General features: G+C 65.8%; 105 protein-coding genes, 1 tRNA gene, 10 pseudogenes and 2 riboswitches (2 of these 118 running past the window's edge). Of the genes and pseudogenes, 66 read left to right on the top strand and 50 right to left on the bottom strand.

Going from position 1 to position 112,611, the window contains the following annotated elements; all coding sequences use genetic code 11:
* Together ACSQ76_RS02255 and ACSQ76_RS02250 are read right to left on the bottom strand one after the other, a co-directional pair.
* Nucleotides 1-878, bottom strand: partial view of an aminotransferase class I/II-fold pyridoxal phosphate-dependent enzyme gene (locus tag ACSQ76_RS02255; protein WP_437158143.1) — the 5' portion only. It extends 301 nt beyond the left edge of the window; only the first 878 of its 1,179 coding nucleotides appear in the window; the start codon lies at nt 876-878; the stop codon falls past the left edge of the window.
* A 211-nt stretch (nt 879-1,089) separates the two neighbouring features.
* Nucleotides 1,090-2,418 (bottom strand): amidase, encoded by a 1,329-nt coding sequence (locus tag ACSQ76_RS02250; RefSeq protein ID WP_437155288.1) that lies wholly within the window; start codon nt 2,416-2,418, stop codon nt 1,090-1,092.
* A gap of 92 nt (nt 2,419-2,510) precedes the next feature.
* On the opposite strand from ACSQ76_RS02250, the gene ACSQ76_RS02245 reads away from it, so the two are divergent.
* Entirely contained in the window at nt 2,511-3,761 is a 1,251-nt protein-coding gene (locus ACSQ76_RS02245; RefSeq protein ID WP_437155287.1) for an FAD-dependent monooxygenase, read from the top strand.
* An 82-nt stretch (nt 3,762-3,843) separates the two neighbouring features.
* On the opposite strand, the pseudogene rsmD reads toward ACSQ76_RS02245, so the two are convergent.
* Both rsmD and ACSQ76_RS02235 read right to left on the bottom strand, forming a co-directional pair.
* A pseudogene (rsmD, locus tag ACSQ76_RS02240) lies at nt 3,844-4,399 on the bottom strand (16S rRNA (guanine(966)-N(2))-methyltransferase RsmD).
* Nucleotides 4,396-5,600 (bottom strand): annotated as a pseudogene (locus ACSQ76_RS02235) (NAD(P)/FAD-dependent oxidoreductase). Before ACSQ76_RS02235 ends, rsmD begins: the two co-directional pseudogenes overlap by 4 nt.
* 90 nt (nt 5,601-5,690) lie before the next feature.
* On the opposite strand from ACSQ76_RS02235, the gene ACSQ76_RS02230 reads away from it, so the two are divergent.
* Nucleotides 5,691-6,179: a peroxiredoxin gene (locus ACSQ76_RS02230; RefSeq protein ID WP_437155286.1), complete on the top strand. Its 489-nt coding sequence runs from the start codon at nt 5,691-5,693 to the stop codon at nt 6,177-6,179.
* A 36-nt stretch (nt 6,180-6,215) separates the two neighbouring features.
* Here ACSQ76_RS02230 and ACSQ76_RS02225 read toward each other — a convergent pair whose 3' ends face one another.
* The 7 genes from ACSQ76_RS02225 to ACSQ76_RS02195 form a co-directional block, all read right to left on the bottom strand.
* Complete coding sequence (locus ACSQ76_RS02225) at nt 6,216-7,205, bottom strand: hypothetical protein (RefSeq protein ID WP_437155285.1); 990 nt, start codon at nt 7,203-7,205, stop codon at nt 6,216-6,218.
* Between the two features lie 8 nt (nt 7,206-7,213).
* Nucleotides 7,214-7,513: a 4a-hydroxytetrahydrobiopterin dehydratase gene (locus ACSQ76_RS02220; protein ID WP_152476232.1), complete on the bottom strand. Its 300-nt coding sequence runs from the start codon at nt 7,511-7,513 to the stop codon at nt 7,214-7,216.
* Entirely contained in the window at nt 7,510-8,697 is a 1,188-nt protein-coding gene (locus ACSQ76_RS02215) for a GNAT family N-acetyltransferase (protein WP_437155284.1), read from the bottom strand. Before ACSQ76_RS02215 ends, ACSQ76_RS02220 begins: the two co-directional genes overlap by 4 nt.
* Nucleotides 8,698-8,757: 60 nt before the next feature.
* Nucleotides 8,758-9,525, bottom strand: coding sequence for a glycerophosphodiester phosphodiesterase family protein (locus ACSQ76_RS02210; protein ID WP_437155283.1), 768 nt, complete (start codon nt 9,523-9,525; stop codon nt 8,758-8,760).
* Nucleotides 9,522-9,983: a RidA family protein gene (locus ACSQ76_RS02205; protein ID WP_437155282.1), complete on the bottom strand. Its 462-nt coding sequence runs from the start codon at nt 9,981-9,983 to the stop codon at nt 9,522-9,524. Before ACSQ76_RS02205 ends, ACSQ76_RS02210 begins: the two co-directional genes overlap by 4 nt.
* A 215-nt stretch (nt 9,984-10,198) precedes the next feature.
* Nucleotides 10,199-11,506, bottom strand: a complete 1,308-nt coding sequence (locus ACSQ76_RS02200) for an HlyD family type I secretion periplasmic adaptor subunit (protein ID WP_437155281.1) — start codon at nt 11,504-11,506, stop codon at nt 10,199-10,201.
* Nucleotides 11,503-13,242, bottom strand: a complete 1,740-nt coding sequence (locus tag ACSQ76_RS02195; protein ID WP_437155280.1) for a type I secretion system permease/ATPase — start codon at nt 13,240-13,242, stop codon at nt 11,503-11,505. Before ACSQ76_RS02195 ends, ACSQ76_RS02200 begins: the two co-directional genes overlap by 4 nt.
* 215 nt (nt 13,243-13,457) lie before the next feature.
* Between ACSQ76_RS02195 and ACSQ76_RS02190 the strand changes: the two genes are divergently transcribed.
* From ACSQ76_RS02190 to ACSQ76_RS02175, 4 genes are read left to right on the top strand one after another with little or no spacing between them, the layout of a single operon-like run.
* On the top strand, nt 13,458-13,955 hold the full coding sequence (locus ACSQ76_RS02190; protein WP_437155279.1) for an MlaA family lipoprotein: 498 nt from the start codon (nt 13,458-13,460) through the stop codon (nt 13,953-13,955).
* A gap of 5 nt (nt 13,956-13,960) precedes the next feature.
* Nucleotides 13,961-14,206: a hypothetical protein gene (locus ACSQ76_RS02185; protein WP_437155278.1), complete on the top strand. Its 246-nt coding sequence runs from the start codon at nt 13,961-13,963 to the stop codon at nt 14,204-14,206.
* The gene (locus ACSQ76_RS02180) at nt 14,199-14,801 is read left to right on the top strand and encodes an MlaC/ttg2D family ABC transporter substrate-binding protein (protein WP_437155277.1); all 603 of its coding nucleotides are present in this window, start codon (nt 14,199-14,201) and stop codon (nt 14,799-14,801) included. The genes ACSQ76_RS02185 and ACSQ76_RS02180 overlap by 8 nt, the downstream gene beginning before the upstream one ends.
* Nucleotides 14,802-14,851: 50 nt before the next feature.
* Nucleotides 14,852-15,505: an isochorismatase family protein gene (locus ACSQ76_RS02175; RefSeq protein WP_306129785.1), complete on the top strand. Its 654-nt coding sequence runs from the start codon at nt 14,852-14,854 to the stop codon at nt 15,503-15,505.
* Nucleotides 15,506-15,576: 71 nt separating this feature from the next.
* Here ACSQ76_RS02175 and ACSQ76_RS02170 read toward each other — a convergent pair whose 3' ends face one another.
* Entirely contained in the window at nt 15,577-17,763 is a 2,187-nt protein-coding gene (locus tag ACSQ76_RS02170) for a transglycosylase domain-containing protein (RefSeq protein ID WP_437155276.1), read from the bottom strand.
* Between the two features lie 343 nt (nt 17,764-18,106).
* Between ACSQ76_RS02170 and ACSQ76_RS02165 the strand changes: the two genes are divergently transcribed.
* The 5 genes from ACSQ76_RS02165 (at nt 18,107) to ACSQ76_RS02145 (ending at nt 23,129) form a co-directional block, all read left to right on the top strand.
* Nucleotides 18,107-18,445, top strand: a complete 339-nt coding sequence (locus tag ACSQ76_RS02165; RefSeq protein WP_152490972.1) for a P-II family nitrogen regulator — start codon at nt 18,107-18,109, stop codon at nt 18,443-18,445.
* A 29-nt stretch (nt 18,446-18,474) separates the two neighbouring features.
* Nucleotides 18,475-19,809 carry an ammonium transporter gene (locus tag ACSQ76_RS02160; protein WP_437155275.1) on the top strand — a complete coding sequence of 445 codons (1,335 nt, stop codon included), beginning with the start codon at nt 18,475-18,477 and terminating at the stop codon, nt 19,807-19,809.
* A gap of 128 nt (nt 19,810-19,937) precedes the next feature.
* Nucleotides 19,938-20,834, top strand: a complete 897-nt coding sequence (locus ACSQ76_RS02155; protein ID WP_437155274.1) for a CPBP family intramembrane glutamic endopeptidase — start codon at nt 19,938-19,940, stop codon at nt 20,832-20,834.
* Between the two features lie 61 nt (nt 20,835-20,895).
* Nucleotides 20,896-21,858 (top strand): acetyl-CoA carboxylase, carboxyltransferase subunit beta, encoded by a 963-nt coding sequence (accD, locus tag ACSQ76_RS02150; RefSeq protein WP_437155273.1) that lies wholly within the window; start codon nt 20,896-20,898, stop codon nt 21,856-21,858.
* Nucleotides 21,855-23,129 carry a bifunctional folylpolyglutamate synthase/dihydrofolate synthase gene (locus ACSQ76_RS02145; protein WP_437155272.1) on the top strand — a complete coding sequence of 425 codons (1,275 nt, stop codon included), beginning with the start codon at nt 21,855-21,857 and terminating at the stop codon, nt 23,127-23,129. Before accD ends, ACSQ76_RS02145 begins: the two co-directional genes overlap by 4 nt.
* A 216-nt stretch (nt 23,130-23,345) precedes the next feature.
* Here the strand turns inward: ACSQ76_RS02145 and ACSQ76_RS02140 are convergent, their stop codons facing one another.
* Both ACSQ76_RS02140 and ACSQ76_RS02135 read right to left on the bottom strand, forming a co-directional pair.
* The gene (locus tag ACSQ76_RS02140) at nt 23,346-24,212 is read right to left on the bottom strand and encodes an SDR family oxidoreductase (RefSeq protein WP_437155271.1); all 867 of its coding nucleotides are present in this window, start codon (nt 24,210-24,212) and stop codon (nt 23,346-23,348) included.
* 16 nt (nt 24,213-24,228) lie between these two features.
* Nucleotides 24,229-24,666, bottom strand: coding sequence for a VOC family protein (locus ACSQ76_RS02135; protein ID WP_306129792.1), 438 nt, complete (start codon nt 24,664-24,666; stop codon nt 24,229-24,231).
* A 96-nt stretch (nt 24,667-24,762) separates the two neighbouring features.
* Here ACSQ76_RS02135 and ACSQ76_RS02130 point away from each other — a divergent pair, with 96 nt between their 5' ends.
* From ACSQ76_RS02130 to ACSQ76_RS02115, 4 genes are all read left to right on the top strand, one after another.
* Complete coding sequence (locus tag ACSQ76_RS02130; RefSeq protein ID WP_437155270.1) at nt 24,763-26,247, top strand: AMP nucleosidase; 1,485 nt, start codon at nt 24,763-24,765, stop codon at nt 26,245-26,247.
* A gap of 203 nt (nt 26,248-26,450) precedes the next feature.
* Entirely contained in the window at nt 26,451-26,885 is a 435-nt protein-coding gene (locus ACSQ76_RS02125; RefSeq protein ID WP_437155269.1) for a universal stress protein, read from the top strand.
* Between the two features lie 40 nt (nt 26,886-26,925).
* Nucleotides 26,926-28,470 (top strand): alanine/glycine:cation symporter family protein, encoded by a 1,545-nt coding sequence (locus ACSQ76_RS02120; protein WP_437155268.1) that lies wholly within the window; start codon nt 26,926-26,928, stop codon nt 28,468-28,470.
* Nucleotides 28,471-28,746: 276 nt separating this feature from the next.
* A complete protein-coding gene (locus ACSQ76_RS02115) occupies nt 28,747-29,802 on the top strand; it encodes an acyltransferase family protein (protein WP_437155267.1) in 1,056 nt (351 codons plus the stop codon).
* A 103-nt stretch (nt 29,803-29,905) separates the two neighbouring features.
* Here ACSQ76_RS02115 and ACSQ76_RS02110 read toward each other — a convergent pair whose 3' ends face one another.
* Nucleotides 29,906-30,985 (bottom strand): ATP-binding protein, encoded by a 1,080-nt coding sequence (locus ACSQ76_RS02110; RefSeq protein ID WP_437155266.1) that lies wholly within the window; start codon nt 30,983-30,985, stop codon nt 29,906-29,908.
* A gap of 113 nt (nt 30,986-31,098) precedes the next feature.
* The gene (locus tag ACSQ76_RS02105) at nt 31,099-31,812 is read right to left on the bottom strand and encodes a Crp/Fnr family transcriptional regulator (protein WP_437155265.1); all 714 of its coding nucleotides are present in this window, start codon (nt 31,810-31,812) and stop codon (nt 31,099-31,101) included.
* A gap of 98 nt (nt 31,813-31,910) precedes the next feature.
* Here ACSQ76_RS02105 and ACSQ76_RS02100 point away from each other — a divergent pair, with 98 nt between their 5' ends.
* From ACSQ76_RS02100 to ACSQ76_RS02080, 5 genes and pseudogenes are all read left to right on the top strand, one after another.
* A complete protein-coding gene (locus ACSQ76_RS02100) occupies nt 31,911-32,756 on the top strand; it encodes a helix-turn-helix domain-containing protein (RefSeq protein WP_437155264.1) in 846 nt (281 codons plus the stop codon).
* Nucleotides 32,753-33,751: an ArsJ-associated glyceraldehyde-3-phosphate dehydrogenase gene (locus ACSQ76_RS02095; protein ID WP_437155263.1), complete on the top strand. Its 999-nt coding sequence runs from the start codon at nt 32,753-32,755 to the stop codon at nt 33,749-33,751. Before ACSQ76_RS02100 ends, ACSQ76_RS02095 begins: the two co-directional genes overlap by 4 nt.
* A 68-nt stretch (nt 33,752-33,819) precedes the next feature.
* A pseudogene (arsJ, locus tag ACSQ76_RS02090) lies at nt 33,820-35,029 on the top strand (organoarsenical effux MFS transporter ArsJ).
* 345 nt (nt 35,030-35,374) lie between these two features.
* Nucleotides 35,375-35,662, top strand: coding sequence for an HU family DNA-binding protein (locus ACSQ76_RS02085; RefSeq protein ID WP_306129801.1), 288 nt, complete (start codon nt 35,375-35,377; stop codon nt 35,660-35,662).
* A gap of 72 nt (nt 35,663-35,734) precedes the next feature.
* The gene (locus ACSQ76_RS02080; RefSeq protein WP_437155262.1) at nt 35,735-36,604 is read left to right on the top strand and encodes a DMT family transporter; all 870 of its coding nucleotides are present in this window, start codon (nt 35,735-35,737) and stop codon (nt 36,602-36,604) included.
* A gap of 122 nt (nt 36,605-36,726) precedes the next feature.
* Here ACSQ76_RS02080 and aroC read toward each other — a convergent pair whose 3' ends face one another.
* Complete coding sequence (gene aroC / locus ACSQ76_RS02075) at nt 36,727-37,830, bottom strand: chorismate synthase (protein WP_437155261.1); 1,104 nt, start codon at nt 37,828-37,830, stop codon at nt 36,727-36,729.
* 416 nt (nt 37,831-38,246) lie between these two features.
* On the opposite strand from aroC, the gene ACSQ76_RS02070 reads away from it, so the two are divergent.
* The 4 genes from ACSQ76_RS02070 (at nt 38,247) to ACSQ76_RS02055 (ending at nt 44,133) form a co-directional block, all read left to right on the top strand.
* Nucleotides 38,247-39,677, top strand: coding sequence for an ABC transporter substrate-binding protein (locus tag ACSQ76_RS02070; protein ID WP_437155260.1), 1,431 nt, complete (start codon nt 38,247-38,249; stop codon nt 39,675-39,677).
* A 556-nt stretch (nt 39,678-40,233) separates the two neighbouring features.
* Nucleotides 40,234-41,583, top strand: coding sequence for an aminotransferase class III-fold pyridoxal phosphate-dependent enzyme (locus ACSQ76_RS02065; protein ID WP_437155259.1), 1,350 nt, complete (start codon nt 40,234-40,236; stop codon nt 41,581-41,583).
* A 155-nt stretch (nt 41,584-41,738) separates the two neighbouring features.
* Nucleotides 41,739-43,115 (top strand): cytochrome ubiquinol oxidase subunit I, encoded by a 1,377-nt coding sequence (locus ACSQ76_RS02060; RefSeq protein ID WP_437155258.1) that lies wholly within the window; start codon nt 41,739-41,741, stop codon nt 43,113-43,115.
* 7 nt (nt 43,116-43,122) lie between these two features.
* Entirely contained in the window at nt 43,123-44,133 is a 1,011-nt protein-coding gene (locus ACSQ76_RS02055) for a cytochrome d ubiquinol oxidase subunit II (RefSeq protein WP_437155257.1), read from the top strand.
* Nucleotides 44,134-44,153: 20 nt separating this feature from the next.
* Here ACSQ76_RS02055 and ACSQ76_RS02050 read toward each other — a convergent pair whose 3' ends face one another.
* The 4 genes and pseudogenes from ACSQ76_RS02050 to ACSQ76_RS02035 all read right to left on the bottom strand — a co-directional run.
* The gene (locus ACSQ76_RS02050) at nt 44,154-44,441 is read right to left on the bottom strand and encodes a hypothetical protein (protein ID WP_437155256.1); all 288 of its coding nucleotides are present in this window, start codon (nt 44,439-44,441) and stop codon (nt 44,154-44,156) included.
* Between the two features lie 69 nt (nt 44,442-44,510).
* Nucleotides 44,511-46,136 (bottom strand): hydantoinase B/oxoprolinase family protein, encoded by a 1,626-nt coding sequence (locus ACSQ76_RS02045; RefSeq protein ID WP_437158142.1) that lies wholly within the window; start codon nt 46,134-46,136, stop codon nt 44,511-44,513.
* A gap of 24 nt (nt 46,137-46,160) precedes the next feature.
* Nucleotides 46,161-46,220: pseudogene (locus tag ACSQ76_RS02040) on the bottom strand (hypothetical protein); the annotation flags it as partial.
* 446 nt (nt 46,221-46,666) lie between these two features.
* Nucleotides 46,667-48,088, bottom strand: a pseudogene (locus tag ACSQ76_RS02035) (hydantoinase/oxoprolinase family protein); the annotation flags it as partial.
* Between the two features lie 123 nt (nt 48,089-48,211).
* On the opposite strand from ACSQ76_RS02035, the gene ACSQ76_RS02030 reads away from it, so the two are divergent.
* Both ACSQ76_RS02030 and ACSQ76_RS02025 read left to right on the top strand, forming a co-directional pair.
* Nucleotides 48,212-48,628 (top strand): TIGR01244 family sulfur transferase, encoded by a 417-nt coding sequence (locus ACSQ76_RS02030; RefSeq protein WP_437155255.1) that lies wholly within the window; start codon nt 48,212-48,214, stop codon nt 48,626-48,628.
* A complete protein-coding gene (locus tag ACSQ76_RS02025) occupies nt 48,625-49,347 on the top strand; it encodes a 2-dehydro-3-deoxygalactonokinase (RefSeq protein WP_437155254.1) in 723 nt (240 codons plus the stop codon). The genes ACSQ76_RS02030 and ACSQ76_RS02025 overlap by 4 nt, the downstream gene beginning before the upstream one ends.
* Here the strand turns inward: ACSQ76_RS02025 and ACSQ76_RS02020 are convergent.
* From ACSQ76_RS02020 to ACSQ76_RS02005, 4 genes are read right to left on the bottom strand one after another with little or no spacing between them, the layout of a single operon-like run.
* The gene (locus tag ACSQ76_RS02020) at nt 49,344-50,276 is read right to left on the bottom strand and encodes a metal ABC transporter permease (protein WP_437155253.1); all 933 of its coding nucleotides are present in this window, start codon (nt 50,274-50,276) and stop codon (nt 49,344-49,346) included. The two genes, ACSQ76_RS02025 and ACSQ76_RS02020, sit on opposite strands and share 4 nt — an antisense overlap.
* Nucleotides 50,273-51,472, bottom strand: a complete 1,200-nt coding sequence (locus tag ACSQ76_RS02015; protein WP_437155252.1) for a metal ABC transporter permease — start codon at nt 51,470-51,472, stop codon at nt 50,273-50,275. The genes ACSQ76_RS02020 and ACSQ76_RS02015 overlap by 4 nt, the downstream gene beginning before the upstream one ends.
* Before the next feature lie 6 nt (nt 51,473-51,478).
* Nucleotides 51,479-52,267 carry a metal ABC transporter ATP-binding protein gene (locus ACSQ76_RS02010; RefSeq protein ID WP_306129814.1) on the bottom strand — a complete coding sequence of 263 codons (789 nt, stop codon included), beginning with the start codon at nt 52,265-52,267 and terminating at the stop codon, nt 51,479-51,481.
* Nucleotides 52,268-52,277: 10 nt separating this feature from the next.
* Nucleotides 52,278-53,243: a metal ABC transporter solute-binding protein, Zn/Mn family gene (locus ACSQ76_RS02005; protein ID WP_437155251.1), complete on the bottom strand. Its 966-nt coding sequence runs from the start codon at nt 53,241-53,243 to the stop codon at nt 52,278-52,280.
* Nucleotides 53,244-53,484: 241 nt separating this feature from the next.
* Here ACSQ76_RS02005 and ACSQ76_RS02000 point away from each other — a divergent pair, with 241 nt between their 5' ends.
* From ACSQ76_RS02000 to rfbA, 5 genes are all read left to right on the top strand, one after another.
* Nucleotides 53,485-54,900 carry a mannose-1-phosphate guanylyltransferase/mannose-6-phosphate isomerase gene (locus tag ACSQ76_RS02000; RefSeq protein WP_437155250.1) on the top strand — a complete coding sequence of 472 codons (1,416 nt, stop codon included), beginning with the start codon at nt 53,485-53,487 and terminating at the stop codon, nt 54,898-54,900.
* A gap of 123 nt (nt 54,901-55,023) precedes the next feature.
* On the top strand, nt 55,024-55,590 hold the full coding sequence (gene rfbC, locus ACSQ76_RS01995; protein WP_437155249.1) for a dTDP-4-dehydrorhamnose 3,5-epimerase: 567 nt from the start codon (nt 55,024-55,026) through the stop codon (nt 55,588-55,590).
* On the top strand, nt 55,587-56,630 hold the full coding sequence (rfbB, locus tag ACSQ76_RS01990) for a dTDP-glucose 4,6-dehydratase (protein ID WP_437155248.1): 1,044 nt from the start codon (nt 55,587-55,589) through the stop codon (nt 56,628-56,630). The genes rfbC and rfbB overlap by 4 nt, the downstream gene beginning before the upstream one ends.
* Before the next feature lie 55 nt (nt 56,631-56,685).
* A complete protein-coding gene (gene rfbD, locus ACSQ76_RS01985; RefSeq protein ID WP_437155247.1) occupies nt 56,686-57,567 on the top strand; it encodes a dTDP-4-dehydrorhamnose reductase in 882 nt (293 codons plus the stop codon).
* Nucleotides 57,564-58,433, top strand: a complete 870-nt coding sequence (gene rfbA, locus ACSQ76_RS01980) for a glucose-1-phosphate thymidylyltransferase RfbA (RefSeq protein WP_437155246.1) — start codon at nt 57,564-57,566, stop codon at nt 58,431-58,433. Before rfbD ends, rfbA begins: the two co-directional genes overlap by 4 nt.
* Before the next feature lie 100 nt (nt 58,434-58,533).
* Here the strand turns inward: rfbA and ACSQ76_RS01975 are convergent.
* The 3 genes and pseudogenes from ACSQ76_RS01975 to ACSQ76_RS01965 all read right to left on the bottom strand — a co-directional run bounded on the left by ACSQ76_RS01975 (nt 58,534) and on the right by ACSQ76_RS01965 (nt 61,019).
* Nucleotides 58,534-59,645: pseudogene (locus ACSQ76_RS01975) on the bottom strand (site-specific DNA-methyltransferase).
* 94 nt (nt 59,646-59,739) lie between these two features.
* Nucleotides 59,740-60,378 carry a ribonuclease HII gene (locus ACSQ76_RS01970; protein WP_306129858.1) on the bottom strand — a complete coding sequence of 213 codons (639 nt, stop codon included), beginning with the start codon at nt 60,376-60,378 and terminating at the stop codon, nt 59,740-59,742.
* A 110-nt stretch (nt 60,379-60,488) separates the two neighbouring features.
* Entirely contained in the window at nt 60,489-61,019 is a 531-nt protein-coding gene (locus ACSQ76_RS01965) for a hypothetical protein (protein ID WP_437155245.1), read from the bottom strand.
* A 211-nt stretch (nt 61,020-61,230) separates the two neighbouring features.
* Here ACSQ76_RS01965 and ACSQ76_RS01960 point away from each other — a divergent pair, with 211 nt between their 5' ends.
* The 3 genes from ACSQ76_RS01960 to ACSQ76_RS01950 all read left to right on the top strand — a co-directional run bounded on the left by ACSQ76_RS01960 (nt 61,231) and on the right by ACSQ76_RS01950 (nt 63,969).
* Nucleotides 61,231-61,473: a hypothetical protein gene (locus ACSQ76_RS01960; protein WP_306129823.1), complete on the top strand. Its 243-nt coding sequence runs from the start codon at nt 61,231-61,233 to the stop codon at nt 61,471-61,473.
* Nucleotides 61,474-61,491: 18 nt separating this feature from the next.
* Nucleotides 61,492-62,196 (top strand): winged helix-turn-helix domain-containing protein, encoded by a 705-nt coding sequence (locus tag ACSQ76_RS01955; RefSeq protein ID WP_437155244.1) that lies wholly within the window; start codon nt 61,492-61,494, stop codon nt 62,194-62,196.
* A gap of 162 nt (nt 62,197-62,358) precedes the next feature.
* Complete coding sequence (locus ACSQ76_RS01950; RefSeq protein WP_437155243.1) at nt 62,359-63,969, top strand: BCCT family transporter; 1,611 nt, start codon at nt 62,359-62,361, stop codon at nt 63,967-63,969.
* 158 nt (nt 63,970-64,127) lie between these two features.
* Here the strand turns inward: ACSQ76_RS01950 and ACSQ76_RS01945 are convergent.
* Nucleotides 64,128-64,204 (bottom strand) — tRNA-Arg (locus tag ACSQ76_RS01945).
* Between the two features lie 114 nt (nt 64,205-64,318).
* On the opposite strand from ACSQ76_RS01945, the gene ACSQ76_RS01940 reads away from it, so the two are divergent.
* From ACSQ76_RS01940 to rpsO, 4 genes and pseudogenes are all read left to right on the top strand, one after another.
* The gene (locus ACSQ76_RS01940; RefSeq protein WP_437155242.1) at nt 64,319-65,347 is read left to right on the top strand and encodes a LacI family DNA-binding transcriptional regulator; all 1,029 of its coding nucleotides are present in this window, start codon (nt 64,319-64,321) and stop codon (nt 65,345-65,347) included.
* A 628-nt stretch (nt 65,348-65,975) separates the two neighbouring features.
* Nucleotides 65,976-66,269, top strand: a pseudogene (locus tag ACSQ76_RS01935) (calcium-binding protein); the annotation flags it as partial.
* A 236-nt stretch (nt 66,270-66,505) separates the two neighbouring features.
* Nucleotides 66,506-66,670, top strand: coding sequence for a hypothetical protein (locus tag ACSQ76_RS01930; RefSeq protein ID WP_437155241.1), 165 nt, complete (start codon nt 66,506-66,508; stop codon nt 66,668-66,670).
* A gap of 164 nt (nt 66,671-66,834) precedes the next feature.
* The gene (gene rpsO, locus ACSQ76_RS01925; RefSeq protein WP_057790702.1) at nt 66,835-67,104 is read left to right on the top strand and encodes a 30S ribosomal protein S15; all 270 of its coding nucleotides are present in this window, start codon (nt 66,835-66,837) and stop codon (nt 67,102-67,104) included.
* Nucleotides 67,105-67,192: 88 nt separating this feature from the next.
* On the opposite strand, the gene ACSQ76_RS01920 is transcribed toward rpsO, so the two are convergent.
* The 8 genes from ACSQ76_RS01920 to ACSQ76_RS01885 all read right to left on the bottom strand — a co-directional run bounded on the left by ACSQ76_RS01920 (nt 67,193) and on the right by ACSQ76_RS01885 (nt 72,425).
* The gene (locus ACSQ76_RS01920) at nt 67,193-68,140 is read right to left on the bottom strand and encodes a GGDEF domain-containing protein (RefSeq protein WP_437155240.1); all 948 of its coding nucleotides are present in this window, start codon (nt 68,138-68,140) and stop codon (nt 67,193-67,195) included.
* A complete protein-coding gene (locus ACSQ76_RS01915) occupies nt 68,140-68,718 on the bottom strand; it encodes a methanogen output domain 1-containing protein (protein WP_437155239.1) in 579 nt (192 codons plus the stop codon). Before ACSQ76_RS01915 ends, ACSQ76_RS01920 begins: the two co-directional genes overlap by 1 nt.
* A 144-nt stretch (nt 68,719-68,862) precedes the next feature.
* Nucleotides 68,863-69,423 (bottom strand): F0F1 ATP synthase subunit B, encoded by a 561-nt coding sequence (locus ACSQ76_RS01910; RefSeq protein ID WP_437155238.1) that lies wholly within the window; start codon nt 69,421-69,423, stop codon nt 68,863-68,865.
* Between the two features lie 5 nt (nt 69,424-69,428).
* Nucleotides 69,429-69,980, bottom strand: a complete 552-nt coding sequence (locus tag ACSQ76_RS01905; RefSeq protein WP_437155237.1) for a F0F1 ATP synthase subunit B' — start codon at nt 69,978-69,980, stop codon at nt 69,429-69,431.
* 214 nt (nt 69,981-70,194) lie between these two features.
* A complete protein-coding gene (locus ACSQ76_RS01900) occupies nt 70,195-70,431 on the bottom strand; it encodes a F0F1 ATP synthase subunit C (protein ID WP_057790696.1) in 237 nt (78 codons plus the stop codon).
* A gap of 91 nt (nt 70,432-70,522) precedes the next feature.
* Nucleotides 70,523-71,302: a F0F1 ATP synthase subunit A gene (locus tag ACSQ76_RS01895; RefSeq protein WP_306129834.1), complete on the bottom strand. Its 780-nt coding sequence runs from the start codon at nt 71,300-71,302 to the stop codon at nt 70,523-70,525.
* Entirely contained in the window at nt 71,292-71,654 is a 363-nt protein-coding gene (locus ACSQ76_RS01890; RefSeq protein WP_306129835.1) for an AtpZ/AtpI family protein, read from the bottom strand. The genes ACSQ76_RS01895 and ACSQ76_RS01890 overlap by 11 nt, the downstream gene beginning before the upstream one ends.
* A gap of 234 nt (nt 71,655-71,888) precedes the next feature.
* Nucleotides 71,889-72,425 carry a prolyl-tRNA synthetase associated domain-containing protein gene (locus ACSQ76_RS01885; protein ID WP_437155236.1) on the bottom strand — a complete coding sequence of 179 codons (537 nt, stop codon included), beginning with the start codon at nt 72,423-72,425 and terminating at the stop codon, nt 71,889-71,891.
* A gap of 321 nt (nt 72,426-72,746) precedes the next feature.
* Between ACSQ76_RS01885 and ffh the strand changes: the two genes are divergently transcribed.
* From ffh to ACSQ76_RS01810, 15 genes are all read left to right on the top strand, one after another.
* Entirely contained in the window at nt 72,747-74,252 is a 1,506-nt protein-coding gene (gene ffh, locus ACSQ76_RS01880) for a signal recognition particle protein (RefSeq protein ID WP_437155235.1), read from the top strand.
* Nucleotides 74,253-74,384: 132 nt separating this feature from the next.
* Nucleotides 74,385-74,954 (top strand): GNAT family N-acetyltransferase, encoded by a 570-nt coding sequence (locus ACSQ76_RS01875; protein WP_437155234.1) that lies wholly within the window; start codon nt 74,385-74,387, stop codon nt 74,952-74,954.
* The gene (locus ACSQ76_RS01870) at nt 74,951-75,478 is read left to right on the top strand and encodes a GNAT family N-acetyltransferase (RefSeq protein WP_437155233.1); all 528 of its coding nucleotides are present in this window, start codon (nt 74,951-74,953) and stop codon (nt 75,476-75,478) included. The genes ACSQ76_RS01875 and ACSQ76_RS01870 overlap by 4 nt, the downstream gene beginning before the upstream one ends.
* On the top strand, nt 75,475-76,065 hold the full coding sequence (locus ACSQ76_RS01865) for a GNAT family N-acetyltransferase (protein ID WP_437155232.1): 591 nt from the start codon (nt 75,475-75,477) through the stop codon (nt 76,063-76,065). Before ACSQ76_RS01870 ends, ACSQ76_RS01865 begins: the two co-directional genes overlap by 4 nt.
* Before the next feature lies 1 nt (nt 76,066).
* Entirely contained in the window at nt 76,067-76,672 is a 606-nt protein-coding gene (locus tag ACSQ76_RS01860) for a GNAT family N-acetyltransferase (RefSeq protein WP_437155231.1), read from the top strand.
* The gene (locus ACSQ76_RS01855) at nt 76,665-76,964 is read left to right on the top strand and encodes a chorismate mutase (RefSeq protein ID WP_437155230.1); all 300 of its coding nucleotides are present in this window, start codon (nt 76,665-76,667) and stop codon (nt 76,962-76,964) included. Before ACSQ76_RS01860 ends, ACSQ76_RS01855 begins: the two co-directional genes overlap by 8 nt.
* A gap of 105 nt (nt 76,965-77,069) precedes the next feature.
* The gene (gene rpsP / locus ACSQ76_RS01850) at nt 77,070-77,489 is read left to right on the top strand and encodes a 30S ribosomal protein S16 (RefSeq protein ID WP_437155229.1); all 420 of its coding nucleotides are present in this window, start codon (nt 77,070-77,072) and stop codon (nt 77,487-77,489) included.
* A 92-nt stretch (nt 77,490-77,581) separates the two neighbouring features.
* Nucleotides 77,582-77,731, top strand: a complete 150-nt coding sequence (locus ACSQ76_RS01845) for a hypothetical protein (protein WP_306129844.1) — start codon at nt 77,582-77,584, stop codon at nt 77,729-77,731.
* Nucleotides 77,728-78,234, top strand: coding sequence for a ribosome maturation factor RimM (gene rimM / locus ACSQ76_RS01840; protein WP_437155228.1), 507 nt, complete (start codon nt 77,728-77,730; stop codon nt 78,232-78,234). Before ACSQ76_RS01845 ends, rimM begins: the two co-directional genes overlap by 4 nt.
* Nucleotides 78,235-78,236: 2 nt before the next feature.
* Nucleotides 78,237-78,560, top strand: a complete 324-nt coding sequence (locus tag ACSQ76_RS01835) for a hypothetical protein (protein WP_437155227.1) — start codon at nt 78,237-78,239, stop codon at nt 78,558-78,560.
* The gene (locus ACSQ76_RS01830; protein ID WP_437155226.1) at nt 78,560-79,051 is read left to right on the top strand and encodes a hypothetical protein; all 492 of its coding nucleotides are present in this window, start codon (nt 78,560-78,562) and stop codon (nt 79,049-79,051) included. Before ACSQ76_RS01835 ends, ACSQ76_RS01830 begins: the two co-directional genes overlap by 1 nt.
* Before the next feature lie 31 nt (nt 79,052-79,082).
* Entirely contained in the window at nt 79,083-79,880 is a 798-nt protein-coding gene (trmD, locus tag ACSQ76_RS01825; RefSeq protein ID WP_437155225.1) for a tRNA (guanosine(37)-N1)-methyltransferase TrmD, read from the top strand.
* A 355-nt stretch (nt 79,881-80,235) separates the two neighbouring features.
* Nucleotides 80,236-80,619 (top strand): 50S ribosomal protein L19, encoded by a 384-nt coding sequence (rplS, locus tag ACSQ76_RS01820; RefSeq protein ID WP_057790669.1) that lies wholly within the window; start codon nt 80,236-80,238, stop codon nt 80,617-80,619.
* A gap of 12 nt (nt 80,620-80,631) precedes the next feature.
* Complete coding sequence (gene rpmE / locus ACSQ76_RS01815; RefSeq protein ID WP_057790667.1) at nt 80,632-80,853, top strand: 50S ribosomal protein L31; 222 nt, start codon at nt 80,632-80,634, stop codon at nt 80,851-80,853.
* Between the two features lie 199 nt (nt 80,854-81,052).
* Complete coding sequence (locus ACSQ76_RS01810) at nt 81,053-81,862, top strand: division plane positioning ATPase MipZ (protein ID WP_437155224.1); 810 nt, start codon at nt 81,053-81,055, stop codon at nt 81,860-81,862.
* A gap of 115 nt (nt 81,863-81,977) precedes the next feature.
* Here ACSQ76_RS01810 and ACSQ76_RS01805 read toward each other — a convergent pair whose 3' ends face one another.
* The 4 genes from ACSQ76_RS01805 to ACSQ76_RS01790 all read right to left on the bottom strand — a co-directional run bounded on the left by ACSQ76_RS01805 (nt 81,978) and on the right by ACSQ76_RS01790 (nt 86,634).
* A complete protein-coding gene (locus ACSQ76_RS01805; protein WP_437155223.1) occupies nt 81,978-82,646 on the bottom strand; it encodes an MBL fold metallo-hydrolase in 669 nt (222 codons plus the stop codon).
* Between the two features lie 137 nt (nt 82,647-82,783).
* Nucleotides 82,784-83,446, bottom strand: a complete 663-nt coding sequence (locus ACSQ76_RS01800) for a 5-formyltetrahydrofolate cyclo-ligase (protein WP_437155222.1) — start codon at nt 83,444-83,446, stop codon at nt 82,784-82,786.
* Nucleotides 83,443-84,300, bottom strand: a complete 858-nt coding sequence (locus ACSQ76_RS01795; RefSeq protein ID WP_437155221.1) for a DMT family transporter — start codon at nt 84,298-84,300, stop codon at nt 83,443-83,445. The genes ACSQ76_RS01800 and ACSQ76_RS01795 overlap by 4 nt, the downstream gene beginning before the upstream one ends.
* Before the next feature lie 153 nt (nt 84,301-84,453).
* Nucleotides 84,454-86,634 (bottom strand): response regulator, encoded by a 2,181-nt coding sequence (locus ACSQ76_RS01790; protein WP_437155220.1) that lies wholly within the window; start codon nt 86,632-86,634, stop codon nt 84,454-84,456.
* A 154-nt stretch (nt 86,635-86,788) separates the two neighbouring features.
* Between ACSQ76_RS01790 and ACSQ76_RS01785 the strand changes: the two genes are divergently transcribed.
* The 3 genes and pseudogenes from ACSQ76_RS01785 (at nt 86,789) to pbpC (ending at nt 94,855) form a co-directional block, all read left to right on the top strand.
* Nucleotides 86,789-92,230: an MG2 domain-containing protein gene (locus tag ACSQ76_RS01785; RefSeq protein WP_437155219.1), complete on the top strand. Its 5,442-nt coding sequence runs from the start codon at nt 86,789-86,791 to the stop codon at nt 92,228-92,230.
* A gap of 13 nt (nt 92,231-92,243) precedes the next feature.
* A complete protein-coding gene (locus ACSQ76_RS01780; RefSeq protein ID WP_437155218.1) occupies nt 92,244-92,822 on the top strand; it encodes a putative glycolipid-binding domain-containing protein in 579 nt (192 codons plus the stop codon).
* Nucleotides 92,809-94,855: pseudogene (gene pbpC, locus ACSQ76_RS01775) on the top strand (penicillin-binding protein 1C). Before ACSQ76_RS01780 ends, pbpC begins: the two are co-directional and overlap by 14 nt.
* Nucleotides 94,856-95,003: 148 nt before the next feature.
* On the opposite strand, the gene ACSQ76_RS01770 reads toward pbpC, so the two are convergent.
* The 5 genes and pseudogenes from ACSQ76_RS01770 to ACSQ76_RS01750 all read right to left on the bottom strand — a co-directional run bounded on the left by ACSQ76_RS01770 (nt 95,004) and on the right by ACSQ76_RS01750 (nt 100,659).
* Nucleotides 95,004-96,179, bottom strand: a complete 1,176-nt coding sequence (locus tag ACSQ76_RS01770) for an acetyl-CoA C-acyltransferase family protein (protein WP_437155217.1) — start codon at nt 96,177-96,179, stop codon at nt 95,004-95,006.
* Nucleotides 96,180-96,248: 69 nt separating this feature from the next.
* Nucleotides 96,249-96,947 (bottom strand): metallophosphoesterase family protein, encoded by a 699-nt coding sequence (locus tag ACSQ76_RS01765; protein ID WP_437155216.1) that lies wholly within the window; start codon nt 96,945-96,947, stop codon nt 96,249-96,251.
* 43 nt (nt 96,948-96,990) lie between these two features.
* Nucleotides 96,991-97,602, bottom strand: coding sequence for a dimethylsulfonioproprionate lyase family protein (locus tag ACSQ76_RS01760; RefSeq protein WP_437155215.1), 612 nt, complete (start codon nt 97,600-97,602; stop codon nt 96,991-96,993).
* A 159-nt stretch (nt 97,603-97,761) separates the two neighbouring features.
* Nucleotides 97,762-99,357 (bottom strand): phosphoglycerate dehydrogenase, encoded by a 1,596-nt coding sequence (gene serA, locus ACSQ76_RS01755; protein ID WP_437155214.1) that lies wholly within the window; start codon nt 99,355-99,357, stop codon nt 97,762-97,764.
* 123 nt (nt 99,358-99,480) lie between these two features.
* A pseudogene (locus ACSQ76_RS01750) lies at nt 99,481-100,659 on the bottom strand (phosphoserine transaminase).
* A 260-nt stretch (nt 100,660-100,919) separates the two neighbouring features.
* Here ACSQ76_RS01750 and ACSQ76_RS01745 point away from each other — a divergent pair.
* The 8 genes from ACSQ76_RS01745 (at nt 100,920) to ACSQ76_RS01710 (ending at nt 107,526) form a co-directional block, all read left to right on the top strand.
* Nucleotides 100,920-101,777 (top strand): c-type cytochrome, encoded by an 858-nt coding sequence (locus ACSQ76_RS01745; RefSeq protein WP_437155213.1) that lies wholly within the window; start codon nt 100,920-100,922, stop codon nt 101,775-101,777.
* A 111-nt stretch (nt 101,778-101,888) separates the two neighbouring features.
* The gene (gene serB, locus ACSQ76_RS01740; RefSeq protein WP_437155212.1) at nt 101,889-102,761 is read left to right on the top strand and encodes a phosphoserine phosphatase SerB; all 873 of its coding nucleotides are present in this window, start codon (nt 101,889-101,891) and stop codon (nt 102,759-102,761) included.
* Between the two features lie 74 nt (nt 102,762-102,835).
* On the top strand, nt 102,836-103,159 hold the full coding sequence (locus ACSQ76_RS01735) for an ArsR/SmtB family transcription factor (RefSeq protein WP_437155211.1): 324 nt from the start codon (nt 102,836-102,838) through the stop codon (nt 103,157-103,159).
* A gap of 3 nt (nt 103,160-103,162) precedes the next feature.
* Complete coding sequence (locus ACSQ76_RS01730) at nt 103,163-103,606, top strand: SRPBCC family protein (RefSeq protein ID WP_437155210.1); 444 nt, start codon at nt 103,163-103,165, stop codon at nt 103,604-103,606.
* A gap of 21 nt (nt 103,607-103,627) precedes the next feature.
* Complete coding sequence (locus tag ACSQ76_RS01725) at nt 103,628-103,942, top strand: hypothetical protein (RefSeq protein ID WP_437155209.1); 315 nt, start codon at nt 103,628-103,630, stop codon at nt 103,940-103,942.
* Nucleotides 103,943-104,178: 236 nt separating this feature from the next.
* Nucleotides 104,179-104,289: riboswitch (TPP riboswitch) on the top strand.
* A gap of 33 nt (nt 104,290-104,322) precedes the next feature.
* Complete coding sequence (gene thiB / locus ACSQ76_RS01720) at nt 104,323-105,315, top strand: thiamine ABC transporter substrate binding subunit (RefSeq protein WP_437155208.1); 993 nt, start codon at nt 104,323-104,325, stop codon at nt 105,313-105,315.
* Complete coding sequence (locus ACSQ76_RS01715; protein ID WP_437155207.1) at nt 105,291-106,847, top strand: thiamine/thiamine pyrophosphate ABC transporter permease ThiP; 1,557 nt, start codon at nt 105,291-105,293, stop codon at nt 106,845-106,847. The genes thiB and ACSQ76_RS01715 overlap by 25 nt, the downstream gene beginning before the upstream one ends.
* The gene (locus ACSQ76_RS01710) at nt 106,834-107,526 is read left to right on the top strand and encodes a thiamine ABC transporter ATP-binding protein (RefSeq protein WP_437155206.1); all 693 of its coding nucleotides are present in this window, start codon (nt 106,834-106,836) and stop codon (nt 107,524-107,526) included. The genes ACSQ76_RS01715 and ACSQ76_RS01710 overlap by 14 nt, the downstream gene beginning before the upstream one ends.
* Here ACSQ76_RS01710 and ACSQ76_RS01705 read toward each other — a convergent pair.
* The 3 genes and pseudogenes from ACSQ76_RS01705 to ACSQ76_RS01695 form a co-directional block, all read right to left on the bottom strand.
* Nucleotides 107,523-107,960 (bottom strand): annotated as a pseudogene (locus ACSQ76_RS01705) (6,7-dimethyl-8-ribityllumazine synthase); the annotation flags it as partial. The gene ACSQ76_RS01710 and the pseudogene ACSQ76_RS01705 sit on opposite strands and share 4 nt — an antisense overlap.
* Nucleotides 107,961-108,057: 97 nt before the next feature.
* A riboswitch (FMN riboswitch) is annotated at nt 108,058-108,217 on the bottom strand.
* Between the two features lie 206 nt (nt 108,218-108,423).
* Nucleotides 108,424-108,657 (bottom strand): EF-hand domain-containing protein, encoded by a 234-nt coding sequence (locus ACSQ76_RS01700; RefSeq protein ID WP_306130921.1) that lies wholly within the window; start codon nt 108,655-108,657, stop codon nt 108,424-108,426.
* Nucleotides 108,658-108,928: 271 nt separating this feature from the next.
* Nucleotides 108,929-109,927 carry an asparaginase gene (locus ACSQ76_RS01695; protein WP_437155205.1) on the bottom strand — a complete coding sequence of 333 codons (999 nt, stop codon included), beginning with the start codon at nt 109,925-109,927 and terminating at the stop codon, nt 108,929-108,931.
* A 204-nt stretch (nt 109,928-110,131) separates the two neighbouring features.
* On the opposite strand from ACSQ76_RS01695, the gene ACSQ76_RS01690 reads away from it, so the two are divergent.
* Entirely contained in the window at nt 110,132-110,659 is a 528-nt protein-coding gene (locus tag ACSQ76_RS01690) for an invasion associated locus B family protein (RefSeq protein ID WP_371931352.1), read from the top strand.
* A 13-nt stretch (nt 110,660-110,672) separates the two neighbouring features.
* On the opposite strand, the gene ACSQ76_RS01685 is transcribed toward ACSQ76_RS01690, so the two are convergent.
* Entirely contained in the window at nt 110,673-111,629 is a 957-nt protein-coding gene (locus ACSQ76_RS01685) for an L-threonylcarbamoyladenylate synthase (RefSeq protein WP_437155204.1), read from the bottom strand.
* A 133-nt stretch (nt 111,630-111,762) separates the two neighbouring features.
* Between ACSQ76_RS01685 and ACSQ76_RS01680 the strand changes: the two genes are divergently transcribed.
* On the top strand, nt 111,763-112,611 hold the 5' end (the start) of the coding sequence (locus ACSQ76_RS01680; protein WP_437155203.1) for an acyl-CoA dehydrogenase. It continues 867 nt past the right edge of the window; only the first 849 of its 1,716 coding nucleotides appear in the window; it begins with the start codon at nt 111,763-111,765; its stop codon lies beyond the right edge, outside the window.

Here is a 112,611-nt window from a genome sequence, read left to right as displayed (position 1 = left end):
ACGTGCTTTTCATCCGCCCAGACCTTGGCCGCCGCGTGCTGCAACGGCATCGGCAGCGGCGTGCCCGCATAGGATCGCAACTGCCGGATCCGCTTCATGCTCTGCGGTCCCGCCACGACGAAGCCCGACCGCAACCCGGCCAGGTTCGACCGTTTGGACAGGCTGTGAAACGCAACCACCCGCTCGGGATCGGCGCCCATGTCGCGGGCGACTTCCAACGCCCCCACGGGCGGTGTATCGCGGTAGATCTCGGAATAGCATTCGTCGGCGAAGACCTTGAAATCGTGCTTCTCCGCCAGCCCGATCAGTGTCTTCCAATAGGCCGCGTCCGCCACCGCCCCCTGCGGGTTCGACGGCGAACACAGGTAGGCCACCGTCACCCGGTCCAGCACATCGGCGGGCAGCCCGGCGAAATCCGGCAGGAACCCCGTCTCCCGCGTCGCCGGCAAGAACATCGGCTCTGCGCCGACACTCAAGGCCGCCACCATGTAGACCTGATAGAACGGGTTCGGCAGCAGCACCATCGGCTGCTTGCCGTTCTTCGTCTCGGGGCACAGCGTCATCATCGCGTTGTACAGCCCCTCGCGCGTGCCGTTGAGGGCCATCACGTGCCGGTCGGGGTTCAGCTCCACGCCATAGCGCCGCGAAACCCAGTCGCAAAACGCCGTGTTCAGCGCCGGGATGCCCTCGTTCATCGGGTACTTGCGGAACTCCTCTGCGTGTTTCTCGATCACGTCCATGATCCAGCCCGGAAAGTCGTGCTGCGGCTCGCCGATGGTCATGTGGATCACATCACCGCCGGGGTCGTGCACGTCCAACAGGCTCCGCAAACGCGGAAACGCATATTCCGGAAGGTTCGAGAACCGCTCGGGAAACATCAACACTGCCTCTGGTCTTCGGGATCGTTGTCGCCCCGTTTGGAGCAAATCTACAAAAGCCCCCGCGTTGCGTCCAGCAAAACCAACCGGGGTCGCGGGGATTGTGGCATTTTTGGCAAGAGGTTAGCGGATACCTCTAATGTAGGCCAAGTGTTGTGGCCGCCTGGCATCACCCAAACAAGATTTTGCGTCCAGTGATGATTGCGCCTGTTCAGGCCAACGCCGCCTCGGCGGCCTTGGCCACCCGCAGAATCCGCTCTTCGCCGAAGGCTTCACCGCACATCGACAGCCCGCAACCGGGCGTTCCCGTAGGCAGATTGACGGCCGCCAGCCCCATCAGATTTCCCACCCGCGTGTTGCGCAGCGCCAGCAGGTTTTCGGTCACGTAATAGTCGTCATCGCTCATCAGCCGGTCGACCTCGGGCGGCAGGTTCGGCGCGGTCGGCATCAGCACTGCGTCATAGGGTTTCATCCGTTCCGCCCACTGGATGCGCAGCGCCGCCAGCAGGTTCCAGCCCGCCACGTAATCGCAGGCCCGGAACGCCTTGCCGGACTCGAAACGCTCTCGAATGGGCTTGAACATCTTGTCAGGATTGGCCGAAATGAGGTCGCCCCAGATGCCATAGGCCTCGGACGTGAACAGGATCGCCGACAGCGGCATCGCCTGTTCGACTTCGGGCGATGTCACTTCCTCGATCTTCGCGCCCGCCGCCTTAAGCCGCTCCAGCGCACTGAAATAGGCGTCGCGCGGTCCGTCCCGGATGTCGTCGAACACCACCGACTGCAACGCGGCAAACCGCATTCCCTCCAGCGATACGCCCTCCAGGTCCGCCGCGCGCCCGCCTTCCAGCGCGGCCAACACCAGCGCGCAATCCTCCACGGTCCGCCCCAGCGGCCCCACCGTGTCGAACTTCGCGCAAAGCGGCACGACCCCGTCCAGCGACACGCGCCCCGACGTGGTCTTCAGCCCCACAAGGTCGTTCCACGCCGCCGGGATACGCACCGACCCGCCCGTGTCCGAGCCAATGCCGCAGGCCGCCAGCCCATGCGCCACGCTCGCCGCCGCGCCCGAGGACGACCCGCCCGGCACCAGCTTCGGATCGTTCACATTCGGCGGCGTGGCCGTCATCGGGTTCAGCCCCAGCCCGGAAAACGCCAACTCGCTCATATGCGTCTTGCCCAGGCACACCAGCCCCGCAGCGGTCGCGTTGCGCAGCACGTCCGCATCCCGCTCCGGCACCCGACCCTTGAGCAATCGCGTGCCCGCCTCGGTGGCCGTTCCCGCACTGTCGAACAAATCCTTCCAGCTGACCGGCACGCCATCCAGCGGCCCCAGCCGCCGCCCGGCCCGCGCCCGTGCCTCCGCCGCCTGCGCCTCGGCCCGCGCGCGCTCATGGGTGACCACGGAATAGATCTCGTCCCGCGCCGGATGCGCATCGATCGCCTCCAGGTACGCCTCAGCCAGCGCCACCGGCCCGATCTCACCCGCCTCGATCCCGCGCCCCAGATCCGCCGCACTCATCCTCAGCCAGTCACTCACTCCGCAGCCCTCCGCACAGTTTCAAAATCGCCCGCATGAATGCAGATGACCCTGCGCAACGCAAGCCCGCCGGACAATTGATGCCTCCACACATGGACAATCCGGCCCGCGCCGACATATTGAACCGCATGGACCATGACAGCGATATCCTCATTGTCGGCGGCGGCCTCACCGGCCCTGCGCTCGCCCTCGCCGCGGCTCAGGCCGGCCTGACCGTCACCGTCATCGACACCCTGCCCCAGGCCGTGCGCGAGGATACCACCTTTGACGGTCGCGCCTATGCCCTGGCGATGGCCTCGGTGCGCCTGCTCACCAATATCGGCATCTGGCCCCGCGTCGCCGAAAACGCCCAGCCCATGCTGGAAATCAAGGTCTCCGACGGCCGCGCCGGCGAAGGTGCCGCGCCATTCTTCCTGCATTTCGACCATGCCGAGATCGAGGAAGGCCCGATGGGCCACATGCTCGAGGATCGCTACCTCCGCCGCGCCTTCCTCGAGGCTATGCAGGACGAGGATCGGGTCGCCCAAGTCACCGACACCGTCACCACGCAGGAGGTCTCTCCCACCGGCGTCACCCTCACGCTCGCCTCCGGCAAGACCCTCACGGGCGGCATCGTCGTCGGCTCCGATGGCCGCGCCTCCGGCACCGCGCAGCGCGCCGGTATCGCCCGCACCGGCTGGAATTACGGCCAGACCGCGCTGGTGGCCGCCATCGCACACGAGCTGCCCCATAACGGCATCGCGCACCAGTTCTTCATGCCCCCCGGCCCGCTGGCCATCCTGCCCCTGCCCGGCAATGTCAGTTCCATCGTCTGGTCCGAGACCGAGCCGACCGCCGCCCGCTTCGCCGCGCTGGATGATGCCGAGTTCATGGAAGTCCTCCGCCCCCGCTTCGGCGATTTCCTGGGCAACATCTCGCTGCGCGGCAAGCGCTTCACCTACCCGCTGAACCTGACGCTCGCCAACGCCTTCGTGGCCGAGCGGCTCGCCCTCATCGGCGACGCCGCCCACGGCATGCATCCCATCGCGGGCCAGGGCCTCAACGCTGGCCTGCGCGACGTGGGCGCGCTGGCGCAGGTCCTGACCGACGCCACCCGCCGGGGCGAGGATTTCGCCGCCTCCGACGTGCTCGCCCGCTATCAACAGTGGCGCCGCTTCGACACCGCCACGCTGGCCGTGACGACCGATCTCACCAACCGGCTGTTTTCGAACGACAATCCCCTCCTGCGCGCCGCGCGCGATATCGGCATGGGCGCACTCTCCGCCATGCCCGCCCTGCGCCGCACATTCATCCGCGAGGCCGCCGGCCTGACAGGCGACCTGCCAGACCTGATGAAGGGCTGAAGCCGCGCGACCTCGCAGGCGGCCCGTCCCCGACACGATCCGCCACATCCTCGCGTAGGGTGGGTGAAAACCCACGCGCGCCCTACCCCGCCTCCAACACCCGGATCACCGTATCCCCGTACCCCCGCTCGTCGAGCAAACTCCAGCCCTCCGGCACCGCCACCGCGCCGCCTTCCTCCCAGACCACCAACGCTCCGGGCGCGATCCACCCCCCGGCCATCGCCGCGCTCAAAGCCGCCTCGCCCAGCCCCTTGCCATAAGGCGGATCGAGAAACACCAGCCCGCAGACCTCCGTCGCCGCGCCAAGCTTGCGCGCATCCCGGCCCACGACCTGCACCCGGTCCGCAACACCGCAAATCCCGACATTCTCCCGTATGAGCCGTTGTCCCACCCGCCCGCTTTCCACGAACACCGCACGCGCGGCCCCACGCGACAGCGCCTCCAGCCCCAGCGCCCCGGTCCCGGCGAAAAGGTCCAGCACCACGGCGCCTTCCACCCGGTCCCCGAACCGCGCCATCAGCACGTTGAACAGGCTCTCGCGCACCCGGTCCGAGGTGGGCCGCAGCCGCGCCCCCCCCGTCGCCCTTTCCGACCGACGCCAGCCGCCGCCCGCGAAACTCGCCGCCGATGATCCTCACGCCTTCAACAGCGCCTTGAGGTCCGAACCCGGGTCCGCCACCACCGCCGGATCGGCAGTTTTCCCATTGTCGATCAACCGCTTGCCGACCATGTAGGCCCGCGCATCATTGGCCGCGTCAACCGCCAGCAAGGTATCACCCGCGAAATACCAGAACGAGATACCGCCCTCGCTGTCACGCGTCACCACGCGGTCATACCCCACGTTCAGCCCCGCGATCTGCAACTTCACGTCATACTGATCCGACCAGAACCACGGTTGCGGAACATAGGTCTTTTCGGCCCCCATGATGTTCTCGGCCACGCATTCCGCCATGTCGATCGCATTCGGCACGCTCTCCAGCCGCAGCCTCTCGCCCCGATAGGGAAAGCTCGCGCAATCCCCCGCGGCCCAGATCGCCGGATCGCTGGTGCGCCCGTGCGCATCCACCTTGATGCCGTTCTCGACCTCGACGCCGGCCGCCTCGGCCAGCGCCGTGGCCGGCGTGATCCCCACACCCACGATCACGAAATCCGCATCCAGCTCGCTACCGTCGCTCAACAGCGCCCCATTGACCCGGTCCTCGCCGGTCAACCGCTCCAGCCCGACACCCTCGCGAATGTCCACACCGCGCGAGCGGTGCAGCGCGCGGAAATAATCCGACGTCTCCTTCGCCGCGACCCGCTGCAAAATCCGGTCCGCCATCTCGACCAGAGTCACCTGCAACCCCTTCGAGGCGGCCACGGCCGCCGCTTCCAGCCCGATATATCCGCCCCCCACGATCAGAACCTTCGCGCCTTCGCGAAACTCCGGCCCCATGCTGTCCACGTCGCGCAGATCACGCACCACATAGACCCCTCCAGCGCGCCGCCGATCGCCGGCGGCAACCGCCTCGGCACCGATCCGGTAGTCAGAACCAGATGCTCGTAAGGCACCTCATGCCCACCGGCGACGACCACCTTGCCGGTCCGGTCTATGGCCGTCACCGCCGCGTCCAGCCGCAGGTCGATCATGTTCTCGGAATAGAAACTCTCGGGCCGCAGATAGAGCCGCTCCAACTCCATCTCGCCCAGCAGATATTTCTTCGACAGGGGCGGGCGCTGGTACGGCGGTGCATGCTCTTCCCCGATCAGCGTCACCTTGCCGTCATAGCCAAGCGCCCGCAGCTTCGCCACCAGCGAACTGCCCGCCTGCCCCGCGCCCACGACAACGATCCCCGACATGTCCCCTCCTGCAAATTCCACATGGCCCTCGGGCCGTCAGGGCCTATACTTACAGGCAATCGAAACGCAAACGAAAGACAGGATGCGACAATGACGATCACCACCGGCGACAAACTCCCCGATGCCACGCTGCTCAAGATGGGCACCGACGGCCCCGAGAAGGTCGCGCTGTCCGACAAGACCAAGGGCCGCAAGGTCGCGATTTTCGCCGTCCCCGGCGCTTTCACCCCCACCTGCCACTCGGCCCACGTGCCCAGCTTCATCCGCACCAAGGCCGATTTCGACGCCAAGGGCGTGGACGAGGTGATCTGCATCTCGGTCAACGACGCCTTCGTGATGGACGCCTGGGGCAAGGACACCGGCGCCAGCGACGCCGGGATCACCATGCTGGGCGATCCTCAGTCGGAATTCACCAAGGCCGTCGGCATGGATTTCACCGCGCCGCCCGTGGGCCTCATCACGCGGTCCAAGCGCTACGCGATGCTGGTCGAGGACGGCACCGTCAAGGTCCTGCATGTCGAGGACAACCCCGGCGTCTGCGAAACCTCCGCCGGCGAAGCGCTGCTCGACGCGATCTGATCCGTCAGGTCAGGCCGGGGCGCGTCCGCGTCCCGGTTATCCTTCCACCTCCACGGCCAACACGCGTCCCTTGTCGTCGATCCGCACCGTGCCCTCGTGCGTATCGCCGTCCGGCCACTCCGAGACGAAGCGCAGCGCCAGCGCATCGCCCGTCTCGTCCATCGCCGCATCGAACAGCATTAGCCCACCGCCCGGATCCGTATCATCCGCCGCGCTTTGCACGGCATCGGCAAAGGCCTGCCCCGCCGCCTCCACACACCGCTGCATCTGCCCCAGCACGGCGTCCCACCGCGCCAGCCACGCCTCGATGACAGACAGTTCCGCCCCCAGCCCCTCGGACTGCCGCACGCCCGGCACCTCCAGCACCAGCGCCGCGCGCACCGCGACCGCGCCGCCATCCCATGGCGACACCACCACGGCCCAGTCCTCGTGCCCATGAAACACCGGCACACGCACGCGGCCAAACGGCACCTCTGTCCCCGCCACGGCAACGCCCGTCAGCAGCAGCCATCCATCCTCGACCGCCTGACGCAGATCGTACAACGCCCCCGGCAGAGGCGCACCCGCCCGCCACCGCGCGCGCATTTCGGCAAAGCCAATCTCCAGCGCCGACAGATCGCCAGTCCCCGCCCGCCAGATCGTCAGCATGGCATGGCTGCCACCGTCATCGCCGGGCCACAGATACTGCCACGTCACCTCGCGCCCCTCCACGATCCGCTCGGGATCGTCCGGGTCCACCACGGGCCGCCCCTTGGTATAGACCACCTCGGTCGCCGTCCCTCCGCCCAGGTCAACCTCTGCGATCCGCGCGACCGTCACCTGCTGCGGGGCTTTGAGGTTCTCTTGATGATAGCGCATCGTCTTGGCGTACAGATCCGCCCCGACCCACACCAGCGACACGTCCACGCCGCCTTGCGCGAAATACGAGTTCAGAACGTCCTTCGAAAACCCCTCCGCATCGGGCGGATCGTCCAGCCCGCGCAGATCCAGCGCTGCAACAACCCCTTCGACAATCCGCAACGCCATTGCGGCGCTCAACCTTCGGCCAGCTTGTCCATCTTCCGCGCCAGCTTGGTGTCGCGCGAACTCAAACCCTCCACGTCATGGCTGGTCAGCGTCACCTCGACCGTCTTGTAGACATTCGACCATTCCGGGTGGTGGTCCCATTTCTCGGCCCAGATCGCGCAGCGGGTCATGAATCCGAACGCCTCGACGAAATTGGCGAACTCAAAGGTCTTGTGGATCGCATCACGCCCTTCAACCATTTCCCAGCCGCTCTCCAACAGCGGCTCCAGCGTCGTTTTCCGCGCCGTATCGCTCAACTTCTCACTCATTCCTGCTCCTCCACGTTTGCTTTCCTGAACGGGCCGAAGCTCGTCAGGATCTCGATATCCTCTGCCACGGCATCCCGTTCCGCCTCAAGGTAATGCGCCACCGCATCGGAAAAAGGCGGGTCGCGAAACCAGTGCAGCGAATGGGTCTCGACCGGCAGGTATCCGCGGGCCAGCTTGTGCTCGCCCTGCGCGCCCGCCTCGACGCGCGAGAGCCCGTGTGCGATCGCATAGTCGATCGCCTGATAATAGCACAGTTCGAAATGCATCGCAGGGTGATGCGCCGTGCACCCCCAGTAACGGCCATAAAGCGCGTCGCGCCCGATCATGTTCAGCGCGCCGGCCACCGGCACGCCGCCTTCCAATGCCATCACCAGCAGGATATCGTCGCGCAGCCGCTCCTGCGCGATGTCGAAGAACTCGCGCGTCAGGTACGGCATCCCCCATTTCCGCGCCCCGGTATCCTGGTAGAATTCCCAGAACGCTTCCCAGTGTTCGGGCCGGATCGCGTCCCCGGTCAGCTGCACGATCTCGCCGCCGAAGCCCTGTGCCTGCGCCCGCTCCTTGCGGATGTTCTTGCGCTTGCGCGAGCTCAGGGACCCGAGAAAATCGTCAAAGCTTCCGTAGCCCCGGTTCAGCCAGTGAAACTGCTGCGTGATCCGCGGCAAGAGGCCCATCGCGGTGCCCACTTCCCGCTCATACGCCGTGCAGAAGGTGACATGCAGCGACGATAGCGCGTTGCGGTCCGCAATGCTGACGGCAGCCTGCATCAGCGCATCGCGCCCCGGCTGCTCGTATCCCGGCCGGGTCAGCATCCGCCGCCCGGTGACCGGCGTGAACGGCACCGCCACCTGCAACTTGGGATAATACCGCCCGCCCGCGCGCTCATAGGCATGACCCCAGTTGTGGTCGAAGATGTACTCGCCCTGGCTGTGCGATTTCACGTAAAGCGGCGCGCAGGCGATCACCTGGTCGTCCATCTCGGCCACCATGTAATGCGGCTGCCATCCCGTGCCGGTCCCGACCGAGCCGCTGTCCTCCAGCGCCTTCAGGAAACGGTAGGTCGTGAACGGATCTTCCGCCCCGCGCCCCTCCGCAACCTCCGGGCAGGCGCACGCGTCCCAGTCGGCCTGCGCCACGTCGCCCAGGCTTTCATAGACACTCACAAGGACCGATCCGCCGTCCATCAGGGCCGCTCTTCGCTTTCGGAAATCATGGCCTTCAATCTGTGGCCGGCCCGCGCCGGTTCAAGCGGGAATCGCCGGCAGGTACCCCTCGAAGGTGATGTTCTGCGCGACGCGCCGCGCCTCTGCCTCTTGGTGTGGCGAGCGGATCGTCCAGCACAGGATGTCCGCCCCCGCGCCCTGCAATTCCGCCACGCGCGACCGGCCCAGATCCCGCGCCTGGTGGCTGATGAACGACGCCCCCGCGCGGTCATAATCGGGGATCTCCCGCAACCGCTCACGCACGTCCGAGCGCAGCAGGGTCCAATCCGCCGCGTCGTAGTCGCAACTCACGATGCCCCGCACCACGTCCGGCGCAAGATCGCGCATCGCCACCATCATTTCGGGGTTGAACGACATCACCGCCACCGGCCCGGCATACTCCCGCAGCGCCACCGCCGTCGCGGCCTCCAGCCGCCCATCCGTCTGGCCCATCTGCCCCTGCTGGTCTTTCAGCTCGATCAAGAGCGGCACTTGGCCCGCCACCAGTTCCAGCACCTCGGGCAGCGTCGGTATCCCCTCGTCGCCACCGAGAAGCGGCAGCTTTCCCAGCTGGGCCGCCTCGCGCTGCTGCACCGGCCCGGATTGCCCCGTCAGACGCTTCAGGTCATAATCGTGAAACACCATCGCCGCGCAGTCCCGGCTCAGTTGCAGGTCGATCTCGATGCCATAGCCGTGGCGTATCGCCACCGCGACGGCCGCGCGCGAATTCTCGGGCCGGCCGCAGCCCACGTCATGCAGCGCCCGATGCGCCAGCGGCGCGCGCAAAAAGGCAGGGTCCAGCCGCGTCATCCGATCTGGAACACGCCTTCGATCTCGACCGCCACGCCAAAGGGCAGCGCCGGCGACGACACGGCGGCCCGCGCGTGCTTGCCCGCCTCGCCCAGCGCCTCGCCGAGGAAATCCGACGCGCCGTTGATCACCTGCGGCTGCTGGGTGAAATCGGGTGTCGAGTTCACGAACCCGCCCAGCTTCACCACGCGCTTCAGTCGGTCGAGGTCGCCGCCGCACGCCGCCTTGACCTGCGCCAGCAGGTTGATCGCGCAGGCCTTCGCCGCTTCCGCACCCTCGGCCACGTCCATGTCGTCGCCCAGCTTGCCGATCATCATCTCGTCGCCCAGCTTCGGCAACTGCCCCGATACGTACAGCATGTCGCCCACCTGCACATACGGCACGTAATTCGCCGCCGGTGCGGCCGCCTCCGGCAGGGTCACGCCCATCTCTGCCAGCCTGTCCTCGAATTTACCCATGGTTCCGATCTCCTCGGTTGTCTCGACGCGCACGCTAGCCCGTCGCGACACCGATGCAACCGCAAAAGCCGGCCCGGGCTTTTTCTTGCGAAAAATACTCAGACCCTTTCACCGGCCCCGGGGCCCGCTCTTTACACCGAAACGTCACGCCTGCAACGCGCCCCGAGACGTCCCGAAGGGACGCCGAGACAACCTGCGCGCCGCAGGCGCACCGCCTATTCGCGGAACGCCTTGGCGAAGTAATCCGTCAGCGGCTTCGTCAGGTAGGCCAGCGGCGTGCGGTCGGCGGTGCGGATGAAGGTCTCCACCGGCATGCCGGGGATCAGCGTCACATCTTCCGGCAGGCGCTCGCGCTGGCCTTCGCTCAGCGCGATCTCGGCGCGGTAATAGCTCTGCCGCGTGTTGTCGTCCTGGAACGAATCGGCCGAGATCTGCACCACCTGCCCGATCAGTTCCGGCGTCGTCCGCTGATCCAGCGCGGAAAACCGCAGGGTCACTTCCTGGCCCACGAAAAGCTTGTCGATATCCGTGGGCTCGACCTGCGCGTTGATGATCAGCGGGCGGTCCTGCGGCACCACGTAAAGGATCGGATCGGCCGGCCGGATGACAGACCGCAGCGCAAAGACCTGCAAGCCGTAAACCACCCCGCCCACCGGCGCGGTGATGTCCAGCCGGCTCATCTGCTCGATCAGCGCGCGCCGTTCCTCCAGCAGTTCCAGCTCGCGGAACTGCAAGTCGCGCAAGGTCGTGATCGCCTCCTCCCGGCGTCGCGTGCCCAGCTTCAGCGTCTCGATGTCGATCTCGGTGATCCGGCCTTCCGATTGTGCCACCTGCGCCGCCAGTTCCCCCAACTGGCCCAGCAATCGCGATTTTTCCCGTTGCAGGGCAAGCACGCGCGAGGCCTGCGCCAGGCCCCGGTCCAACAGCGACTGCTGGTCGCTCAATTCCTGCTCGATCAGCGCCAGTTGCTCGTCCAATGCGTCCTGCTGGGCCTCGATCCCCTCGATCTGGTTGGCGATCTGGCCGCGACGCTTTTCCAGCTGCGAAATCTCGCTCGCCACGGTCTCGTTGCGCGCCGACATTAGACGCCGCTGCCCGTCCAGCAGCCCGGCCACCTCGTCATTGCGCGCGCCCACCTCTGTCACCAGGTCGGGAAAGGTGATCTCGTCGCGCTCGTCGCGCTCGGCCTCCAGCCGTCCGCGCCGCGCCTGAAGCTCGAAAAGCTGGTTCTCGGTGATCGCCAGTTGCGACCGCAGGGTCGTCGGGTCCAGCCGCAACAGCACCTGTCCGGCCTCCACCGTGTCGCCCTCGTCGACCTCGATCGCCGCCACCACGCCGCCATCCGGGTGCTGGACCACCTGGCGGTTCTGGTCGACCACGATCTGGCCGCCGGCGATCACCGCGCCCGAAATCTCGGTCACCGCGGCCCAGGTTCCGAAGCCGCCCAGCAGAATGATCAGCCCGCTCATCCCGACGATCATCGGCGTCCGCACCGACCACGCATTGCGCTTGTCGTGGCTCATCGCACACCTCCCGGCAGGGCGCTGGCGGTAATCTCCCCGGCGTTCTTCACCACGTCCTTCAGCACCTCGTCCTTGGGCCCGAACGCCCGCACCATGCCGTTCTCAAGCATCAGCAACTGGTCGCATTCCCGGATCGCCGCGGGCCGGTGCGCCATGATCAGCACCGATTTGCCATCGGCCTTGAACTCCCGAATGGCGTGGTTCACCGCCTCGCTGCCCTCGTTGTCGAGGTTCGAGTTGGGCTCGTCCAGCACCACCAGCACCGGGTCGCCATACATCGCCCGCGCCAGCCCGATCCGCTGCATCTGGCCACCCGACAGGCGCCCGCCCCCGGCGGTGACCCGCGTGTCATAGCCGTCGGGCAGCTTCAGGATCATGTCATGCGCATCGGCCTTCTTCGCCGCCTCGACGATCTTGGCGGCGTCCGGCTGCTCGGCCAGGCGCGAGATGTTCTCGGCGATGGTCCCCTCGAACAGTTGCACGCGCTGCGGAAGGTACCCGATATGCTCGCCCAGCACGCGCGGATCGAACTGATCGAGCGACGCGCCATCCAGCCGGATGCGCCCGCCGGCGGGCCGCCACAGCCCGGTCAGCGCCCGTGCCAGCGTCGACTTGCCGGCCCCCGAGGGACCGATGACGCCCACCGCCTGGCCCGGCTGGACAGTGAAACTGATGGTCTTCAGCGCCGCCTGCTGGTCGCCCGGCGGCACGACCGTCACCTGCTGCACCTGCAACAGCGCCTTGGGCTTGGGCAGCGGCGTGCGCGGCTGCTCGGGAGGCACCAGCGCCAGCAGCTCGGCCAGCGAATGCCAGCCCTGCACGGCCCGTTGCACCAGCGCCCACTGCCCGACGGCCAGTTCGACCGGCGCCAGCGCCCGGCCCATCAAGATCGACCCCGCGATCATCGCGCCGGGGGTCAACTCGTTCTGCAGCACCAGGTAGGCCCCCAGCCCCAGCATCGCCGACTGCAGGAACAGCCGGAAGGTCCTTGTCGTCGTGGTGAACGTGCCGACAAGGTCCGACGACGTGATCTGCGATTTCAGCGACACGTCCCGAGCCTTCTGCCAGCGCGAGAACGCCTGGTCGCGCATCCCCATCGCCTGCACCATTTCCGATTCGTTGCGGATCTGGTTGGACAGCATTTCCGCCGCGCCGGTGGCCCGCGCCGATTTCATCGCCGGCTGGCGGGTGACCCACTGGTTGACCACAGTGATCAGGATGATGATCCCCCCGCCGATCAGCGCCAGCGCCCCCAGCCAGGGGTGGAACAGCCAGATCCCGGCCAGGAAGACCGGCGTCCACGGCAAGTCGAAAATCGCCATCAGCACCGGCGAGGACATCAGCCGCTGCACCGCCTCCAGATCGCGCAACCCTGTCTCCGTATGCTCGTCCGGGGCCAGCGCCGCCTTGCGGATCACCGCGTCGAACACGCGACGGTCCAGCCGCGCCTGGAACCGCGCCGCGACCCGGCCCATGATCCGCCCCCGGGCATAGTCCAGCAGGCCCATCATGCCGTAAAGAAACACCACCAGCACGCTCAGCGCGATCAGTGTCTCGACCGACCGGCTGCCCAGCACCCGGTCATAGACCTGCAACATGTAGAGCGGCCCGGTCAGCATCAGCAGGTTGACGAAAAAGCTGAAGATGCCCACGAACCAGTAAAGCCCCCGGCTCTCGCGGCGGGCGGCGCGAAGTTCCTCGCGGCCTGCATCAAGTCTTGCCTTGCTAAGTTGCATGCCGCCTCTTCTGCGTCCCGTCAGATCGTCACTTGAACGATGCCCCGTTCCGACTTACTACCATTATCATCGGTGTGCCACAGAACATCTTCGTCCAATTGACGTATCTGGGTAAATTGAACCGTTCGTTTATTTATGACCGCTATACCTTAACCAAAGCCTGACCGTTGCCACATTTCTCGTCTTCCAGTCAACCAAAGCTGATCGCGATCGGCTTGGCGCTTATCGTGACTCTCGTCGCGGCGGGTTGCACGCCAACCCCGGCGAACCATCCGGCCGGGCAGGCCTTTGACCCCTACGAGGAAGAAAACCGCCGCACCCACGCCTTCAACCGGGCGCTGGACAGAAACCTGGTCGGCCCCGCCGGCAAGGGCTATTCCGGCTTCATTCCCGACGATGTCGAGAACATGATCGGCCGTTTCGCCTTCAACCTGTCGATCCCCGGCGCGGTGGTGAACAACATCCTTCAAGGCAACATGAAGGGCGCGACCGAAGATACCTACCGCTTCCTCGTGAACACCACGATCGGGCTGGGCGGCCTGTTCGACACCGCGTCCGAACTCAACATGCCCCAGGCCACCGACGCCGATTTCGGCCAGACGCTCCATGTCTGGGGCGTGCGCGAGGGGGCCTATATCGAGCTGCCCCTGCTGGGCCCTCGACCGAGCGCGCTGCGGCGGGCAGGATCGTCGATCTCTTCACCAACCCGCTGACCTATGTGCTCGACGAGCCCGAGAACTACTACGGCACCGTCGCCTCCGCCGCGACCGGCCTGTCGGACCGGGGCCGCTACGCCGACACCATCGATTCCATCCTTTACGACAGCGCCGACAGTTACGCTCAGGCGCGCTCGCTCTATATTCAGAACAGGCGCTTCAAGCTGGGCGGAGGCTCGGGCGGGGCGCTGGAAGATCCTTATGATGCCGAACTCGGCACGCCGCTGGAGGACCCCTACGATGAATGACATTTCCAGACGTTTCCTGATCGGCGCCGGCGCGGCGGCCACGCTGCTGCCCGCCGCCGCAAACCCCGCCTTTGCCCTGACAGAGGCCCGCGCCCGCGGCCTCATCGACCAGGTCGTCGCCGATATCAACCGCGTCATCGCCTCGGGCAGGTCGACCGGCGCCATGATCGGCGAATTCGAACGCATCTTCGCCCGCTATGCCGACGTGAACATCATCGCCCGCTCCACGCTGGGTGCGGATTCGCGCCGCGCCACCTTGGCCCAGATGCGAGCCTTCACCGCCGCCTTCCAGGGCTATATCGCCCGCAAGTACGGCAAGCGGTTCCGCGAATTCATCGGCGGCCAGATCGAAGTGACGGGCGTGCGCCAGGTCAAATCCTGGCACGAGGTCCGCTCGACGGTGAAACTGCGCGGCAAGTCGCCCTTCACCGTGCTTTTCCTGGTCTCCGACCGCTCGGGCCGCGACCTTTTTTTCGACATGGTGATCGAGGGCGTCAGCCTGCGGCTCAGCGAGCGCACCGAAATCGGCGCCATGCTCGACCGCAACGGCGGCAATATCGACGCACTCATCGCGGACGTGCAACGCGCCGGCTGACCCCGGCGCCGGCCACCTGTGAAAGCCCTTGTCAGACTGGATGCGTGAACATGATTGATCAATTCGGGAAAGAAACCGCCCTGTTGCTGATCGACGTCCAGAAGGGCGTGCACGACTTCGGGCACTGGGGCGGCAAGACCGGGCGCATGAACAATCCCGATTGTCATGCGCGCCTTATCGACCTTCTCACCGCGTTTCGCCAGGCAGGTCGGGTTGTGGCCTTTACCCGGCACGACAGTATCGAGCCCGACAGCCCGCTGAAGCTGTCGCTGCCGACCGGCGCACAACTGGATGGGCTCGAGATCGGGCCGGACGACATCGTGATCGAGAAAAGCGTCAATTCGGCCTTTATCGGAACGCCGATGGAACTGCACCTGAGACGGGCGGGCATCACCCGGCTGGTCGTCGCCGGCTATTTCACCAACTTCTGCGTGGAAACCTCCGTCCGCATGGCCGGAAACATGGGGTTCGACGTGTATCTCGCCCACGATGCCTGTGCGACCTGCAACCGGCTCGATCTGAACGGGGTCGATCACGATCCGGAACTGGTGCATGACCTGTCGGTCGCGGCGATGCACGGGGAATTCTGCACCGCCCTGACATCCGGCCAGATCGTCCGGCTGCTGGCGTCCGGCGCGCCGGACCTGACCCGCGCGCAGGGAAACGAGGCGCAGAGCCAGCGGCCGGAACTGCGCTCGGCTTAGAACGCGCCCCGGCAGGCCGGACCGGAGCGCAGCCGCGGCCCTTGTGCCCCGAGGCCAAGGGCAAACGCGGCTCACTGCCCCCCGTGGGCCGGCCCCAGGAGCTCTTTCAGCATCCGGTTGATCGTGTTGCCCCTGTCCTGGCGCGGCTGCGTCTGCGTGCGCGGCTGCTGCTGCACCTGCGGCTGCGGCTCGACCCGGATCATCGGAAGGTCGCTGACCGGAACACCCTCGTTCACCCGTACCATCGTCTCGCGCCAGATATCCGCCGGCAGGCCACCACCGGTCACACCCTTCAGCGGGGTATTGTCGTCATACCCCATCCACACGCCGGTGACGTAATCCGCGGTAAAGCCCAGGAACCACGCGTCGCGCGCCGCCTGCGTCGTGCCGGTCTTGCCCGCGGCCTGCCGGTCGGGCAGCTTGGCGCGCGCGCCGGTGCCCGACTGCACCACCTCGTACATCATGCCCATCAGCTTCTGCGCCGCCTCCTGCTGGATCACCCGCTCGCCGATGCCCCCGCTCTTACGCATCAGCGGTGCGTCGTCACCCAACAGCTTCAGTTCGACCAGCCCGTAAGGCGTCACCGACGAGCCGCCGTTCAGGATCCCGGCATAGGCGCCCGTCATCTCCAGCAGCGTGCTTTCCGACGCGCCCAGCGCCAGCGCCGGCCCATCGGCCAGTTCGTTGTCGATTCCGAAATCGCTGGCAATGCGACGCACCAGGTCGCGCCCCACGCTTTCCGACACCTTCACGGCCGGAATGTTGTAGGATTCCGCCAGCGCCGTGATCAGCGGCACACGGCCGTGAAACTTGTTGTCGTAATTGTCAGGGCACCACCGGCCCGAGCCCGTGATATCAAGGCAATAGGGCTCGTCCACCACCATCGAGTTCGGCTCGTAGCCCAGTTCCAGCGCGGTGGCGTAGACAAACGGCTTGAACGCCGAGCCGGTTTGCCGCTTGGCCATCGTGGCCCGGTTGAACGCGCCGGTGACGCGCGACTTGCGGCCGCCCACCATGGCCCGCACCGCGCCGTCGGCGCTCATGACGACGATCGCCGCCTGCGCCTCGGACCCGTCGCTCACCTTGTTCTCGAAGATCCAGTCCAGCGCCTCCTCGGCGGCGCGCTGCATGCGCTGATCCAGCGTCGTCTGGATGATAACGTCCTCGGTCGTGTCGCGGGTGAAAAGCTCGGGCCCGCTGTCCATCACCCAGTCGGCGAAATAGCCCCCCGCCTGGGCCTCGGCGGCCTCCGACAGGGTGGCGGGATTGTCCTGGGCGGCCTGCTCCTCGGCGTCGGTCAGATAGCCCTGCTCGTTCATCAACCGCAGCACCGTCGCCGCCCGCGCCTGCGAGCGTTCCAGGTTGGTCGTGGGCGCCAGCCGCGTCGGCGCGGTCAGCAAACCCGCCAGCATCGCCGCCTGCGCCGCGTTCACCTCGCGCGCGCTGACGCCGAAATAGCGCTGCGCCGCGGCCTCGACACCAAAGGCGCCACCGCCGAAATAGGCCCGGTTGAGATAGATCGACAGGATCTCGTTCTTGGAATACTTCGCCTCCATCGCCATGGCATAGATCGCTTCCTTGGCCTTCCGGCTCAGCGATCCGCGGCGGCAGTCCTGAACGTAATCCGCCTCGCTCTCCCACTCGCTCTCGTCGTATTCCACGCCCAAACACAGCAGTTTCGCGGTCTGTTGCGTGATGGTCGAGCCGCCATGCCCGCTCAGCGGCCCGCGCCCCTCGCTCAGGTTGATGCGGATGGCGCTGGCGATGCCGCGCGGGCTCAGGCCGAAATGGCTGTAGAACCGCTTGTCCTCGGTGGCCAGCACCGCGTTGCGCAGGTCGGGGCTGACGGTGTCGGCGGTCACCACGCCTCCGAACTGGTCGCCGCGCCAGGCAAAGACGTCGCCCTCGCGGTCCAGCATCGTGACCGACCCGCGCGCCCGCCCGTCCAGCAGCGCCCGCACGTCCGGCAACCCGGCATAGACGTAAGCCACGGCAAGCGCCGTCACCAGCAACAGCACCGCCGCCACGCGCCACGTCACCACCCAGATCAGCCGCAGGATCCAGCGGAACAGGCGCTTGATCCACGCCACCGGGCCGCGCCCGCCGCCCGAACCGCCACCGCTCTTGCGTTGCGTGCGCCGGGGTTTCGCCGGCTTGCGCGCAGCCGCCGCGGACCGACCCTTTGCCGGTGCCTTCGTGGTCTTGCCGTATCGCCTGTCTGCAACGAGTCGCGGCGCTTTTCGCCCCTGATTTCCCATGCCCTACCTGCCCGGACCTCTGGTTTTGCGGCAGTTTACAGGTCCTCAACCCGAAAGTAGACCCCCGAAATGCATCGCAGGCCCTCTGCGCCGCGTCACCCCGGCCTGTGATCCGCCCGGCCGCCCGGTGGCCGCGCTCGGCGGCATACCGCCTAGGGTAGGGCCCCTAACACGATTCTTAATCGCACATTTATTAGTCATTCACGCATATTTGCGCATAATTTGTGCATAACTCGTCGATTTCCGCCCGTTTCCTCGCCGCTCACCCTTCCAGCCCGCCGCATCTCCGTCACTTTCTGCATCAGCGAAACCAACCTCGCCCAAGCAACCGAAAGGGACATCTGTGAAACTCATCATTGCAACCATCAAGCCGTTCAAGCTTGAAGATGTGCGCGAAGCGCTGACGGGGATCGGCGTGCGCGGCATGATGGTGACCGAGATCAAGGGCTTCGGCTCGCAATCCGGCCACACCGAGATCTACCGCGGCGCGGAATACGCCGTGAACTTCGTACCCAAGATCAAGCTCGAGATCGCCGTTACCGCCGGCATGGTCGACCAGGTGGTCGAGACCATCGCGACGACAGCGCGCACCGGCAAGATCGGCGACGGCAAGATCTTCGTGCTCGATATCGGACAGGCCATGCGCGTGCGCACGGGCGAAACCAACGATGACGCGCTTTGAACACGCGCGATAGAAGGGATAACATCACAATGAAACGCTTTATTCATCTGGGGCTCGCCGCAACCGCAATCACGGTCCTGCCCCAACTCGGCTTCGCTCAGGAAGCCGCCGAGACCGAAGCAGCCGCACCCGGCTTCGACGAGATCGGCCCCTACATCATGACGACCCTGCTGTTCTGCATGGCCGGCTTCCTGGTGTTCTTCATGGCCGCGGGTTTCGCCATGCTCGAAGGCGGGCTGGTGCGCTCCAAGAACGTCACCATGCAGATGACCAAGAACATCGCGCTCTTCTCGATTGCCGCGATCATGTACTGGCTCGTCGGCTTCAACACGATGTATCCGGGCGACTTCAACGGCTACTTCGCCATCGGCGGGCAGACCGTGCTCGATCCGGTGGGCGTGGCCGCGGCAGATGCAGCCCTCGATTATGCGTCGATCGGCTCGGACTTCTTCTTCCAGCTGGTCTTCGTTGCCGCCACCGCCTCGATCGTGTCTGGCGCGCTGGCCGAGCGGATCAAGCTGTGGCCGTTCCTGATCTTCGTCGTTGTCCTGACCGGCTTCATGTACCCGATCTCGGGTTCCTGGCAGTGGGGCGGCGGCTGGCTGTCCGAGGCCGGCTTCTCCGACTTCGCCGGTTCGACCGTCGTGCACTCCGTCGGTGGCTGGGCCGCTCTGGCCGGCGCCATCGTGCTGGGCCCGCGCCTGGGCAAGTACGCCAAGGACGGCAAGGTGCACCCGATGCCCGGCTCCAACCTGGCGCTTGCCACCCTGGGTACGTTCATCCTGTGGCTCGGCTGGTTCGGTTTCAACGGCGGCTCGCAGCTTGCCATGGGCACCGTGGGTGACGTCTCCGACGTAAGCCGCATCTTCGCCAACACCAACATGGCCGCCGCGGCCGGTGCCGTGACCGCGCTGATCCTCAGCCAGGTGATGTACAAGAAACCGGACCTCACCATGGTGCTCAACGGCGCCCTGGCCGGCCTGGTCTCGATCACCGCGGAGCCGCTCGCACCCACGCTCTTTGGTGCGCTCTGGATCGGTGCCGTGGGTGGCGTGATCGTGGTCCTGACGATCCCGATGCTCGACAAGCTGAAAATCGACGACGTGGTCGGCGCCGTTCCGGTGCACCTCTTCGCCGGTATCTGGGGCACCATCGCCGTGATCTTCTACAACGGCGACGCCAACCTGATCACCCAGCTGACCGGCATCGTGGCCTACGGTGTGTTCACCTTCGTGGCCAGCCTGATCATCTGGTTCATCCTCAAGGCCGTCATGGGCATCCGCGTCGGCGAAGAGGAAGAGATCGCAGGTCTCGACATGTCCGAACTGGGGATGGAAGCCTACCCCGAGTTCTCGAAGGGCTGAGACCGCTGACAGAGATGGGTCCTCCCGACCCTTGATCCTGACCCGGGCGTTCGCGCCCGGGTTTTTTCTTGTGCCGCAAACCCCGAACGCCATTGCGGTCGTTGCCCTCGCGCCCTAGCTCTGATCCCATGTCCGACGCCTACCGCCCGCACGAAGCCCTGGTCGCCGCGGCCCGCCCCACGGCATCGCTCGTGCGCCTCGTGCTCGGCGCGGTGATGCTGTCGGTGCTGTTCCTGTCCTTGATCTTCGCCACGTCGGCGCTGCTCAACGTGATCGTGCCCGGCACGCCGATGGACGACACCGTGACCGCGCTGGAACGCGGGGACACACCCTACGGCGTGCTGGCCAATCTCTATGTCTTCGGCTTCATCCTCTTCGCGCTGGCCATCACCGGGCGCACGGTGCACAACCGCACCCTGCCCAGCTTCATCGGCGATCCCGGGCGCGCGCGGCACCATTTCGGCCGCGTCTGCCTCTACATGGTGGGCTTGCACGTGGCGCTGTCGCTGCTCCTGCCCGCCACCCCCGATCTCGTGCCCGAGACCAACCTCAACCCCTCCCTCTGGCTCAGCTTCCTGCCGCTGGCCCTGCCCGCGCTGCTGATCCAGACCGGCGCCGAGGAACTGGTGTTTCGCGGCTACCTGCAAAGCCAGCTCGCCGCCCGCTTCGCCAGCCCCCGGGTCTGGCTCATCGTGCCCTCGATCCTCTTCGGCCTGCTGCATCACGACCCGATCATGAACGGCGACGCCACCTGGCTGATCGTCGGCTGGGCCACGCTCTTCGGCATCGCCGCGGCCGACCTCACGGCGCGCACCGGCACCATCGGCGCCGCCCTCGGCCTGCATTTCGTCAACAATTTCTTCGCGATCCTCGTGGTCGCGCCCGAGAACAATCTCGACGGCCTGGCGCTCTACACCTACCCCTTCGCGCTTGGCGATACCGACACGCTCTGGGTCTGGGCCCCGCTCGACCTGATGCTGCTGCTCGTCAGCTGGCTCACTGCGCGCCTCGCCCTGCGCGTCTGATTGCATTTCCCCCGCGCACGGCTTATCTCAAGGGCGATTTGCAACGGGAACTGGGCCACCGATGAACTGGATCACCAATTACGTGCGGCCGCGCATCAACTCGATTTTCTCGCGCCGCGAGATCCCCGAGAACCTGTGGACCAAGTGCGAAGAGTGCGGAACCATGCTGTTCCACCGCGAATTGCGCGAGAATCTCAACGTCTGCACCTCCTGCGGCCACCATATGGCGATCACCCCGCGCGACCGCTTCACCGCGCTTTTCGACGGCGGCGCCTTCACCCAGGTCGCTGTGCCCCAGCCCACGCCCGACCCGCTGCACTTCCGCGACCAGAAGAAATATCCAGACCGGATGCGCGCCGCGCAAAAGGCCACGGGTGAAACCGAGGCGATGCTGGTGGCCTCCGGCGAAATCGGCCGCACCCCCATTGTGGCCGCGGCGCAGGATTTCTCCTTCATGGCCGGCTCCATGGGCATGTATGTCGGCAACGCCATCATCGCAGCCGCCGAAGAGGCGGTGAAGCTCAAGCGCCCCCTCGTGCTCTTTTCCGCCGCCGGCGGCGCGCGGATGCAGGAAGGCATCCTGTCGCTGATGCAGATGCCCCGAACCACCGTCGCCGTGCAGATGCTGAAAGAGGCGGGACTGCCCTACATCGTCGTGCTCACCCACCCCACCACCGGCGGCGTCACGGCCTCCTACGCCATGCTGGGCGACGTGCATATCGCGGAACCGGGCGCGCTGATCTGCTTCGCGGGCCCACGCGTGATCGAACAGACGATCCGCGAAAAACTGCCCGAGGGCTTCCAGCGCGCCGAATACCTGCTCGACCACGGGATGCTCGACCGCGTGACCCCCCGCGGCCAGATGCGCGCCGAGCTCATCTCCATCCTGCGCATGCTACTGAACCTGCCCCCCGCCGTCACCGCCGACCTTCCCGCCCCCGAACTCCCGCTCGAGGACGAGGCCCAGGACGCGGCACAGCCCGACTCGGGCGAAGAACAAGCCGCGGACACATCCGACAAATGACCGCCCCCACCTCGGACGTCATCCTCGACCGGATGATGGCCCTGCACCCCAAGATCATCGACCTCACGCTCGACCGCGTCTGGCGCCTGCTCGACGCGCTCGGCAACCCGCAGGATGCCCTGCCCCCGGTGATCCACATCGCCGGCACCAACGGCAAGGGCTCGACGCTTGCCATGATCCGCGCAGGCATCGAAGGGGCGGGCAAGACCGCCCACGCCTACACCTCGCCCCACCTCGCCCGCTTCCACGAACGCATCCGGCTGGCGGGCGAGCTGATCACCGAGCCGCACCTGACCGAAGTGCTCGACGAGTGCTACGCCGCCAACGGCGACGCGCCGATCACCTATTTCGAGATCACCACCTGCGCCGCCCTGCTGGCCATGTCGCGCAGCAAGGCCGATTACACCCTGCTCGAAGTGGGCTTGGGCGGCCGGCTCGATGCCACCAATGTGGTGGCGAACCCCGCGCTCACCATCATCACGCCCGTGTCGATGGACCACGAGCAATACCTGGGCGACACGCTGGCCAAGATCGCGATGGAAAAGGCCGGCATCCTCAAGCGCGGTGTCACCTGCGTCGTCGGCCCGCAGGACGAGGAAGGCATGGACGCCATCGAGGCCGCCGCCCGGCGCTTGGGCGCGCCCCTTCTGGCCCACGGCCAGCACTGGCACGTCACCACCGAGCGCGGTCGGCTTATCTTTCAGGACGAAACCGGCCTGCGCGACCTGCCCTTGCCCAACCTGCCCGGCGCACACCAGTATGAAAACGCCGGCGCCGCCCTCGCCGCCCTGCGTCACCTGCACCTTGGCGATGCCGCGCTCGAGGCGGCGGTCACGCACGCCCATTGGCCCGCCCGGATGCAGCGCCTCTCCGCCGGCTCGCTGGCCGAGGCGGCCCCGCAGGCCGAACTCTGGCTCGACGGCGGCCACAACCCCGCCGCGGGCCGCGCCTTGGCCGCGCATCTGGCCTCGCTGCCGCCCCGCCCGACGCACCTGGTCTGCGGCATGCTCAACACCAAGGATATCTCGGGCTACCTCTCGCCGCTCGCCGGCGTCGCCCAAAGCCTCACCGCCATCTCCATCCCCGGCGAGACCAACACCCTGCCCGCCGACGCCACCGCCACCGCCGCCGCCAACGCCGGCCTGCCGTCAGGCACCGCCTCCAGCGCCCGCGCCGCCATCGAAGACATCGCCGCAAAAGACCCCACCGCGCGCATTCTCATCTGCGGCTCGCTTTATCTCGCCGGCGCGATCCTGCGCGAAAACGGCTAATCGGGTGCGTTTTGTCGTACCGCCGGCATGAGTATTTGAAGAACAGTGAAAATCGGGGGAGACCAAACCTTTCATTGTTCCCGAAATACTCACATACCGCGGGCAGAGATCGGCACGACCGTCTGGATTTTCAGCCTGAATGACGCAAAGGCCGCGCCCGTCCCGGACTTGATCCGGGACCTCGTAGGGTGGGTGAAAACCCACGCGCACGCGACCTCACTTTTCGCGCGCCCCTTCTTCCGCCAACAACGCCGACAACCCCGCCCGGTAATCCGGATAGATCAACGCGACCCCCAACTCGTCCTTGATCCGGCTGTTGTCCACGCGCTTCGATTCCGCATAGAAAGACCGCGCCATCGGGCTCATGTCCGCCTCCTCGAACTTCACCGCCGGCGGCAGCGGCACCCCCAGCAATTCCGCCGCATAGCCGATCACGTCCTGCGGCGGCGCCGGATCGTCGTCGCAGACGTTGTAGGCCGCACCCGGATTGGGCCGCCTGATCGACGCCTCCAGCACCTGCGCGATATCCTCCACATGGGCCCGGCTGAACACCTGGCCTTGCTTGATGATCCGCCGCGCCGTGCCGCGGCGCACCTTCTCGAACGGCCCGCGCCCGGGGCCGTAGATGCCCGCCAGCCGGAAGATATGCAGCGGCAGGCCCGGTATAGCCGCCCAGGCCGCCTCCGCCACGACCCGCCTCTGACCGCGCTCGGTCGAAGGCTCCAGCGTCGTGTCCTCGGTCACCCACTCGCCCTCGTGGTCGCCATAGACCCCGGTGGTCGACAGGTACCCGGCCCATTCCAGCCGCTCCGCGATGGCCGCGATCTCGTCCTCCAGAGCGTTCAGCACCGGGTCGCCCTCCTCCCCTGGGCTGACCGACGTCAGCAGGTGCGTCGCCGCCCCCAACGCCTTTGACAGGTCGCTGCCGGGCCAGACCACGCCTTCGACGCCTTGCTTGCGCAGCGCCTCGGCCTTCTCTGCCGTCCGGGTCGTCCCGATCACCCGCCAGCCCTGCGGCACCAGCCGCCGGGCCAGCGCCCGCGCCGAAAACCCGTGCCCGAAAGACAGCAACACCTTGCCCATGCGTTTCTCCTGTGCCTCACCCGGCTGATATATCCTCCAGCGGCCGCGACGCCACCCAGGCATAACCGTTCTCGCACAGGATCGTCGTCTCGCGCAGGCCATGCGGCTTGTCCGTGGGCGGCTGCAACACGTGCCCGCCTGCGGCCTCGGCCCTGGCCGCCGCCTCGTCGGGGTCGCTGTCGAACAGATGCAATTGCGCCCCGCCCCCGCGCGGTGCGCCCTCGGGCACCAGGCTCAGCGACGGATGGCTGGCATAGGTCCCGTCCGCATGCAGTTGCAACAACTGCTCGCCATATGCCATGATCGCGAAATCCGCGCTCACCCGATGGGCCGTCATCCCGAACACGGCCTCCAGAAACGCCGCTTCCCGCGGCACGTCGCGCACCAGCAGGTTCAGCCCCAGCCCCCGCAGCGACGCGCCGAACACCTCCGGCGTGACCGTCTCGAAATCCATAAGCCTCTCCCTTGCGGCGATAAATCCGCGCCAGCTTGCGAACCGCATCCCGCTCTGTCAACGTGTCCCGCAAAAGTTGAATGTATCGGGTACACCATGGCTCACACCGCCGAATTCGGCCGCTATCACAGCCCCGAGGCCCCCGCGCCGCAAAAATTTTCGGACGCCGCCGCCGCCGTGGACCACCTGATCGCGCTCTATGACGGTGCGGTGGAGTTTCTGTGCCAGGCGTTCCAGACCGCCATGCACGAAGGCCAGCCCGACCGGGCGATCCGCGCCTACTACCCCGAGATCCGCATCAGCACGTCCAGCTATGCCAAGATCGACAGCCGCCTCAGCTTCGGCCACCTCGCCGAGCCCGGCACCTACAGCACCACCGTCACCCGGCCCCGGATGTTCCGCAACTACCTCGAACAGCAGATCGGCCTCCTGCTGCACAACCACGAGGTGCCGGTCACGATCCAGCTGTCCGACACACCCATGCCGGTGCATTTCGCGGTGGCCAACGACCCCGCGATCACCGTGCCTCAACAGGGCGCGGCCGATTTCACCCTGCGCGACTTTTTCGACGTGCCGGATCTGTCGACCACCAATGACGACATCGTCAACGGCACCTACACCGTGATGCAGCAGGACCCCGCGCCGCTCGCCCCCTTCACGGCGCAGCGCGTGGACTACTCGCTCGCCCGGCTTGCGCATTACACCGCCACCGCGCCCGAGCATTTCCAGAACCACGTCCTCTTCACCAACTACCAGTTCTACGTGGCCGAGTTCGAGGCCTATGCCCGCAAGGTGCTCGCCAATCCCGACAGCGGCTACGACAGCTTCATCGGCCCCGGCGACACGGCCATCACCGGCCCCGACGAGGTGCTGCGCCCCACCTCCAAGCTGCCGCAGATGCCCACCTACCACCTCAAGCGCAAGGACAGCAGCGGCATCACCCTGGTCAATATCGGCGTCGGCCCCTCCAACGCGAAAACGGCGACCGACCACATCGCCGTCCTGCGCCCTCATGCCTGGATCATGGTGGGCCATTGCGCGGGCCTCAGGAACTCGCAATCGCTGGGCGATTTCGTCCTCGCCCATGCCTACCTGCGCGAGGATGCGGTACTCGATGCCGACCTGCCCGCCTGGGTGCCCATCCCGGCGCTGGCCGAAGTGCAGATCGCGCTGGAAAAGGCCGTCGCAGCGGAAACCGAACTGGAAGGCTACGCGCTGAAAAGCGTCATGCGCACCGGCACCGTCGCCAGCTTCGACAACCGCAACTGGGAACTGCGCGACCAGTCCGGCCCGGTCCAGCGCCTCAGCCAGTCCCGCGCCATCGCGCTCGACATGGAAAGCGCGACCATCGCCGCCAACGGCTTTCGCTTCCGTGTACCCTACGGCACGCTTCTGTGCGTGTCGGACAAGCCCCTGCATGGCGAGCTGAAACTGCCCGGCATGGCCAGCGATTTCTACAAGACGCAGGTGTCCCGCCACCTGATGATCGGCATCCGCGCGATGGAGCATATCCGCGACATGCCCCTGGAACGCATCCACAGCCGCAAACTGCGCAGCTTCGACGAAACGGCGTTCCTCTAGACTCGACCGGGCATCGAAGAACACCCGTCCCGGACTTGATCCGGGACCTCCCTGCGCTTTGCCACCCCAATGAACACGATGATCGGCCACCCGCCCCCAATGGCACCGCCCTGCCCACATAGATTGAAAATACTCGCGCCGACTCGCGTTTTACGTCTACGCTGCTCGGATTCCGATCCGGAATGACACGACAGGAGAAAACAATGTCAAAAAAACTGGTCCTGGGATTTGACGACAGTGAAAGCGCCAAGGCGGCTCTCGACTTCGCCATCACGATGGCAAAGGCACAAGGTGCCGAGGTGATCGTTGCTCACGTGCTGGAATGGTCGCCCTATTCCTTCCTCACCAAAGAAGAGCTCGAGGAACGGCACATGCGCCGCAAGGAGGAACTGGCCCGCGCCGAGGAGGCGCTGCTCAAACCCGTTCTGAAGCAGCTCGCCGATGCCGGCATCACCGCCACCACGGTCCTGCGCTATGGCCACATCGCCGACACGCTGGTCGAGATCATCAACGAGAACAAGGCTCAGCAGGTCGTCATCGGCCGCACCGGACATTCCGCGCTGTCGTCGCGGATCTTCGGCTCTGTCGCGGGCAGCCTCGCGCAGGCCGCGCCGGTGCCCGTCACCATCGTGCCGTGACAACGCGCCAAGCATTCAACAAGAAAATCGAGGGACACAGATGAAACATTCACTCGAGACGCCCCTGGCGGCGCTCTTCGCCCTGCTGGCGCTCAGCGCTCCGGCCCTGGCGCAATCCGTCGACGAACGCGTCAACGAGATCTTCGCCAACTCCACCGGCTGGTTCGTCAGCCTGATATTCTCCGACTTCCCGGGCACGAACTTTCCCTGGATCGTGGGCTGGCTGGTCATCGCCGCCACCGTCTTCACCATCTATTTCGGCGTGGTGCAGTTCCGCTGGGTCGGCCACTCCATCGCGCTCGTGAAGGGCGACTATTCCGATCCCAACGACGCGGGCGAGGTCAGCCACTTCCAGGCGCTCGCCACGGCGCTTTCGGGCACGGTGGGCCTTGGCAACATCGCGGGCGTCGCGGTCGCCATCGGCATCGGCGGTCCGGGGGCCACGTTCTGGATGATCCTCGCCGGCCTCATGGGCATGGCGTCGAAATTCACCGAGTGTACGCTGGGCGTGAAATACCGCAACGAATACCCCGACGGCAAGGTCTCGGGCGGCCCGATGTACTACCTGTCCAAGGGTTTCAAGGAACGCGGCATCTTCGGCGGCGGCATTTTGGCTGTTCTCTTCTCGATCTTCTGCATCCTCGGCGCACTTGGCGGCGGCAACATGTTTCAGGCCAACCAGGCCCATGCGCAGCTGACCAACGTTTTCGGTGAATATCCCGGCTGGATCACCGGCCTCGTCATGGCCGCGGTCGTCTTTGCCGTGATCGTCGGCGGCCTGAAATCCATCGCCAAGGTCACCGAAAAAGTCGTGCCCTTCATGGGCATCCTCTATGTCGGCACCGCGCTCGTCATCATCCTGATGAACTATGACCAGATCGGCACCGCCTTCGGACGCATCTTCGAGGGCGCCTTCACGGGCCTCGGTGTTGCCGGCGGCATGGTCGGCGCGCTGATCCAGGGCTTCCGCCGCGCCGCGTTTTCGAACGAGGCGGGCGTGGGGTCTGCCGCCATCGCCCACTCGGCCGTGCGCACCAAGGAACCCATCACCGAGGGGTTCGTCTCGCTGCTGGAGCCTTTCATCGACACGGTCGTGGTCTGCACCATGACGGCGCTGGTCATCATCATCACCGACCAGCTGATCACCGACCCCGAAACCGGGCTCTTCGTACTGAACGAGGCCGGCACCGCGATCCAGACGGTGGGCGACAACACCGGCGTCGCGCTCACCTCGGCGGCGTTCCAGTCCTCGATCGACGGGTTCAAGTACATCCTGGCGCTGGCCGTGATCCTCTTCGCCTTCTCCACGATGCTCAGCTGGTCCTATTACGGGCTGAAGGCATGGACCTACCTCTTTGGCGAGGGCAAGACGAAAGAACTGGTGTTCAAGCTGATCTTCTGCGTCTTCGTGGTGATCGGCGCGGCCGCCAGCCTCGGCCCGGTGATCGATTTCTCCGACGCGGCGATCTTCGCCATGGCGGTGGTCAACGTGCTGGGCCTCTACTTCCTGATGCCGATCGTCAAGCGCGAGCTGCAAAGCTACGCCGCGCGCCTGCGCTCGGGCGAGATCAGGAAGTACAAGTAAGGCGCTGCGCTCCCGCCAGGGACCGCCATGCCGACGACACCGCCCTCGCAGGATCTGCGGGGGCGGTTTTTCGTGGGGTGCCGCCGCTGCCACAGAGGCCCCCTCGCATTTCGCGTTGCCGCGAATATCCGGTGCAAGCCTGCTCCCGGCCTTCTCAACAAGCGCGGCGGATGTCGGCGTCGAGCAAAAGAAATATCCGCCTTTTTGTTGCCCCGATCGGATCATCAAAGCGACATGAATGGCTCGTATTCTCTCAACGCTGACCAGGGGCCTTGAATGAATACACCGACGCAAAGGCAAACAAGCGTGACGAGGTTGCGAGGCCTCGCCGCGCTGTTGGTTGTTTTTGGTCATTCCTTTCATCCGTACGCTCTCAACCAGGCGCAATACCTGCTGAACCCCGCGTTCCTTTTCATCTCGTCGGCGACTGTGCTTTTTGTGTTGATCTCTGGCATGTTGTTCAGGGCAGTCGCTATTCCACGCATTGTGGACGGCAAAACCGGCACGCAGGAAATTTTGCGGCGTCGGTGGGCCGAACTGAGTGGCCTTTACCTTACCGTGGGCCTGTTTCTTGCGGTCGTCATCGGTTTCGCAGAGGGCGTTCGCGAGGGACCAGATGCACTTTTCCATTTCGTTCGGATGATGCTGAACGGGGGTATGGCGCAATCGTACTGGTACGTGCCGTTTTTTATGCTGTTGATGGCCTGCACTCCGCTGCACGTCCTGTTCTGCAGACAAAAAGTCAGCGTACAAACGGGCCTGGTCATTGCCGGACTTGTCGTATCGGCAATCATCCATCGGCCGGACGCGTACGTACTTTTTGGCGCGGTCCAATCCTTGGTTTACTATATTCCGGTGTTTTGGATCGGGCTTATGATCGGCGCGAACATTCCCGTTCTGCTTGACTGGCTTCGCAACAAGGAACTCCCACTTTTTGTTGCGGTTCTGTGCATAATCGCAATTCAAACCGAGATCGGACAGGATCAGGTGTACCTGACGTCATTTGGCGAAAGGTGGGGTTCGGTTGACCTCTTCGTGGTTCAGAAGGTTGTTTTCGGGCTGCTGTTCCTGTCCCTTTTCGAGCGCACAAAACAGTTGGAGATGCCGCTCATAGACTGGATCTCCCGTCACAGCCTGATCATCTTTTTCATGCACTGTCCGATATTGATCCTCATGATGTGGGTGCCTAACCTGAGTGGGTTCTTTGTGCCGGAACTCGTCGCACTTACGGCTTTGATGATCGTTGCGGGGGTTCAGCTTCATAAATCCTTGATAAGGGTATCTCAGCGAGTGCGCCCAACAGATTTCGCGAATTTTGCATCCCGCGTGTAGGAACCCTTCCGCAAAACCGATCTGTCGATCACGATGCAAAGGCCAAGCCACCAATTGCCGCGCACCGAAACCTGCGCGAGACCCGGGCCGCCGGTTCGGCCCGTCACAGCTCGACCGTCACCCGCGTGCCCTGTTCCAGACGCTCGACCGACAGATCCGCCTCCAGCGATTGTGTCAGCGCCTGCACGATGCTGCCGCCGACGCCGGGCTTGCCGTTTTCGCCGGTCGTGTCCAGCGCGCCCTCGTGATGCTCGGCCCGGTCCCGCTGCGCCTCGATACTGGCCGCCGAAAAGGGCCAGTTGCTGCCCTCCGGCAAACCGTTGCCGTCATCCTCGACGATCAGACGCACCCCGCCCTCGTCGCGCCGCGCGAACCGCACCTCGACGCTGCCCGCCGACCGGCCTTCGAAGGCATGTTCAAGCGCGTTGGTCAGAAACTCCGACAAGAGCAGCCCCAGCCTTGCCGCCTGGTCCACCGGCAGCGAGACCTCGTCGCACTCCACGTTCACCCGGACCGCCCCGCGCGGCTCCAGGCTGGAAATGACCGAGGCGATCCGGCTCAGATAGGCGCCCGCCGCGATCTCCTCGCTGGTGCCCTCGCTCCCGCCGCTCAACAGCTCGTCATAGAGTACCGACAGTGCCTCGATCCGCCGGCTGATCGCCTTCAGCGAGTCCTCGGTGACCTCCTGCCGCGCCTGGAGGCGGATCATGCTGACGATCATCGCAAGGTGGTTCTTGACCCGGTGCTGCAACTCCCGCAAGAGCCCGATCGAGTCCTCCTCTCCCGCCGCCTCGGCGCCGCCGGGCACCTCCCGCTGCAACCCGAAAAAGGCCGTCAGCTCGCCATCCTCGCCATGAATCGGCGCGACCAGCAACTGGTTGCGAAACGCCGAGCCATCGGCCCTGTAATTGGTCAGCGTGACCTCGAATTCCTTCTCGGATTCCAGGCCGTCGCGAATGCGCCCGACATGCTGCGTATCCGTCTCCGGTCCCTGCAGAAAGCGGCAGTTCCGCCCGATCGCATAGCTGCGGCTGAACAGGGTCAGCGTCTCGAAGGCGGTGTTGACGTAGGTGATCGGATTGTCCTCTATCCGCGGATCCGTCAGCACGATCGACAACGGAGAATGCCGAATGGCATTCTTCATTGTATCGTCACCATCCATGCTTGCGTCCATCGGTTTCATGCGCAATCCCCCGGGTCCGAAATCGCTCAGATTATATGACTTTTCGAAGTTGGTCCAACCTTAGGGCAGGTCAACTGCAATATCTGTACGGTAACGTACTTATTAAAGGGAATTCAACCGTTTCGACCGGCATTGGGCAACAGGGCGCGATTGGCATTCCGAACAAGGTCGTAACATTCGCAACTCGCCTCCCTCAGCCCTTTCCGGTTTGTGATCCTGATGCGTCCCCGCGTGTAGGAGATCAGGCCGTTTTCCTGAAGATCCTGCGCCGCCTTCGTGACTGTCGCGCGCCGGACACCCAGCATCTCGGACAGGAAATCGTGGGTCAGCCGCATCTCGGCGCCGTCGATCCGGTCGGCCATCGTCAAGAGCCACCGCGCCAGCCGTTGCCGCGCGTCATGCGTGCCGTTGCACGCACCCGAGATCATGACCTGGTAGAACACCGATTGCGCACTTGCCAGCAGCACCCGCTCAAAGTCCGCATGGTCCGACTTCAATTTCAAGAACCGCTCCGCCGGCAGGCGCAGCGCCGCGCCCCCGATCTGCACCTCGTCGGTGTGCAACTGGTGCGACTGGCCCAACAGCAGGTTCACCGCCGTCGACGCCTCGCGCCCCATGTTGGCCATCTCGATGCCAGACCCGTCGCTGTAGGTCGCAATCGCCGACACCACGGCAGTTTCGGGAAAATAGACCGCGTGCGTTGCCTCGCCCGAGCGCTGCAATACCGCCCCGGCCTTCAGCGTCACGTCCTCGCATTGTCCGGTCACCGCGTAATGCGTCTTGGGACCCAGTGCACAGAGAACCCCGTTATTCGTGCCATAAACCATGAAGGGGCAACGCCTCTCGGCCCGGTTTCGTTCACGCGAGAGGGCCACGGGCAAACACAGACTTGCAGACAATCCTTTATTTCAGTAATTCATGAATTATGGAAACGTTGATTCCCCACCGGCTCGCCACCCTCGGCCATCCCCAGCGCATGGCGGTCTTTCGCCTTTTGATGCGGCGCTACCCCGATTCCGTGCCGGCGACCGAACTGGCCCGCGCGCTCGACCTCAAACCCAACACGCTCTCGACCTACGTGAACGCGCTGGTGCAGGCGGGGCTGATCACGCGCACGCGCACCGGCACCTTCCTGCGCTACAGCGTCGACATGACAGCGATGCGACAAACCCTCGACTATCTCATCGGCGACTGCTGCCGCGGCCGCCCCGATGCCTGTTCCACCACCTCCCTCCACACCCTTCTCGGAGTTCCCCAAATGACCGACCGCAAGTACAACGTGCTCTTCATCTGCACCGGCAATTCCGCCCGCTCGATCTTTGCCGAATGCCTCCTGCGCGCCGAGGCGGGCAACCGCTTCAACGCCTATTCGGCCGGCACCAAGCCCAGGTCCGAACTCAACCCCTTCGCGCTCGACGTACTGCAACAGAAGGGCCACGACACCTCGGTGCTCGAGGCAAAGAACGTCGCGGTCTTCCAAGGACCCGACGCGCCGCAATTCGATTTCGTCTTCACCGTCTGCGACCAGGCCGCGAACGAGGATTGCCCGGCCTGGACCGGCCAGCCCGTCAGCGCCCACTGGGGCATGCCAGACCCGGTGAAAGCGACAGGCACCGACGCGCAAAAGGCGCTCGCCTTCCAACAGGCTTACGGCGCGCTCCAGAACCGCATCAAGGCGTTTACAAGCTTGTCACTCGACAGTCTCGACCGGATTTCCCTACAAAAGGCCGTGGACGATATCGGCCGCACCAATGCAGGAGCCTCCGCATGACCACATACGCCGTCAACGGGCTGGGCCGCATCGGCAAGCTGATCCTGAAACCGCTGCTGGAGCGCGGCGCGAAGATCGCCTGGATCAACGACGCCGTGGGCGATGCGGAAATGCACGCGCATCTTCTGGAATTCGACACCGTGCATGGCCGCTGGGACGCCGAGTTTGCCCACGACGCCGACAGCGTCACCATCGACGGCACCCGCATCCCCTTCATCGGCACGCGCGACCTGTCGGCGCTACCGCTGAGTGGTGTCGATGTGGTCATAGACTGCACCGGCGTGTTCAAGACCGAGGCCAAGCTCGCCCCCTATTTCGACGCGGGCGTGAAAAAGATGGTCGTCTCCGCCCCGGTCAAGGACGGCGACGCCGCCAACATCGTCATGGGCGTCAACCACGACATCTACGACGCCGCCCGCCACCGCATCGTCACCGCCGCCAGCTGCACCACCAACTGCCTCGCGCCGGTGGTCAAGGTGATGCACGAGAACCTGCGGATCAGGCACGGCTCCATGACCACGATCCACGACGTCACCAACACGCAAACCATCGTCGACCGTCCCGCCAAGGACCTGCGCCGCGCCCGCTCGGCGCTCAACTCGCTCATTCCTACCACCACCGGTAGCGCCACCGCGATCACGCTGATCTACCCCGAACTCAAGGGCCGCCTGAACGGCCACGCCGTCCGCGTGCCGCTGCTGAACGCCTCGATCACCGACTGCGTCTTCGAGGTCGAGCGCGAAACCACCGCCGAAGAGGTCAACACCTTCTTCAAGGCCGCGTCAGAAGGCTCGCTTAAGAATATCCTCGGCTACGAGGAACGCCCGCTCGTCTCCGCCGACTACACCAACGACACCCGCTCGGGCATCGTCGACGCGCCCTCTACCATGGTCGTCAACGGCACCCACGTGAAGGTCTACGCCTGGTACGACAACGAGATGGGCTACGCCCACCGCCTCGTCGACGTGGCCCTGATGGTCGGCGCCTCGCTGTGAGCCAGACCGCCACCCGCCCCGAAGGCCTTTCGGCCTATATCGCCGTCACCGCGGCCTACTGGGCCTTCATGCTCACCGACGGGGCGTTGCGGATGCTGGTGCTGCTGCACTTTCACACGCTGGGCTTTTCGCCCGTGCAACTGGCCTATCTCTTCGTCCTGTATGAGATCGCCGGCATGGTCACCAACCTCGCAGCCGGCTGGATCGCCGCCCGCTTCGGCCTGACCTCCACCCTCTATGCCGGCCTCGGCATACAGGTGCTGGCCCTCCTGGCCCTCACCCAGCTCGATCCCGAATGGGCCATCGGCCTCTCGGTCGCCTTCGTGATGGTCGTCCAGGGCGCCAGCGGCGCGGCCAAGGATCTCGCCAAGATGTCCTCCAAGTCCGCGGTCAAGCTGCTCGCCCCCACGAAAGGCGGCGGCCTATTCCGCTGGGTCGCCGTGCTCACCGGCTCCAAGAACGCCGTCAAGGGTCTGGGCTTTCTGCTCGGCGCGGCCCTCCTGGCAGTCATCGGCTTCACCGGCGCCGTGCTCGGCATGGCCGCCATCCTCGCCCTCATCCTCGTGGCGGTCCTTCTCGCCATGCCCCCCGGCCTGCCCAAGGGCCGCAAAGGCGCCAAGTTCTCCGAGGTCTTCTCCAAGTCCCCGAACGTCAACTGGCTGTCGGCGGCCCGCGTCTTTCTCTTCGGCGCGCGCGACGTGTGGTTCGTCGTCGGCATCCCGATTTACTTCTACGCCGTCCTCTCCGACGGCACCGAAGAGGGCAACCGCGCCGCCTTCTTCCTCATCGGCACGTTCATGGCCGTCTGGGTCATCCTCTACGGCGCCGTGCAGGCCACCGCCCCCGCGCCTCCTGCGCGCCGCCGCCCGCCCCGAGTCCGATCTGGTCACCGCCGCCCGCGGCTGGGCCTGGACCCTCGCCGCCATTCCCGCCATCCTGACCGTCGCCGCGCTCATGGCTTCCGGCCCACAGCCCTGGCTGACCGTCACGCTGGTGGCCGGCCTGCTGGTCTTCGGCGCCGTCTTCGCGGTGAACTCCTCGCTGCACTCCTACTTGATCCTCGCCTTCACGCAGGCCGAGCGCGTCACGATGGACGTGGGCTTCTACTACATGGCCAATGCCGGCGGGCGGCTGGCCGGCACCGTGCTCTCGGGCCTCACCTACCAGCTGGGCGGCCTGCCCCTGATGCTGGGCACCGCGACCGCGATGGTCGCAGCCTCGGCCCTGGCGTCCGGTCGCCTCGATCCGGCCCTGGGCCAGGAACGCCCGGCCACGTAGCGTCAGCCCCCTGTTAACCACGTACGGCCTGTCAACCCCGGTAAACCGCGACACGCGCACCGTCGCAATACCACCCGGATACCGACGCGATACCGACGTGGGTTTTCGGCCGTTTTGCCCCATTAACCAAGTTTGACTGGCGATTCCCCGCCTCCCTTGCAAGATCGCCATTTGCGCGTTGTGGTCCACCGAATCTCGTGTAAAACGGCGCAAAGCCCAAAAAAACAGGCCCAAAACGCAGAAATCGGCCTTGTTTCGCGACACTATTTGTTGTGTTTGCCTACAAGATACAGTTAAATCCCGCGCAGGAGGCCCAAGAAACGGGCAGTTGAAGGAGACCAGAAAATGGCAAAACCGATGACCAAAACCCAGCTCGTTGCGGCCCTCGCCGAAGAAATGGGCAGCGACAAGAAAACCGCCACCAGCGCCCTTGATGCCATGGTGGACATCATCACCAAGGAAGTGTCGAACGGCGGCGCCGTCACCCTTCCCGGCGTTGGCAAGATCTACTGCCGCGAGCGTCCGGCCCGCATGGTGCGCAACCCCGCCACCGGCGAGCAGATCCACAAGGATGCCGACAAGGTCGTCAAGATGACGATCGCCAAGGCCCTCAAGGACAGCGTGAACGGCTGACCTTGTAATCCTTTCAGGTTTCGGAAAGGGTCGCCCCACCGGCGGCCCTTTTCATTTCAGGACGAGTAGAAGATGGACTTTCGTGCGTTATTCATGGGGCTGGCCTTTGCCGTCATGTGGTCCAGCGCCTTTACCTCCGCGCGCATCATCGTCGCCGCCGCACCCCCCGTCAGCGCGCTTGCCCTGCGCTTTCTGATCTCGGGCATCCTGGGCGTCCTGATCGCCCGCGCCCTGGGCCAGTCCTGGCGTCTGACACCTGCGCAATGGCGGGCGACGATCATCTTCGGCCTGTGCCAGAACGCGCTTTATCTCGGCCTGAACTTCGTCGCCATGCAAACGGTCGAGGCCTCGCTCGCCGCCATCATCGCATCCTCCATGCCGCTGCTCGTCGGCCTCGCCAGCTGGCTGATCCTCGGTCAGCGCGTCAGCGCCCTGGGCTTTGCCGGCCTCGCCGCGGGCATGGCCGGCGTCGCGCTGATCATGGGCACGCGGCTCCAGGGCGGGGCCGACCTTTATGGCGTCATGCTCTGCATCGGCGGTGTCGTGGCGCTCACCTTCGCCACGCTGATGGTGCGCGGCGCCACCTCGGGCGGCAACTTCCTGATGATCGTCGGCCTGCAAATGCTGGTCGGCAGCGCCGCGCTCGGCATCGTTGGCCTCTCGACCGAGACACTCGAAATCGCCTGGTCCTGGCCCTTCATCGCCGCCTTCGTCTACACCACGCTGATCCCCGGCCTGGCCGCCACGCTCGTGTGGTTCGCGCTGGTCAACCGCATCGGCGCGGTCAAGGCCGCCACCTTCCACTTCCTCACCCCGTTCTTCGGCGTCACCATCGCAGCACTCGTGCTTAACGAAGCATTAGGGTTCTGGGATATAATCGGCGTGCTGGTGGTCACGGCGGGCATCCTCGCCGTGCAACTCTCGCGCCAGCAAGAAACCTGAGTTCCGGCCCGTCTCTTCCTCTGGCCGAAAATATCCTGGGGTGAGCGTCGAAACGCCGTTTCGACGTGAGGGGCAAAGCCCCTCACCCAATCAAACCTGCGCGGCGCAGCCGCACGATTGACCTACCCGATAACGCCCCGCGGTCCGTCGCCGACCTGCCCGCGATGCAACAGCAGGTGATCGAGGATCACGCAGGCCATCATCGCCTCGGCCACCGGCACCGCGCGGATACCCACGCACGGGTCGTGCCGCCCCTTGGTGACCACCTCGGTCGGGCTGCCATCCATCCGGATCGACCGGCGCGGCGTCAGGATCGAGCTGGTGGGCTTCACGGCAAAGCGCACCACGATGTCCTGCCCGGTGGAGATCCCGCCAAGGATACCCCCCGCGTGGTTGCTGCCGTATTCCGGGCCGTTCGCGCCCATGAAGATCTCGTCGGCATTGTCGACGCCCGTCAGCCGCGCCGCGGCCATACCCTCGCCGATCTCGACGCCCTTGACGGCATTGATGCTCATCATCGCGGCAGCCAGATCGGTGTCCAGCTTGCCATATACCGGCGCGCCCAGCCCCGCGGGCGCCCCGCGACACACCACTTCGATCTCTGCCCCGACCGAGTTCTGCGCCTTGCGGATGCCTTGCAGGTACTCTTCCCACACCGACACCGCACCCGCATCGGGCAGGAAGAAATCATTACGGTCGATCTCGGCCCAGTCGATCCGGTCGGCGTCGATCGTCACCTCCCCCATCCGTGTCATGTAGCCCTTGACCTCCAGGCCCGGCGCAAGGCCTGCCAGCGCGGCCCGCGCCAGCCCGCCCGCCGCGACCCGCGCGGCCGTCTCGCGGGCGGAACTGCGCCCGCCGCCGCGATAGTCGCGGATACCGTATTTCTGGTGATAGGTGATGTCGGCATGGCCGGGCCGGAAGGTCTGGGCGATGTCGCCATAATCCTTCGACCGCTGATCGGTGTTCTCGATCATAAGCTGCACCGGCGTGCCGGTTGTCTGCCCTTCGAACACCCCCGACAGGATCTTCACCGCGTCCGGTTCCTTGCGCTGCGTGGTATGCTTGCTCTGCCCCGGGCGTCGCTTGTCCAGGAACTGCTGCAGAAACGCCTCGTCCACCGGAACGCCCGGCGGACATCCGTCAACGGTCGCGCCCAGGGCGGGCCCGTGACTTTCGCCCCAGGTGGTGACGCGAAACAGATGTCCGAACGTATTGAGGCTCATGCCGTTTCTCCTTTGCGGCCTGATCTACCCGTGCACCCCTGCCGTCTCAAGCAAATTCGCCGAAGGCCCGCGACCGGCAGGAGACACGTCGCGCGTTTGCGATTGGTCTCTCGAAGGCCCGAGACCGAATCCCGCTCCGCTGGTTTCGCGGGACCAAAGGCCGGAATAAAGATGGAAAAACGTACCCAGAACAGGCAGACATCGATAATGACCGACACGCAAGCGCCCCAGCTGCGGCCCCTCCTGCGCAAACTGGCCGCGGACACCCGCGCCGGAAAAGTGGACCGCCGCGAATTCATCGCGCTTGCCTCGACCTTCGGCGCCAGCGCGGCCGCCGCTTACGGCCTTCTGGGCAGGGCCCAGCCCGCGATGGCACAGGATGGCGACGGCAAAAAGGGGGCGTACTGCGTGTCGCCATGCGCGTCTTGGAAATCACCGATCCGCGCAAGTACGACTGGGCCGAGAAAGGCAACCTCGCCCGCCAGTTCTGCGAACCGCTGGTGCGCTGGAACGCCGACTACAGCTTTACCGGTCTTCTGCTGGACAGCTGGGACGTGTCGGACGACGCGCAGAGCTACACCCTCAACCTGCGCCGGGGCGTGACGTGGAACAACGGCGACGATTTCACCGCCGAGGACGTGATCCACAACATCACCCGCTGGTGTGACATGTCGGTCGAGGGCAACTCCATGGCAGGCCGCATGGCCTCGCTGATCGACGCGGAGTCGGGGCAACTGGCCGATGGCGTGATCGAGCAGGTCGACGATCATACGGTGAAGCTGCACCTGCCCCGCCCCGATATCTCGCTCATCGCCAGCATGTCCGACTATCCCGCTCTCATCGTGCACCGCAGCCATGGCGATGAGGCCGACCTTGTCCACAACCCCATCGGCACCGGCCCCTTCGAACTGGTCTCAATGGATATCGGCACCGGTGCCGAGGTGAAGCGCCGCGAGAACGGTGAATGGTGGGGCGGCGAGGCCTATCTTGACGGGGTCGGGTTCATCGACTTCGGCACCGACGAAGCGGCCATCGTCGCAGCCTTCGAAAGCGGCAAGATCGACGTCAACGATGAGACCACGCCGGAATTCATCGACGCGCTGGACGATCTTGGCCTCGTCAAGAGCACCATGCCCACCGCCAACACCATCGTGGCCCGGATGCGCATGGATACCGAGCCCTACAGCTCGAAGCAGCTGCGCAATGCCGTCCAGATGGCGGTGGACAACAAAATCGCGCTGCAACTGGGCATCAACGGTGACGGCATCACCGCCGAGAACCACCATGTCGCGCCCTTCCACCCGGAATATGCGGCGCTCCCCAGAAAAGCGCCGGATCCCGCCGCAGCCATCGCGTTGGCGAGGTCCGCCGGGCACGGCGAAACCGAGCTGGAGCTGATCTCGATCGGTGGCGACTGGCGCACGGCGACCGCCGACGCCATCGGCGCGATGCTGCGCGAGGCTGGTTTCAACATCAAGCGCACCGTCATTCCCGGCTCGTCCTTCTGGAACGACTGGACGAAATACCCTTTCTCGACCACCAACTGGGGCCCGCGCCCCTTGGGTGTGCAGGTGCTCGCGCTGGCCTACAAATCGGGCGCGGCGTGGAACGAATCCGGGCATTCCGACCCGGAATTCGATGCCCTGCTGGAACAGGCCGTGGGGGTTTTCGACGCAGATGAACGGCGCGAGTATTCCGCCAGGCTGCAAGCCCGCCTTCAGGAAAACGGCGTCATCATACAGCCCTTCTGGCGCAACCGAACCAAGCACTTTGCCCCGCATGTGAAGAACGATCAGGTGCACCAGTCCGGCTTCATGCATTTCGAAAACGTCTGGCTCGACACCTGAACGTGCCCGAAACCGCTTTGAAACGGGCGGCATTGCCCGTGCGCCGAGATTTTTTTATCGAGTCGGTTTCGGGGCTTAGCGAAAAGCCGTGTGAAAACGAATCAGCGAATATTGACCGCCGCGAATCGCTTCGCCTATACCTTGTAAAACTGCATTCCAACGCACGGGGACAGGGGATCGGATCCGTGCCGGTATCGGGGGACGCCGTGTTGCGAACGGCACTGTGGCACTTCAACATATCGGAACCGCGTCGACACGCGGGGCGCACATCATGATCGCGGCCGTGGCGACCCGCTGGGGCATTTTCGCCCATGCCGTACGCCGCGCCGTTCCAGCACACTCGATAAAGCATTCCGCGACCAGCAAATCGCGGCAGACCGTCGCCGGACAGGAAAGCAAAAGCCCGGCACGGTGATCCTACAACGCGGCAGGAGGGAATGAGGGGCCGAACCAACGGCCCCCTTTCTTTTGCACGGGGTCCTATCGGCGTCTCTGGACAGCCGCCCGCCCCGGTGCCACGTTTGATCAAATCCGCGACTCAGCGACGGGGGCTTTCATGAAAGACGACAATTTCCTGCGCGAGATGAACGCGCGACACCTGTGGCATCCGATGGGCCACCCCGGAGAGCAGCAGGAGCACGCCCCGACGATCATCAAGAGCGCCGAGGGCGTCGAGATCACCGATATCGACGGGCATCGCGTGGTCGATGCCGTGGGTGGCCTCTGGTGCACGAACCTGGGCTATTCCAACGACGCCATCAAACAGGCGATCACCGATCAGCTGTGGCAGTTGCCGTACTACTCGGCCTTTGCCGGCACCACCAATCCGCCCGCGATCGAAGCATCCTATGCGGTGCAGGAATTCTTTGCCGAGGACGGCATGGCGCGCGTCTTCTTCACCTCGGGCGGGTCCGACGCGGTCGACACGGCCCTGCGCATGGCGCGGCAATATCACCGGCTGCGGGGCGAGCCCACACGCACCAAGTTCCTGTCACTTAAAAAGGGCTATCACGGTACGCATTGGGGCGGCGCATCGGTCAACGGCAACAACCGCTTCCGCATCACCTACGAGCCGCTTCTGCCCGGTTGTTTCCACCTGCCCAGCCCGTATACCTATCGCAATCCGTTCCACGAAACCGATCCCGCCAGGCTGGCCGAGAAAATCGCCGCCGCCATGGTGGACGAGATCGAGTTCCAGGACCCCGGCACCATCGCCGCCTTCATCATGGAGCCGATACAGGGCGCGGGCGGCGTCATCGTGCCCGACGCCAGCTTCATGAAGCACATGCGCGAAATCTGCGACCGCTACGGCATCCTGCTGATCTCGGACGAGGTGATCTGCGGCTTCGGGCGCACCGGCGACTGGTCGGGCGCGCGGCACTGGGGGGTGAAGCCCGACATGATGACCGTCGCCAAGGGCATCACCAGCGCATACTTCCCCGTGGGCGGCGTCCTCTTGAGCGAGCCGGTCGCGGAGGTGTTCGAGACCGCCGATGCAGGCGGCGCGATCTGGACGGGCTACACCTATTCCGCCCATCCGGTCGGGGCCGCCGCGGTCGTGGCCTGCCTTTCGGAAACTCTGCGGCTGGATACCAAGACCAATGCCGCGGCCCGCGGCACGCAGCTTTACGATGGTGTTCGGAACCTGATGGAAAAGCACGACATCATTGGCGATGTCCGGGGCGGACACGGCCTGATGACCGGCATCGAGTTGGTCAGCGACCGTGCAGCCAAAACCCCGATGGACGCAACAACGGTCAAGCGGGTTCACAAGGCCACGTACGAGGCCGGCGCGATGGTCCGGATCGGGGGCAACAACCTGCTGATGTCACCCCCGCTGATCATCACCGAGCAAGAGGTCGACCGCATCCTGTCGGCGCTGGATACCGGGTTCGCCGCCGCCTGATCGCGGCATTTGGCAAGCCGCTACCCGGCGCCCGCGCCCAGGGTTCCCGAAACCGCTGCGCTTTCTGGTCGCATTGGGCGGATATTCGCGTATGCGGCCCTAGATTGATCGGTGGCGGTCGCTGTCGCCCGTCGCAACCTGTCAATCTGAGGGCCATGGACACACTCCTGCTTTCGCGCATCCAGTTCGGTGCAAACATCTCGTTTCACATCCTGTTCCCGACGATCACCATCGCCTTGGGGTGGGTGCTTTTCTACTTCAAGCTGCGCTTCAACAGCAGCGGCGAGGAACGCTGGATGGATGCCTACCGCTTTTGGGTCAAGGTCTTCGCACTCACCTTCGGCCTTGGTGTCGTGTCGGGGATCACCATGTCGTTCCAGTTCGGCACCAACTGGCCCGGGTTCATGGAAACTGTCGGCAACATCGCCGGGCCGCTCCTGGCCTACGAGGTCATGACCGCTTTCTTCCTCGAGGCCGTGTTCCTCGGCATCATGCTCTTCGGCATGAGCCGCGTTCCGGGCTGGCTGCACACGCTGGCCACGTTCCTCGTGGCGTTCGGCACGACCATGTCAGCCTTCTGGATCCTGGTCCTGTCGAGCTGGATGCACACGCCGGCGGGGTTCGAGATGCGCGAGGGCGTGGCCCACGCGACGAACTGGTGGGCGATCATCTTCAACCCCTCGATGCCATACCGCTTGACGCATATGCTGCTGGCCTCGGGCCTGACGGTCGCGTTCCTGCTGGCCGGTCTTTCCGCCCTGCGCTGGCTGCGCGGGGACAAGGGCGCAGACGTGCGCGTCTCGCTCGTCACGGGCCTCGGCCTCGGCGCGTTGCTGATCCCGATGCAGATCTTCGCGGGCGACATGCACGGGCTCAACACGATGGAACACCAGCCCGCCAAGGTGGCCGCGATGGAGGGCAACTGGGAGACCCAAGGCAACGCCCCGCTTCTGCTCTTCGCGATCCCGGACGAGATCGCGCGCGAAAACCGTGCAGAGATCGGCATCCCGAACCTTGCGTCGATCATCCTGACGCACCATGCCGACGGCGAAATTCCGGGCCTCAACGACTTTGTCGCAGAGGACGGCACCCCTCTTCACCCGCCGGTCGCGCCGGTGTTCTACGCCTTCCGCGTCATGGTCGGCACCGGCATGGCGATGCTGCTGCTCAGCTGGGCCGCGGTGGGATTCATGGCGTTCCGACGGCGCGGCCCCGAAGGCTTGCCCAAGCCGCTGCTGCTGGCGCTGGTGCCGATGGCCTTTTCCGGCTGGGTCGCCACGCTCGCGGGATGGTACACGACCGAGATCGGACGTCAGCCGTGGCTGGTCAGCGGCGTGATGACGACCGAACAAGCCGTGGCCGAAGTGCCCGCACCGATGGTGGCAACGACGCTGGTCATCTACCTTTCGGTTTATGCCAGTCTGCTGCTGGCGTTTATCGGCGTGCTCTACTACCTCGCCTCCGTCGGGCGGCAGGCGAAAAAGCGTGGTCGCCCCGACCTGCCGGGCCTGAACCCCACACCGGCGGAGTAGTAGACGCATGGACATGTTCGGAGACCCCGCGATCTGGTTGCCGCTGGCCTTCGCCAGCCTGATGGGCCTGTCGATCCTGATCTATGTCTGCCTCGACGGTTTCGACCTCGGGATAGGGGTGCTCTTTCCCTTCGCCACGGAGGCCGAAAAAGACCGGATGGTCGCCTCGATCGGTCCGTTCTGGGACGCCAACGAAACCTGGCTGGTTCTGGCCATCGGCATCCTGCTGGTGGCCTTTCCCACCGCGCATGGCGTGATCCTGACAACGCTCTACCTGCCGGTCGCCATCATGCTGGTGGGCCTGATCCTGCGCGGCGTGGCGTTCGAATTCCGCGCCAAGGCCCCGGCCCGGCGCAAGCGGCTCTGGGACCTGTCCTTCTGGATCGGAAGCCTGATGGCGTCGCTGGCCCAGGGGTTCATGCTGGGGCTCTACGTCATGGGCCTCGAGATGACACCCTTTACCCTGTTCTTCGGGGCGCTCACGGCTGTCTTCCTGACGGTGGCCTATTCCTTCATCGGGGCCGCGTGGATGATCCTGAAAGCCGAGGGCGAACTGCAGGTCAAGGCGATCCAATGGGCGCAGGGCGGGATCTGGGGTGTGGTTCTGGGGCTCGGTGCCATATCGCTGGCCTCGCCCTTCGTCAGCCGCCGGATCTTCGACAAGTGGTTCACGCTGCCCGAACTTTACTTCCTCGTACCGCTGCCCGTGATCTCGGCGGGCCTGATCTTCCTGCTCTGGGGACTGTTGCGCAGCCTGCCGCGCGAAAGCGACGCGCTCTGCGCCGCGCCGTTCGTCCTGACGATCGCGCTGTTCACGCTGGGCTTCATCGGCATGGCGTATTCGTTCTACCCCTACGTTGTGCCGGATCGCCTGACCATATTCGAGGCCGCAAGCGCACCGGAAAGCCTGATGATCATCTTCGTCGGCACGCTTGTGGTCCTGCCGATGATCATCGGCTACACGGTTCTGTCCTACGTGATCTTCCGCGGCAAGGCGACGGAATTGCGCTATGACTGAGGCGCGGAGCGTCTAGCGGTTCAGCCGAACCGCTTCCACGCATCCTGCATCGCCTTTGACATGTCGTCCCAGGCCTTGTCGGCACCGGCCTTGACGTCATTCCACGCCGCCGACTGGTTGCGCTGCAACTCGTCCAGTTTGACCTGCATCTCGTCGCGCCGTGCACGAAGCTCATTCAGGTGCGCTTCGTACTGCACCTGCGCATCCGCCTGCGCCGTCTCGGTCTGCGCGCGCATCTTTTCGATGTTGGCCTGCCACTCCTTCATCTGGGCTTCGAGTTTCTTCGTATAGGCGTCCTTGTCCGTCATCGGTTTCGCTCCTCCCTTGCGTTGCCGGTCGGCAACCATCGAAACCCGACTATAACACGCCTCGCGAGTTCATGCAGAGGGGTCGCCCCATCCGCCACCGCCGGGCGTCTCCATGCCAAAGATCGCGCCTTCGGGCAGGTCGACCTCGTCATTGCCCGCCATCTCGCGCACCGTGCCGTCCGGCAACTCGACCCAGTTGCGCCCGACCTCTCCGGGGTCGCCCCCATCACCGCCGAAGGGCGGAATGAGCCGGTGATTGCTCAGCGTCGTCACCGTCACGGGCTCAAGAAAGCGCATGGTACGATAGACGCCATGCCCGCCGCGCCACTTGCCCGCACCGCCTGAATCGGGGCGGATCGTGAACGCCTCCAGCCGCACAGGAAAGCGTTTTTCCAGCACTTCGGGGTCGGTCATGCGTGTATTGGTCATATGGCTTTGCACCGCGTCGCAGCCGTCGAAGCCCGGCCCGGCCCCGGTGCCGCCTGCAATGGTCTCGTAGTTCTGGAAATCGTCATTGCCCCAGACGAAATTGTTCATCGTCGCCTGCGACCCCGCAATGACCCCCAGCGCGCCGTAAAGCGCGTTGCAGGTCGCCTGGCTGACCTCTGTATTCCCCGAGATCACCGCCGCCGGATAAACCGGGTTCAGCATCGAACCATCCGGGATGACGATGTTCAGCGGCTTCAGGCACCCCTCGTTCAACGGGATATCCGCACCGACCATCGTGCGGAACACATAGAGCACCACAGCCCGGCAGATCGACTGCGGCGCGTTGTAGTTGCCCGCGTGCTGGGGCGACGTGCCGGTGAAATCTATGGTCGCCTCGCGCGCGGCCCGATCTACGCTGACGCGCACCTCGATCGTCGCGCCGTGGTCCATCGGATAGGTGAATTGCCCGTCGGTCAGCTTGTCGATCACCCGCCGCACGCTTTCCTCGGCATTGTCCTGCACATGGCGCATATAGTCCTGCACCACGTCCAGGCCGAACTGGTCGACAACCTTCAAAAGCTCCTGCCGCCCGGTTTCGTTCGCCGCCACCTGCGCCTGCAGGTCGGCCAGGTTCTGCGGAATGTTGCGGCACGGGTACTTGCCCGAGGACAACACCGCCTCGGCCTCGCCCAACTGGAACTCGCCTTCGGCCAGCAGCCTGACATTGTCGATCAGCACGCCCTCCTCGTCGATGTGGCGGCTGTCAGGCGGGGCGCTGCCCGGCGTGCGCCCGCCGATATCGGCATGGTGCCCCCGGCTGCCCAGCCAGAAGACCGGACTGCCCTCGATAAAGACCGGAGTCACCACCGTCACATCCGGCAGGTGCGTGCCGCCCTTGAAGGGCGAGTTGAGCATGTAGGCGTCGCCCGGCTTCACATCGGGATTGAGCCGCATCACCGTCTTGATGCTGTCGGACATCGACCCAAGGTGCACCGGCACATGCGGTGCATTGGCCACAAGGTCCCCCTTGGCGTCGAAGATCGCGCAGGAGAAATCCAAACGCTCCTTGATGTTGACCGACCAGGACGTGTTGGCCAGCGTCGCCCCCATCTGGTCGGCCACCGACATGAACAGGTTGTTGAACACCTCCAGCAGCACCGGATCGACCTGTGTGCCCGCCGCATGCTCGCGCGCCTTGGTCTCGACCCGGTCAAGGATCAGGTTTCCCAGCCGGTCCACCCGCGCCGCCCATCCGGGTTCGACCATGTTGGTGCCAGTGGGCTCGGTGATGATGGCCGGGCCCTTGACCGTTGAATCCGCGCCCAGCGTCCCGCGGTCATGGATCGGCACGTCCTGCCATTCACCGTCCGTATAGACCGGCACGTGCGCGATGGCCTGCCCGTCGCCCTGTGGCACCGGCGGCGCGGGGTGACCCCGCTCTTGCCGGTGGCCTCGACGCTGATCATCTCGATCACCACGCCCCGGTCGGGCGAGGCGAAACCGAACCGCGCCTTGTGCGCCGTCTCGAAAGCAGCCCGCGCATCGTCTTCGGTCTCTGCCTCGACAGGCAGCGCCCGGTGCGAGCCATCGTAGCGCAGATGCAGCCGCTTTGTTGCCGCAACCTCGGTGCCGCCCTGTGCCTCGACCTCGGCGGAGGCATCCTCGGCCATGTCCTGCGCCCGGGCCAGCGCCGTCTCGATCCGATCGAGAGGCACATCCATTTGCGCCTCCTTCATCGACTTTATCTCGGCCAGCCCCATGCCGAAGGCCGAAAGCACACCGGCATAGGGATGGATCATCACCCGCGTCATCCCCAGCGCGTCAGCCACCAGGCAGGCATGCTGCCCGCCCGCACCGCCGAAACATTGCAGCGTGTATCCCGTCACGTCATGACCGCGTTGCACGCTGATCTTCTTGATGGCATTGGCCATGTTGTCCACGGCGATGCGCAGGAACCCCTCGGCCATATCCTCGGGGCTGCGCGGCGCCGCGCCGGTCTCTTGCGCGACGGTCTCGGAAAGGGTGGCGAATTTCTCGCGCACCACCTCGGCATCGAGGGGCGCGTCGCCGTCGGGCCCGAAGACGGCAGGGAAATGCTCGGGGTTGAGCTTGCCCAGCATCACGTTGCAATCTGTCACCGCCAGCGGGCCGCCCCGGCGATAGCAGGCCGGGCCGGGATCGGCGCCGGCGCTTTCAGGGCCGACCTGAAACCGGCCATCCTCGAACTTGCAGATGCTGCCGCCGCCCGCCGCTACGGTGTGGATATCCATCATCGGCGAGCGCATCCGCACGCCCGCCACTTCGGTCTCGAAGGATCGCTCGTAGCTGCCGGCATAGTGGCTGACATCCGTCGACGTGCCGCCCATGTCGAACCCGATCAGCTTGTCGAACCCGGCGGCCTCGCCCGTGGCGGCCATGCCGACGATCCCGCCCGCAGGCCCCGACAGGATCGCGTCGCGCCCCTGGAACCGCCGCGCCTCGGTCAGCCCGCCGCTCGATTGCATGAACAGCAGGCGTTGGCACGCACGTCCCAGATCCAGCGCATCGGCCACCTGATCCACATAGCGCCGCAGGATCGGCGACAGGTAGGCATCCACCACAGTGGTATCGCCCCGACCCACCAGCTTGGCCAGGCGCGAGACATCGGCGCTGGTCGAAACCTGGGTGAAGCCGATCTGCCGCGCCATGTCGGCGACGCGATCCTCGTGATCGGGGTTGAGGTAGGCGTGCAGCCCGGCGATGGCCACGGCCCGGATGCCCGCGTCAAAGGCTTCCTGCAGCGCCTCGCGCACCGGCACCTCGTCAAGGTCGCGCACGACTGCGCCCTCGGCATCCAGCCGCTCGTCCATCTCGACCACATCTTCATACAGCAAGTCGGGCCGCCTGATGGCCAGGTCGAAGAGCCGCGGCCGCGCCTGGTAGCCGATCTTCAGCAGGTCGCGGAACCCCTTGGTGATGACCAGGAGCACCCGCTCGCCCTTGCGCTCCAACAGCGCGTTGGTGGCCACCGTGGTGCCCATCTTCACCGCGTGGATCGAGCCCTCTGCGAATTCCCCGTCGACGCCCATCATCTCGCGAATGCCCTGCACGGCGGCATCGCGATACCGTTCGGAATTCTCGGACAACAGCTTGTGGGTATGCACCGCACCGTCCGGGTCCAGCGCCACAACGTCGGTGAACGTCCCGCCCCGGTCGATCCAGAATTCCCAATGACCCATCTTCGCACGCTCCCCGTTTCGCCCTGCACCCTTGGGCCGCGCCCCGGGAATGTCAACGAAGCGGGCATTGATCTTGCGCCGGGTTTTTGTCCATATGGGCACGACCCGAACAGGAGCCAGACCATGGACATTCGCCCCCTGACCAAGGAATTCGCAGTCTCGCCGCAGATCGACGCCGACCATATCAGGGAAATCGCCGGTGCGGGATTTCAATCGATCCTCTGCAATCGTCCGGATGGCGAGGAGCCGGGCCAGCCCGAGTTCGATGCGATCGAGGCCGCCGCCCGGGCCGAAGGGCTCGAGGTGCGCTGCGTGCCGATCACTTCGGGCATGATCACGCCCGACGCCCTGGCCGCGTTCGATCAGGCTCTCAAGGAATTGCCGAAGCCGATCCTCGCCTACTGCCGCAGCGGGACGCGATGCACCATGCTCTGGGCGGCGGTCGAACATGGCCGGCGCGAAGATGACGAGATCATCGCCCGCGCAGGCAAGGCCGGCTATGACGTCGGCCCGCTGGTGCGCCAGATGCAGGCACGATGACCCGCTGGATCGCACTGATCCCGGAAATTCCAGGAACGGCTGGCTATCTGCTCGACGGCGCCCGCATCGAGCGGCAGGCCAGTGCCCGGACCGAAGACGCCGTTCGTGCCGATCTCGGCGATGCGCCGCGGATGTTACGGCTGGGCGACGGCCCGCCCGATCGCCTGCCCACCGCCATCCTGCCGCAAGGCACAAGCGGCCTGCCGGCGCTGGAACAGGTCGCGCCCCCAGACATCATCGGCGCATCGGTCCGCCTCTGGATCGCCGGCGCACTGGCAAGCCGCCCGCACTGGGACGGGGTGATCTGCGCGACGCAAGGCGACGTGACCCACTGGATCCACATCAGCGCGGACGAGGCGGTCAGCGCCCAGACGGTCCTGACCCCGCGCCTCGTGACCGCGCTCGGCGGCGCCGCTTCGGTGGATGCCGATGCGCTGGCCGACACGCTCAGCCGCCCCGAACGCCTCGCCGCGCACCTGCGGCAGGCCGAAATCGCCGGGGACCACGCCGCGCTGACGGGGCACCTTCTGGGGGCGGAACTGGCGGCGACGCGGCCTTACTGGCTGGGGCAGGAGGTTCTTGTCATCAGCGCCACACCGGCCCCGCACATGACCGCGCTCGAGGCTCAGAGCGTTCCCGCGACCGCACTGGACCCGGCCGAGCTTGTCGGGCAGGGTCTTGCTGCGCTCGGCAAGGCAATGGGGCTGTCCGAGGGCTAGGCGGGTTCCGCACGTGCGCCGCTCCGGTGCCGGTACGGCCCGAAGACGGCCGCCAGCGCCAGGATCACGCCCGAGACCGTGGCGATCATCCCCGCCGCACTGACCGCGTCGTCGAAGCCAAGCCACAGGGGCCCGTAGCCTGCCAGCACATACCCCAGGATTGCCGACAGCACCGCGAACAGGACCGACCACGCCACCTGTGCCTCCAGCCCGTTCGTCATCATGCGGGCGGCAGCAGGCGGGCAGATGAACATCGCGATCACGATGATCGAGCCGACCGCATCGAACGCCGCCACCGCCGCGATGGCGGCCACCACGACCAGTCCCAGCCCGATCGCGCCCACGGGCAGACCCGTCGTGCGGGCGAATCCCTCGTCGAAGGTCGACAGCTTCAGCGGCCGCCAGAACACCCAGGTCAGCACCGTGACGAACGCCAGCGTCAATGCCATGCGCGGCAACTCCGGCGGAAGGCCCCGCAACGCCGCCATGTCCAGCAGCGAGCCCCAACCGCGGGCATCCAGCCAGATCAGGCTTTCCAGGTTGCCGTAAAGCGCGTGTTCCACATCCAGATGCACCGACGAGGTGTCGGACTGTTCCAGCAACAACACGCCGCCTGCGAACATCGCGGTAAAGACCACGCCCATCGCGGCGCCCGGCTCGATGCCACCCAGCCGGCGTATCGCCTCGATCAGGGCCACAGCCACAAGCGAGGCGGCCCCCGCCCCCAGCATCATCGGCCATGCCGCCACCACGCCGGTCAGCAGGAACGCAACGACGATCCCCGGCAGGACGACATGACTGATCGCGTCGCCGATCAACGCCTGCCGCCGCAGCAACAGGAAGTTGCCGGGAATGGCGCAGGCCACCGCCGCGCAAATCCCGATCAGCATCGGCGGCAGGGACAGGACAACGAATTCCTCACCCATCACGACACCCCTTTCGGGCGCAGCCCGCTGTCCAGCGCGGCCAATTGGTCGGGCGTCAGCACGTCGTCAAGCGGCGTCAACCCGTCGTAGCTCGCCGCCGCCTCCTCGTGCGCCGGGTCCGAGCGCAGCACCTGCCAACGTCGCTCGTCCCTCAGCGCCCGCGCGGCTTCGATCCGGCCAAGGTCGGTTGCCACACCATCCGCCCGGATCAGCCCGCGCCGCCGCATCAGCCGCAGCGTCAGCCCCTCGTAGATCGGTTGCGCCTGCGCCAGCGCCAGCAGGCCCTGCCGCACATGCACCCGCGCCCGAAAGCGCCGGTGCCGCAGCAACGCGGCCATCACCCCCCGGTTGGGCGCGGCGAACAGCGACAGGGTGAACAGGCCGAAGGCCACCAGCACGATGATAGGCCCGGTTGGCAGCGCCGGCGCGGTCGCGGACAGCGCCGCGCCGATATAACCCGACGCGCCGCCGATCAGGCCCGCAAGGATCACCACCTGCCCCACCCTGTCGCTCCAGAATCGTGCCGCAACGGCCGGGATGATCAGCAAGGCGACGATCAGGATCAGCCCCACGATCTTTAGCCCCACGACAGTGATCGCCAGCGCCAGCCCCATCATCGCCAGTTCGATCCGGGGCACGTTCATGCCCGCACCCGCAGCGAACTCCCGATCGAAGGCCACCATGGTCATCGGCCGGCGCAACAGCACGACCAGCAACAGCACGACGGCGCCACCGGCCGCGATCACCACCGCGTCCTGCAACAGCATCCCGGCGGTCGAGCCCAGCAGAAAGCTCTCCAGCCCCGCCTGCCGCCCGGCGGTCATCGACTGGATCACGGTCAGCAGGACGATCCCGAAACCGAAGAATACCGAAAGCACCGCACCGATGGCCGCATCCTCGGACAGGCGCGTGCGGTTGGTCAGGCCACTGACGCATAAAAGGCCCACCGCCGCCGACAGGGCCGACCCGGCCAGCAGCCCCGGCAGGGCCCGCCCGTCGCCACCCAGCGCCACCATCACCACGAAAGCCAGCGCAACCCCCGGCAGGGTCGCATGGCTGATCGCATCGCTGACCAACGCGCGTTTGCCCAGGAACAGGAACGTCCCCGTTGCCCCCGCCGCCATGCCAAGCAAGGCGGCACCCAGCGTCACCAGCGTGGCGTTGTATCCCAGCTGAAGTGTCAGCGCCTCCCACACCATCGCGCCTTAACCCAAGGCCCCCATCTGCGCCGCGGCAAGCCGCCCGCCATAGGCCTCCTGCAGGTTGGTACGGGTGAACGCCTCGGACACAGGCCCTTCGGCCACCTTGCTGGTGTTGATGACGAAGACGCGGTCGAAATAGTCCGGCACGGTGGACAGGTCGTGATGCACCGCGACCACCGTCCTGCCCTGATCGCGCAACGCTTTCAGGACCGAAATGATCGCCGTTTCCGTCGCCGCATCGACCCCCGCAAAAGGCTCGTCCAACAGGTATAGGTCGGCATCCTGCGCCAGCGCCCGGGCCAGGAACACGCGTTGCTGCTGCCCGCCCGACAACTGGCCGATCTGCCGGTCGGCGAACCCGTCCATGCCGACCCGCTCAAGACAGTGCAGCGCGGTGCGCATGTGCTCTGTCCGCACCCGGCCCAACAGCCCAAGCTGCCGGTATTGGCCCATCATCACCACGTCCAGCACCCGGGTCGGGAAATCCCAGTCCACGCTTGCGCGCTGGGGCACGTAGGCGATGCGGTCCCGCATTTTGTCCAGCGGCGCGCCCCAGGCCGTGACCCGCCCGGACAAGGGCGTCACGATCCCCAGCGCGGCCTTGAGCATCGTCGACTTGCCGGCCCCGTTCGGGCCGACGATGGCGGTCATGACCCCCGGCTGAAACGTCGCGTCGACAGAGAACACCGCCGGCTTTTCGCCGTAGGATACCGTCAGCCCGCGCACGGCCAAAGGGCTGGCCTCCAGCAGGGCGCGGTCTTCGGTCCCGGTTTCCGGGGTGACAAGTTCCATGCCCGACGCCTCAGCTTCCTGCCGCCAGCTTGCCCTGCATGCCGCGCTCCGGCACCGCGCCGCCAAGCGCGCTGGCAATGGTGGTGACGTTATGGTCGATCATCCCGATATAGGTGCCTTCATACGTGCCCGGTTCGCCCATCGCGTCCGAGAAGAGCTCGCCACCGATCAGCACCTCGTGGCCCTGCGCCGCCGCACCCTCGACCAACGCCCGCACATTGCGGTCGCTGACCGATGTCTCGACGAAGACAGCGCCGATCCCGCGATCGACCAGCATGTCCGCCAACGTCCTGATCCGGTTCAGGCCGGCCTCCGATTCGGTCGAGATACCCTGGATGCCGACGACCTCGAAATCGTAGGCCTTGCCGAAATAGCCAAAGGCGTCATGCGCGCTCAAGAGCACCCGCGCAGGCTCGGGCACGCTGGCCAGCACGGTCCTGGCATAGGTGCCGAGGGCGCGAAGGTCCTCGAGGTACGTGGCCGTGTTCTCGGCAAACGCCGCTTCGTGGTCCGGAGCCGCCCTGCTCAGAACGTCACGCACGCCTGTCACCACATGACTCCACAGTTCCGGAACCATCCATACATGCGGATCGAACTTGTCCGCATAGTCCTCGTGCGCGATCCGCATTTCCGGCGGCACGCTTTCGCCCACCGGCACTGCCGTACCACGCTCGCCCAGCTTCAGAAGGAACTCCTCCATTTGGGCCTCGAGGTACAAACCATGCCACAGCACCACGTCGGCCCGGATCGCCGCCTGGATGTCGGTGCGGGTCTGGCGATAGGAATGCGGGTCCACGCCGGGCCCCATCAGCGCCCTGACCTCTACATGCTCCCCGCCCACGCGTCGCGCGGCATCGGCGATCATCCCGGTCGTGGCCACCACCGACAACCGTGCGTCCTGAGCCCGCAGCGGCGCTGCGGCCAAGGCCGCGGCAGACAAGGACGTGATCAGCAAATCTCGGCGAGACAATCGCATCGCGGAAAGCTCCTCTTGCAGGCTTCTTAAAATGAATATGCAATTCATTCTCAAAAAGTCAATTCATCGCCCGACTTTTCGTGTCAGACCATGCCGAACCGGCATGGCGGAACCGTCTGAAAGGACCGAAGCAAGCGCCGTCGTAATCGGAAAGCGCGAAAATTCTTTCTGTAAGTGTGACACTTCGCACGGTAAGAGCGAACTGAAAGTCTTTTCTGACGGTGACAAAAGGCAAGGCGACATGATCACACCAGTGCTTTTGTGCGGCGGCTCCGGGACGCGACTTTGGCCGCTCAGCCGAAAATCCTACCCCAAGCAGTTTGCGCCGATCTGGGGCCAGGAAACCCTTTTTCAACGAACAGCGCAGCGTCTGTCGGGGCCGGATTACGCCGCTCCTCTGGTGGTCACCGCCTCGGATTTCCGCTTCATCGTCGCGGAACAATTGCAGGGCGTCGGTATCGACCCTGGCACGATCATGCTCGAACCCGAGGGTCGCAACACCGCCCCGGCCATCCTTGCCGCCGCGCTTCTCGTGTCTCGAACCGATCCTGACGGCCTGATGCTCGTCGCGCCCTGCGATCACGCGTTCAACGACTCCGACGCATTTCGCGCCGCCGTGCAAGCCGGCCTCCCGGCCGCGCTCAAAGGTGATCTGGTCACCTTCGGCATCACGCCCAGCTACGCCGAAACCGGCTACGGCTACCTCCGGCTCGCCGAGGAGCCGGACGGAACCAATCCCGTTGCACTCTCGCGCTTTGTCGAGAAACCCGACGCCGCCCGTGCGGCCGAGATGGTGGCGGACGGCCGTCACCTCTGGAACGGCGGAATCTTCCTGTTCCGCGCCAGCGATATCCTGGCCGCCTTCGCTGCCAGCGCGCCGAACCTGTTAGAACCCGTCCGCGCGGCGCTTGAGGGCGCAATGCCCGACCTGGGCTTCCTGCGGCTTGCGCCCGAGCCCTGGGCGCGTGCCGAGGATATCTCGATCGACTTCGCGGTCATGGAACGGTCCGAGAACCTGTCGGTGGTGCCTCTTTCGCATGGCTGGTCGGATCTTGGCGGCTGGGACGCGATCTGGCGTGAAAGCGAAAAGGATGATCGCGGCGTTGCCACCAGTGGCTCCGCCACCGCGCTGGAATGCGAGAATACACTCCTGCGCTCTGAATCCGACCGGCTCGAACTGGTGGGAATCGGCCTCAAGGATATCGTGGCCGTCGCCATGCCCGATGCGGTTCTGGTGGCCCACGCCTCGCAGGCGCAGGAGGTGAAGAAAGCCGTCGACGCGCTCAAGAAGAAGTCCGCGGTGCAAGCAACGCAGTTTCCCAAGGACCACCGCCCGTGGGGTTGGTTCGAAAGCCTCGCCATCGGTGAACGCTTCCAGGTCAAGCGCATCCTCGTGCATCTCGGCGCGGCGCTCAGCCTGCAAAGCCACAACCACCGCTCCGAACACTGGGTCGTGGTTCAGGGCACGGCCAAGGTGACGATCGACGGCAACGAAGACTTGATCACCGAAAACCAGTCCGTCTACATCCCGCTTGGCGCGGTGCACCGGATGGAAAACCCCGGCAAGGTGCCAATGGTCCTCATCGAGGTCCAGACCGGCAGTTACCTGGGCGAAGATGACATTATCCGGTACGAGGACGTATACGCCCGCTCATGACCCAACCCGCTCGGGCGCAAGGATTCTCCGGGCAGCGTCTGTCTTGTCTGGCTGCAAAGCGGGCCTCGTGACAAGGCCCCTGTCGGCTGATACTACCGGCGCGACGTCGACCGGAGACACCCTTTGAACATCACCGAAACTGCCTTACCGGGCGTATTGCTGCTCGAGCCACCCCGTTTCGGCGACGCGCGCGGGTTCTTCAGCGAGAGCTGGAACCGCAAGACGCTCGCGGCACACGGCATTCGAATCGACTTTGTCCAGGACAACCACTCGCTTTCGGCTCAGACCGATACGGTGCGCGGCCTGCATTTTCAGTCGCCCCCCCACGCGCAGGCCAAGCTGGTACGCTGCGGGCGCGGCCGGCTCTTCGATGTGGCCGTGGACATCCGCAAGGGCAGCCCCACCTACGGCCAGTGGGTCGGCTACGACCTGAGTTTCGAGAACGGGCTTCAGCTTCTGGTGCCCGAGGGCTTCCTGCACGGGTTCGCCACCCGCGAGCCGGACACCGAGATCGTCTACAAATGCAGCGATTACTATGCGCCCGAATGCGATGGCGCGGTCCTGTTCGATGATCCCGATATCGGCATCGACTGGAACCTTTCCGGAGACGCGATCCTGTCCGACAAGGACGCGGCCGCGCCACGTCTGGCCGAATTCGACAGCCCCTTCATCTGGGAGGGCCCTGAATGAAGCTGCTTGTGACCGGCGGCGCCGGGTTCATCGGCTCGGCTGTGGTGCGCCTGGCCATCGCACGCGGGCACGCGGTGGTAAACCTCGATGCGCTGACCTATGCCGCGTGTCTGGAAAATGTGGCAACCGTCGCGTCCGACCCCGGCTACAGTTTTGTAAAGGCCGATATCCGCGACCGGAAGGCGCTTGACCAGGCTCTGGCCGATCATCGGCCGGACGCCATCATGCATCTCGCCGCTGAATCCCATGTCGACCGCTCCATCGACGGTCCCGGCGCCTTCATCGACACCAACGTCATGGGCACGTACACCCTGCTGGAAGCCTGCCGCGCCTACTGGGAGGCACGGGGCCGCCCCGAAACCTTACGCTTCCACCACATCTCGACGGACGAGGTCTTCGGCTCGCTGGGGCCCACCGGAAAGTTCACCGAAACCACACCCTACGACCCGCGCTCGCCCTACTCGGCATCCAAAGCGGCCTCGGACCACCTCGTGCGCGCCTGGCACGAAACCTACGGGCTGCCGGTGGTGCTCACCAACTGCTCGAACAATTACGGACCCTACCATTTTCCGGAAAAACTGATCCCGGTGATTATCCTCAACGCGCTTGAGGGTCAGCCGCTGCCGATCTACGGCGACGGCTCCAACGTGCGCGACTGGCTCTATGTCGACGATCACGCCGATGCCCTGCTGACCGTGCTGCAAAACGGCGCGGTGGGCGAAAGCTACAACATCGGCGGCGAGAACGAGCGCACGAACCTCGAACTGGTCCGCACGCTCTGCGCCATTCTCGACGGCAAACGCCCAAAGAAAAGCGGCTCCTATGCCGATCAGATCACCTTTGTGACCGACCGGCCCGGTCATGACGCGCGCTATGCCATAGATTCCACCCGCATCAGGAAGGAACTGGGCTGGCGTCCTTCCGTTACGGTCGAAGAGGGGCTGGAACGGACCGTTCAATGGTATCTCGATAACGAAGCATGGTGGCGCGCGTTACAGGGCCGGCAGGGTGTCGGCGAACGCCTTGGGGTCGCGAAATGAACGCGTTCCGCGGCCGGGCTGGATCTGCAATCTGCGACGCCATGAAACAGGACACATGAAGATTCTCGTATTTGGAACCAACGGCCAGGTCGCGACCGAACTGCGGCGCGCGGCCCCCGACGCGTTTTTCCTGGGTCGGGATCAGGCCGACCTCTCCGATCCGGACACCTGTAGCGCCGCGATCCTTGCGCATCGCCCGGACGTGATCATCAACGCCGCGGCCTATACCGCGGTCGACCGCGCCGAGGAAGAAGAGGCATTGGCCCATACGATCAACGGCACCGCCCCGCGCCGCATGGCCGAGGCGGCGGCCCAGCTGGGTGTCCCCTTCGTGCACATCTCGACCGACTATGTTTTCGACGGCTCCGGCAATCGCCCCTGGTTGCCGTCGGACACGCCTGCTCCGCAAAACGCCTATGGCCGCACCAAGCTGGCGGGCGAGGATGCGGTGCGCGCCGCCGGCGGCATCCACGCCATCCTGCGCACATCGTGGGTGGTGTCAGCGCACGGGTCGAACTTCGTCAAGACGATGCTCCGCCTGGGGGCCGAGCGCGAGGCGCTGACCATCGTCGCTGACCAGGTCGGCGGGCCAACCCCGGCACGCGATATCGCCGCCGCTTGCCTTCGCATCGCACAAGTGTTGCGCACCGATCCGTCGGCCTCCGGCACCTATCACTTCTCCGGTGCGCCGGATGTCAGCTGGGCCGAATTCGCCCGTGCAATCTTTGAGACCGCTGGACTTGATTGCAAAGTGACTGGCATCCCGACCACCGACTATCCCACGCCCGCCGCCCGGCCATTGAATTCCCGGCTCGATTGCAGCACAACCAAGGACGCATTCGATCTGCCCCGCCCCGACTGGCGTATCGGGTTGCAGGATATCCTGAAAACCCTCATGGAGGCCCGAGATGTGCGCAATGCAGGAACACGAACGTGACGAAACGTAAAGGCATCATCCTCGCCGGCGGCTCCGGTACGCGGCTTCTCCCCATCACGATGGGGGTCTCGAAACAGCTGCTGCCGGTCTACGACAAACCGATGATCTATTACCCGCTTTCGGTGCTGATGCTGGCCGGCATCCGCGAGATTGCGGTGATCACCACCCCCGAAGACAAGGCCCAGTTCCAGCGCACGCTGGGCGACGGCGCTCAATGGGGTCTTGCTCTGACCTATATCGAGCAACCCTCGCCGGACGGGCTTGCCCAGGCCTATGTCCTGTCCGAAAATTTCCTCGACGGCGCGCCCTCGGCAATGGTGCTGGGCGACAACATCTTTTTCGGCCACGGTCTGCCCGATCAACTGGCCGAGGCCAGCGCGCAGGAAACCGGCGGCACCGTCTTCGGGTACCGCGTCGCCGATCCCGAACGGTACGGTGTGGTCGATTTCGCCCCCGACGGCACGGTAAAGACCATCATCGAAAAGCCTGCCAGGCCTCCCTCGAACTATGCCATCACCGGCCTGTATTTCCTTGACGGCACCGCGCCGGAACGCGCGGCCCGGGTGAAGCCGTCCGAACGCGGCGAGCTGGAAATCACCTCGCTTCTGGACATGTATCTCGCCGAGGGTCTGCTGAACGTTCAGCAAATGGGCCGCGGCTATGCCTGGCTCGACACCGGAACCTACGGCTCGCTTCTGGATGCGGGCAACTTCGTGCGCACGTTGTCCGAACGGCAGGGCCAGCAGGTCGGTTGTCCCGAAGAAATCGCCTTTGAGAAAGGCTGGATCAGCAAGGGCCAGCTTGCAGCCCGCGCCAAGCTTTTCAAAAAGACCACCTACGGCACCTACCTCAGAAGACTGGTGTAGGCTCGCACAAAAAAAGCCCCCGCCGTCAGGGGCGGGGGCAAGGTGAGTGCCGTGTGTCAGGCCACAGGCACCGGCGGTGTTCTTGAATTCTGGGAAACTTCTAGTTGGCGCGATCGGCCATCTCGGCCCGGATCTGTTGCCGGAACACGTCGATCGAGACCGGCTTGCCCTCGCGCTTGATGCACCAGTAGGTCCAGCCGTTGCAGCTGGGCGCGCCCTCAAGCGCCGCACCGACCTGGTGGATCGAGCCCTTGACGTCATCGCCCACCAGCGTGCCATCGGCGCGCAGCTTGGCCTTGTGACGCCCGTTCATGCTCAACAGTTCCTCGCCCGGGCGCAGCATACCGCGCTCGATCAACTGCCCGAACGGCACGCGCGGCTCGGCGCGCTTGCTGGTGCTGACCTGCAACGCCTCGCGGTCGTACTTGCGCACCGAAGCCAGCCGTTTCTCGGCCACCTTGCGATAGGCTTCCTCGCGCTCGATCCCGATGAACTCGCGCCCCAGCATCTTCGCCACGGCGCCGGTGGTACCCGTGCCGAAGAACGGGTCCAGCACCACATCGCCGGGATTGGTCGTGCCCAGCAGCACCCGGTGCAACAGGCTCTCGGGCTTCTGCGTCGGATGCGCCTTGTCGCCCTGCTCGCCCTTCAGGCGTTCATGCCCGGTGCAGATCGGCAGCACCCAGTCGCTGCGCATCTGGATGCCCTCGTTCAGCGATTTCAGCGCCTCGTAGTTGAACGTGTATTTCGCCGCCTCGTCGCGGCTGGCCCAGATCAGCGTCTCATGCGCGTTGGTCAGCCGCTTGCCCCGGAAATTCGGCATCGGGTTCGACTTGCGCCACACCACGTCGTTCAGGATCCAGAAGCCCGCATCCTGCAACGCCGCGCCGACCCGGAAGATGTTGTGATAGGATCCGATCACCCAGATCGCACCATTGGGCTTCAGCAGCCGCCGCGCAGCCTTCAGCCAGTCGCGTGTGAAGCGGTCGTAGACCTCGAAACTGGCGAACTGGTCCCACGCGTCGTCGACCGCGTCCACCTGGCTGTTGTCCGGCCGGTGCAGGTCACCGCGCAGTTGCAGGTTGTAAGGGGGTCGGCAAAGATCAGGTCGACGCTGCCTTCCGGCAGGCCGTTCATGACCTCGATACAATCGCCACCAAGGACAGTATTCAACGGGAGCGTTTGCACGCCCTTCTTGGTCTTTGTCGTCATCTTTTCTGCCTCTGTCCCGGCGCCTTGTTGTGCGCTCTGGTCGTTGAGGCCAAGGATGAGTCAAAGCGGATTCGCGGTCAATTTCTTTTTTGAATCAGTCGGTTATGTTTTTCTCTTGATACAATATATTGTGGACCGGCCGGAACGAACGTCTATGGTGTGGGGTCACACCAAGATTTTGCAAAGCCGCCATGTGGCTTTTTGATCCATAGCCCACGTTGGTCTCCCAGCCATAGCCGGGATACTGTTGCGCCAAATCCCACATGATGCGGTCGCGCCTTGTTTTGGCCACAATCGAGGCCGCCGAAATCGACAGGCAGAGCGCGTCGCCCTTGATGATCGCGCGCCCTTCGCACGGCATCTCGCGCGGCAGAAGGTGGCCATCGACCAGCGCCAGGCAGGGCGGGCGCGACAGCCCCGCCAGCGCCCGCGTCATCGCCAGTTGCGCCGCCCGAAGGATGTTGATCTCGTCGATCTCCTCGACGCTGGCATGTCCCACCGAAACCTCTGCCACCTCCAGGATCGCATCGTGCAGCGCCGCGCGCCGCTTCGCCGTCAGCATCTTGGAATCATTCAGCCCGTCGGGAATGCGCCCCGGCGCCAGAATCACCGCCGCCGCCGTCACCGGCCCGGCCAGAGGGCCGCGCCCGGCCTCGTCCACCCCGGCCACATGCAACGCGCCAGCGGCCAGCGCTTCGGTCTCGAACTGAAAATGGGGTCCATGCACGGTCATGCTCATGGACCCCTAATAATAGCGTTCTCATGGAAGGAAAAGAAGGGAGGCGCCCGAAGGATGCATTGAACCGCGCGCCTCCCTTCACTGCTCGACCGGTCCTCGCGGCCTTATTTCCGGTATTTGTCGCTTCTGCGGTCGTAGAACCCGTAACGCTCGAGACAGTGGCTGTCGTAAACCACGTCACGCCGGCCGTGCCCGCGTGTCTCCACGGCGCAGCGATGCGGCAGCGCGTTGAACCGCGGATAGTTGTTCAGCAGGCAATGCCGCCCATATCCGCGCAGCACGCCGCCCCGGACCTGCACATCGCGGCGGCACTGCTGCGGCAGGGCAAAATGCTGGCCGTGACGCCCCCGATTGGAATAGCCGTCATGCCCGCGCCGGTGACCGCGCTTGTCGTACCGGTCATGCCCGCGGCGATGGCCGTTGTAGAATCGCGGCCCGTGTCCGCCGTGATGGCGCGTCACCGCGCTGTCGTCGCGGCGCTGGTCGGCGATGGCCGCACCGATCAGCCCCAGGGCGACCGCCCCGGCGACCCATTTGGCGACATCCCTGTCGGTGGCCTGCGCCGGTGCCGATGTCATCCCGGTCACGGCCAGCGCCGCGGCCAGTATCAGCGATATGAACTTGCGATGTGTCATGTCAGGTCCTTTCTCCGTGTTGAGCCTGGATCGGTCCCCGACACCGGAAACGACGTCACCGTGCCGGCCCGGGTCAGGCGATGCACCAAGGATGGGTCCACCCCGCCAGGACAGGCAATATCGCCCGCCTGTTATCCGATAACACGGCGCAAAAGGCCGTTTCCGCCGACCGGATATTGAATAGCGGCGGGGATACGCGCATCTTGGCGCAATGAAACGCACACTCCTCCCCCTCGTCGTGACGCTCGGCCTGGCCGCCGCCACGACCGGCGCCGCCCAGGCCGCCTGCTATGCAGAGTACAAGGCCAAGCGCGACACCCCGTTCGAGCTGATCTACGAGGTCGCGCAGGTCAGCGGGCCCTGCACCGTCGCCAACGCCACCGCCGAGCTGAGCGCCCGCCTTGCCAGCCAGGGCCTGACCTTGCTCAAGGTCCTCTCGGTCCGCGAAGGCTAGGGCAGGAGACCGGGGCACGTGCAGGATTTCGAGACCACCATCACCGACACCCGCCGGTCCGGCAACCGGATCGTGGTCTTCGGCGTCGTGGCCATCGTCACGATCCTTGTCGCCGCCGCCGTCCTGCTGGTGCTCACCCTGCCCGACGCCAACGCCTTCAACGACAAGGTCGCCCGGATCTTCGCCGAGAACGATGCGCTCACATCGGATGCCGAGATCAAGCTGCTGGAGATCCTCGCCCTCTCCGGCACCGCCTTCTCGGAAACGTTGGGCAGCTACCGGATGCTGATCCTCGTGCTGCTGATCTTCGCCACAGCCCTCCTGGTGGCGGCGTTGGTGTTCCTCGTGATGCTCGTCGGCATGAACCGCCGTCTCGCGCAGATCGAACATTCCGGCATACAGGTCAGTTCGCTGCTCATCAGCCGCGAGGAAAACGCCGTCTATCTCAACAACATGGGCTTCAAGCTCACCGATGCGGCCATGGAAACCCTCGCCGTTCTGGCCGAGGCGCGGATGGACGACGACGTGCTCTCGGGCGCCGAGATCGAGGCGGTGATCTCCGGCCGCTCCGCCGAAGATTGCGAAGAGGCCGCCGGCGCCACCCGCATCAAGCGCCTGCGCGACACGCTGGGCAACCAGATGGTCTCGGAACTGCTGGTCAAGAACATCGCCCGCCGCGGCTACATGCTCGCGATCGACAAGAACGTCATCCGCGTGATCTGACCACCCCGCTTCTTTCGCCACCCCCGAACGCCCCGCGCGGCGCCCGACCGAACCCGCGCGCGACGCCCTCGGGCGCGCGCCACCGGGCGTTGTGGAACTCCCGCCCTTCCCTCGCGTTAGGATATTCAATAGCAACAAAAAAACGTCCAGGGGGACAGTCATATGGATACGTGGGTTGACCGGCTGGGCCTGAAGACCGATCCGGTGATTTTCTTCGTATCCGCGATCTTTACCCTCGTATTCGTTCTTGCGCTGGTCATCGCTCCCGAACCCATCGGCAACGCCTTCGCCGCCGGACGCGCCTGGATCGTCTCTAACCTCGGCTGGTTCTTCATTCTCGGAGTGAACCTCTGGCTCGGCTTCCTCGTGTGGACCGCCATGAGCCGTCACGGTCATATCCGCCTCGGCCCGCGCGGCTCGCGCCCCGATTATACCAACCTTTCTTGGTTCACGATGCTCTTCGCCGGCGGCATCGGCACCGTTCTGATGTTCTGGGGCGTCGCCGAACCCATGAGCCATTTCGCCACGCCGCCGCTGCCGGGGGTCGAGCCCTATTCCGAAGAAGCAGCCCAGGACGCGATATCCATCGCGATCTATCACCTCGGCCTGCACACCTGGACGATCTTCACCCTTCCCGGCCTCGCTTTCGCCTATTTCATCAACCGCTACGACCTGCCCGTGCGTGTCAGTTCGGTCTTCTATCCCCTGCTCAAGGACCGGATCTATGGCCCATGGGGCCAGGCGATCGACATCGCCGCCGTTCTGGGCACGCTGTTCGGCGTCGCGGTCTCACTGGGCCTCGGCTCGTCGCAGATCGCCGCCGGTCTCGAGGCTCTGTTCGGCTGGGAAGACGGCGTCATGCTCAAGGTCGTGATCCTCGCGACACTCACGGCGGTCGCCGTGGGTTCCATCGTCGCGGGCCTCGACAAGGGCGTAAAGCTTCTGTCCAACATCAACATCGGCATGGCCGTGGGCCTGATGATCTTCGTTCTGATCTGCGGCTCGACGCTCTTTTTGCTGCGCGGCATGGTCGAAACCGTCGGCCTCTACCTTGGCAACCTGCCGCGCCTCGCGTTCTGGAACGACATGCTGTCCGAGATCGGCCCCGAGTCCGACGGCTGGGGCTGGCAGGGCAGCTGGACCGTCTTCTACTGGGCCTGGACGGTAACATGGTCGCCCTTCATCGGCCTTTTCGTCGCCCGCATCTCGCGCGGGCGCACGATCCGCGAATTCGTCTTCGGCGTTCTTCTGGCGCCCTCGCTGTTCACGCTGGTCTGGTTTTCGATCTTCGGCTGGCAGGCGATGGAGATCGACGGCATCGGCGCCGCCGCCCGCGACGCCCTGGGCGCGCAGGCCGGCGTATTGAGCGACGCAGTGGCCGAGTCCGTGCCGCTCGCCATGTTCGCCTTCTTCGAGAACTTCCCCTTTGCCGACCTCGTTCAGGGCATCGCCGTGGTGGTGGTGGCGATCTTCTTCGCCACCTCGTCGGACTCCGCCTCGCTGGTCGTCGACATGCTCTGCACCGGTTCGCCAGAGCCCGGACCGACAAGGCAGCGCGTCTTCTGGGGCGTGTCCGAAGGGCTGGTGGCCGCGATGCTGATCGTGCTCGCGGGCGACGCCGGGCTCACAGCTCTGCAACAGGTCATCACCGTTGTTGGCCTGCCGATCTTCTGCCTCGTGTTTCTGATGATACCCGCGCTGATCCTCGGCTTCCGCAACGAGGAAATCGACCATATCTCGATCGGCAAACGCCCGGGATTGTCCAAATTCTGACGCATGCACCGGTCCGCATCCCATGTCGTTCGGCGTCAGATTTTCCGATAGAGCGGCGAAACATCATCTTTTGGCCGTGAAGGCAACGCCTCCTGACGCACCGGCAGGTCGAACGCACGACGAATCCCATCCAGGGACCGACATTTCGGGGCAAAGTCTGGCGACCCCGGCAGGATTCGAACCTGCAACCTGCCCCTTAGGAGGGGGCTGCTCTATCCAGTTGAGCCACGGGGCCGCGTGACGCCTCCATAGCGTCTCTCCGCGCGCTTGTCAGCCTCCAAGCGTCCAGTTGCGCGGCCCCTCGTGATTGCGGTAACATCTGCGCAACGCTTCCCATCGGACACCCCACTTGACCAAGCACGACACACGCCCCCTGACCCTGCGCGACGTTTCCGAGGCCTCCGGCGTGTCCGAGATGACCGTCAGCCGCGTGCTGCGCAACCGGGGCGATGTCTCGCAGGCCACCCGCGAACGCGTCCTCGCCGCCGCCAAGGCGCTGGGCTACGTGCCCAACAAGATTGCCGGCGCCCTTGCCAGCCAGCGGGTGAACCTGGTGGCCGTCATCATTCCGTCCATGTCCAACATGGTCTTTCCGGAGGTCATGACCGGCATCTCCGAGGCGCTCGACGAGACCGAGCTGCAACCCGTCGTCGGCGTCACCGGCTACCGCCCCGAGAAAGAGGAAAAGGTCCTCTACGAGATGCTCTCGTGGCGCCCCTCCGGCGTGATCATAGCGGGCATGGAGCATTCCGACGCCGCGCGCGCCATGCTCCGCGCCTCCGGCATCCCGGTGGTCGAGATCATGGACGTGGACGGCACCGCGATCGACTCCGTGGTCGGCATCTCGCACCGCCGCGCCGGGTCGCATATGGCAAAGGCGATCATCAAGGCCGGCTACCGGCGCATCGCCTTTCTTGGCACCAAGATGCCCCTCGACCACCGCGCCCGCAAACGCTTCGAGGGGTTCACCGAGACCCTCGCCAAGGCCGGGATCGAGATCGAGGACCACGAGTTCTACTCCGGCGGTTCGGCGCTCAAGAAGGGTCGCGAGATGACCCGCGACGTGCTGTCCCGGAGCCCTGATCTCGACTTCATCTATTATTCCAACGACCTGATCGGCGCGGGCGGCCTGCTTTACCTCACCGAGCAAGGCATCGACATTCCCGGCCAGGTGGGCCTTGCCGGCTTCAACGGCGTCGATCTGATCAAGGGCCTGCCGCGCGAACTGGCGACGATGGAGTCCTGCCGCCAGGAAATCGGCCGCCGCGCTGCAGAACTGATCGTGGCCCGCGCCACCGGTGCCGACAGCGCGGCGGGGCCGTCCCGGATCGTTCTGGAACCCACCCTCACCTACGGTGACACCCTGCGCCGCATCTAGGGTCAGTCGTTTAGGGCTCCGTTGCCTCGTCACGGACGGACCGGATCGCGGCTGTCCCGCCCCGCACCATTTGAGAGACCTGAAGGAGGGCTGGCCATGAAAACCGGCTTCAGCGGGCTCCGCAATGTCGGTACGAATGGACCCCCGACCGGACCGCCTGAGACGTCCGTTTCGGACGCCGAAAACCCATCCGAATCTTTACCCTCGATTAACTTAACGGTGTCAGGGTCCGACGCACTGGGCCGTTAACCATGGCACGCGGTTTGAATTGAAAAATCGCCGCTCATGTGGCTTTGTAGGGCGGGGTTTTGTTGTGGGTAGAGTAGATGCTGTTTCTGGCGGGTCTGATCGGTATGGTGGCGGTAAGCACCGCTGCAGTTTGGGGACTTGATGACGTCTCCGTCAACAATGCGCGCGACGATGTCGATTCGCCCGGCGACACCGAACAACTCGACAGCGGTGGCACCGGCACCTCGCTTCTCGACATCGCGTCCGAACCCGAAATTCCTACTCAACCCGACGACCCCGAGGGCGACGACTATGGCCTCGCACGCGGCACCACCGCTGCCGACATTATCCCCGGCACCGCCATCACGAGTTTCTCGATGGCCTTGGCGGCGACGATACGATCCAGGCAGGCGACGGCGACGACATCGCGCGCGGCGGTGAAGGGGAGGACGTGGTTGCCGGCGACCGCGGCAACGACACCCTGCATGGCGAGGCCGGGAACGATTTCGTCGCAGGCGGCGATGGCAATGACAGTGTCCTGGGCCATGACGGCGACGACCTGCTCGATGGCGGCAACGGCGACGACAGCCTTCTGGGCGGCGAGGGCGCCGACACGCTGACGGGCGGGGCCGGCGACGACGCGCTGCACGGCTATCTCGACGACGACACGCTCGATGGCGGGGCCGGGGCCGACACGCTCTTCGGCGGCGACGGCAACGACCAGCTGACTGGAATCGCGCCCGAGGGCACGCCCCCGAAGACGACCGGGATTACCTCAACGGCGGGGCCGGGGACGATCGGATTTCCCTGGGCGCGGGCGACATCGCCACCGGCGGCACCGGCGCCGACGGTTTCATCCTTCGCGACTGGCCCGACGCGGGGCACCAGGGCCGGATCGTCGATTTCAACACCGCCGAAGACAGTCTCGTCGTGCTCTACGACGGCACCGGCAATGCCGCGCCCGACGTCACGGTCGAGAACGATCGCGAAATATCCGACCTGCATCGCATCCTTCTGGACGGCGCCGTGGTGGCCGAGGTGACCAGCGCCACCGCCCTGACGCTGGCGCATATCTCCCTGATCCCACAGACCTAAGACTGATCCCCGGCGCCGGGTCGCCATGGCAAATCCCCCTTTCCAAACGCCCGAGAATCTCCTATACGCCCGCATCTGCCGCTGAAACGGCAGGTATCTCCACAGGACCTTGCTGGACGACATCCCGGCTCGTGCCCTTCACCCTTCAACCAAAGGAGACCCCGATGTCGATCACTGTCGAAGAAAAGGCCAAGGTGCTGAAAGATTTCGCGACCAAGGAAGGCGACACCGGCTCGCCCGAAGTTCAAGTTGCAATCCTCACCTCGCGCATTTCCACCCTGACCGAGCACTTCAAGACCCACAAGAAGGACAACCACGGCCGCCGTGGCCTTCTGAAAATGGTCGCCCAGCGCCGCAAGCTGCTGGACTACCTCAAGGGCAAGGACGAAGCGCGATACCAGGACCTGATCAAGCGTCTCGGCATCCGCCGCTAAACGCCCCGATCAACCGGAATTCACGACGAATGCCCGCTCCGACGAGCGGGCATTTTTTTGTCTGGATCCGACCGGCGGCGTCAGGCCTCTACATGGTCAGGTCCGGCACCCCCGGCGCCCCGTTAGAGACTTCAGGCCGCGCTTTCGCGGCGTACATCCGCATGTCCGCGCAGGCCATCAACGCCTCGAAATCGCTGCCGTCCTCCGGGGCCACGGCCACCCCAACGGAAAGGCCGACCGCAACCGCCTCCGCGTCTCCGACGCCAAAGTGTCGCGCAAAGGACCGCTCCACCGCCTGCGCACTCATTTCCGCCTCGTCGCGCCCGGCCGCGGGCAGCCATGCCGCAAACTCGTCCCCTCCGATCCGCCCGCAGATGCCGTTCACCTCGAAAACCTCGCGCAACCGCAGCGCGGCCTGCTGCAACACGCTGTCCCCCGCGCCGTGGCCCAGCCGGTCGTTCACAGCCTTGAAATCATCGAGGTCGCAGAAAAGCACCGCGCCACTTGCGCGACGCAGCCCGTTGCGCACCGCCTCCTCGAAGGCGCGCCGGTTCAGCAGCCCGGTCACAGGATCAATCCGGCCCAGCTCGCGCAGCTTTCGCGCTTCGCGGCGCAGGTCCGCCTGCCTCCGCAGACTGAGTTGCAGCGCACCGTCTTGCGTCTTCACCAACTCGCGCGCTTTCAGGAACTTGCTGACCATACCCTTGTTCTGGTCTTCCAGCATCAGGATCAGCCGATCCTGCGCCGGACAGGCCCGGTCCAGCCGCTTGAGCTTGAACAAGGCCGTGGTAGATCCGTCGCGAAAAAGCCGCAGGAATGACGTGCCCGTGGTGCGCAACACGCGCCTCAGCTCCGCCACGACCTGCTCGCGCGGTGCCTCGGCCAGTTCGACGATCCCGCCGGCCCGGCCCGTGCCATAGCGATCCCGCGCCGGGCGGTTGTCCAGCACGATGGCGCCCGTCCCGTCCACCACCATCGCCGCCTGCGACAGGGCGTTCAGCGCGATTTCGATCCCCGCAAGCCTCGGATCGCCCATCACTTGAAGAACTCTACACCATCGCCTTTCCGGTCATCGACCAGCCGGACCCGCACGCGACAGCGACCATGCGCCATCGCCAGGGACTCCTCGATCTTGACGCTGGCATACCCGTTGCGGTCCGCAACCACGCGGCCGAACACCATGGTCGTCATCATGCACAGCGAACTGCGTCCGGTCACCTGCACGCCGAACGGACACCGCCCGTTCGTCAGGACAATCTCGCTGTCATCGCAGGATTCGATCTCGAATGTCCCGCCCAGCCGCGCTTTCAGATCCACCAGGATGTGCCCCAGCGCCTCGGCGTCCTGCGACAACCCACCGTCCATCGCATCGGCATACTGGCGGCTGATCTCGTCGCCCAGCTCGTCCCCGACCACGCCGATAAAGGCCGACGCATCTTCCAGCCCGACGGTATCTTCCAGTGTCCCGGCCAGGGTCGCGCTCACGGTGTTGAAGAACCCGCAAGGCTCGAGGGCGACCTCGGGCGCCCGCCCCTTGTCCCGCGTCGCACCCACCGGCGACGCTGTCGTTTCCACCTGCACCAGGCTCTCGTCCAAACCGTTTACTCCGTCCACCACTCTTCTCCTTAAGACCTGTTAAGAAGCACGTAAGAGGGTCTTTCTTAAAATCGGGTAAACCGGTTCTCGGGAAGTGATTAAAAATAAACCCGGCACCTTTCGGCACCGGGTTCTTGCACTTTCAAGGCTGCGCAAAACGCGTCAGTGCAGCTTGGACTGCACCTCTCCAATCGACTGGTCGATCAGCTTGCTGTTGTCCTCCGCGGTCAGGCTCTTGGCGACCACGTCCTTGGCGGCGGCGACGGCCACGGCAATCGCCTGGTCACGCACGTCCTTCACCGCGCTGGCCTCGGCCGAGGCGATCTGCTCCTCGGCGGCCTTGATCCGGCGCTTGATGGACAGCTCGAGGTCCTTCTTGGCCTGCTCGGCGGCTTCGGCGGCTTCGGTCTTGGCATGGGCCACGATCCGGTCGGCCTGATCCTGCACTTCCTTCTGCTTGCGCTCATAGCTTGCCAGCAGGGTCTGTGCCTCCTCGCGCAGCGCGCGCGCCTCGTCCAGTTCCGACTTGATGCCGTCGGCCCGCTTGTCCAGCATCTCGCCGATCTTGCCGGGCACCTTCAGGTAGACCAGCAGCGCGATGAACAGGATGAAGGCCAGCATCACCACGAAGTCGGTGTTGCCCAGCGAAAGGAACGGGCCGGTGGCGGCCAGCGCGGGGCCAGCGGCGACCATGGCAGTCAGGGTTGCGATCAACTGTTTCATGGCGCTCACCCTTTCAGCCGCGAATTGACGGCGGACGTGACGGTCCGCCCATCGGCCTTGACGCCCATCGCGGCGACCAGTTCCTTGGCGGTGTCCTTGGCCACTTCCTTCACGCTTTCCAGGGCGTTCGCCCGGATTTCCGCAATGGCCTTCTCGCCTTCGGCGGCCTTGGCCGCGATCTCGGCATCGGCCTTCTTGGTGGCCTCTTCCAGTTCGGCGTTCATCTCCGCCTTGGCCTCGGCAATGATCTCCTGCGCCTGGGCGCGGGCATCGGCCAGGGCCTTGTTATAGGCATCCTCGGCGTCGGATGCCTTTTCCTTCAGGTCTTCCGCCGCGGCCAGGTCGTTGGTGATCGTCCCCTGCCGCTCGGCCAGCACAGCCGCAATGCGCGGCAGCGCGATGCGCGACAGGATGAAGAAGATCACGACCAGCGCAATGACCAGCCAGACGATCTGATTGCCCATCCAGTCCGGGCAAAGCTGCGGAAGGCCAATCGCACCACCGCCTGCGTCGACGCAAGCGCTGGCTGCACCTTCTCCTAGGGTATCGGTCGCCATCTGCGTTCTCCTTGTTGCGCCTGTCCCCTTGTATCAGGTTTGCCCGGTTTTGTCCGGGGTCCGCTCCAGGGGCCGCGCAAGGCTCAATGTTCGTGTCGTGTCGCCAAGCCCGAAGACCGGACGCGGCAAAGGGCCGGCGGGAGGCCCCTCACGGACGCCGGGGGACAGGCATCTCGCCTCTCACCCCGACCCGTAAGGATCAAACCCGTCTGGCTCAGACGGCGAACATCAGCAGAAGCGCGACGAGGAACGAGAAGATCCCCAGCGCTTCCGCGAACGCGATACCGATGAACATGGTCGCGGTCTGGCCACCGGCGGCCGAGGGGTTGCGCAGGGCACCGGCCAGGTAGTTGCCGACCACGTTGCCCACACCGACGGCCGCGCCGCCCATGCCGACAGACGCCAGGCCCGCGCCGATGAATTGACCCATTTGTGCGATATCGCCTTCCATGTCTTTTCTCCTTACGATGGAATTCAGTGATCTGTTGTTCGAGTGATGCGACGCACGCGCCGCGTAGGGTGGGCGGAAGCCCACGCGTTTCCTAATGATGCGGGTGCAGCGCGTCCTTGAGGTACACGCAGGTCAGGATGGTGAACACGTAGGCCTGGATGAACGACACCAGCACCTCCAGGCCATAGACCGCGGTGATCGCCAGGATCGACAGCGGTGTGACCACAAGGCCCACCCCGGTCGAGATCAGCACCAGCGGCGCAAAGGCGGCGAACACCTTCATCACGGCGTGCCCCGCCATCATGTTGCCGGCAAGACGGATCGAGTGGCTGACCGGACGCACGAAATAGGAAATCACCTCGATCAGCGCCAGGATCGGCCGCAGCACCAGCGGCGCCGAGCTGATCCAGAACAGGCTCAGAAAGCTCGCGCCGTTCTTGACGAAGCCCAGCACGGTCACGCCGATGAACACCATCATCGCCATCACCGCCGTCACGCCGATATGGCTTGTCGAGGTGAACGCCCCGGGGATGAGGCCCAGGAAGTTCGCGAAGACGATGAACATGAACAGTGTCATGATATAGGGGAAGTACGGCAGCGCCTCCTTGCCCGCCACGTCCTCGACCATCTTGCGGATAAAGCCATAGGCCAGCTCCGCGATCGACTGGATGCGGCCCGGAATGACTGACCTTGCGGACGTGCCCAGCACCATCAGCGCAAAGATCGCCAGTACCGTCAGCGCCATCCACAGCGTCGCGTTGGTGATCGTGAACAGCCCCACCGGGCCGTCACCGGTCAGCGGCTTGATGATGAACTGATCCATCGGGTGGAAAACCAGCCCTTCGCTTTCGCCCTGCGCTTCAGTGGCCATCTGTCATCCTCTTGTCGTCACCCTCGCGGGCTCGCTCTGCGTCCAGCGTTTCCGCCGCATTCTTCAGCTGGATCTCGTTGGCGCTGCGCATCATCGTCTTGATGCCCGCCGCAAGGCCCAGTAATGTAAACAGCACAAGGAAGATCGGGATCGTCCCGAACAGGTAATCCAACCCGTACCCCATGCCAAAGCCGATCCCCAGACCGGCCACAAGTTCTATCACCATCCGCCAGGCCAGCTGTGCCTGGGAATAGTGGTTCTCCATGTGGGGCTTCGGCGCATCCACGCCTTTCAGCGCGTTGATCCTGTCTTCAAGCCGCCTCAGCCGCTCTTGTCGGTCAGGATCGTCCACCTTGTTCCCTCCGAAACCGTTGCGCTGTTGCTATGCCGCACCCGGCTCCGAGTCAAGCGCGAGGCAGCGCCCTTCAACCCCTTGATAAATCTAGCACTTATCAGACTGCGCCGCTCCGCCGCAGCCATCTTAGGGCGTCATGAATCGGATTTCGCATATTCAACCAAGCGGTTGAGATTGCGCGCGCCACCCGGTTTTCACTGTTCCTCAAATACTCAAATCCTGCCGCCAGTCCTAAAGCTCCAGCCAAGCCACCTCGGCACCCCACCGCGCCAGAAGCGCCTCTAGATCCGCAGGCCGGATCGCCACCGTCCGGTCGTTCACCAGTGGATGCGCATGGACAAGCCCTGCCTCCCGCACCGTTGCGTCCATCCACAGCTGCACGCCGGCCTCCGCCCCGTTGACCATCGCCAGCGGGCTGACCGCACCGGGCCGCACGCCCAGAAACTCCATCAACCGCTCCGCCGAGCCGAAGGACAGCCCCGCAACGCCCATCTGCGCGCCCAGCGCCTTCAGGTCCACCTCCCGATCCTGCTCCAGCACCACCAGGTGGTTCCGCTTCTTGCGGTCCCTAAGGTAGAAATTCTTGATGTCGATCCGTCCGTCGCCTGCCGGAACGGCTCCACCCTGCACCGTCTTGGCGTCCTCGACCGTGCGCAGAGGGATATGCTCGTAATACTCGAATTCCACGCCAGCCGCGCGCATCCGCATCAGCAGATCATCGGACCTCACGGGCAGCCCGTCCTGAAAGGCGGAAGAGGCATCGACCATGTCCAAAGGCTCCTTGACCGGAAAGGCGGCTGTTCCGCCGGGTCATCCTTCTCGAAGAACGGCTTAAGCCTGTCAACCGCCTCCGCCGTCTTGCAAGGCGCCACCGTATTGACTCGGCTCCCGCAAAGGCCTATCAGCCGGCACAACATCACGGAAGACAGTGCTCTTCCGGTCCCATGGGCGCAGCCCGGGATCGCCCCCCACCAGCGAGTGTCGCCCGTGGGGGCGCTTCTCGTTCGAATGCCGTGGGGGCGTTTATCGTTTGAACCGTCATCCCTATGTTGGGGCGACATGACAGAAACCGGCGAAGGAGGCCGAGGCATGTTTGAAAATCTTTCCGAACGTCTCTCCGGCGTCTTCGACCGGCTGACGAAACAGGGCGCGCTTTCCGAAGAGGACGTCAAGACCGCCCTGCGCGAGGTCCGCGTCGCCCTGCTCGAGGCCGACGTCTCGCTGCCCGTCGCGCGCGACTTCGTCAAACGCGTGCAGGACCAGGCCACCGGCCAGGCCGTCACCCGCTCGGTCACCCCCGGCCAGCAGGTCGTCAAGATCGTCCACGACGCGCTGGTCGACACGCTCACCGGCTCCGAAGACCCCGGCGCGCTGAAGATCGACAACCCGCCCGCGCCGATCCTCATGGTCGGCCTTCAGGGCTCGGGTAAAACGACCACCACCGCCAAGCTCGCCAAGCGCCTCAAGGACCGCGAGGGCAAGCGCGTGCTCATGGCCTCGCTCGACGTCAACCGCCCCGCGGCCATGGAACAGCTCGAAATCCTCGGCCGCCAGATCGGCGTCGACACCCTGCCCATCGTCAAGGGCGAGGATCCCGTCACCATCGCCAAACGCGCCAAGACGCAGGCGGGCCTTGGGGGCTACGACGTCTACATGCTCGACACCGCTGGTCGCCTGCATATCGACCAGGAACTCATCGCCCAGGCCGCAGCGGTCCGCGACGTCGCCAACCCGCGCGAGACGCTTCTGGTCGTCGATGGCCTGACGGGGCAAGACGCCGTCAACGTCGCCACCGAGTTTGACGACAAGATCGGCGTCTCCGGCGTGGTCCTCACCCGGATGGACGGCGACGGCCGCGGTGGTGCCGCGCTTTCGATGCGCGCCGTCACCGGCAAGCCCATCCGCTTCGTCGGCTTGGGCGAAAAGATGGACGCCATCGAGACCTTCGAGCCCGAGCGCATCGCCGGCCGCATCCTCGGCATGGGCGACATCGTCTCCCTCGTCGAGAAGGCGCAGCAAACCATCGAGGCCGAACAGGCCGAAAAGATGATGCGCCGCTTCCAGAAGGGTCAGTTCAACATGAACGACCTCAAGATGCAGCTCGAGCAGATGCAGAAGATGGGCGGCATGGAAGGCGTGATGGGCATGATGCCCGGCATGGGCAAGATGGCCAAGCAGATGGAAGGCGCCGGCATCGACGATAAGGTCATCACCCACCAGATCGCGCTGGTCAACTCCATGACCAAGAAGGAACGCGCCAACCCCAAGCTGCTGCAAGCCTCCCGCAAGAAACGCATCGCGCAGGGCGCGGGGCTGGAAGTCTCCGAGCTCAACAAGCTTCTGAAGATGCAGCGCCAGATGGGCGACATGATGAAGAAGATGGGCAAGGGCGGCATGCTGAAACAGGCCATGAAGGGCATGTTCGGCGGCAAGGGCCAGCCCTCGCCCGAGGACATGGCCCAGGGCATGGACCCCAAGGCGCTCGAAAAAGCCGCCAGGCAGATGGGCAAGGGCATGCCCGGCGGCGGCTTTCCCGGCATGGGTGGCGGCGGCGGGCTGCCCCCCGGCCTCTCCGGCTTCGGGAAAAAGAAATAATCCCATGGCTTTTTCTTGCCCCAAATACTCAATCCGGCCCCTGCCGCACACGCCCCGGCCCGCCCCGGCGCGTCGCGGTGAAGCTGCGTGTAAAAGAGCCGCGCGGCAGCGCGTCCTTTTGGCAGGTGCCGCATGACCCTCCGCCTCGACATCCCCCGGATCGAGACCGACCGTCTCGTCCTGCGCGGGCCGGAAGCCGGCGATTTCGAACCGCTGGCCGGCTTCCTGCTGGACCGCGAACGGTCGTGGGGCTTCGGCACGGAAAAAAACATGTCCCGCGCCTGGCGCTGGTTCGCCATGTCCATCGGCCACTGGGCGCTGCACGGCTTCGGCTATTTCACCATGGAGTGGAAAGAGACCGGCCAGCCCTGCGGCATCACCGGAATCTGGGCGCCCGAAGGCTGGCCCGAGCCGGAACTCGGCTGGGTCGTCTATGACGGCTACGAGGGCCGCGGCATCGCCTATGAGGGCGCCGAACGCGCCCGCCGCTGGGCCTATCAGGATCTCGGCCTGACCACGCTGACCTCCAACATCGTGCCCGGCAACACCCGGTCGATCGCCCTGGCCGAACGCCTCGGCGCGTATTACGAGAAGACCTACGACAACGTCGAGATGGGCGAGGATTACCTCTACCGTCACCCCGGCCCGTCCGAGCTGGGCCTCGACTGCGACGCCGACGGCTCCCCCGAGGCCTACGCATGAAGATCACCGTCGACATCCCCGTGCTCGAGACCGAGGACCTGATCCTGCGCGGCTATGACGAGGCCGATTTCGAGGCCTTCGCCGCCTTCGGCACGTCTCCTCGCGCGTGCTATGTCGGCGGGCCGCACACCCGTTGGGACAGTTGGCGCGCCTTCATGGCCGGTATCGGCCACTGGGCCCTGCGCGGCTACGGCATGTGGATCGTCGAACACCGCGAGTCCCAAACCGTCGCCGGCCGCGTCGGCATGATCCTGAACGACGGCTGGGACGAGCCCGAGTTGGGCTGGCACATCTACGACGGGTTCGAAGGCAAGGGATACGCCTACCAAGCCGCTCTCGCCGCCCGCGACCACGCCGCACGCCATTTCGGCCTCGACGGCGTCATCTCCTATATCGACGCCACCAACACCCGCTCGCTCCGCCTTGCAGACCGCCTCGGCGCGACGCACGAGCGGGACGGCACCGTTGTCGGCACCCCCTGCCAGGTCTGGCGCCACCCCAGGATCGGGGAGGCCGCGGCATGACCCGTTCCATTTCCCAACCGTGCGAAAAGGCGCCCACCCCGAAAGCGATGGCACAAGCCGCCGCGATCGGCGCAGTCCTTCCCGTGCTGACCACCGAACGACTGACCCTGCGCGCCCCCAACCTGTCGGATTTCGAGGCCTACGCCGCCATCGTCTGCGGACCGCGCGGCGTGGGTCTTGGTGGCCCCATGCCCCGTGACGACGCGTGGTACGACTTTGCCTCGATGGTGGGCAACTGGCTCTTGCGGGGACACGGCCTGTGGTCGGTCGAGGAAACCGCCTCGCGCACGCATCTGGGCTTCGTCGTGATCGGGTTCGAGCCGGGCGACCCGCATCACGAACTGGGCTACATGTTCAACGACATCGCCGAAGGCAAGGGCTTCGCCGCCGAGGCCGCCCGCGCGGCACGCGATTACGCGCAGTCGACGCTGAACGTGCCCGTGCTCGACAGCTACATTTCTGCCGGGAACCACCGGTCCATCGCCCTGGCGAAACGTCTCGGCGCACAGTATGTCGGCGATATCTCCGATCCGGAAGATGACGCGCCGTCCTGCATCTACCGCTATCCGAATCCGGCGGAGGCCTGACATGGGACACCGCGACATCCCCGTGCTGGAAACCCGGCGCCTCGTCCTGCGCGGCCCCGAGGCGACGGATTACCCCGATTTCAAGGCGACTTTCGCCTCGTATCGCTCGCGCTTCATGGGCGGACCGCTCAATCCCTACGAGGCGTGGATGCTCTACGCCGCCGAGATCGGCCACTGGGAAATCCGCGGCTTCGGCATGTGGATGATCCACCTGCGCGACACCGGCGAGACGGTGGGCATGGCCGGCGGCTGGTTCCCCGCCAAGTGGCCGGAACGCGAAATCGCCTGGATCATCTGGCCCGACAGGGCCGGAAAGGGCTTTGCGCTCGAGGCCACGCACAAGGTCCGCGACCACCTCTTTTCCGCCGCCAACTGGGACGGCGCGGTCAGCTATATCGACCCCAAGAACCTCGATTCCATTCGCCTCGCCGAACGGCTGGGCTGCACCAAGGACCACGAGGCGCCCAGCATCGACGGCTCCGATGCGGTCTACCGCCACCCGTCGCCCGCCACCCTGAAATCCGGCCAGATCCGCGACGGGATCGAGCTGGAAATCGGCCACTACAGCGACCCGCTCTTCAAACCGAAGGGGATGCCCATTGACTGACGCAACCACCTCCCGCGCCGCGGCCCTTCTGAAAGGGCACCGCGAAAGCATCGACCGGCTCGATGCCATCCTCGTCTACACCCTGGGCGAGCGGTTCAAGCACACCCAGGCCGTGGGTGCGCTCAAGGCCGAACACGACCTTCCCCCGTCCGATCCCGCCCGCGAGGCGCAACAGATCGCACGGCTCGAAGAGCTGGCGCACCGCGCCGACCTCGATCCGGAATTCGCCAAGAAATTCCTCAACTTCATCATCGCTGAAGTCATTCAGCACCACAAGCAACACCAGACCTGACGCGGAACCCTCCCGCCAGACCAACCGCGGCGGACACAACCCGCCAGACCAACCGTAGGGTGGGGTTTCACCCCACCACACCAACGCCATAAAAGGAGAACACCAATGGCCATGAAAATCCGCCTTGCCCGTGGTGGCAGCAAGAAACGCCCCCACTACTCGATCGTCGCCGCCGACAGCCGCATGCCGCGCGACGGCCGCTTCATCGAGAAGCTGGGCACCTACAACCCGCTCCTGCCCAAGGACAGCGAAGACCGCGTCAAGATGAACATGGAGCGCGTGCAGCACTGGCTCGACCAGGGCGCCCAGCCCTCCGACCGCATCTCGCGCTTCCTTGAAGCCGCCGGCGTGCTGGAGAAGAAAGAGCGCGCCAACATGAAGAAGGCCGAGCCGGGCCAGAAAGCCAAGGACCGCGCCGAGGAGAAAGCCGCAAAGGCCGCCGAAGCGGCCGAAGCCGCCAACGCCCCCGCCGAGGAAGCCCCGGCCGAAGAGGCCCCCGCCGCGGAAGAAACCAGCGAAAGCTGATCCATATCCGCCGCTTTCGGCACCATGATCTTCGTGCCGCCCCTCGCTTTGCCGGGGCGGCACGCACCATGTTCGCTTTCGGGACAGTCCCCATGTTCGGCCTCATTCGCCTTGTCGTTCTCAGTTCGATGACCTTCGTCGCGGGCGTGTTCTACGAACGTCACAACGTGTCCGAGACCTGCAAGGCCCAGGGCGGGCTTTTCAGCAAGGGTCTCTGCACGATCGCAGAGGCGCGCCAATGACCGACCATATCTGCATAGGCGCCGTCGCCGGCGCGTTCGGCGTCCGGGGCGAGCTGCGCCTCAAGTCCTTCACCGCCACGCCCGAGGATATCGCCACCTACGGCCCCGTCACCTCCGAGGATGGCAGCCAGAGCTTTTCCATCACCCTGACCGGCCAGGCCACCAAGGGCGCCCTGATCGCACGTCTCTCCGGCGTCGCCACCAAGGAACAGGCCGACGCCCTGCGCGGCCTGCGCCTGTTCGTCGAGCGTGACCGCCTGCCCGCGCTGCCCGACGACGAATACTACCACGCCGACCTCATCGGGCTGGAGGTATTCGACACCGGCGGCACCCTTCTGGGCCGGGTCAAATCGGTCCAGAACCACGGCGCGTCCGACATCCTCGAAATTCACGGGCCGGGGCTCAAGGCCACCGTCCTGCTGCCCTTCACGGTCGAGGCCGTGCCCACCGTCGACCTCGCCTCGGGCCGGATCGTCGCCGACCCGCCAGAGGGCCTGTTCTGAGCATGCCGCGAATCCTGCTGCATCCGGGCTTTCACAAGACCGGCACCTCTTCCCTGCAACGCGGCGCTGCCGAACTTCAGCAGGCCCTGCGCCCCCACCTGCGGCTTATGTTCACCCACGATCTGCTTGACGCCACCCGCATGGCCAAACGCTTCTCGGCCTATGGCGACCAGACCGACCTGCACCGCTTTGCCGAAGGCTTCACCGCCGCCGTCCGCGCTGCCGACCCGGAGGATCCCCGCGCCCTGATGATTACCTCCGAGGATCTCTGCGGCTATATCCCCGGCAATCACGGCGTCACCACCTACGCCGCCGCGGCCCCCTGATGAACGTCGCCACCGCCGTTCTTGCCGCCCATTTCGGCCCCGACGCGTCGCTCGGCGTGCTGTTCACAACCCGCAGCCCCCGCGACTGGCAGCGCAGCGTCTGGTGGCAAAACCTGCGCGCCCTGCGCCTGACCGAGGATTTCGAGACCTACCGCGCCCACCTGTCCAGCGCCGCCGACCTCGACACCATCGTCGACAGCGTCGACAAACGCATCCGCCACCGCGCCACCGTGCTCGACGCGCCGATCGAAGAGTGCGGCACGGACCCGCTCGGCCCCCTCGGCATCGCCCTCGACCATCTGGACGTGCCCCGCGACAGCCTTGCGCGCCTTCCCGCCCATAACGTCCAGCCCGACGGCGCCGCCGAGGAACTGCTGGCGCTCAACCGATCCGCCCTGTCCGACACGGACCTGGCCGAGGCCAAGCGCGCCGTTCTCAAACGCTACCGGGCCGCCGGGGCCACGCGCCAGACGCCGGCCACGCCCGCTTGACGCCGCCCGGGTTTGCACCGCACATAGCCCCATGTCCGACACCGCCTCGAAATCCCACGGCCGCAAATCGATCACCGCGTCGCTCAAACCGCGCAGTCTGATGGACGGCCCCGAACGCCTCGCCCGCGCGTGGTCGGCGCAGGTCATCACCCTCTTGCCCGACGCCTTTCCCGGCATCCTCGGCCACAGCCTCACCGGCAAGGCGCTGAAGGACGGCCTCTGGCAACTCGACGCGGTCGACCTGCGTGGTTTCGGCGAGGGCAAGCACCGCAACGTCGACGACACCCCCGCCGGTGGCGGTGCCGGCATGGTCCTGCGGGCCGACGTGATGGGCCGCGCGCTCGACCACGCCCTGCCGCGCGCGCCCAAAGGCGCGCCGCTGGTCTATCTCAGCCCGCGCGGCACGCCCTTCACCCAAGGCATGGCCCGCCACTGGGCCACCCGCCCCGGCGTGACGATGATCTGCGGCCGTTTCGAAGGGCTCGACCAGCGCGTCATCGACCATTACGACATCCAGGAGGTCTCGCTGGGCGATTTCGTCCTCACCGGCGGCGACCTCGCCGCGCAGGCCATGATCGACGCGACCGTCCGCCTTCTGCCCGGCGTGCTCGGCAACGAAAGCTCGACAGAGGAAGAAAGCTTCTCGGACGGCCTTTTGGAACATCCCCAATACACACGTCCCGCCGAATGGCAGGGGCGCAAGATCCCCGATGTGCTGATGTCCGGCCACCACGGCGAGATCGCCAAGTGGCGGCGCGCCATGTCCGAGGAACTGACAAAGGTTCGGCGCCCTGACCTTTGGGCCAACTTTCTCAAGCGCGACGACTGACCCTTGCGCCTGCGGAATTTGCGCAAATTCCGCGATAGAAAATACGTATTTTCTATCCCGTTTTCTGCGCAGAAAACGGTCCCGCCCCGCGCGCAACACTACTCTTGATCGACACACGGTTTGCCCCTATACACCGCCCGTCCGGGGCTCGACCGAGTCGTCCGGACCTGTTTGTTTGGCAAAAGGGCCTGCTTTCTTCGGCACCCACCCGCCCGGCACGCAGCGCAGAGACAAAAGACATGACGACCTGACCTCCGGCGGGCACTTGCACGTGGACCCGATAGAAGACCAGGAGCTCTCAAGGCCGCGCATCACCTTTGCGGGACAACCGCAAGCAACCTAAGGAGTGGATCAGATGGACCTGATCGCTGAAATCGAGGCGGAACAAATCGCCGAACTGGGGAAGACCATCCCCGACTTCAAGGCCGGCGACACCGTGCGCGTCGGCTTCAAGGTGACCGAGGGCACCCGCAGCCGTGTGCAGATGTTCGAAGGCGTCTGCATCAGCCGCAAGAACGGCGAAGGCATCGCCGGCTCGTTCACCGTACGCAAGATTTCCTTCGGTGAAGGCGTGGAACGGGTGTTCCCGCTCTACTCGACCAACATCGACAGCATCGAGGTGGTGCGCCGTGGCCGCGTCCGCCGCGCCAAGCTGTATTACCTGCGCCAGCGCCGCGGCAAGTCGGCCCGGATCGCAGAGGTTTCCAACTACAAGCCCAAGTCGGGCGCAAACGCGTAAGGAGCGGACCAGATGAAAAAAGATCTGCACCCCGATTATCACTTCATCGACGTGAAGATGACCGACGGCACCGTCGTCCAGATGCGCTCTACCTGGGGCAAGGAAGGCGACACCCTGTCGCTCGACGTCGACCCCTCCGTGCACCCCGCCTGGACCGGCGGCGGCACCCGCCTGATGGATTCCGGCGGCCGCGTGTCGAAGTTCAAGAACAAGTACGCCGGCCTGGGCTTCTAAGCCACCCGCGTCCGCGACATCGAAAACGCCGCTCCACCCGGGGCGGCGTTTTTCGTCTTGGGGCCCGGCATGGCGCAAATGCAATATTTCCGCGCGATCGTTTCAAACCGGCTTCAACCGGACGGTCATACACCATAAAGTAGCGTCCGAACCTGCAAGGCAGTTCGCCGGATCAATAGCGGGGCAAAAGGGCACGGGCATGGCACATATCATCGTCGTCGGAAACGAAAAGGGCGGGGCGGGCAAATCCACCGTCTCGATGCACCTTGCCACGGCGCTTGCCCGAATGGGCCACAACGTCAGCGCACTCGACCTCGATCTGCGGCAAAAGACCTTTGGCCGCTACGCCCACAACCGCAGGGCCTATCTCGAAAAATCCGGGCTCGACCTGCCCGGTCCGCATTACCACGACCTGCCCGAGGTCGACGCCGACAAGCTCAAGCCCGGCGAAAACCTCTATGACCGCCGGCTTTCGGCGGCGGTGGCCGAACTCGAACCCGACAGCGACTTCATCATCATCGACTGTCCCGGCTCGCACACCCGGCTCAGCCAGGTGGCCCATTCGCTCGCCGACACGCTGGTCACGCCCCTGAACGACAGCTTCGTCGATTTCGACCTTCTCGCCCATGTGGATACCGACGGGCTGAAAATCCTCGGCCCCTCGGTCTATTCCGAGATGGTCTGGAACGCGCGGCAGTTGCGCGCGCAGGCGGGACTGAAGCCGATCGACTGGGTCGTCGTGCGCAACCGGCTGGGCGCACAGCAGATGGTGAACAAGGAAAAGATGGGCGCGGCACTGGAAAACCTCGCCAAGCGCATCGGTTTTCGCACCGCGCCGGGCTTCAACGAACGCGTCATCTTCCGCGAGCTTTTCCCGCGCGGTCTGACCCTTCTGGACCTCAAGGATATCGGCGTGAAGGGCCTGAACATATCCAACGTCGCCGCCCGTCAGGAATTGCGCGACCTGGTCAAGGCCCTGAACCTGCCCGGCGTGACGGTCGACTTCTGACGGCGCACCGCTCGGGCGCCGGATTTAGAGTATTCAGGGCAAGAAAAAGCAGCGCGACCTCACCGCCAGCTTCGAGCCCAATGCAAACTCTTCCCGGATACTGTCGCAGTTTGGATCAGGCGTTTTCACCGCGTTCGAGGCGCCGTCGTATTGCGTCGAGATGGGTCCGCGCCTGTGTCGGAGAGACCCCGTATCCATAGGGCTCCCCCTCTTCGACCCCCCACGGCACCAATACGTCGAACGTCACATCCATCAGCAACGAGAGGCTTTCGATATAGGCCGCGCGGTCGCTGTCGCCCAGCAACACGGCCTTCCATTCACCGCCCTGAACCCAGATCGAGTCTCCCGGAAACAGCAGACGTTGCTCGCCGCTGTCCCACAGAAACGCAGTTGTGCCAGGCGTGTGGCCGGGGGTCGGAATGATTTCAAGATCGTCACCAAGCCTCTGCCGGTCCGAAAACGTGCCTGCAAGTGGCATATCGGTCCGGTCTTCGTCCTCTGCGTGGACATAGGCAGGCGCCTCCAGATCCGGGGCGCCGAACATTGCTTCGTGCTGGTGGTTCAGCAGCAGCCGTTCGATCGGGCCAAGGGCGCGGATATCCTGCGCCGCCGCGTCGATGCCCGGTGAATTGTAGAGGATAACGTTGCCTTGCGGTCGCTCCAGCACGAAGGATCGCACCACCACACCTTTCAGGAACGGGAGGGGCGCGACCGGCGTTCCATGCAGGCCCGGGATCGTCGATTGCAGGCCAGTGTTGCCATCGAAGTGCAGATTGTCGGGCATGGGGCATGTCCTTCCCTGGCGTTACAAGTCCAACCCCGAAAGAAACCTTTTTGTTTCATGACGCGCGCGCCCGAGCTTTTTCTTGCTGAAAATACTCGAATGCCCGGCATCGGCCACGGGAACTACGCTTGCAGCGCTCAGCCTTCCCGGCGCACATGCGACCCGTCGCCCAGGATCACCTCATCCATCGGCACGTCCCAGGGCTGGGGAAAGATCGTCTGCAAGGGGCAGAAATCGTGGCCCACACCGATCACCCTTGGCCGCGGCGTCAGCCCCGCCAGCGTCATGTCGTAATACCCGCCGCCATTACCCAGCCTGTAACAGCCGTCATCGACCCCTAGCAGCGGCACAATGACGATATCCGGCGCGACCGCCTGCGCCTCGGCCGGGACGGGTATGTTCCAGATGCCGCGCGTCATCTTCGCGCCGGACCGCCAAAGATGGAACGCCACAGCACGGCCCTTTTCCACCACCACCGGCAATGCCACCTGCGCCCCCGCCGCGCTGGCCCGGCGGAGCCACGGCCGCAGGTCCAGCTCGCCACGGATCGGCCAGTAGCCGGCAATCACCTTGCCCGCCACGTCCCCCAGAACGCGGTCAATCGTGGTCATCACCGCCGCCGCCTGCCCGGCCAGCTCGTCCTGGGACATCTCCTTGCGCAGGGCATAGAGCCGGGCGCGATCACTTTTGCGAAACCGTGCCACGTCGGCCCGCGTTTGCGCATCCACGACATGGCCGCCCACCACGTCCTGCGCGAAACAGGGGGCCTCCCCACCCGGATCGTCCTCCGCGCCACTCATCGCCGCCGCCTGAGCGCCACCATGTTCGACACCAGCAGCGCCCCGATCACCACCGCGCCCCCCACGATGGCCCAGCGCCCCGGGTCCTCGCCCACCACGGCCCACACGAGCAGCGGCGCCAGCACCGATTCCAGCAGGATCAGCAGCGACACTTCCGCCGAGCTGATATAGCGCGGCCCCAATGTCAGAAAGCACGTGGCGACCGCGATGAACGCCCCGTGCAGCGCAAACAAATGCCATTGCGCCGCCACCGGCACCCAGGGCGACACGAAAGGCAGCACCACCAGCCCCGCCCCGATATAGGCCACCGGAATGGCCGGGATCATCGAGACGTCCTTCAATTGCCGCACCGCCGTCAGGGCCCCCGCGTAAGAGGCGCAGACGACCACCGCCCACACGTCGCCCTTCCAGCTGGCGATCTCGTTCTCGCCCGACCCATAGGCGATGATCGCCAGCCCCGCGAACACCCCCAGCATGGTCAGCACCATGCGCGCGCTGATCCCCTCGCCCAAAAACACCTTGCCGAAAATGGCTGCAAAAACCGGCATCGAGGCGAAGATGAACACCACGTTCGCCACGCTGGTCTGCGTCACCGCCAGCACGAAGCCGGGCGCGGTCGAGCCCATCAGCACGATATAGATCACCCCCGGCCAGCCGGTGCTGAGCGCGGCACGGGTCGACCCGCGCGGCATGAAGGCCAGCACGCCCACCAGGATGAACACCCCGGCAGTGATCCCGCGCCAGAAGGCCACGACCAGCGGCTCTGCCTCGATCAGCCGCACGAAGAGGGAGTCGGGCACCACGAACAACACGCCCAGCGTGGTCAGCAGCAGCCCTTTGAGATGCGCATTCATGGCGCGAAATTGCCTGGAATTTGATCAGAAAGTAAAGACCGTTGGCGCGGATTCAGTCACGGATGCGCCGCAGGTTCTCCGCGCCGCCTGGGCCACAACCCGGTTGCCCTGATGCCCGACACGCCACTCGCGACCCGCGCCTTGCCCAAGGGTCTAGGCGGCGCTCTGTCCTTCCCGCGGCGGACGCACGCCCGCGGGGCAGGCCGCGAGCACATGGTCGATCAGCGTCTGTTTCGACAGCGGCTTCGACAGGTAATGGTCGATCCCGATCGACAGGATATCGTCCTCGTCGCCTTCCATGGCGTGGGCGGTCATGGCCACGATGGGCACACGCGCGCCGCTCTCCGCCTCGATCTGCCGGATCGCGCGGGCCGCCTCCTTGCCGTCCATCTCGGGCATCGAGATATCCATGAACACGATGTCGGGCCGAAACGAGCGGTAGAAGGCCACCGCCTCCTCGCCGTTCACCGCGAATTTCAGGTCGATATCCATTGCCTTCACCATCTTGGAAAACACCAGCCGGTTGGTCTTGTTGTCCTCCGCCGCCAGCACCCGCATCACCCTTTGCGTCGCGGCGTGCGACGGCGGCGCGTCCGCCAAGCCAACCCTCAGGCCCGGCATCCGCGCCAAAGCCGCAAACAACGCGTTGCGCGGGAACGGCTTTTGCAGCACCGCATCGACGAACCGCCGGCCCGGGTCCTGATCGACGCTGCCGATATTGCCGCTCAGCAGCAGGACCGGCGCCGCGTGCCCGGCCTCTTTCAGGGCCTCGGCCAGCTCGATCCCGTCCATTTCGGGCATCACGTGGTCGGTGATCACAAGGCTCACCTCCGCGTCCATCGCCTCCAGCGCCCGCGCCCCGCTGTCGCAGCACACCACCGCGACCTCCAGCGCCGTGAACAACCGCTCCAGGATCGCGCGATTGAGCGCGTTGGTCTCGACGATCAGCACCTTGCGCAGCCCGTCGGGCACGCTGAAATCCTGCCCCGTCTCCGCCTCGGCAAGCGGCAGTTCCACGGCAAAGCCGAAGGTCGAGCCCTGCCCCTCGGCCGACTCCACCCAGATATCGCCGCCCATCAGCCGCACCAGCTTCTCCGAGATCGCCAGCCCCAGCCCCGTGCCCTCGAACTTGCGGTTGCTCTCGCCGTCCACCTGGTTGAACTCGCCGAAGATGTGCCCGACCTTGTCGGCCGGAATGCCGATGCCGCTGTCCTCGATCGTCACGTGCAGACGCGCCGCACCCTCCGTCTCGGCCTCCACACCCACGACCCGCACCATAACGTGGCCTTCCTCGGTAAACTTCACCGCATTGCCCAGAAGGTTCGTCATGATCTGCCGCAGCCGCCCCGGATCGCCCACGAACCGCGTCGGCAGGAACAGATCGTAATCCACCAGCAGGTCGATCCCCTTGTCCCGCGCGTTCACCTGCATCAGCATGATCAACTCGTGAATGCAGCGTTCCAGGTCGAACGGCTCTTCGTGCAGCACCAGCTTTTCGGCCTCGATCTTGGAATAATCCAGCACGTCGTTGATGATCACGAGCAGCGCCTCGCCCGAATTCTTGATCGTGTTGGCATATAGCAGCTGTTCCTCGTCCAGCTCGGTATCCGTCAACAGCTCCGCCATGCCCACCACCCCGTTCATCGGCGTGCGGATCTCGTGGCTCATGTTCGCCAGGAAGGAGGATTTCGCCCGGCTCGCCGCCTCGGCCTTGCGCCGCGCCTCTTTCAGGCGCTCCTCATAGCGGATCGTGTCGGTGATGTTCAGCGCAAGGCTGACCACGTCGCCGGTCTGACCGCGCTGGTCAATGAGCTTGATATAGGCGCCGTTCCACAGCCGGATGATTTCCGGCTCCGGCGCCACGGTCTGCCAGCGGTCCAGCATCTTCTCGCGCCACGCCGCCGGGTCCGCATCCCCGATATCGACGACGCCCTCTTCGGTCACGCATTGCAGGATCTCGACATAGCTGATCCCCGGCTTGACGTCCTCCAGCCCCTCGAACACGCCCAGCCACGCGTGGTTGGCCGCGATCATCCGGCTTTCGGCATCGAAAAAGGCGAACCCGTCCTGGATCGTCTGGATCGAATGCCACAGCCGCCGCTCGGCGATGGCGACCTTCTCGTTGGCCACGTTCAGATCGGATTTCACCCGCGCGTTCTCGTCCCGCACGGTTTGCACTTCTGCGCGGGTCTCGACGATCTCCTCGCTCAGCGCACGGGCATGGCGGCCCAGCTTGCGGTTCGCGGCCTGAAGCTCCGCCTGTTTCTGTTCCAGCAGACGTTCGGCGGCCAACCGGGCCCGCCTTTCCTCCGCCAGTTTGTTGGCAAGGCTCATGCCCCAACCTCCGCCGTTGCCGGTCATTCTCGTGCCTCAATCTCCCTTATTATGGTGAACAAGTGCTTAAATCCTGACCTGCCCCGGGCGCAGGAATCGTTGTCTTGCCGTGGGGCGCATGGCACCATGCCGCCATTCGTTGAAGGAGGGCATTATGCTCCAACGCTTTCTCGCCGCCATTGTTCTCAGCCTTTCCGCCAGCCTCGTCCCCTCCGGCGCGCTGGCCCAGGATGCCGTGCCCGAACGGCGCGAGGTCGTGACCAAGGATGTCGACTTCTTCGGTTCCGATCTCGACCCGCTTTTCGACACCACGCTCGAAGCCTGCCGCAACCTCTGCTTTTCCAACAACGCCTGCCGCGCCTACACCTTCAACACCCGCTCCAATTCCTGCTTCCCCAAAAGCGCCCTGACCGAGACCAAGCCCTACGAGGGCGCGATCTCCGCCGAGGTCTTCAATACCGATACCCGCGTCCTAGACGACGCGTCCGCCCGCACCGCCGATCTGGGCTTCCTCAATCCGGGCGATCTGAACCAGGCCCGCGACCAGGCCACCGGCATCGGCGCGCGCCATCCCGGCGGGCAATGGGACGTGCCCGCCATGGTCAACGCCGCACAGGACCGCATCGCGCAGCAGGATTACCTCAACGCCATGCGCTGGATGGGGGCCGCCGTGGCCCGCTCGGACGCCGCCGACCAATGGGCGGAATACGCCCGCCTGTCGCTGCTGATCCCGGCGCAGAACGACTCCGAGAAACGCAACTATGCGGAACGCGCCTTCCAGGCCGCGATCAACGCCTACCTGCGTGCGCCCGGCGATCCCGCGCGCATCAACGCCCTTCTGCTGATGTCGCAGGCGCTGGAGACGATGGGCCGGGGCCAGGCCACCGTGCCCACCCTGCGCCTGGCCGAATCGATCCAGCCACGCGACGACGTGATGACCGCGCTCGACGCCGCCATCGCCAAATACGGCTTCCGCATCACCGACCACCGCGCCGAAAGCGACAGCGCCCAGCCCCGCCTCTGCGCGGAATTCTCCGAACCGCTGGTCGAGGCGGGCACCGATTACACGCCCTTCGTCCGCCTGCCCGATCCCGGCCTCGTGGTCCAGCCCGACGGCAACCAGATCTGCATCGCCGGCGTCCAGCATGGCGAACGCTACCGCGTCACCTTCCGCGAGGGGCTGCCCGCCGCCAGCGGCGAGAAACTCCAGCGCGACACCGAGATCACGCTCTACGTCCGCGACCGTTCCTCGCGCGTCAGCTTTCCGGGCCGGGCCTATATCCTGCCCAAGGCCGCCGACACCGCCCTGCCGATCGAGACCGTCAACCTCGACGAGGTCGAGCTGCTCCTGCGCCGCGTCTCCGACCGCAATCTTCTCCGCACCATGCAGCAGGATTTCTTCGGTCGCCCGTTCAGCCAGTACCAGGAACGCGAGTTCGGCAACGAGATCGCCGAGGAGGTCTGGACCGGCACCGGCGAGGTGCAGAACACCCTGAACCGGACCATGACCACCCGCCTGCCGCTGGGCGATGTGCTGGCCGACGAGGCCCCCGGCATCTACGCGCTGACCGCCACCATCCCCGGCGCCGATCCCTTCGACAATCCCGGCGCCACGCAATGGTTCGTGCTGACCGACCTGGGCCTGACCACGTTCAAGGGCAATGACGGTCTGCACGTTTTCGTGCGTGGTCTGGCCGATGCGCAGGCGCAATCCGGCGTCGAGCTCTCGCTGCTGTCGCGCTCCAACAGCGTGCTGGGCACGGCCACGACCGATGACCAGGGCCACGCGCTCTTTGCCCCCGGCCTGACACGCGGCACCTCCGGCGCGGCCCCCGCGATGATCCTCGCCAACGCGGGCGACGACGACATGGCCTTCCTGTCGCTCACCGACCCCGCCTTCGACCTTTCGGATCGCGGCGTCGAGGGCCGCCCGCCCGCGCCGCCCATCGACGTCTTCCTCGCCACCGACCGCGGCGCCTATCGCCCGGGCGAGGTGATCCACGCGACGGCCCTCGCGCGCGACAACGTGGCCGAGGCGATCCCCGGCCTGCCCCTCACCGCCATCCTGCGCCGCCCCGACGGCGTGGAATACTCCCGCCAGTTGTCCGGCGATGACGACGCGGGCGGCCACGTCTTCACCCTGCCGGTCGGTGCGAGTGTCCCCACCGGCAGCTGGACGCTCGACATCCTGTCCGCCCCCGAGGACGACCCGCTGGTCAGCCGCACGCTGCTGGTCGAGGATTTCCTGCCCGAGCGCATCGACTTCGACCTGTCGCTGCCGGACGGCCCCATCCGCCCCGGCGACACGCCGCCGCTCACCATCGACGCCCGCTATCTCTTCGGCGCGCCCGGTGCTGGCCTCGTGGCCGATGGCAACGTCAAGGTCTCCGCCCGCTCCACGCTCGACGACTTCCCCGGCTACCGCTTCGGCCGCCATGACGACCCGGCGGGCGCCCGCATCACCTACCTGCCCGGCGGCAAGACCGGCGCGGATGGCCAGCTTCAGATGGCCGCCGAAATGCCCGAGTTCGACGTCACCGACCGCCCGTTCGAGGCCGACATCACCGTGACCCTCCGCGAAGGCTCCGGTCGCCCGGTCGAACGCACGCTTTCCCGCATGCTTGCCCCCGCCGGCCCCATGATCGGCATCAAGCCCATGGCCGACGGCGTCGTCCCCGAAAACTCCGAAGCCCGCTTCCAGGTCATCGGCATCGCGCCCGATCTCACGCCCGTCCCGATGGACGTGAAATGGACGGTCAACCGCGTCACCACGCGCTACCAGTGGTACCAGGATTACGGCTCGTGGAACTGGGAGCCGATCACGACCCGCGAACAGGTCGCCACCGGCGACGCCACACTCGGGACCGATCCCCTGACCGTCTCCGCCCCCGTCGAGTGGGGCCACTATGAACTTGTCGTAGAACGCACCGGCGGCGACTACGTCTCGTCCTCCACCGATTTCTACGCCGGCTGGTACGCCCCCGCCGACGCCAGCGACACGCCCGACACGCTGGAGCTGTCGCTGGACCAGCCGGAATACACCCCCGGCGACACCGCCCAGCTGCGCGTCGTGCCCCGCTATGCCGGCACCGCGCTCATCACCGTCATGTCGAACCACGTCATCGAACGGCAGGCGGTCGAGGTCACCGAGGGCGAGAACACCATCCCTCTCACCATCACCGAGGACTGGGGCGCAGGCGCTTACGTGACAGCCCAGGTCATCCGCCCGATGAACGTCAGCGCGGGCCAGAACCCGGCCCGCTCGCTCGGCCTCAGCTACGCCAAGATCGCCCCCGGCGACAAGCAGCTCTCCGTCTCCATCGACGCCCCCGACACCGCCGCCCCGCGCGGGCCGCTGGACGTCAACGTGAGCGTGGACGGGCTGGCGGAGGGCCAGACCGGCTACGTCACCCTCGCCGCCGTCGACGTTGGCGTGCTCAACATCACCGGCTTCCAGTCGCCCGATCCCTCGGGCCACTATTTCGGCCAGCGCCGCCTTGGCGTGGAAATCCGCGACCTCTATGGCCGCCTCATCGACGGCATGAACGGCGCCGAGGGCCAGGTCCGCTCCGGCGGCGACGCGGGCAATCCGCTCTCCGGCACCCAGCCGCCGCCCACCGAAGACCTCGTCGCCTACTTCACCGGACCGCTGGAGATCGGCCCCGACGGCACCGCGAAGGCCAGCTTCGACATGCCCGACTTCAACGGCACCGTCCGCTTCATGGCCGTCGCGTGGTCCCCCACCGCCGTGGGCCAGGCCGAGGACGAGACCATCGTGCGCGATCCGGTCGTCGTCACCGCCTCCCTGCCGCGCTTCCTCGCCCCCGGCGACGAAAGCCGCCTTCTGCTTGAGATTCAACACACCGAAGGGCCAACAGGCCGCATGGGCCTCGATGTGTCCAGCACCGGCCTTACTTTGGGCGGCACCATCCCCTCCGGCCTCGAACTGGGCGAACAGGAAAAAACTACGCTCTCCCTGCCCATCACGGCGGGCGAGGTGGGCGACGCCACCGTGCGCATCGCCCTCACCACGCCCGACGGCAAGCAACTGACCAAGGAGATGCCGCTGGGCATCCGCGCCAACGATCCGGTCATCGCCACCACTCGCCGCTTCTCTCTCGGCGCGGGCGACAGCTTCACGCTGGGAGGTGACGTCTTCGCCGACCTGCGCCCCGACACGGCCAGCGCCATCCTCGCGGCGGGACCCTTGGCGAAGCTCGACGCGCCCCGCCTTCTGGCCGCGCTCGACCGCTACCCTTACGGGTGCACCGAACAGGTGGTCAGCCGCGCCATGCCGCTCCTCTACTTCAACCAGATCGCCGCCGCGATGGGCCTCGCCTCCGAGGCGGAGGCGAAGACCCGCATCGACCAATCCATCGCCCGCATCCTCACGCGCCAATCCTCCGGCGGCAGCTTCGGCCTCTGGCGCGCAAGCTCGGGTGATTTCTGGCTCGACGCCTATGTTGCCGACTTCCTGTCGCGCGCAAAGACGGAAGGCTTCGACGTCCCCGACACCGCCTACACCATGGCGATGGACAACCTGCGCAACCGCATCAACTACGCGCCCGACTTCGATCAGGGCGGCGAAGACATCGCCTACGCGCTCATGGTCCTCGCCCGCGAGGGCGCGGCCCGCATGGGCGACCTGCGCTACTACGCCGACGTCAAGGCACAGGCCTTCGCGACGCCCCTGGCCCAGGCCCAACTGGGTGCGGCCCTCGCCTTCTACGGCGACCAGACCCGCGCCGACCGCATGTTCGCCGCGGCCCAGCAGACGATCAACCAGACCTCCGGCGCCGAAGGCCAGGTCTGGCGCGCCGACTATGGCACCCGCTTGCGCGACCGCGCCGGCGTGCTGACCCTGGCGACCGAGGCGGGCAGCAATGCCGTCAATGCCGACGCGCTGGCCAGCGCCATCGCGGCGGAAGGCCCGCACATGTCGACGCAGGAACAGGCGTGGTCCCTTCTGGCCGCCCGCGCGCTCCTCAGCGACCCGTCCGTCTCGGGCCTCTCGCTCGACGGCACGCCCGTTTCGGGCCCCTTCGTGCGCACCATCTCCGCCACGTCCCTGACGCCACAAACCCTCACCAACACCGGCGCCAACGCCACCGACATCACCCTCACCACCCTCGGCGTGCCGGTGACACCGCCCGAGGCCGGCGGCTATGGCTATGCCATTGAACGCAGCTATTTCGACATGGACGGCACGCCGGTGGACCTGTCGACAGTGACCACCGGCACCCGCCTCGTCACCGTGCTGACGGTCCGCCCGTTCGAGAAGGGCGAGGCGCGGCTCATCATCGACGACCCGCTGCCGGCGGGGCTGGAAATCGACAACCCGAACCTGCTGCGCTCGGGCGACGTGAACGCGCTCGACTGGCTCGACCCGGCCAGTGCCGAGCATTCCGAGTTCCGCGCCGATCGCTTCATCGCTGCCGTCGACTGGCGCTCGGACGACGCCTTCCGCCTTGCCTACATCGTCCGCGCGATCTCACCGGGCAGCTACCACCACCCGGCGGCCTCGGTCGAGGACATGTACCGCCCGCAATACCGCGCCCGCTCGGCCACCGGGCGCCTGACGGTCACGGCGGTATGACGGGCCAGGGTATATGACAGGCAAGACCGTCGCCACGATCACCTGGCGCGCGCTTTATTGCGAGGGGCAGGACACCTGCCGCCTCGCCCGCGCCGATCACGGCTGGCTGTTGGTCGGCCACGCCCGGTTCCACGACGACGCCGGTTTCGCGGCGCTGGACTACGTCGTGCGCTGCACCGAGAACTGGCAGACCCTCGACGCCGATATCGCCGGCACCCATGGCGAAAGCGAGGTCCGCCTGCATATCGACCACCGCAACGGCGAATGGCTGCTGAACGAGACACCGCAACCCGGGCTTGAGGACGCCACCGACATCGACCTCAGCTTCACGCCCGCCACCAACCTCATGCCCCTGCGCCGCCTTGAAAAACAGCAGGGCGACACCCTGACCACCCGCGCCGCATGGCTGCACTATCCCGCCGCCGCCCTCGCGCCGCTCGACCAGACCTATCAACGTACGCATACGTATGGTATCATCGACTACCGCGCCGAACAGACCGATTACAGCACCACGCTCGAGGTCAACGACGCGGGTTTCGTCACCGGTTATCCCGGCCTCTGGCACGCGGAAGATCAGCATGTTCCGCTGTGACCGCCTGCTTCTGCTTCTGGCCCTCGCGCTCTTCGCCGCGGGCCTCGGGCGCGACAAGCTCGACCAGTGGATCACAGCCACCGACCTGCCGCCCCTCCTGACGCCTCTCTCCACCGAGGTCCGCGACCGCACCGGCACGCTCCTGCGGGTCTACACGGTCGAGGATGGCCGCTGGCGGCTCGGCGCCACGCCCGACGCGGTGGATGCGGGCTATCTCGAAATGCTCATCGCCTACGAGGACAAGCGCTTTTACACCCATTCCGGCGTCGATCCCCGCGCCATTCTCCGCGCGACCGCGCAGGCCCTCTGGAACGGCGAGGTCGTGTCGGGCGCCTCCACCCTCACCATGCAGGTCGCCCGCCTGCTCGAGGACAGCGGCACCGGGCAGCTCAGCGGCAAGCTCCGCCAGGCCCGCGTCGCGCTGGCGTTGGAGCGTCGCCTCACCAAGGCACAGATCCTCCAACTCTACCTCGAACGCGCCCCCTTCGGCGGCAATATCGAAGGCGTCCGCGCCGCCAGCTACGCATGGTTTGGCAAGGACCCCGCCGCCTGACCCCGCCGAAGCCGCGCTCTTGGTGGCCTTGCCCCAATCCCCTGAATCCCGCCGCCCCGACCGCCACCATTTCCAGGCGGCCGAGGCCCGCGCCCGCGTCCTCGCCCGCGCCGAACGCGACAGCCTGCTGACGCCCGGCGCGGTCCAGGCCGCCCTGACCGAGCCTGTCCCCCACACCCGCCGCGCCTTTCCGTTCCTCGCGCCTCATATGGCCGACCGTGCGATATCCGACGATCCCGCCCGCCTGCGCCACGACCTCACGCTCGACGCCCCCCTGCAAGCCGCGCTGGAACGCCTCGCCACGCACAGCCTGCGTGACCTGCCCGCCGACGTCTCCATCGCGATGATGATCGCCGACCACCAGACCGGCGACATCCTCGCCTCCGTCGGCTCCGCCACCTATGGCATCGGCGACGCCCGCTCCGGTTTCGTCGACATGACACAAGCGATGCGCTCCCCCGGCTCCACGCTCAAGCCCTTCATCTACGCCATGGGGTTCGACCGGGGCCTCGCCCATCCGCAAACGCTGATCCACGACCGCCCCGTCGCCTTCGGCACCTACGCGCCACAGAATTTCGACGGCGCCTTCCGGGGCGACCTGACCGTGGCCGACGCCCTGCGCCAGTCGCTCAACATCCCCGTCGTGCTGCTCCTGGACGAGATCGGCCCCGCCCACCTGCTCGACACCCTGCGCCGTGCCGGCGTGCCCACCGAGCTGCCCGGCGACCAGCCCGGCCTCGCTGTCGGCCTCGGCGGCCTCGGCATTACGCTCGAAGGCCTGACCACCGCCTACGCCATGCTGGCAAATGGCGGCCAGACCCGCCCGCTCCACTGGCGGCAGGGCACAAACAACCATACGCCAACGAATGTCCTGAACCGCGCCGCGGCCTGGCATGTCGCCGACATCCTCGCGGGTCTCGCGCCACCCCCGGGCGCGCCGAAACGCCGACTGGCCTACAAGACCGGCACCTCATACGGCCACCGCGACGCCTGGGCCGTGGGGTTCGACGGTCGGCACGTCGCCGCCGTCTGGATCGGCCGCCCCGACGGCACGCCCGTCCCCGGCGCCTTCGGCGGGGACCTCGCCGCCCCCGTCCTCTTCGAGGCGTTCCAGCGCCTGAAACCCAAAGCCGACGCCCTGCCGCCGCCCCCGCCCGAGGCGCTGCTGCTGCCCACCGCCCGCCTGCCGCAACCCCTGCGCCGCTTCGCCAGCCGCGATGCGGTGTTTCAACCGTCCGAGGATGCGCCCAAGCTGATCTTCCCCCCCGCCGGCGCCCGCCTTCCCATCCAGGACGGTCGCCTGACGGTCAAGCTGCGCGACGGCAAGCCGCCTTTCACCTGGCTCGCCAACGGCACGCCACAGAAAACCGACACCCGCCGCCGCGAGGCTGAGCTGAACGGCCTTGCGCGCGGCTATTCCAAGCTGTCGGTGATCGACGCGATGGGCCGCTCCAGCAGCGTCACCGTCTGGATCGACTGACGCCCCAATCTGCGCAGAAAGTACCCGCGAAACGGCACCGTTCGGCACCAAGAATTTTCGAAAATTCTTGCCCGATTTCTTGCAAGAAATCGTCCCGAAAAATTGCAATTTTTCACCGCGGAATTTTGCAAAATTCCGCCAGCGCCCCTCACATCCGCTCGATGGCCACGGCAATCCCCTGCCCGCCGCCGATGCACATGGTAATCAGCGCCTTCGTCCCGCCGATCCGCTCCAGCTCGTAAAGCGCCTTCACCATCAGGATCGCCCCCGTCGCCCCCACCGGATGCCCCAGTGCGATCGCGCCGCCATTCGGGTTCACCTTGTCCGTATCCAGCCCCAACCCCCGGTTCACCGCAATCGCCTGCGCTGCAAACGCCTCGTTCGATTCCACCACGTCGAAATCGCCCGCGCTCAGCCCGGTCTTCTCCAGCAGGCTCTCCACCGCCGGCACGGGCCCGATGCCCATCACCTCGGGGCGCACGCCGGCATGGGCATAGCCCAGCACCCGCGCCTTGGGTTTCAGCCCGGCCTTCTCGGCCGCCTCCGCCCGGGCAAAGACCAGCGCCGCCGCGCCATCATTGATGCCGCTGGCATTCCCGGCCGTCACCGTGCCGTCTTTCTGAAACGCCGCCCGCAACCCGGCCAACCCTTCTGCGGTCGTCGGCTTGGGATGCTCATCCGTCTCGAACGCCACCATGTCGCGCTTCACGCGCACCTCCACCGGCACGATCTGGCTGGCGAAGTGCCCCGCCTCGATCGCCTTCGCCGCCCGTGCCTGGCTTTCCAGCGCAAAGGCGTCCTGATCCTCGCGGCTGACCCCATGCTCGGCGGCCACGTTCTCGGCGGTCACCCCCATATGCCCGGTGCCAAAGGGACAGTTCAGCGCCCCCAGCATCATGTCCAGCGTGCGCACATCGCCCATCTTTGCGCCCCAGCGCTGCTCCGGCACGATGAAGGGCGAGCGGCTCATGCTCTCGGCCCCGCCCGCGACGCCGAACTCCGCATCGCCCAGCATCAGCGACTGCATGACCGACACCACCGCCTGCGCGCCCGAGCCACACAGCCTGTTCACGTTCATCGCCGGCGTGGTCTCGGGAATGCCCGCCTCCATCGCGGCGACCCGGCTCAGGTACATGTCGCGCGGCTCGGTGTTGATGACATGGCCGAAGACCACGTGCCCCACCTGCCCCGGCTCCACGCCCGACCGCTCCAGCGCGGCCCTGGTCACCGTCGCGCCCAGCTGCCCCGGCGGCGTGCCCGCCAGCGATCCGCCAAATGTGCCGATGGCCGTGCGCACGCCATCCAGAAGAACGATATCCGTCATCAGAGCCTCCCTGAATTACCTGAGATGATCATCGCGCCCCGCGTCCCCACCCGCAAGCCCGACGTCCCGTCATGGCTCCAGCGGCTTCCGGCCGGCTTCCGTCAGCACCCAACAGCGTCGCCCCTCGAACACCGCAGCCCGCAGCGGACGCCCCCATCCCGCACCGACATCCAGCGCCACGCGGTTGCCGTGATGTTCGGGCGCGTCCACCGGGGTGTGACCATGCACCACCAGCTTGCCGTGATCGCGGGTGTCGTAAAGAAACGCATCGCGGATCCACAACAGGTCCTCCGGCACCTGCCGCTCCAGCGGCGTGCCGGGCGAGATCCCGGCGTGACAAAGGAACAGCTGATCGGTTTCATGGGTGTAAGGCAAGGAGCTCAGGAACTGGCGATGCACGCCCGGCACCTGCTCGCGCCAGTCCCCTTCATACGCGGGCGACTTGATTCCGTAAGAGGCCAGCGTTTCCCGCCCGCCAAGGTTGCCCTGCATCCACCACTGAAATCGTTCGGGTTCCATGGTGCCTTCCAGCGCATTCAGAAACATCTGATCGTGATTGCCCCGCAGCGCGGTCCAGTCGCGCCCCGCCGCGATGCCGTCGATCAGCGTCTGGATCACGCCGCGGCTGTCGGGGCCCCGGTCGGTATAGTCACCCAGAAAGACAATCCGCGCATCCGGGCCTTCATGCCGCGCGACGAGGCTCAGCACACGATCCATTTCGGCGCGGTAGCCATGAATATCCGGAATCACACAAAGCGGCTTGGTCATGCACCATCACCTAATGCAGCTGCGACGCCTTGCAAACCCTCGTTCAGGCGGCGAAGGCCCCGAACGCCTCGGCCCCGTGGTGCACGCGATAGCTCTCGATGCCGATATCTCCAGACCAGCGCCACAGGGCCACCACGCCTTCGTCGCCGGTCTGGCAGGCATGGGGCAGGTAGGTCGAATGGTGCACCGCGTGGCCTGCCACCATCTCGCGCTGCGCGTCACCCGCCGTCCATAGCGCCCGGCCCGCGATGATCACATAGGTCTCGACGGCGGCGTGAGAGTGTAGCCCATAGCGCGTATTGGGCCGCTGGTAATACAGCCCGGCCCGCAGGCTCGGTGAATATAGCGGCGCCTCCGGTCCCATCAGGTCGACGACCGAGAACAGGGCGTTGTCCTCCGCAGCGATCTGACCGGCCACCGGGTTGTGACCCCAGGGCAGCATCTCATGTGCGGCCAACGCAGCCTGTGCCACCGCCAGCGGCGAAGCGGCCAGCAAGCCACAGATCGCTTCGGTATCGCCGGGAGAGTCGTTGGCAAGCCGCGCGACCTCGGTGACCGATAAAAGCGCCTCGGCAGTCTCGGCGGCACATTCACGCCCTTCGGCGCGGAACACCGCAGCCATCTCGGACAGGAAAAGCTGGAACGGATCGTGCATCGCAACCTCCTCGGTCGAATGCACCTCCCCTAACGCAAACGGGCCCACGCGACTTTCGCCGCAGCGACCCGAGAACGGTCGTTTTCGCGCGGTTCCACCCCGGCCGGCAGGCCGGGGTTCACCCCGGTCTCGCCCGCCAAAGCCACCCGTTCCGGCCAATCACCCCACATCGAACTCCAGAGTCCTGATCTGCTGGAACAGCCCGGTCTCGTCCAGCTTGGCGATCACGTCCTCCGGCACCGGCGCATCGACGTAGAGCAGCGCGATCGCCTCCGCCCCCGCCTTCGACCGCCCCAGGGTGAAGTTGGCGATGTTCACACCGTTGCCGCCCAGCGTCTGGCCCAGCGCGCCGATGATGCCGGGCTCGTCGCGGTTCGTGGTGTACAGCATGTGCTGCCCGATCTCGGCGTCGATGTTGATTCCCTTGATCTGGATGAAGCGCGGCTTGCCGTCGCTGAACACCGTCCCGCCGATGGACCGCTCGCGCTCCGCCGTCACCACGGTCAGCTTGATATAGCCCTCGAACGCGCCAGACTTGTCCTGCTTGGTGGTCGAGATCTTGATTCCCCGCTCCTTGGCAATGAGCGGTGCCGAAACCATGTTCACTTCCGGGTTCACCGCCTTCATGATCCCCGCCACGGCGGCGCTCGTCAGCGCCTCCAGGTTCATCTGGCTGACCACGCCGTCATACAGCAGGTTGATCGCCTTGATCGGCTCGTCCGTCATCTGGCCGATGAAATTGCCCAGATGATCGGCCAGCTTGATCCACGGCCCCATCACCTTGGCTTCCTCGGCAGTCACCGACGGCATGTTGAGCGCGTTGGTCACAGCCCCCGTCAGCAGGTAGTCCGACATCTGCTCGGCCACCTGAAGCGCCACGTTCTCCTGCGCCTCGCTGGTCGCGGCCCCCAGGTGCGGGGTGCACACCACGTTGGGCAGACCGAAAAGCGGGTTCTCCGTCGCCGGCTCCTCGGCGAACACGTCCAGCGCCGCCCCGGCGACATGTTCCGATTGCAGCAACTCCGCCAGGGCCGCCTCGTCCACCAGCCCACCGCGCGCGCAGTTGACGATCCGCACGCCCTTCTTGGTCTTTGCAAGGTTCTCGCGGCTCAGGATGTTGCGGGTGGCGTCGATCAGCGGCGTGTGCAGCGTGATGAAATCCGACCGCGCCAGCAGCGTATCGAGATCCACCTTCTCGGCCCCCTTCTGCGCGATCTTCTCCTCGCTCAGCGTGGGATCATACGCGATCACCTTCATCTTCAGGCCCCGCGCACGGTCGGCCACGACGCCGCCGATATTGCCGATGCCGATGATGCCCAGCGTCTTGTTGGTCAGCTCGACCCCCATGAACTTGGACTTTTCCCACTTGCCGGCATGGGTGCTGGCGCTCGCCTCGGGGATCTGGCGCGCCACGGCGAACATCATCGCGATGGCGTGCTCGGCGGTGGTCACCATGTTGCCGAAGGGCGTGTTCATGACGATCACGCCTTTCTTCGAGGCCGCCGCCTTGTCGACATTGTCGGTGCCGATCCCGGCGCGGCCGATCACCTTGAGGTTCTTCGCCGCCTCCAGGATCGTCGGCGTCACCTTGGTGGCCGAGCGGATCGCCAGCCCGTCATAATCGCCGATCGCCTCGGCCAGCTTGTCCTTGTCCTTGCCCAGCTCGGGCATGAAATCCACCTCGATCCCCCGGTCGCGGAATATCTGCACGGCGGTTTCGCTCAGCTTGTCGGATACGAGTACCTTGGCAGCCATCTGTCTGGTCCTTTGTCTTTGAATTCTGGGAATGGTGGGTTTGAAACCCACCCTACGGTTCACGTGGCGGTCGGTTTGAACCCCACCCAGTGCGTCCGGCGTAGGGTGGGGTTTCACCCCACCTCAAACGGTCTCGGAAAGCGCCGCGATCTCGGCGTTGAACGCCCATTCGATCCACGGCATCAGCGCGGCCACATCGGCGGTCTCCACCGTGCCGCCGCACCAGATGCGCAGCCCCGGAGGCGCGTCGCGATAAGCCCCACACGTCATAGGCCACACCCTCGGTCTCCAGCCGCTTGGCCACGGCCTTGGCAAACGCCGCGCCATCGCTGATCCGGTCATCGTCGAACTTCAGGCAAACGCTCGTATTCGACGCCGTGGCCGGGTCCTTGGCCAGGAACTCGACCCACTCATGGGTGCCGACAAAATCCGCCACCGCCTTGGTATTGGCATCCGCCCGCGCCATCAGGCCCTCCAGCCCGCCGACCGACCGCGCCCAGTCGAGCGCCAGCAAATAATCCTCGACCGCCAGCATCGACGGCGTGTTGATTGTCGCCCCCTCGAAAATGCCCTCGTTCAGCTTGCCGCCTTTCGTCAGGCGGAAAATCTTCGGCATCGGCCAGGGCGGCGTATAGCTTTCCAGCCTCTCGACGGCCCGAGGCGACAACACCAGCATCCCATGCGCCGCCTCGCCGCCCAGCACTTTCTGCCAGGAGAACGTCACCACATCCAGCTTGTCCCAAGGCAGGTCCTGCGCGAACGCCGCAGAGGTCGCGTCACAGATCGTCAGCCCCTGACGGTCCGCCTTGATCCAGTCGCCGTCCGGCACCCGCACGCCGCTGGTGGTGCCGTTCCACGTGAACACCACGTCATTGTCCGTGTCCACGCCGCCCAGATCGACGATCTCGCCATACTCGGCGGTCTTGACCTCGGCATCGAGTTTCAGCTGCTTGACCGCATCCGTGACCCAGCCCGCGCCAAAGCTTTCCCAGGCCAGCATCTCGACCTTGCGTTCACCCAGAAGGCTCCACATCGCCATCTCGACCGCGCCGGTATCCGACGCCGGCACGATCCCCACCTTGTAGTCGTCGGGAATCCCCAGCACCTCGCGCGTGCCGTCGATGGCAGCCTTCAGCCTGGCCTTGCCCACGGCGGCACGGTGCGACCGGCCCAGAGGGGCGTCGGCAAGCTTGCTCAGGTCGAAAACGGGGGTTTGGCACAGGGGCCGGAGGAAAAACGCGGGTTCGCCGGAACGGCGACAGGTTTAGTGTCCGGCCGCGTGCCGGGTGTCTCAATAGCCATTGCTGCTATCCTTCCAGATAAGCGCCCCTCGTTGGGGAGGGGTGTCCCACCTAGCGGGATACGCCCGCCGGAAGAGTCGCGCAAGACGGTAAACGGCCCCTCAGCGCCGGTTCATGGACGTTTTACGACCTTTTCGGTTCCGATCGGAAACGCGCGCGTCGCAAATCCGCCAAGGTGCACGCTGGCCGGTGCTATAATGCCGCCACGACCCGTCCGGGTGCGCCGCGGCGACCCGGCATCGCATCAACAGGATCAGACCCATGCATATGAAACTCTTGCCGGCCCTGCTCGCGGCCGCCCTGCTTTCCCCCTCCGCAAGAGCCGAAACCCCCGAGGAACGCGGCGCGTATCTCGTCGAGGGGCCTGCCGCCTGCGGCAACTGCCACTCGCCCATCGACCAGACAGGCCAGCCGCTGACGGGGCAGAACCTCGCCGGACGCTTCGTGATGGAAACGCCCGAGTTTACCGCCTATGCCCCCAACCTCACCCCAGCCGGCCCGGTCGGCACGTGGTCCGACGCCGAGCTGGCCCGCGCCATCCGCGAGGGCATTCGGCCCGACGGCTCCGTGATCGGCCCGCCCATGCCCTTTTCGGTCTACAGTGGCCTTTCCGACGGCGACGTATCGGCCATTGTCGCCTATCTCCGCACCCTGCCCGCGGTCGAAAACCCTGTGCCCCTGTCGCAGTACAACATTCCCCTGCCCCCGGCCTATGGCCCGCCCGTCGGCACCGTCCCCGAGGTGCCCCGCGGCGTCACGGCGGAATACGGCGCGTATCTCGCCGGTCCGGTGGCGCATTGCACCGACTGCCACACCACCTTCGGGCCGAAAGGCCCCATGCTGGACACCCACCTCGGCCGCGGCGGGCTCAGGATCGACGGGCCGTGGGGTACGTCGATCGCCTCCAACATCACCAGCCATGTCGACGGCCTGGTCGGGTACACCGATGCCGAGGTCGCGGACATGATCACCCTGGGCAAGCGACCCGATGGCACCGCGATGCTCCCGCCCATGCCCTATTCCTACCTGTCGCGGATGACGGACGACGACCTCGCCGCGATCATTCTCTACCTGCGGACCCTGCCGCCCCTGCCGGACGTGCCAGACGTCGCAGGCTAAGGCCCTGACGCCCTTCGCGTGCCGCGGCAGCGCGAAGGGCCCTCTCCCCGGCTGGAACCCCATCCCAACCTGCGCTATGCCCGAACCCGATGCGCAGCGCGGAGATGCCCCATGTTCACCACCACCCTCATCGCCCCGCCGGGCACGCTCGACCCCGCCCTGGTCGAGAACCTGCGCAACGCCTGGGGCGGGTTCGACGCCCGCTGGCTGTCACCCGACGAAGCGGCGGAGTTCGACATGGCCGCGCTACCCGACAACCAGTGGGAGGTCTGGGACAACCTGCAAACCCTGCGCACCGATCTTGTCGTCCAGCCGTCCGGGAACCGCCGCAAGCGCATGCTGCTGGCCGACATGGACAGCACCATTATCCAACAGGAATGCATCGACGAACTGGCCGAAGAGGCCGGCGTCGGCACCCATGTGAAAGATATCACCGCCCGCGCCATGAACGGCGAGCTCGACTTCGAAGGCGCGCTCCTGGAACGCGTCGCCCTCCTGCGCGATCTGCCCGAGAATGTCATCGCCGAGGTCCTGGACACCCGCATCACCCTCATGCCCGGCGGCGCCACCCTGCTGGCCACGATGAAAGCCCACGGTGCCTACACCGCCCTCGTATCGGGCGGCTTTACCGCCTTCACCTCGCATATCGCCACGCTTCTGGGTTTCGACGAGAACCGCGCCAACACGCTGCTTGTCGAGGATGGCAAACTCACCGGCGACGTCGCCCGCCCCATCCTCGGGCGCGAGGCCAAGATGCAGGCGCTCGCCGACATCACCACCCGCCTCAACATTTCCGAAATCGACGTGCTGGCAGTGGGCGACGGCGCCAACGACCTCGGCATGCTCGCCCGCGCCGGTAGCGGCGTCGCACTCCACGCCAAACCCGCCGTCGCCGCGGGATGCGCGTTGCGCATCAACCACGGCGACCTCACCGCGCTGCTCTACCTGCAAGGCTACGACCGCAACGATTTCCAGATCCTGTAGGGTGGGCGAAAGCCCACGCACCGCCGCATCATTTAATCTTTTCGTTAATTAACTGATCTGTTAATTACCGTTCCATGACCCACCTGACCGACACCTTCGCCGCCCTCTCCGACCCCACCCGCCTTGCCGTGGTCGAGCGCCTGATGGCCGAGGGTGAACTGCCCGCCGGCCGTCTCGTCGAACAGGCCGATATCAGCGCCCCGGCGGTGTCCCGCCACCTCAAGGTGCTGCGGCAGGCGGGCCTCGTCGAGCAGCGCACCCAGGGCACCAGCCGGCTCTATTCCGTCCGGGCACAGGCGCTGAAAACCATCGCCGACTGGGCGCTCGATCACCGCGCCTTCTGGGAGGCGTCGATGGACCGCCTCGCGACCCACCTTGCCCTCGAAGACAAGGATTGACGGATGGGCGAGGTCCGCATCACCCGCGACTTCCCGGTCACGCCCGAGCGTCTCTTCCGCGCCGTCACCCAGCGGGCCGAGGTGCTGGAATGGTGGGGCCATGACGGCATGACCCTGCCCGACACCGCGCTCGACTTCACCCGCGAAGGCCCGTGGCATTCCGAAATGCTCGATAGCGACGGCAACCGCTACCGCATGTCGGGACAGGTCACGCATGTCGACCCGCCCCGCTCCGTGGGCTTCACCTGGACATGGCACTTGCCCGAAGGCATGCAGGCCCCCGAAAGCCACGTCACCTTCACCGTCACACCCACGCGTGACGGCGCCCGGCTGACCATCGACCACCGCGACCTGCCCAATGACGACCGCGCCGCGCGGCACGAAACCGGCTGGACAAGCGGCCCGATGGTCCGCCTCGCCCGCCACCTGCAAACTTGTCCCCACTGATCCCTGAAAGGAAACCAACCAATGCCCAAGTACATCTTCGCCTATCACGGCGGCGGCAGGCCCGAGACCGAAGAAGAGGGCATCAAGGCGATGAAGGCCTGGGAAAGCTGGCTCGGCGGCCTCGGCGGCAAGCTCATCGACCCCGGCAACCCCGTGGGCATGTCCAAGACGGTCAGCACCGAGGGCATCGCCGACAATGGCGGCTCCAACCCTCTGGCTGGCTATTCCATCGTCGAGGCCGCGGATGACGCCGAGGCCTGCGAGATCGCCCGCGGCTGCCCCATTCTCGACGGCGGCAAGGGCAGTGTCGAGGTCGCCCCCATCATGGAAATGTAGCCCGCGCAGTCCCGGGCTTGACCCGGGACCTCCTTCCCCCTTTCGCTGGCTTTGAACGTCCTCTGCCCCCCGCGCCCACCGCGCGGCGCGTCAAACGCCCGCCAGCGACGCCCGCACCGACGTGATACCACCCGAATACCGACGCGATACCGACGTCGTCTCAGCCCTTCCGGCGGCATTAACCTTCCGATTCGCCAATTCACCTTGTCCCTTCCCCGGCTTGGCCCTACGTTCTTGTTGAAACCTCGGGGTGTCGACCGGCCACCTCCGGCGACTGAGATGCACATAGCAAACCCGTTGAACCTGAACCGGCTGACACCGGCGGAGGGAAGGTCATGCACCCGCATCGCGCCGCCCCTTCCGCCGAAAGGGAGGATGCCATGAAACGCCTTGTTTTCACTGCGGGATGTCTGCTCACCGCCACGACCGCCGTGGCCCAAGAGACAGGCGAGACGCCCGAACTGACCGTCTACACCTATGACAGTTTCGTCGCCGAATGGGGCCCCGGCCCCCAAATCGAAAAGGCGTTCGAGGCCACCTGCAACTGCGACTTCAACCTCGTCGGCGTCGAGGACGGCGCCGCCCTGCTGGCCCGTGTCCGGCTCGAGGGTGAAAATACCGACGCCGACATCGTCCTCGGCCTCGACACCAACCTGATCGCCGCAGCCAAGGACACCGGCCTGTTCGCCGAGCACGGACAGTCCCCGGACCTCGATCTGCCGATCACCTGGGACGACCCGGTGTTCCTGCCCTACGACTGGGGCTATTTCGCCTTCGTCCATGACAAAGACATGGAAGCGCCCAGCAATTTCAAGGCCCTGGCCGACAGCGACACCTCCATCGTCATTCAGGATCCCCGCTCCTCCACCCCCGGTCTCGGCCTGTTGATGTGGGTCAAGACCGCCTATGGCGACGAGGCCCCGCAAATCTGGGAGGGGCTCTCGGACAACGTCGTCACCGTCACCAAGGGCTGGACCGAAGCCTACGGCCTCTTCCTCGAAGGCGAGGCCGACATGGTGCTGTCCTACACCACCTCGCCCGCCTATCACCTGATCGCCGAGGAGGACGACAGCAAGACCGCCGCCGCCTTCGACGAAGGCCATTACATGCAGGTCGAAGTGGCCGGCAAACTGGCTTCGACCGACCAGCCCGACCTGGCCGACCAGTTCCTCGCATTCATGCTGACCCAGGACTTCCAGTCCGTCATCCCGACGACCAACTGGATGTACCCCGCCAAGGAGCTTGAGGGGGCCCTGCCCGACGGGTTCGACACCCTGATCCAGCCGGAAAAATCCCTGCTTCTCAGCGCCGAAGAGGCCGCCGCCACCCGCGACGATGCGCTCGATGAATGGCTGAACGCGCTCAGCCGCTAAGTGCCAGACCGGGATGGAGCGCCGCCGCCCTCGTGGCCGTGCTCATCTTCGGCGCGCTGCTGGCCGTTGCCCTGCGCGCCGAAACCGGCCGCGGCTTCAACGCCGCCGACTGGGCGGCGCTTCGCTTCACACTGGTGCAGGCCACGCTCTCGGCCTTGTTTTCCGTGCTGCTGGCCATCCCTGTGGCCCGCGCCCTCGCCCGCCGCCGGTTCCGGGGCCGCAGCCTGCTGATCGCGCTGCTGGGCGCCCCGTTCATCCTGCCGGTGATCGTCGCCGTGCTGGGCCTGATCGAGGTCTTCGGCCGCGGCGGCTGGGTCAGCGCGGCCCTGGGCACGCTCGGCCTGCCCCCGGTGCAGATCTACGGTCTGCACGGCGTCGTCCTCGCGCATGTGTTCTTCAACCTGCCGCTGGCCACCCGCCTTGTCCTGCAAGGCTGGCAGGAGATTCCCGCCGAGCGTTTCCGCCTGGCCGCCCTGCTGGGCATCGACGGCTGGGCGATGTTCCGCGTGATCGAAATGCCGATGCTCCTGCGCCTGATCCCCGGCGCCTTCACCGTGATCTTCGCCATCTGCCTCACCAGCTTCGCCGTCGCCCTCACCCTCGGCGGCGGGCCGCGGGCCACCACGATAGAACTCGCCATTTACCAGGCGTTCAGGTTTGACTTCGGTCTTGGTCGGGCCGCGCTCTTGTCCGCCGTGCAGCTTGGTCTGACGGTTTTTGCCGGTGGCATCGCCCTCTGGCTGGCGCGCGGCGAAGGGTTCGGCTCCGGCCTCGATCGCGGTTTGCGCCGGTTCGACGGAAAAACGACCACCGCACGGTGCATTGACGCGCTGTTCATCGGTGTCGCGGCAGTCTTCCTGCTGGTGCCGCTCATGGCCATCGCGCTGTCGGGCCTGCCCGGCTTTGCCGCCATGCCGCGCCAGGTCTGGACGGCAGCAGCAACCTCGCTCGGCGTCGCCGCGCTCAGCACGGTCCTGCTGCTCTGCATGGCCCTGCCCATGGCGACCGCCATCGCCACCGGACGGGGGCGCATGGTGGAAATCGCGGGCCTTCTGGGCCTCGCCGCCTCGCCACTGGTCATCGGCACCGGGCTCTTCATCGCGATCCGCCCCTACGCCAACCCGCAGGACTTCGCCCTGCCCGTCACGGCGCTGGTCAACGCCATCACCGTGCTGCCCTTCGCCCTGCGCATTCTCGTCCCCCGCGCCCGCGATATCGTGTCGCGCCAGGGCCGCCTCGGCCTCTCGCTCGGCATGGCCGGGCTGCCCTTCCTACGCCATGTCCTGCTGCCCCGCCTGCGCGCGCAGATCGGCTTTGCCGCCGGTCTTGCGGCAGCCCTCTCGATGGGCGATCTCGGCGTCATCACGCTCTTTGCCGACCCGAACGTGGCCACCCTGCCGCTACAGGTCTACCGCCTCATGGGCTCCTACCAGATGGAGGCCGCCGCCGCCGCCTCCTTCCTGCTCCTGATCCTGTCCTTCGGGGTCTTCTGGCTGCTCGATCGCGGGGGTCATCGCCATGCTGAAACTTGACGCCGCACATATCCGCAACGGCAGCTTCACGCTCGCCGCCGACCTCACCATATCCGGCGGCGCGACCGTTGCCGTGATCGGCCCGTCGGGGGCGGGCAAGTCCACCCTGATCGAAGGGATCGCGGGCTTTTTGCCCGTCGCGCATGGCCGCATCACCTGGGACGGCGCCGACATCACCGACCAGCCCCCGGGCGCCCGCCCCGTCGCCATGCTTTTCCAGGAGGACAACCTCTTTCCGCACCTGACACTGGCGCAGAATGTCGGGCTGGGCCTGTCGCCCAACCTGCGCCTGTCCGCCCAGGACAAGACCCGCGTCACCGAAGCACTGGACCGGGTCGGCCTTGCCGGCATGGCCACCCGCAAACCCGGCGCTCTCTCGGGCGGCCAGCGCAGCCGGGCCGCACTGGCTCGCGTCATGCTTCAGGACAAACCGCTGTTGTTGCTGGACGAACCCTTCGCTGCTCTGGGTCCCGCCCTGCGAATGGAAATGCTCGACCTCGTGGCCGAGATCGCCCGTGAAACCGGCGCGACCCTTCTGATGATATCGCACGCACCGGAAGATGCCCGTCGCATCACGGCACAGGCCGTTCTCGTCGCCGAGGGCACCGCCCACGCACCGCGCCCGACCGGCGAGTTGCTGGACAACCCGCCGCCCGTCCTGCGCGACTATCTCGGCTAGGCCGCCAGCCCGGCCCGCGTCCTGCCGATCATCAGTGCCGCGCGGGCCGCCTCTTGCCCCTTTTCTCTGAAGTGCGCCTTGAAGATCCCGATGTGATGCGCCGTCTCGTGAAACTGATGCGGGGTCAGCGACACCGACAGCACCGGCACATCCGCATCCATGCCGGCCCGCATCAGCCCGTCCACCACGGCCTGCGCCACAAAGTCATGGCGATAGATCCCGCCATCCACCACCAGCGCCGCCGCCACCACGGCGCCGTATCGCCCTGACCGCGCCAGGTCCCGTGCCAGGAGCGGCATCTCGAACGCCCCCGGCACATCGAATACGTCCACATCCTCCGCCGGGATCGCCTCGCAGAACCCCTTCAGGGCCTGATCCACGATCTCGGCATGCCAGTTGGCCTTAATAAAAGCGTAACGGGTGTGTGTCATTGCAGGTCTCCTTTCCGTCTCGCGACACGTTCACCCAAGGCGCAGCACGACAGGAAAGGTGGCAGCCCACCCAAGGGGCACCATGGGCGGTGCCCTTTCCCGGCGTTCTCTTCCATCCGGACTGTGACCGTCGGCCCTGGAATTGCACCAGGTCTGCTTGACCAAGGGGGATGCAGGGCACCCCCGATGCGCTCGCGGGCTTGCGGCATGACATGCCGCTTACCGCCGGTGGGGAGTTTCACCCCGCCCTGAGAACACGGACCAGATTGCGGGAAAGGTGCGGCACGGGCAAGCCGTATTCGGTCTCGAAGGCAAGGAGGGACACCGATGAAAACATCTGGGGAATGGTGCCCGCCTTCGGCCCGTGCCGCGACCGAAGCATTATCGAAGAACGCTCCGGTATCAGGCGGAAGCGCGCGGAAAGGATGGGGGAAGCACCGCGCGCTCCCATTGGCCGCGTCGCAGCTTAGGCGGGCAGGATGCCGGCCTCCTGGCCTGCGGCGATCTCGTCTTCGCTCAGCAGCCCGTCGGTATCCGAATCCAGCTGCTCGAACGTGCCCGCGGGCGCGTCGGGCATCGCGGCCTGGAATTCTTCCATCGTGACCATGCCATCGCCGTCGGTATCGGCATCGAGTGCCATCGCCATGGCCGGAACGGTCAGGGCAAGCGCGAAGGTTGCTGCGGAAAGTGTCTTGGTCATCTTTGGTTCCCTTTTGTGGGTTCAGGTTGTCCGGGGCTTTGCTGCCCGCGGACCCTCAACATGACCACACACCGTCCCTCCCGGAAGAGATCCGGCGCAAGGGGTCGTCCATCTCGCGGAAAGAGGCCCAAACAGCGCTTTCGACTCGGCGCCGGTCTGCCGCCAATGGGCAGGCTATCGCGGCGGTGCGGAAAGCAGCGCATCGCGTACCGGGCTTTCGGCAGAAACCCGTCAGCCCGCGCACGATTGCATCAACGCGACCTTGAAGGACTCAGGGCAGCAACCCAGCGACCGGCTTCACGATGCCGGTCCGCACCTTGCGGCGGTTCAGGATCGGCGCGTTCATGAATTTCAGGGTCGCCGGATGGTCTGCCTCCAGCACCCCGATCCGCACCAGCAGCGCCGCGATGGTGCAATTGGCCGCCCGCGTGCTGCCATCCGCCGCCTTCAGCGCGATCCCCAGCTTCTTCGTCGGCGCAATGGCCACGAAAAACCCCTCCGCCCCGGTCTTCAGCGCCACGGGCTCGTGACAGGCCTTCATCAGCTCGGTACAGGCGCGTTTTTCCCCGGCGACCAGCAGCGGGTTGGCGATCATCGCATCGCGCAGCCGCACCGCCGCATCCTGTCGCTTGCCACCACCTTCGGTCGCATTGGCGAACCAGCCCATCGCCCGGCCGATCCCCCGCATCGTGGTGATCGAATTGGGCGCATTGCACCCGTCCGGGGCAAAGCCCGGGCTCCGCTCCCCGGTCAGTTCCTCGAACGCCTCGAAACAGGCGCGCTGCACCGGGTGGTCCGGGTCCACATATTCCGGCCCGCCGTTCAGGTGCTTCGACAGGGTCATGAACCCGGCATGCTTGCCTGAACAGTTGTTGTGCACCTGGCAGGGCGATCCGTCGGTCTTGATCAGGTGGTTGAACGCGGCGCGGTCCTGCGGCATCTGCGGCCCGCAGCGGAAATCGTCGTCGCTCAGGCCCAACCCGTGGATCCAGTCGTTCACCGCATCCGTGTGCACCGCCGCCCCCTGGTGCGATGCGCAGGCCAGCGCCAGCTGTTGCTGGGTCAGCCCGAACGCATCCGCCGCGCCACTGTCCACCAGCGGCATCGCCTGGATCATCTTGGCCGAGCTCCGCGGATAGATCATGGCATCCGAATCGCCCCAGCCCTCGATCACCTCGCCCGCGCCGTTGCAGATCACGGCATGGCCCAGATGCAGGCTTTCCACGATGTCTCCACGCCAGATTTCGGTCAGGGGAACGGCATTGGTCACTTGGGGTCTCCGGTCGTCAGGCAGGTCGTCTCGGCGCGTCATTCCTGCGGCGAAAATTCGCCAATTGCACCTTTCATGTCTCGCGTGTTTCAGGCTAGTGTTGCAATGTCGAGAATGAAATGGCTGCACGTGCAGAAAATTCCGCCAGGGAATGGGTGCCGCCAGGGACGATTGAGGCTAAAGGACAGCTTGGAGGCTGGACAAATGGGATCATTGAAAGCATTCGGCGCCGCCGCGGCCCTTCTGGCCATGGGCGCGACGACCGCAACCGCACAAGAAGAGAGCACCAACCAGGTCGCCGCGAAAACCGCGTGGAGCGTCTTTGAAGACGCCGACCCGAAAGAGTGCTGGGCCGTCAGTTCACCCACCGAGACGGTGAACACAAAGGATGGGCGCGTTGTCGCCGTGCGCCGTGGCGACATCCTGCTGATGACCTTTTTCCGCCCCGGGGCCGGGGTGCAGGGCCAGATCACCTTTACCGGCGGCTACCCCTTCGCGGGCGGCTCGACGGTGAACGTCAATATCGGCGGGACCGAGTTCGAGATGTTCACCGAGGGCGAGTGGGCCTGGCCGGCAAGTGCCGCCGACGATGCCAAGATCATCGCGGCGATGAAGCGTGGCGCCGATGCAGTGCTGACCGCGCGGTCCGGACGCGGCACGGTCACCAAGGACACGTTCTCGCTTCTGGGCTACACCGCCGCCCTGGAAGAAGCCGAGAAGCGCTGCCAGTAACCTTTTCAGCCGTTCAAATGATCACGTCGCGCGGGGCCGCCGCGCGGCGCAGACGGTCGTTGATCGCCCGGCCCAGCCCGGTCTCGGGTATCGGCGCCACGGCAATGCCCGCCGCGCCCTTCGCATCCAGCCGGTGAAGCGCACCAAAGAGGTTCGCCGCAGCCTCCACCAGGTCGCCGGTGGGCGACAGGTTCAGATCACAGTCCATCGGCCCGAACCCCAGGAACAGTTCGCCCTCGTCGGCCACCGTCGCGTTCAGCCTGACCGCCGCCCCCGGCGCGTAATGCGACACCATCTGCCCCGGCGCGGTCAGCGTTCCGCCCGCCTCATGCCGCCCCAGCGGCGCGCCCAGAGCGGCCTCGATCGCCTCTGCCGGAATACCTCCGGGCCGCAGCAAGGTCGGTGCCCCCTCCAGCCCCAGGATCGTCGATTCCAGCCCCACCTCGCAGGCCCCGCCCTCGACGATCGCCTCGATCCGGCCCGACAGGCCCGCCGCCACATGTGCCGCCTCGGTCGGGCTGATCCGCCCCGAGGGGTTGGCCGATGGCGCCGCCACCGGCCCATCGAACGCTCTTAGCAGCGCTTGCGCCACCGGGTGCGCCGGCACCCGAACCGCCAGCGTCGGCAACTCCGCCGTGACCAACGGAGACAGCCCGGCGTCATCCTTGATCGGCAGCACCAGCGTCAGCGCACCGGGCCAGAAGGCCGAGCCGAGGATTTCCGCCGAATCCGACCAGTCCACCAGCGCCTTCGCGGCCTCCGCGTCCGGCACGTGCACGATCAACGGGTTGAACCGGGGCCGTCCCTTGGCCTCGAAGATCCGCGCCACCGCCCGGTCGTTCCGCGCATCGGCGCCAAGGCCGTAGACCGTCTCGGTCGGAAAGGCGACAAGCCCGCCGTCACGCCAGACCCCCGCCGCCTGCGCGTAGCCGCCCGCATCCGCGGCCAGGTGTCGTGTCTCAAGTGTCATGGCCGGTCTGACGCCGCGTTCTGATTGCCGTATCGGGCCTTTGCAATAGAGTTGCCCCAAGACCCACGACACAGTTACAGATGCGCGTGCCGGATGCCAAGCCGTGCCGCCCATCGCCATTTGGGAGATACCGATGCCCTACCGCGCCCCTGTCGAGGATTTCCAGTTCCTGTTCGATCACGTGGTCGGCCTTGATCGCGTAAGAGCCACCGACCGCTTTGCCGAGGCGACGCCGGACGTGACCGCCGCGATCCTGTCCGAAGCCGGCAAGCTGTGCGAAGAGGTTCTGGCCCCCCTGCAACGCCCCGGCGACCTGCACCCTGCCCGGCTGGAAAACGGCGTCGTGCGCACCAGCCCCGGCTATGCCGAGGGCTACAAGGCCATTGCCGAGGGCGGCTGGGTCGCCATCGCCGCCGACCCCGAGCATGGCGGCATGGGCCTGCCCATGGTGGTCACCACAGCCGTGAACGACATGATGTCCGCCGCCTGCCTGTCCCTGCAACTCAGCCCCCTGATGACCCAGGGCCAGATCGAGGCGCTGGAACACCACGCCAGCGACGCGCTCAAGCAGACCTACCTGCCCAAACTGGTCAGCGGCGAATGGACCGGCACCATGAACCTGACCGAGGCTCAGGCCGGCAGCGACGTCGGCGCGCTCACCACCAGGGCCGTGCCCAACGGTGATGGCACCTACGCCATCACCGGCCAGAAGATCTATATCAGTTGGGGCGACAACGATTTCACCCCCAATGTCTGCCACCTCGTGCTGGCCCGTCTGCCCGACGCCAAGCCCGGCACCAAGGGCATCAGCCTGTTTCTCGTGCCGAAATTCATCCCCGACGAGAACGGCGAACCGGGACAGGCGAACGACCTCAAGGTCGTAAGCCTGGAACACAAGATGGGCCTGCATGGCAGCCCCACCGCGGTAATGCAGTATGACGGCGCCACCGGCTGGCTGGTGGGCGAGGAACATGACGGGATG

It is taken from the genome of Roseovarius sp. B08, assembly GCF_051417955.1.
Classification (GTDB): Bacteria; Pseudomonadota; Alphaproteobacteria; order Rhodobacterales; family Rhodobacteraceae; genus Roseovarius.
The sequence above is the reverse complement of the archived record's forward strand: the minus strand, read 5'-3'. Positions and strand labels throughout refer to the sequence as shown.

Coding starts and splice junctions, on each gene's coding strand:
- ACSQ76_RS02245 (WP_437155287.1), top strand. CDS start 2,511: ATGGACAATCCGGCCCGCGCCGACATATTGAACCGCATGGACCATGAC.
- ACSQ76_RS02230 (WP_437155286.1), top strand. CDS start 5,691: ATGACGATCACCACCGGCGACAAACTCCCCGATGCCACGCTGCTCAAG.
- ACSQ76_RS02225 (WP_437155285.1), bottom strand. CDS start 7,205: ATGGCGTTGCGGATTGTCGAAGGGGTTGTTGCAGCGCTGGATCTGCGC.
- ACSQ76_RS02220 (WP_152476232.1), bottom strand. CDS start 7,513: ATGAGTGAGAAGTTGAGCGATACGGCGCGGAAAACGACGCTGGAGCCG.
- ACSQ76_RS02215 (WP_437155284.1), bottom strand. CDS start 8,697: ATGGACGGCGGATCGGTCCTTGTGAGTGTCTATGAAAGCCTGGGCGAC.
- ACSQ76_RS02210 (WP_437155283.1), bottom strand. CDS start 9,525: ATGACGCGGCTGGACCCTGCCTTTTTGCGCGCGCCGCTGGCGCATCGG.
- ACSQ76_RS02205 (WP_437155282.1), bottom strand. CDS start 9,983: ATGGGTAAATTCGAGGACAGGCTGGCAGAGATGGGCGTGACCCTGCCG.
- ACSQ76_RS02200 (WP_437155281.1), bottom strand. CDS start 11,506: ATGAGCCACGACAAGCGCAATGCGTGGTCGGTGCGGACGCCGATGATC.
- ACSQ76_RS02195 (WP_437155280.1), bottom strand. CDS start 13,242: ATGCAACTTAGCAAGGCAAGACTTGATGCAGGCCGCGAGGAACTTCGC.
- ACSQ76_RS02180 (WP_437155277.1), top strand. CDS start 14,199: ATGAATGACATTTCCAGACGTTTCCTGATCGGCGCCGGCGCGGCGGCC.
- ACSQ76_RS02175 (WP_306129785.1), top strand. CDS start 14,852: ATGATTGATCAATTCGGGAAAGAAACCGCCCTGTTGCTGATCGACGTC.
- ACSQ76_RS02170 (WP_437155276.1), bottom strand. CDS start 17,763: ATGGGAAATCAGGGGCGAAAAGCGCCGCGACTCGTTGCAGACAGGCGA.
- ACSQ76_RS02160 (WP_437155275.1), top strand. CDS start 18,475: ATGAAACGCTTTATTCATCTGGGGCTCGCCGCAACCGCAATCACGGTC.
- ACSQ76_RS02155 (WP_437155274.1), top strand. CDS start 19,938: ATGTCCGACGCCTACCGCCCGCACGAAGCCCTGGTCGCCGCGGCCCGC.
- accD (WP_437155273.1), top strand. CDS start 20,896: ATGAACTGGATCACCAATTACGTGCGGCCGCGCATCAACTCGATTTTC.
- ACSQ76_RS02145 (WP_437155272.1), top strand. CDS start 21,855: ATGACCGCCCCCACCTCGGACGTCATCCTCGACCGGATGATGGCCCTG.
- ACSQ76_RS02140 (WP_437155271.1), bottom strand. CDS start 24,212: ATGGGCAAGGTGTTGCTGTCTTTCGGGCACGGGTTTTCGGCGCGGGCG.
- ACSQ76_RS02135 (WP_306129792.1), bottom strand. CDS start 24,666: ATGGATTTCGAGACGGTCACGCCGGAGGTGTTCGGCGCGTCGCTGCGG.
- ACSQ76_RS02130 (WP_437155270.1), top strand. CDS start 24,763: ATGGCTCACACCGCCGAATTCGGCCGCTATCACAGCCCCGAGGCCCCC.
- ACSQ76_RS02125 (WP_437155269.1), top strand. CDS start 26,451: ATGTCAAAAAAACTGGTCCTGGGATTTGACGACAGTGAAAGCGCCAAG.
- ACSQ76_RS02120 (WP_437155268.1), top strand. CDS start 26,926: ATGAAACATTCACTCGAGACGCCCCTGGCGGCGCTCTTCGCCCTGCTG.
- ACSQ76_RS02115 (WP_437155267.1), top strand. CDS start 28,747: ATGAATACACCGACGCAAAGGCAAACAAGCGTGACGAGGTTGCGAGGC.
- ACSQ76_RS02110 (WP_437155266.1), bottom strand. CDS start 30,985: ATGAAACCGATGGACGCAAGCATGGATGGTGACGATACAATGAAGAAT.
- ACSQ76_RS02105 (WP_437155265.1), bottom strand. CDS start 31,812: ATGGTTTATGGCACGAATAACGGGGTTCTCTGTGCACTGGGTCCCAAG.
- ACSQ76_RS02100 (WP_437155264.1), top strand. CDS start 31,911: ATGGAAACGTTGATTCCCCACCGGCTCGCCACCCTCGGCCATCCCCAG.
- ACSQ76_RS02095 (WP_437155263.1), top strand. CDS start 32,753: ATGACCACATACGCCGTCAACGGGCTGGGCCGCATCGGCAAGCTGATC.
- ACSQ76_RS02085 (WP_306129801.1), top strand. CDS start 35,375: ATGGCAAAACCGATGACCAAAACCCAGCTCGTTGCGGCCCTCGCCGAA.
- ACSQ76_RS02080 (WP_437155262.1), top strand. CDS start 35,735: ATGGACTTTCGTGCGTTATTCATGGGGCTGGCCTTTGCCGTCATGTGG.
- aroC (WP_437155261.1), bottom strand. CDS start 37,830: ATGAGCCTCAATACGTTCGGACATCTGTTTCGCGTCACCACCTGGGGC.
- ACSQ76_RS02070 (WP_437155260.1), top strand. CDS start 38,247: ATGCGCGTCTTGGAAATCACCGATCCGCGCAAGTACGACTGGGCCGAG.
- ACSQ76_RS02065 (WP_437155259.1), top strand. CDS start 40,234: ATGAAAGACGACAATTTCCTGCGCGAGATGAACGCGCGACACCTGTGG.
- ACSQ76_RS02060 (WP_437155258.1), top strand. CDS start 41,739: ATGGACACACTCCTGCTTTCGCGCATCCAGTTCGGTGCAAACATCTCG.
- ACSQ76_RS02055 (WP_437155257.1), top strand. CDS start 43,123: ATGGACATGTTCGGAGACCCCGCGATCTGGTTGCCGCTGGCCTTCGCC.
- ACSQ76_RS02050 (WP_437155256.1), bottom strand. CDS start 44,441: ATGACGGACAAGGACGCCTATACGAAGAAACTCGAAGCCCAGATGAAG.
- ACSQ76_RS02045 (WP_437158142.1), bottom strand. CDS start 46,136: ATGGTCGAACCCGGATGGGCGGCGCGGGTGGACCGGCTGGGAAACCTG.
- ACSQ76_RS02030 (WP_437155255.1), top strand. CDS start 48,212: ATGGACATTCGCCCCCTGACCAAGGAATTCGCAGTCTCGCCGCAGATC.
- ACSQ76_RS02025 (WP_437155254.1), top strand. CDS start 48,625: ATGACCCGCTGGATCGCACTGATCCCGGAAATTCCAGGAACGGCTGGC.
- ACSQ76_RS02015 (WP_437155252.1), bottom strand. CDS start 51,472: ATGGTGTGGGAGGCGCTGACACTTCAGCTGGGATACAACGCCACGCTG.
- ACSQ76_RS02010 (WP_306129814.1), bottom strand. CDS start 52,267: ATGGAACTTGTCACCCCGGAAACCGGGACCGAAGACCGCGCCCTGCTG.
- ACSQ76_RS02005 (WP_437155251.1), bottom strand. CDS start 53,243: ATGCGATTGTCTCGCCGAGATTTGCTGATCACGTCCTTGTCTGCCGCG.
- ACSQ76_RS02000 (WP_437155250.1), top strand. CDS start 53,485: ATGATCACACCAGTGCTTTTGTGCGGCGGCTCCGGGACGCGACTTTGG.
- rfbB (WP_437155248.1), top strand. CDS start 55,587: ATGAAGCTGCTTGTGACCGGCGGCGCCGGGTTCATCGGCTCGGCTGTG.
- rfbD (WP_437155247.1), top strand. CDS start 56,686: ATGAAGATTCTCGTATTTGGAACCAACGGCCAGGTCGCGACCGAACTG.
- ACSQ76_RS01970 (WP_306129858.1), bottom strand. CDS start 60,378: ATGACCGTGCATGGACCCCATTTTCAGTTCGAGACCGAAGCGCTGGCC.
- ACSQ76_RS01965 (WP_437155245.1), bottom strand. CDS start 61,019: ATGACACATCGCAAGTTCATATCGCTGATACTGGCCGCGGCGCTGGCC.
- ACSQ76_RS01960 (WP_306129823.1), top strand. CDS start 61,231: ATGAAACGCACACTCCTCCCCCTCGTCGTGACGCTCGGCCTGGCCGCC.
- ACSQ76_RS01950 (WP_437155243.1), top strand. CDS start 62,359: ATGGATACGTGGGTTGACCGGCTGGGCCTGAAGACCGATCCGGTGATT.
- rpsO (WP_057790702.1), top strand. CDS start 66,835: ATGTCGATCACTGTCGAAGAAAAGGCCAAGGTGCTGAAAGATTTCGCG.
- ACSQ76_RS01920 (WP_437155240.1), bottom strand. CDS start 68,140: ATGGGCGATCCGAGGCTTGCGGGGATCGAAATCGCGCTGAACGCCCTG.
- ACSQ76_RS01910 (WP_437155238.1), bottom strand. CDS start 69,423: ATGAAACAGTTGATCGCAACCCTGACTGCCATGGTCGCCGCTGGCCCC.
- ACSQ76_RS01905 (WP_437155237.1), bottom strand. CDS start 69,980: ATGGCGACCGATACCCTAGGAGAAGGTGCAGCCAGCGCTTGCGTCGAC.
- ACSQ76_RS01900 (WP_057790696.1), bottom strand. CDS start 70,431: ATGGAAGGCGATATCGCACAAATGGGTCAATTCATCGGCGCGGGCCTG.
- ACSQ76_RS01895 (WP_306129834.1), bottom strand. CDS start 71,302: ATGGCCACTGAAGCGCAGGGCGAAAGCGAAGGGCTGGTTTTCCACCCG.
- ACSQ76_RS01885 (WP_437155236.1), bottom strand. CDS start 72,425: ATGGTCGATGCCTCTTCCGCCTTTCAGGACGGGCTGCCCGTGAGGTCC.
- ffh (WP_437155235.1), top strand. CDS start 72,747: ATGTTTGAAAATCTTTCCGAACGTCTCTCCGGCGTCTTCGACCGGCTG.
- ACSQ76_RS01875 (WP_437155234.1), top strand. CDS start 74,385: ATGACCCTCCGCCTCGACATCCCCCGGATCGAGACCGACCGTCTCGTC.
- ACSQ76_RS01870 (WP_437155233.1), top strand. CDS start 74,951: ATGAAGATCACCGTCGACATCCCCGTGCTCGAGACCGAGGACCTGATC.
- ACSQ76_RS01865 (WP_437155232.1), top strand. CDS start 75,475: ATGACCCGTTCCATTTCCCAACCGTGCGAAAAGGCGCCCACCCCGAAA.
- ACSQ76_RS01860 (WP_437155231.1), top strand. CDS start 76,067: ATGGGACACCGCGACATCCCCGTGCTGGAAACCCGGCGCCTCGTCCTG.
- rpsP (WP_437155229.1), top strand. CDS start 77,070: ATGGCCATGAAAATCCGCCTTGCCCGTGGTGGCAGCAAGAAACGCCCC.
- ACSQ76_RS01845 (WP_306129844.1), top strand. CDS start 77,582: ATGTTCGGCCTCATTCGCCTTGTCGTTCTCAGTTCGATGACCTTCGTC.
- rimM (WP_437155228.1), top strand. CDS start 77,728: ATGACCGACCATATCTGCATAGGCGCCGTCGCCGGCGCGTTCGGCGTC.
- ACSQ76_RS01835 (WP_437155227.1), top strand. CDS start 78,237: ATGCCGCGAATCCTGCTGCATCCGGGCTTTCACAAGACCGGCACCTCT.
- ACSQ76_RS01830 (WP_437155226.1), top strand. CDS start 78,560: ATGAACGTCGCCACCGCCGTTCTTGCCGCCCATTTCGGCCCCGACGCG.
- trmD (WP_437155225.1), top strand. CDS start 79,083: ATGTCCGACACCGCCTCGAAATCCCACGGCCGCAAATCGATCACCGCG.
- rplS (WP_057790669.1), top strand. CDS start 80,236: ATGGACCTGATCGCTGAAATCGAGGCGGAACAAATCGCCGAACTGGGG.
- rpmE (WP_057790667.1), top strand. CDS start 80,632: ATGAAAAAAGATCTGCACCCCGATTATCACTTCATCGACGTGAAGATG.
- ACSQ76_RS01810 (WP_437155224.1), top strand. CDS start 81,053: ATGGCACATATCATCGTCGTCGGAAACGAAAAGGGCGGGGCGGGCAAA.
- ACSQ76_RS01805 (WP_437155223.1), bottom strand. CDS start 82,646: ATGCCCGACAATCTGCACTTCGATGGCAACACTGGCCTGCAATCGACG.
- ACSQ76_RS01800 (WP_437155222.1), bottom strand. CDS start 83,446: ATGAGTGGCGCGGAGGACGATCCGGGTGGGGAGGCCCCCTGTTTCGCG.
- ACSQ76_RS01795 (WP_437155221.1), bottom strand. CDS start 84,300: ATGAATGCGCATCTCAAAGGGCTGCTGCTGACCACGCTGGGCGTGTTG.
- ACSQ76_RS01790 (WP_437155220.1), bottom strand. CDS start 86,634: ATGAGCCTTGCCAACAAACTGGCGGAGGAAAGGCGGGCCCGGTTGGCC.
- ACSQ76_RS01785 (WP_437155219.1), top strand. CDS start 86,789: ATGCTCCAACGCTTTCTCGCCGCCATTGTTCTCAGCCTTTCCGCCAGC.
- ACSQ76_RS01780 (WP_437155218.1), top strand. CDS start 92,244: ATGACAGGCAAGACCGTCGCCACGATCACCTGGCGCGCGCTTTATTGC.
- ACSQ76_RS01770 (WP_437155217.1), bottom strand. CDS start 96,179: ATGACGGATATCGTTCTTCTGGATGGCGTGCGCACGGCCATCGGCACA.
- ACSQ76_RS01765 (WP_437155216.1), bottom strand. CDS start 96,947: ATGACCAAGCCGCTTTGTGTGATTCCGGATATTCATGGCTACCGCGCC.
- ACSQ76_RS01760 (WP_437155215.1), bottom strand. CDS start 97,602: ATGCACGATCCGTTCCAGCTTTTCCTGTCCGAGATGGCTGCGGTGTTC.
- serA (WP_437155214.1), bottom strand. CDS start 99,357: ATGGCTGCCAAGGTACTCGTATCCGACAAGCTGAGCGAAACCGCCGTG.
- ACSQ76_RS01745 (WP_437155213.1), top strand. CDS start 100,920: ATGCATATGAAACTCTTGCCGGCCCTGCTCGCGGCCGCCCTGCTTTCC.
- serB (WP_437155212.1), top strand. CDS start 101,889: ATGTTCACCACCACCCTCATCGCCCCGCCGGGCACGCTCGACCCCGCC.
- ACSQ76_RS01735 (WP_437155211.1), top strand. CDS start 102,836: ATGACCCACCTGACCGACACCTTCGCCGCCCTCTCCGACCCCACCCGC.
- ACSQ76_RS01730 (WP_437155210.1), top strand. CDS start 103,163: ATGGGCGAGGTCCGCATCACCCGCGACTTCCCGGTCACGCCCGAGCGT.
- ACSQ76_RS01725 (WP_437155209.1), top strand. CDS start 103,628: ATGCCCAAGTACATCTTCGCCTATCACGGCGGCGGCAGGCCCGAGACC.
- thiB (WP_437155208.1), top strand. CDS start 104,323: ATGAAACGCCTTGTTTTCACTGCGGGATGTCTGCTCACCGCCACGACC.
- ACSQ76_RS01715 (WP_437155207.1), top strand. CDS start 105,291: ATGGCTGAACGCGCTCAGCCGCTAAGTGCCAGACCGGGATGGAGCGCC.
- ACSQ76_RS01710 (WP_437155206.1), top strand. CDS start 106,834: ATGCTGAAACTTGACGCCGCACATATCCGCAACGGCAGCTTCACGCTC.
- ACSQ76_RS01700 (WP_306130921.1), bottom strand. CDS start 108,657: ATGACCAAGACACTTTCCGCAGCAACCTTCGCGCTTGCCCTGACCGTT.
- ACSQ76_RS01690 (WP_371931352.1), top strand. CDS start 110,132: ATGGGATCATTGAAAGCATTCGGCGCCGCCGCGGCCCTTCTGGCCATG.
- ACSQ76_RS01685 (WP_437155204.1), bottom strand. CDS start 111,629: ATGACACTTGAGACACGACACCTGGCCGCGGATGCGGGCGGCTACGCG.